Source organism: Vibrio sp. Y51_MX_L26 (assembly GCF_024181935.1).
Classification (GTDB): Bacteria; Pseudomonadota; Gammaproteobacteria; order Enterobacterales; family Vibrionaceae; genus Vibrio; species Vibrio diabolicus.
In genome coordinates this window covers 1-115,343 of record NZ_JAMZAS010000014.1, presented here as the reverse complement: position 1 = coordinate 115,343, position 115,343 = coordinate 1, and the positions used below count along the sequence as shown (strand labels likewise).

General features: G+C 46.4%; 105 protein-coding genes and 8 tRNA genes (1 of these 113 running past the window's edge). 63 read left to right on the top strand and 50 right to left on the bottom strand.

Annotated elements, in window-relative coordinates; all coding sequences use genetic code 11:
* Positions 1 to 1,547 carry the 3' portion of an ABC-F family ATP-binding cassette domain-containing protein gene (locus NL645_RS20960; protein ID WP_253652330.1) on the top strand. Its footprint begins 25 nt before the window's first position, so only the last 1,547 of its 1,572 coding nucleotides appear in the window; its start codon lies beyond the left edge, outside the window; it ends in the stop codon at positions 1,545 to 1,547.
* Positions 1,544 to 2,701, top strand: a complete 1,158-nt coding sequence (locus tag NL645_RS20955) for an MFS transporter (RefSeq protein ID WP_253652329.1) — start codon at positions 1,544 to 1,546, stop codon at positions 2,699 to 2,701. Before NL645_RS20960 ends, NL645_RS20955 begins: the two co-directional genes overlap by 4 nt.
* Positions 2,702 to 2,775: 74 nt before the next feature.
* On the opposite strand, the gene fis is transcribed toward NL645_RS20955, so the two are convergent.
* From fis to NL645_RS20910, 9 genes are all read right to left on the bottom strand, one after another.
* Positions 2,776 to 3,072, bottom strand: a complete 297-nt coding sequence (gene fis, locus NL645_RS20950) for a DNA-binding transcriptional regulator Fis (protein ID WP_000462885.1) — start codon at positions 3,070 to 3,072, stop codon at positions 2,776 to 2,778.
* 23 nt (positions 3,073 to 3,095) lie between these two features.
* On the bottom strand, positions 3,096 to 4,064 hold the full coding sequence (dusB, locus tag NL645_RS20945) for a tRNA dihydrouridine synthase DusB (protein ID WP_005382505.1): 969 nt from the start codon (positions 4,062 to 4,064) through the stop codon (positions 3,096 to 3,098).
* A 139-nt stretch (positions 4,065 to 4,203) separates the two neighbouring features.
* On the bottom strand, positions 4,204 to 5,091 hold the full coding sequence (prmA, locus tag NL645_RS20940) for a 50S ribosomal protein L11 methyltransferase (protein WP_012841316.1): 888 nt from the start codon (positions 5,089 to 5,091) through the stop codon (positions 4,204 to 4,206).
* A gap of 165 nt (positions 5,092 to 5,256) precedes the next feature.
* Positions 5,257 to 6,600 carry an acetyl-CoA carboxylase biotin carboxylase subunit gene (gene accC / locus NL645_RS20935; protein ID WP_005397839.1) on the bottom strand — a complete coding sequence of 448 codons (1,344 nt, stop codon included), beginning with the start codon at positions 6,598 to 6,600 and terminating at the stop codon, positions 5,257 to 5,259.
* A 14-nt stretch (positions 6,601 to 6,614) separates the two neighbouring features.
* The gene (gene accB, locus NL645_RS20930) at positions 6,615 to 7,079 is read right to left on the bottom strand and encodes an acetyl-CoA carboxylase biotin carboxyl carrier protein (protein ID WP_005397840.1); all 465 of its coding nucleotides are present in this window, start codon (positions 7,077 to 7,079) and stop codon (positions 6,615 to 6,617) included.
* 61 nt (positions 7,080 to 7,140) lie between these two features.
* Complete coding sequence (gene aroQ / locus NL645_RS20925; protein ID WP_005397842.1) at positions 7,141 to 7,590, bottom strand: type II 3-dehydroquinate dehydratase; 450 nt, start codon at positions 7,588 to 7,590, stop codon at positions 7,141 to 7,143.
* Between the two features lie 303 nt (positions 7,591 to 7,893).
* Positions 7,894 to 9,846: an acetate--CoA ligase gene (gene acs, locus NL645_RS20920; RefSeq protein WP_006742998.1), complete on the bottom strand. Its 1,953-nt coding sequence runs from the start codon at positions 9,844 to 9,846 to the stop codon at positions 7,894 to 7,896.
* A gap of 237 nt (positions 9,847 to 10,083) precedes the next feature.
* Positions 10,084 to 10,713, bottom strand: coding sequence for a 3'-5' exonuclease (locus NL645_RS20915; RefSeq protein ID WP_005382363.1), 630 nt, complete (start codon positions 10,711 to 10,713; stop codon positions 10,084 to 10,086).
* A gap of 35 nt (positions 10,714 to 10,748) precedes the next feature.
* Positions 10,749 to 12,575 carry a DUF294 nucleotidyltransferase-like domain-containing protein gene (locus tag NL645_RS20910; protein ID WP_253652328.1) on the bottom strand — a complete coding sequence of 609 codons (1,827 nt, stop codon included), beginning with the start codon at positions 12,573 to 12,575 and terminating at the stop codon, positions 10,749 to 10,751.
* A gap of 230 nt (positions 12,576 to 12,805) precedes the next feature.
* Here NL645_RS20910 and NL645_RS20905 point away from each other — a divergent pair, with 230 nt between their 5' ends.
* Together NL645_RS20905 and NL645_RS20900 are read left to right on the top strand one after the other, a co-directional pair.
* A complete protein-coding gene (locus tag NL645_RS20905; RefSeq protein ID WP_167426162.1) occupies positions 12,806 to 13,993 on the top strand; it encodes a 3-phenylpropionate MFS transporter in 1,188 nt (395 codons plus the stop codon).
* 134 nt (positions 13,994 to 14,127) lie between these two features.
* Entirely contained in the window at positions 14,128 to 17,559 is a 3,432-nt protein-coding gene (locus NL645_RS20900) for a PAS-domain containing protein (RefSeq protein WP_048626672.1), read from the top strand.
* A gap of 94 nt (positions 17,560 to 17,653) precedes the next feature.
* Here the strand turns inward: NL645_RS20900 and NL645_RS20895 are convergent, their stop codons facing one another.
* The 5 genes from NL645_RS20895 to NL645_RS20875 form a co-directional block, all read right to left on the bottom strand.
* On the bottom strand, positions 17,654 to 19,039 hold the full coding sequence (locus NL645_RS20895) for a lyase family protein (RefSeq protein WP_253652327.1): 1,386 nt from the start codon (positions 19,037 to 19,039) through the stop codon (positions 17,654 to 17,656).
* A gap of 17 nt (positions 19,040 to 19,056) precedes the next feature.
* The gene (locus tag NL645_RS20890; protein ID WP_253652326.1) at positions 19,057 to 19,434 is read right to left on the bottom strand and encodes a hypothetical protein; all 378 of its coding nucleotides are present in this window, start codon (positions 19,432 to 19,434) and stop codon (positions 19,057 to 19,059) included.
* 201 nt (positions 19,435 to 19,635) lie between these two features.
* Positions 19,636 to 20,118: a hypothetical protein gene (locus NL645_RS20885; RefSeq protein WP_012841321.1), complete on the bottom strand. Its 483-nt coding sequence runs from the start codon at positions 20,116 to 20,118 to the stop codon at positions 19,636 to 19,638.
* Positions 20,119 to 20,374: 256 nt separating this feature from the next.
* Positions 20,375 to 22,102: a sodium:solute symporter family protein gene (locus NL645_RS20880; protein WP_005397550.1), complete on the bottom strand. Its 1,728-nt coding sequence runs from the start codon at positions 22,100 to 22,102 to the stop codon at positions 20,375 to 20,377.
* 12 nt (positions 22,103 to 22,114) lie between these two features.
* On the bottom strand, positions 22,115 to 22,378 hold the full coding sequence (locus tag NL645_RS20875) for a DUF4212 domain-containing protein (RefSeq protein ID WP_005397548.1): 264 nt from the start codon (positions 22,376 to 22,378) through the stop codon (positions 22,115 to 22,117).
* A gap of 520 nt (positions 22,379 to 22,898) precedes the next feature.
* On the opposite strand from NL645_RS20875, the gene NL645_RS20870 reads away from it, so the two are divergent.
* A complete protein-coding gene (locus NL645_RS20870) occupies positions 22,899 to 24,644 on the top strand; it encodes a potassium/proton antiporter (RefSeq protein WP_104974718.1) in 1,746 nt (581 codons plus the stop codon).
* A gap of 2 nt (positions 24,645 to 24,646) precedes the next feature.
* Here the strand turns inward: NL645_RS20870 and NL645_RS20865 are convergent, their stop codons facing one another.
* The 4 genes from NL645_RS20865 to aspA form a co-directional block, all read right to left on the bottom strand.
* Positions 24,647 to 25,276 (bottom strand): response regulator transcription factor, encoded by a 630-nt coding sequence (locus NL645_RS20865; RefSeq protein ID WP_005397542.1) that lies wholly within the window; start codon positions 25,274 to 25,276, stop codon positions 24,647 to 24,649.
* Between the two features lie 194 nt (positions 25,277 to 25,470).
* On the bottom strand, positions 25,471 to 27,282 hold the full coding sequence (locus NL645_RS20860) for a protein-disulfide reductase DsbD (RefSeq protein WP_253652325.1): 1,812 nt from the start codon (positions 27,280 to 27,282) through the stop codon (positions 25,471 to 25,473).
* A gap of 161 nt (positions 27,283 to 27,443) precedes the next feature.
* Entirely contained in the window at positions 27,444 to 28,751 is a 1,308-nt protein-coding gene (locus NL645_RS20855; RefSeq protein ID WP_065646964.1) for an anaerobic C4-dicarboxylate transporter, read from the bottom strand.
* A 175-nt stretch (positions 28,752 to 28,926) separates the two neighbouring features.
* Complete coding sequence (gene aspA, locus NL645_RS20850) at positions 28,927 to 30,378, bottom strand: aspartate ammonia-lyase (protein ID WP_005397540.1); 1,452 nt, start codon at positions 30,376 to 30,378, stop codon at positions 28,927 to 28,929.
* Positions 30,379 to 30,808: 430 nt separating this feature from the next.
* Here aspA and NL645_RS20845 point away from each other — a divergent pair, with 430 nt between their 5' ends.
* A complete protein-coding gene (locus tag NL645_RS20845; RefSeq protein ID WP_253652324.1) occupies positions 30,809 to 31,327 on the top strand; it encodes an FxsA family protein in 519 nt (172 codons plus the stop codon).
* A 71-nt stretch (positions 31,328 to 31,398) separates the two neighbouring features.
* Here NL645_RS20845 and trmL read toward each other — a convergent pair whose 3' ends face one another.
* From trmL to NL645_RS20825, 4 genes are all read right to left on the bottom strand, one after another.
* Positions 31,399 to 31,878: a tRNA (uridine(34)/cytosine(34)/5-carboxymethylaminomethyluridine(34)-2'-O)-methyltransferase TrmL gene (gene trmL / locus NL645_RS20840; protein WP_005382381.1), complete on the bottom strand. Its 480-nt coding sequence runs from the start codon at positions 31,876 to 31,878 to the stop codon at positions 31,399 to 31,401.
* A gap of 136 nt (positions 31,879 to 32,014) precedes the next feature.
* The gene (locus tag NL645_RS20835) at positions 32,015 to 32,623 is read right to left on the bottom strand and encodes a superoxide dismutase (RefSeq protein WP_253652323.1); all 609 of its coding nucleotides are present in this window, start codon (positions 32,621 to 32,623) and stop codon (positions 32,015 to 32,017) included.
* Positions 32,624 to 32,799: 176 nt separating this feature from the next.
* The gene (gene cpxA, locus NL645_RS20830) at positions 32,800 to 34,194 is read right to left on the bottom strand and encodes an envelope stress sensor histidine kinase CpxA (RefSeq protein ID WP_145474444.1); all 1,395 of its coding nucleotides are present in this window, start codon (positions 34,192 to 34,194) and stop codon (positions 32,800 to 32,802) included.
* Complete coding sequence (locus NL645_RS20825) at positions 34,194 to 34,883, bottom strand: response regulator (RefSeq protein WP_005397534.1); 690 nt, start codon at positions 34,881 to 34,883, stop codon at positions 34,194 to 34,196. The genes cpxA and NL645_RS20825 overlap by 1 nt, the downstream gene beginning before the upstream one ends.
* A 190-nt stretch (positions 34,884 to 35,073) precedes the next feature.
* Between NL645_RS20825 and NL645_RS20820 the strand changes: the two genes are divergently transcribed.
* The 3 genes from NL645_RS20820 (at position 35,074) to pfkA (ending at position 37,853) form a co-directional block, all read left to right on the top strand.
* On the top strand, positions 35,074 to 35,586 hold the full coding sequence (locus tag NL645_RS20820; RefSeq protein ID WP_253652322.1) for a CpxP family protein: 513 nt from the start codon (positions 35,074 to 35,076) through the stop codon (positions 35,584 to 35,586).
* Between the two features lie 111 nt (positions 35,587 to 35,697).
* On the top strand, positions 35,698 to 36,606 hold the full coding sequence (gene fieF, locus NL645_RS20815; protein WP_005397530.1) for a CDF family cation-efflux transporter FieF: 909 nt from the start codon (positions 35,698 to 35,700) through the stop codon (positions 36,604 to 36,606).
* A gap of 284 nt (positions 36,607 to 36,890) precedes the next feature.
* Complete coding sequence (pfkA, locus tag NL645_RS20810) at positions 36,891 to 37,853, top strand: 6-phosphofructokinase (RefSeq protein ID WP_048626679.1); 963 nt, start codon at positions 36,891 to 36,893, stop codon at positions 37,851 to 37,853.
* A 95-nt stretch (positions 37,854 to 37,948) separates the two neighbouring features.
* Here pfkA and NL645_RS20805 read toward each other — a convergent pair whose 3' ends face one another.
* Positions 37,949 to 39,331: an MATE family efflux transporter gene (locus NL645_RS20805; RefSeq protein ID WP_253652321.1), complete on the bottom strand. Its 1,383-nt coding sequence runs from the start codon at positions 39,329 to 39,331 to the stop codon at positions 37,949 to 37,951.
* A gap of 240 nt (positions 39,332 to 39,571) precedes the next feature.
* Between NL645_RS20805 and NL645_RS20800 the strand changes: the two genes are divergently transcribed.
* The 3 genes from NL645_RS20800 to NL645_RS20790 all read left to right on the top strand — a co-directional run bounded on the left by NL645_RS20800 (position 39,572) and on the right by NL645_RS20790 (position 42,466).
* Positions 39,572 to 39,862, top strand: a complete 291-nt coding sequence (locus NL645_RS20800; protein WP_005381516.1) for a co-chaperone GroES — start codon at positions 39,572 to 39,574, stop codon at positions 39,860 to 39,862.
* Between the two features lie 77 nt (positions 39,863 to 39,939).
* A complete protein-coding gene (groL, locus tag NL645_RS20795; RefSeq protein WP_005381509.1) occupies positions 39,940 to 41,586 on the top strand; it encodes a chaperonin GroEL in 1,647 nt (548 codons plus the stop codon).
* Between the two features lie 316 nt (positions 41,587 to 41,902).
* The gene (locus NL645_RS20790) at positions 41,903 to 42,466 is read left to right on the top strand and encodes a hypothetical protein (RefSeq protein ID WP_005395435.1); all 564 of its coding nucleotides are present in this window, start codon (positions 41,903 to 41,905) and stop codon (positions 42,464 to 42,466) included.
* A gap of 100 nt (positions 42,467 to 42,566) precedes the next feature.
* On the opposite strand, the gene NL645_RS20785 is transcribed toward NL645_RS20790, so the two are convergent.
* Positions 42,567 to 43,064: an MgtC/SapB family protein gene (locus NL645_RS20785; RefSeq protein WP_005395427.1), complete on the bottom strand. Its 498-nt coding sequence runs from the start codon at positions 43,062 to 43,064 to the stop codon at positions 42,567 to 42,569.
* Between the two features lie 95 nt (positions 43,065 to 43,159).
* The gene (epmB, locus tag NL645_RS20780; RefSeq protein WP_134648273.1) at positions 43,160 to 44,182 is read right to left on the bottom strand and encodes an EF-P beta-lysylation protein EpmB; all 1,023 of its coding nucleotides are present in this window, start codon (positions 44,180 to 44,182) and stop codon (positions 43,160 to 43,162) included.
* A gap of 32 nt (positions 44,183 to 44,214) precedes the next feature.
* Between epmB and efp the strand changes: the two genes are divergently transcribed.
* Together efp and NL645_RS20770 are read left to right on the top strand one after the other, a co-directional pair.
* Positions 44,215 to 44,781, top strand: coding sequence for an elongation factor P (gene efp / locus NL645_RS20775; RefSeq protein ID WP_005395425.1), 567 nt, complete (start codon positions 44,215 to 44,217; stop codon positions 44,779 to 44,781).
* 264 nt (positions 44,782 to 45,045) lie between these two features.
* Positions 45,046 to 46,449: an SPFH domain-containing protein gene (locus NL645_RS20770; RefSeq protein WP_005395423.1), complete on the top strand. Its 1,404-nt coding sequence runs from the start codon at positions 45,046 to 45,048 to the stop codon at positions 46,447 to 46,449.
* Positions 46,450 to 46,550: 101 nt separating this feature from the next.
* Here NL645_RS20770 and frdD read toward each other — a convergent pair whose 3' ends face one another.
* The 4 genes from frdD to frdA are packed head-to-tail and all read right to left on the bottom strand — an operon-like array spanning position 46,551 to position 49,882.
* Positions 46,551 to 46,928: a fumarate reductase subunit FrdD gene (gene frdD / locus NL645_RS20765; RefSeq protein ID WP_005395421.1), complete on the bottom strand. Its 378-nt coding sequence runs from the start codon at positions 46,926 to 46,928 to the stop codon at positions 46,551 to 46,553.
* 10 nt (positions 46,929 to 46,938) lie between these two features.
* Positions 46,939 to 47,322: a fumarate reductase subunit FrdC gene (frdC, locus tag NL645_RS20760; RefSeq protein WP_005395419.1), complete on the bottom strand. Its 384-nt coding sequence runs from the start codon at positions 47,320 to 47,322 to the stop codon at positions 46,939 to 46,941.
* Positions 47,323 to 47,324: 2 nt separating this feature from the next.
* Positions 47,325 to 48,083, bottom strand: coding sequence for a succinate dehydrogenase/fumarate reductase iron-sulfur subunit (locus NL645_RS20755; protein WP_005381489.1), 759 nt, complete (start codon positions 48,081 to 48,083; stop codon positions 47,325 to 47,327).
* The gene (gene frdA, locus NL645_RS20750; protein ID WP_047010259.1) at positions 48,083 to 49,882 is read right to left on the bottom strand and encodes a fumarate reductase (quinol) flavoprotein subunit; all 1,800 of its coding nucleotides are present in this window, start codon (positions 49,880 to 49,882) and stop codon (positions 48,083 to 48,085) included. Before frdA ends, NL645_RS20755 begins: the two co-directional genes overlap by 1 nt.
* A 435-nt stretch (positions 49,883 to 50,317) precedes the next feature.
* On the opposite strand from frdA, the gene epmA reads away from it, so the two are divergent.
* The 4 genes from epmA (at position 50,318) to NL645_RS20730 (ending at position 53,431) form a co-directional block, all read left to right on the top strand.
* Positions 50,318 to 51,289: an elongation factor P--(R)-beta-lysine ligase gene (epmA, locus tag NL645_RS20745; protein ID WP_253652320.1), complete on the top strand. Its 972-nt coding sequence runs from the start codon at positions 50,318 to 50,320 to the stop codon at positions 51,287 to 51,289.
* Between the two features lie 9 nt (positions 51,290 to 51,298).
* Positions 51,299 to 51,673, top strand: coding sequence for a VanZ family protein (locus NL645_RS20740; protein WP_005395414.1), 375 nt, complete (start codon positions 51,299 to 51,301; stop codon positions 51,671 to 51,673).
* A 21-nt stretch (positions 51,674 to 51,694) separates the two neighbouring features.
* Positions 51,695 to 52,330 (top strand): TetR/AcrR family transcriptional regulator, encoded by a 636-nt coding sequence (locus NL645_RS20735; protein WP_005395413.1) that lies wholly within the window; start codon positions 51,695 to 51,697, stop codon positions 52,328 to 52,330.
* Between the two features lie 144 nt (positions 52,331 to 52,474).
* Positions 52,475 to 53,431 (top strand): DHH family phosphoesterase, encoded by a 957-nt coding sequence (locus tag NL645_RS20730; RefSeq protein ID WP_253652319.1) that lies wholly within the window; start codon positions 52,475 to 52,477, stop codon positions 53,429 to 53,431.
* A 62-nt stretch (positions 53,432 to 53,493) separates the two neighbouring features.
* Here NL645_RS20730 and NL645_RS20725 read toward each other — a convergent pair whose 3' ends face one another.
* From NL645_RS20725 to NL645_RS20705, 5 genes are all read right to left on the bottom strand, one after another.
* Positions 53,494 to 54,639, bottom strand: a complete 1,146-nt coding sequence (locus NL645_RS20725; RefSeq protein ID WP_048626686.1) for a murein hydrolase activator EnvC — start codon at positions 54,637 to 54,639, stop codon at positions 53,494 to 53,496.
* A 25-nt stretch (positions 54,640 to 54,664) separates the two neighbouring features.
* A complete protein-coding gene (gene cysE, locus NL645_RS20720) occupies positions 54,665 to 55,486 on the bottom strand; it encodes a serine O-acetyltransferase (protein ID WP_005395410.1) in 822 nt (273 codons plus the stop codon).
* Positions 55,487 to 55,564: 78 nt separating this feature from the next.
* Entirely contained in the window at positions 55,565 to 56,602 is a 1,038-nt protein-coding gene (gene gpsA, locus NL645_RS20715) for an NAD(P)H-dependent glycerol-3-phosphate dehydrogenase (RefSeq protein WP_006743122.1), read from the bottom strand.
* Positions 56,603 to 56,797: 195 nt separating this feature from the next.
* Positions 56,798 to 57,262, bottom strand: a complete 465-nt coding sequence (gene secB / locus NL645_RS20710; protein ID WP_005395400.1) for a protein-export chaperone SecB — start codon at positions 57,260 to 57,262, stop codon at positions 56,798 to 56,800.
* 247 nt (positions 57,263 to 57,509) lie between these two features.
* Complete coding sequence (locus tag NL645_RS20705; protein ID WP_005395399.1) at positions 57,510 to 57,944, bottom strand: rhodanese-like domain-containing protein; 435 nt, start codon at positions 57,942 to 57,944, stop codon at positions 57,510 to 57,512.
* A gap of 547 nt (positions 57,945 to 58,491) precedes the next feature.
* Between NL645_RS20705 and gpmM the strand changes: the two genes are divergently transcribed.
* Complete coding sequence (gene gpmM / locus NL645_RS20700; protein ID WP_005395398.1) at positions 58,492 to 60,024, top strand: 2,3-bisphosphoglycerate-independent phosphoglycerate mutase; 1,533 nt, start codon at positions 58,492 to 58,494, stop codon at positions 60,022 to 60,024.
* An 82-nt stretch (positions 60,025 to 60,106) separates the two neighbouring features.
* On the opposite strand, the gene NL645_RS20695 is transcribed toward gpmM, so the two are convergent.
* From NL645_RS20695 to rsgA, 4 genes are all read right to left on the bottom strand, one after another.
* Positions 60,107 to 60,994 carry a DMT family transporter gene (locus NL645_RS20695; RefSeq protein ID WP_253652318.1) on the bottom strand — a complete coding sequence of 296 codons (888 nt, stop codon included), beginning with the start codon at positions 60,992 to 60,994 and terminating at the stop codon, positions 60,107 to 60,109.
* A gap of 132 nt (positions 60,995 to 61,126) precedes the next feature.
* Complete coding sequence (locus NL645_RS20690; protein WP_012841332.1) at positions 61,127 to 62,542, bottom strand: DASS family sodium-coupled anion symporter; 1,416 nt, start codon at positions 62,540 to 62,542, stop codon at positions 61,127 to 61,129.
* Positions 62,543 to 62,709: 167 nt separating this feature from the next.
* Positions 62,710 to 63,567 (bottom strand): archaetidylserine decarboxylase, encoded by an 858-nt coding sequence (gene asd, locus NL645_RS20685; RefSeq protein WP_005381465.1) that lies wholly within the window; start codon positions 63,565 to 63,567, stop codon positions 62,710 to 62,712.
* A 116-nt stretch (positions 63,568 to 63,683) separates the two neighbouring features.
* Positions 63,684 to 64,748: a small ribosomal subunit biogenesis GTPase RsgA gene (rsgA, locus tag NL645_RS20680; RefSeq protein ID WP_005395388.1), complete on the bottom strand. Its 1,065-nt coding sequence runs from the start codon at positions 64,746 to 64,748 to the stop codon at positions 63,684 to 63,686.
* Between the two features lie 127 nt (positions 64,749 to 64,875).
* On the opposite strand from rsgA, the gene orn reads away from it, so the two are divergent.
* The 9 genes from orn (at position 64,876) to NL645_RS20635 (ending at position 66,462) form a co-directional block, all read left to right on the top strand.
* Positions 64,876 to 65,421 (top strand): oligoribonuclease, encoded by a 546-nt coding sequence (orn, locus tag NL645_RS20675; RefSeq protein WP_053807763.1) that lies wholly within the window; start codon positions 64,876 to 64,878, stop codon positions 65,419 to 65,421.
* A 156-nt stretch (positions 65,422 to 65,577) separates the two neighbouring features.
* Positions 65,578 to 65,653, top strand: a tRNA-Gly gene (locus tag NL645_RS20670).
* Positions 65,654 to 65,695: 42 nt separating this feature from the next.
* Positions 65,696 to 65,772 (top strand) — tRNA-Met (locus tag NL645_RS20665).
* Between the two features lie 30 nt (positions 65,773 to 65,802).
* A tRNA-Gly gene (locus NL645_RS20660) sits at positions 65,803 to 65,878 on the top strand.
* A 42-nt stretch (positions 65,879 to 65,920) separates the two neighbouring features.
* A tRNA-Met gene (locus tag NL645_RS20655) sits at positions 65,921 to 65,997 on the top strand.
* Between the two features lie 30 nt (positions 65,998 to 66,027).
* Positions 66,028 to 66,103: transfer RNA gene (locus NL645_RS20650), tRNA-Gly, on the top strand.
* 36 nt (positions 66,104 to 66,139) lie between these two features.
* A tRNA-Gly gene (locus NL645_RS20645) sits at positions 66,140 to 66,215 on the top strand.
* 35 nt (positions 66,216 to 66,250) lie between these two features.
* Positions 66,251 to 66,326 (top strand) — tRNA-Gly (locus tag NL645_RS20640).
* Positions 66,327 to 66,385: 59 nt separating this feature from the next.
* Positions 66,386 to 66,462, top strand: a tRNA-Met gene (locus NL645_RS20635).
* 619 nt (positions 66,463 to 67,081) lie between these two features.
* Here the strand turns inward: NL645_RS20635 and queG are convergent.
* Positions 67,082 to 68,209, bottom strand: coding sequence for a tRNA epoxyqueuosine(34) reductase QueG (queG, locus tag NL645_RS20630; protein ID WP_005395385.1), 1,128 nt, complete (start codon positions 68,207 to 68,209; stop codon positions 67,082 to 67,084).
* Positions 68,210 to 68,486: 277 nt separating this feature from the next.
* On the opposite strand from queG, the gene tsaE reads away from it, so the two are divergent.
* The 8 genes from tsaE to hflC all read left to right on the top strand — a co-directional run bounded on the left by tsaE (position 68,487) and on the right by hflC (position 77,639).
* Positions 68,487 to 68,951 (top strand): tRNA (adenosine(37)-N6)-threonylcarbamoyltransferase complex ATPase subunit type 1 TsaE, encoded by a 465-nt coding sequence (gene tsaE, locus NL645_RS20625; protein ID WP_005395381.1) that lies wholly within the window; start codon positions 68,487 to 68,489, stop codon positions 68,949 to 68,951.
* Positions 68,945 to 70,660 carry a LysM peptidoglycan-binding domain-containing protein gene (locus NL645_RS20620; RefSeq protein ID WP_005395379.1) on the top strand — a complete coding sequence of 572 codons (1,716 nt, stop codon included), beginning with the start codon at positions 68,945 to 68,947 and terminating at the stop codon, positions 70,658 to 70,660. The genes tsaE and NL645_RS20620 overlap by 7 nt, the downstream gene beginning before the upstream one ends.
* A gap of 18 nt (positions 70,661 to 70,678) precedes the next feature.
* A complete protein-coding gene (mutL, locus tag NL645_RS20615; RefSeq protein ID WP_253652317.1) occupies positions 70,679 to 72,691 on the top strand; it encodes a DNA mismatch repair endonuclease MutL in 2,013 nt (670 codons plus the stop codon).
* Complete coding sequence (gene miaA, locus NL645_RS20610; protein WP_005395375.1) at positions 72,688 to 73,620, top strand: tRNA (adenosine(37)-N6)-dimethylallyltransferase MiaA; 933 nt, start codon at positions 72,688 to 72,690, stop codon at positions 73,618 to 73,620. Before mutL ends, miaA begins: the two co-directional genes overlap by 4 nt.
* Positions 73,621 to 73,813: 193 nt before the next feature.
* Positions 73,814 to 74,077 (top strand): RNA chaperone Hfq, encoded by a 264-nt coding sequence (gene hfq, locus NL645_RS20605; protein ID WP_005381379.1) that lies wholly within the window; start codon positions 73,814 to 73,816, stop codon positions 74,075 to 74,077.
* Between the two features lie 38 nt (positions 74,078 to 74,115).
* Entirely contained in the window at positions 74,116 to 75,405 is a 1,290-nt protein-coding gene (gene hflX / locus NL645_RS20600) for a ribosome rescue GTPase HflX (RefSeq protein WP_253652316.1), read from the top strand.
* A 45-nt stretch (positions 75,406 to 75,450) separates the two neighbouring features.
* Positions 75,451 to 76,656, top strand: a complete 1,206-nt coding sequence (gene hflK / locus NL645_RS20595; protein WP_005395374.1) for an FtsH protease activity modulator HflK — start codon at positions 75,451 to 75,453, stop codon at positions 76,654 to 76,656.
* Positions 76,657 to 76,658: 2 nt separating this feature from the next.
* Positions 76,659 to 77,639 (top strand): protease modulator HflC, encoded by a 981-nt coding sequence (gene hflC / locus NL645_RS20590; protein ID WP_005395373.1) that lies wholly within the window; start codon positions 76,659 to 76,661, stop codon positions 77,637 to 77,639.
* 62 nt (positions 77,640 to 77,701) lie between these two features.
* Here the strand turns inward: hflC and NL645_RS20585 are convergent, their stop codons facing one another.
* Positions 77,702 to 77,887, bottom strand: coding sequence for a DUF2065 domain-containing protein (locus NL645_RS20585; protein ID WP_005381383.1), 186 nt, complete (start codon positions 77,885 to 77,887; stop codon positions 77,702 to 77,704).
* A 172-nt stretch (positions 77,888 to 78,059) separates the two neighbouring features.
* On the opposite strand from NL645_RS20585, the gene NL645_RS20580 reads away from it, so the two are divergent.
* Complete coding sequence (locus NL645_RS20580) at positions 78,060 to 79,376, top strand: adenylosuccinate synthase (RefSeq protein ID WP_005395372.1); 1,317 nt, start codon at positions 78,060 to 78,062, stop codon at positions 79,374 to 79,376.
* Positions 79,377 to 79,595: 219 nt separating this feature from the next.
* Positions 79,596 to 80,231: a tetratricopeptide repeat protein gene (locus NL645_RS20575; protein WP_005387944.1), complete on the top strand. Its 636-nt coding sequence runs from the start codon at positions 79,596 to 79,598 to the stop codon at positions 80,229 to 80,231.
* Between the two features lie 115 nt (positions 80,232 to 80,346).
* On the opposite strand, the gene hmpA is transcribed toward NL645_RS20575, so the two are convergent.
* On the bottom strand, positions 80,347 to 81,531 hold the full coding sequence (gene hmpA, locus NL645_RS20570) for an NO-inducible flavohemoprotein (protein WP_054868295.1): 1,185 nt from the start codon (positions 81,529 to 81,531) through the stop codon (positions 80,347 to 80,349).
* 157 nt (positions 81,532 to 81,688) lie between these two features.
* Between hmpA and nsrR the strand changes: the two genes are divergently transcribed.
* The 5 genes from nsrR to trpS all read left to right on the top strand — a co-directional run bounded on the left by nsrR (position 81,689) and on the right by trpS (position 87,469).
* Positions 81,689 to 82,114, top strand: coding sequence for a nitric oxide-sensing transcriptional repressor NsrR (gene nsrR, locus NL645_RS20565; RefSeq protein ID WP_005387939.1), 426 nt, complete (start codon positions 81,689 to 81,691; stop codon positions 82,112 to 82,114).
* Between the two features lie 115 nt (positions 82,115 to 82,229).
* Positions 82,230 to 84,734, top strand: a complete 2,505-nt coding sequence (gene rnr / locus NL645_RS20560) for a ribonuclease R (RefSeq protein WP_253652315.1) — start codon at positions 82,230 to 82,232, stop codon at positions 84,732 to 84,734.
* A 70-nt stretch (positions 84,735 to 84,804) separates the two neighbouring features.
* Entirely contained in the window at positions 84,805 to 85,551 is a 747-nt protein-coding gene (rlmB, locus tag NL645_RS20555; protein ID WP_005395369.1) for a 23S rRNA (guanosine(2251)-2'-O)-methyltransferase RlmB, read from the top strand.
* 99 nt (positions 85,552 to 85,650) lie between these two features.
* Positions 85,651 to 86,337 (top strand): phosphoglycolate phosphatase, encoded by a 687-nt coding sequence (locus NL645_RS20550; protein ID WP_005395368.1) that lies wholly within the window; start codon positions 85,651 to 85,653, stop codon positions 86,335 to 86,337.
* Between the two features lie 115 nt (positions 86,338 to 86,452).
* Complete coding sequence (trpS, locus tag NL645_RS20545) at positions 86,453 to 87,469, top strand: tryptophan--tRNA ligase (RefSeq protein ID WP_005395367.1); 1,017 nt, start codon at positions 86,453 to 86,455, stop codon at positions 87,467 to 87,469.
* Between the two features lie 55 nt (positions 87,470 to 87,524).
* Here trpS and NL645_RS20540 read toward each other — a convergent pair whose 3' ends face one another.
* Positions 87,525 to 87,899, bottom strand: coding sequence for a hypothetical protein (locus NL645_RS20540; protein ID WP_005395366.1), 375 nt, complete (start codon positions 87,897 to 87,899; stop codon positions 87,525 to 87,527).
* Between the two features lie 546 nt (positions 87,900 to 88,445).
* Between NL645_RS20540 and NL645_RS20535 the strand changes: the two genes are divergently transcribed.
* The 6 genes from NL645_RS20535 (at position 88,446) to NL645_RS20510 (ending at position 97,392) form a co-directional block, all read left to right on the top strand.
* On the top strand, positions 88,446 to 91,400 hold the full coding sequence (locus NL645_RS20535; RefSeq protein WP_253652314.1) for an ExeM/NucH family extracellular endonuclease: 2,955 nt from the start codon (positions 88,446 to 88,448) through the stop codon (positions 91,398 to 91,400).
* Positions 91,401 to 91,575: 175 nt separating this feature from the next.
* On the top strand, positions 91,576 to 92,163 hold the full coding sequence (locus NL645_RS20530) for an aminodeoxychorismate/anthranilate synthase component II (protein ID WP_005397690.1): 588 nt from the start codon (positions 91,576 to 91,578) through the stop codon (positions 92,161 to 92,163).
* Positions 92,164 to 92,524: 361 nt separating this feature from the next.
* Entirely contained in the window at positions 92,525 to 93,736 is a 1,212-nt protein-coding gene (locus NL645_RS20525) for an aspartate aminotransferase family protein (RefSeq protein ID WP_005397689.1), read from the top strand.
* A 109-nt stretch (positions 93,737 to 93,845) separates the two neighbouring features.
* Entirely contained in the window at positions 93,846 to 94,865 is a 1,020-nt protein-coding gene (astA, locus tag NL645_RS20520; protein ID WP_005397686.1) for an arginine N-succinyltransferase, read from the top strand.
* Between the two features lie 28 nt (positions 94,866 to 94,893).
* Positions 94,894 to 96,351, top strand: coding sequence for a succinylglutamate-semialdehyde dehydrogenase (gene astD, locus NL645_RS20515; protein ID WP_048626695.1), 1,458 nt, complete (start codon positions 94,894 to 94,896; stop codon positions 96,349 to 96,351).
* A gap of 249 nt (positions 96,352 to 96,600) precedes the next feature.
* On the top strand, positions 96,601 to 97,392 hold the full coding sequence (locus NL645_RS20510) for a DUF1338 domain-containing protein (RefSeq protein WP_005397681.1): 792 nt from the start codon (positions 96,601 to 96,603) through the stop codon (positions 97,390 to 97,392).
* Between the two features lie 145 nt (positions 97,393 to 97,537).
* Here the strand turns inward: NL645_RS20510 and crp are convergent, their stop codons facing one another.
* The 6 genes from crp to NL645_RS20480 form a co-directional block, all read right to left on the bottom strand.
* A complete protein-coding gene (crp, locus tag NL645_RS20505) occupies positions 97,538 to 98,170 on the bottom strand; it encodes a cAMP-activated global transcriptional regulator CRP (protein ID WP_005381432.1) in 633 nt (210 codons plus the stop codon).
* A 240-nt stretch (positions 98,171 to 98,410) separates the two neighbouring features.
* Positions 98,411 to 99,280, bottom strand: coding sequence for a phosphoribulokinase (locus NL645_RS20500; protein WP_005397679.1), 870 nt, complete (start codon positions 99,278 to 99,280; stop codon positions 98,411 to 98,413).
* A 124-nt stretch (positions 99,281 to 99,404) separates the two neighbouring features.
* Positions 99,405 to 99,617: a YheU family protein gene (locus tag NL645_RS20495; protein WP_005397677.1), complete on the bottom strand. Its 213-nt coding sequence runs from the start codon at positions 99,615 to 99,617 to the stop codon at positions 99,405 to 99,407.
* Positions 99,618 to 99,650: 33 nt separating this feature from the next.
* Entirely contained in the window at positions 99,651 to 100,658 is a 1,008-nt protein-coding gene (locus NL645_RS20490; RefSeq protein ID WP_046874535.1) for a hydrolase, read from the bottom strand.
* Between the two features lie 87 nt (positions 100,659 to 100,745).
* Complete coding sequence (locus NL645_RS20485; protein WP_005397673.1) at positions 100,746 to 101,234, bottom strand: TIGR02444 family protein; 489 nt, start codon at positions 101,232 to 101,234, stop codon at positions 100,746 to 100,748.
* Positions 101,231 to 103,150: an ABC transporter ATP-binding protein gene (locus NL645_RS20480; RefSeq protein ID WP_031780646.1), complete on the bottom strand. Its 1,920-nt coding sequence runs from the start codon at positions 103,148 to 103,150 to the stop codon at positions 101,231 to 101,233. Before NL645_RS20480 ends, NL645_RS20485 begins: the two co-directional genes overlap by 4 nt.
* A 209-nt stretch (positions 103,151 to 103,359) precedes the next feature.
* Between NL645_RS20480 and kefG the strand changes: the two genes are divergently transcribed.
* The 5 genes from kefG (at position 103,360) to NL645_RS20455 (ending at position 107,669) form a co-directional block, all read left to right on the top strand.
* The gene (kefG, locus tag NL645_RS20475) at positions 103,360 to 103,953 is read left to right on the top strand and encodes a glutathione-regulated potassium-efflux system ancillary protein KefG (protein WP_253652313.1); all 594 of its coding nucleotides are present in this window, start codon (positions 103,360 to 103,362) and stop codon (positions 103,951 to 103,953) included.
* Complete coding sequence (kefB, locus tag NL645_RS20470) at positions 103,937 to 105,733, top strand: glutathione-regulated potassium-efflux system protein KefB (RefSeq protein WP_237312617.1); 1,797 nt, start codon at positions 103,937 to 103,939, stop codon at positions 105,731 to 105,733. Before kefG ends, kefB begins: the two co-directional genes overlap by 17 nt.
* 33 nt (positions 105,734 to 105,766) lie before the next feature.
* The gene (locus NL645_RS20465) at positions 105,767 to 105,967 is read left to right on the top strand and encodes a YheV family putative zinc ribbon protein (protein WP_005381449.1); all 201 of its coding nucleotides are present in this window, start codon (positions 105,767 to 105,769) and stop codon (positions 105,965 to 105,967) included.
* Positions 105,968 to 106,059: 92 nt separating this feature from the next.
* On the top strand, positions 106,060 to 106,596 hold the full coding sequence (slyD, locus tag NL645_RS20460; protein WP_047010415.1) for a peptidylprolyl isomerase: 537 nt from the start codon (positions 106,060 to 106,062) through the stop codon (positions 106,594 to 106,596).
* A gap of 131 nt (positions 106,597 to 106,727) precedes the next feature.
* Complete coding sequence (locus NL645_RS20455; RefSeq protein WP_253652312.1) at positions 106,728 to 107,669, top strand: isoaspartyl peptidase/L-asparaginase family protein; 942 nt, start codon at positions 106,728 to 106,730, stop codon at positions 107,667 to 107,669.
* An 84-nt stretch (positions 107,670 to 107,753) separates the two neighbouring features.
* On the opposite strand, the gene NL645_RS20450 is transcribed toward NL645_RS20455, so the two are convergent.
* Both NL645_RS20450 and NL645_RS20445 read right to left on the bottom strand, forming a co-directional pair.
* The gene (locus NL645_RS20450) at positions 107,754 to 107,981 is read right to left on the bottom strand and encodes a SlyX family protein (protein WP_005381455.1); all 228 of its coding nucleotides are present in this window, start codon (positions 107,979 to 107,981) and stop codon (positions 107,754 to 107,756) included.
* On the bottom strand, positions 107,978 to 108,964 hold the full coding sequence (locus tag NL645_RS20445) for a WD40 repeat domain-containing protein (RefSeq protein ID WP_253652331.1): 987 nt from the start codon (positions 108,962 to 108,964) through the stop codon (positions 107,978 to 107,980). The genes NL645_RS20450 and NL645_RS20445 overlap by 4 nt, the downstream gene beginning before the upstream one ends.
* Positions 108,965 to 109,092: 128 nt before the next feature.
* Here NL645_RS20445 and fkpA point away from each other — a divergent pair, with 128 nt between their 5' ends.
* From fkpA to NL645_RS20400, 9 genes are all read left to right on the top strand, one after another.
* The gene (fkpA, locus tag NL645_RS20440; protein ID WP_054868284.1) at positions 109,093 to 109,875 is read left to right on the top strand and encodes an FKBP-type peptidyl-prolyl cis-trans isomerase; all 783 of its coding nucleotides are present in this window, start codon (positions 109,093 to 109,095) and stop codon (positions 109,873 to 109,875) included.
* A 143-nt stretch (positions 109,876 to 110,018) separates the two neighbouring features.
* Positions 110,019 to 110,741 (top strand): transcriptional regulator, encoded by a 723-nt coding sequence (locus NL645_RS20435; protein WP_031780643.1) that lies wholly within the window; start codon positions 110,019 to 110,021, stop codon positions 110,739 to 110,741.
* Positions 110,738 to 111,133, top strand: coding sequence for a sulfurtransferase complex subunit TusD (gene tusD, locus NL645_RS20430; RefSeq protein ID WP_005397650.1), 396 nt, complete (start codon positions 110,738 to 110,740; stop codon positions 111,131 to 111,133). Before NL645_RS20435 ends, tusD begins: the two co-directional genes overlap by 4 nt.
* The gene (gene tusC, locus NL645_RS20425; RefSeq protein WP_005397648.1) at positions 111,130 to 111,486 is read left to right on the top strand and encodes a sulfurtransferase complex subunit TusC; all 357 of its coding nucleotides are present in this window, start codon (positions 111,130 to 111,132) and stop codon (positions 111,484 to 111,486) included. Before tusD ends, tusC begins: the two co-directional genes overlap by 4 nt.
* Positions 111,487 to 111,493: 7 nt before the next feature.
* Entirely contained in the window at positions 111,494 to 111,769 is a 276-nt protein-coding gene (gene tusB, locus NL645_RS20420) for a sulfurtransferase complex subunit TusB (protein ID WP_253652311.1), read from the top strand.
* 177 nt (positions 111,770 to 111,946) lie between these two features.
* Positions 111,947 to 112,321: a 30S ribosomal protein S12 gene (rpsL, locus tag NL645_RS20415; protein WP_004399892.1), complete on the top strand. Its 375-nt coding sequence runs from the start codon at positions 111,947 to 111,949 to the stop codon at positions 112,319 to 112,321.
* A gap of 101 nt (positions 112,322 to 112,422) precedes the next feature.
* Positions 112,423 to 112,893, top strand: a complete 471-nt coding sequence (rpsG, locus tag NL645_RS20410) for a 30S ribosomal protein S7 (protein ID WP_005382796.1) — start codon at positions 112,423 to 112,425, stop codon at positions 112,891 to 112,893.
* Between the two features lie 75 nt (positions 112,894 to 112,968).
* Complete coding sequence (gene fusA / locus NL645_RS20405) at positions 112,969 to 115,068, top strand: elongation factor G (RefSeq protein WP_005397643.1); 2,100 nt, start codon at positions 112,969 to 112,971, stop codon at positions 115,066 to 115,068.
* Positions 115,069 to 115,221: 153 nt separating this feature from the next.
* Positions 115,222 to 115,343 (top strand): GTP-binding protein (locus NL645_RS20400; protein ID WP_253645201.1); only part of this gene is annotated, 122 nt, incomplete at its 3' end.

Genomic DNA, 115,343 nt, shown 5'->3' with positions numbered 1-115,343 from the left:
TGTCTTATCAGCTCGCTGATAAGAGTTTATATAATAACGCGACATTTCGAATTAACGTGGGAGAGAAAATAGGTATCACCGGAGCGAATGGCGTTGGAAAAAGCACCTTATTAAAACTGCTTATCGGTGAATTATCTGCAGATAAGGGCTGCATTGACTGGTTACCAAACCTTGAGGTGGGGTATTTAGAGCAACATTTTAAGATGGATAATGCGCTGACGGTTTATGAATGCTTAAAGAGTGCTTTTGAGAACTTATACGCTGCCGAGCAGAAGCTTTGGACTTTGTATCAGGCGATGACCGAGTCTCACTCTAAATCTCTTTTAAGCCAAGTCGCCCGACTACAGGCATATTTAGAAGATGAAGACTTCTATGCAATTGATACCAAAATTGAACAAGTTGCTGTAGGTCTTGGCATTTATCAATTTGGCTTAGATACACCGCTTGTCTCGCTAAGTGGGGGTCAAAGACACAAGGTCCTTTTAGGGAGGTTGTTACTCCGCAACCCCGATGTGTTAATTCTCGACGAGCCGACAAACTATCTTGATGCTCTGCACATTGAATGGTTGGTCACGTTTCTCAACGATTACACTGGCACTGTTTTACTGGTTTCTCATGATATTGACTTCCTTAATCAAGTAGCGACCAGTATTTGTGATATTGATTATCAAACGGTCCGAAAATACAGCGGCACTTATGTCAAAGCAATGCAGCAAAAGCATCACGACGGTGCTTTGTTAGAAAAGCAATATAAGGCTCAGCAAAATGAAATTCGAAAGTTAGAGCAATTTATTGCCAAAAATGGCGCTGGAGTTAACGCGAGTCTTGCTAAGGGACGCAAGAAAAAACTGGATAAAATCGAACGTATTCAACTGAATTGTATAGAGAAAGTTTCGATGTTTGACTTTGCTCACCAGCCTATTGGGCAACAGTATGTGATTGACGCAAAAGCGTTGATGATAGGTTATCAGCAGCCTCTGCTTCCTGCGCTTGATATCACGTTAGCGCGCGGGGAGAAGTTGGTCGTTTCTGGTTTTAACGGCGTAGGTAAGTCGACTTTAATTAAAACCCTTATGGGGGAGATCGAGCCGCTCTCTGGTGAGGTGGTATTGGCAAAAGGTGCAATGATTGGGTATTTTTCTCAAGATTTGTCTTGGCGTCACCCTCAGCACACGCCTGAGCAGGAGCTATGCTCTTGTGATCCAACGATATCAAGCAAAGAATCACGCAAGATATTAGCTCGCTTTGGGGTCACCGGAGATAAGACGCAGCGCCACCTAGATACATTAAGTGGAGGTGAGCAAACTCGCGTGAAACTTTGTTGTTTATCAGTCCAGAAATGCAATGTTTTGCTGTTGGACGAGCCAACGACACATTTGGATAGCAGCAGTAAAAATGCGCTTAAAGAGGCTCTCCAGCGCTTTTCTGGTAGTGTGATTGTGGTATCTCATGAGAAGGCGTTTTTACAATCTTGGCCTGATATAGTTTTAGATATTTCGTTGCTCACTTATGCTGAATCGGAAACAGAACAGGAGGTGGAGCTATGATGCAGTCCATGATCCTATTTCTTGTTGCTTTTCTTGTTGGTGCTGATGAGTTGATGCTTGGATCTATTCTTGAACCTATCGGAAATGATTTAAGTGTTCAACCGAGTCAGGTTACGTTATTTATTACGGCATATAGTTTAGCTATAGCAATTTGCGCTCCTTACCTGGGACGTTTATCAGACCGGGTTGGGCGTATTCGTATCATGTTGCCTGCTTGCTTCGTATTTGGGGTTGCGTCTATTACGACGGGCATAGTTCATGATTTTGAACTTGCGATTGCAAGTCGAGTGATCACAGGTATTGCAAGTGCAGGCATGTTGCCAATTGCATTTGCGTTGGCGGGAGACGCGAAGGGTAATAGAGCGATGCGTCAAATTGTGATGGTTCAGGCGGGATTAACGCTGGGTATGATAACCAGCCCAGCGATCGGAGCATTGCTGACCCAGCTTTTATCATGGCGTGCCGCTTTTATTATTTTGGGCGTTGCGGCTCTTCTTGTCGGTGCCATGAGCGTAGTGTTCATGAACAACAAGCATAATGAGTCCAAGAAGTCAGATATTCTGCCACCTATCACAGACGTCATTCATCTTCCAGGCGCGTTGAGGGCGATTCTAGCGATGTGTTTAGGCCTAGGGGGAGGTATTGGTGTATTTAACCTGATAGGCCTTCATATTCGAGATACCAGCGAGTTGGCGCTCGGTTGGGTGGGCGCTATTTATGCTGCTCTAGGGATCGTGAGTGTGGTTGGAAATATGTGCGTGGGGAGAGCTTGCCGTTGGCTTGGTAGCTCTCGAGCCGTTATGCGAGTGGCTTTAGTGGTGTGCATACCTTGCAGTGCATGGGTGTTCTCAAATGAGATGAGTACGGTGACCGCTTATCTTCCAGCTCTAGTGCTCTGGTCTCTTGCTGGAGGGGTAGGCTCTCCGGCGTTACAAGCACATATAGCAAGCTTATCTGATGAACATCGAGGTGTGCTGATGTCTTCTGGAATGAGTATGATGCACTTTGGTGTCGCGATTTGGTCTGCCTTGGCGGGCTTTGCTTATTCTGTAGGTAGTGAATGGGTCGCTGTCGTGGCTTTGTTATTGTTTGGCTCAGCGGTAGTTATATTAAAGCCAGTTGGTAATGCTGAACAAAGTGAGCGTTATTCGTAGTGTTTTAGTAGATAAAGAAAAGCCGTTACCTAAAAAGGTAACGGCTTGTTCCAAATACTTTTTGAAAGCCGGTCTTAGTTCATGCCGTATTTCTTAAGTTTTTTGCGAAGAGTACCGCGGTTGATACCCATCATAGTTGCCGCGCGAGTTTGGTTACCGCGAGTGTACTGCATGATAGTATCTAATAGTGGCTGTTCAACTTCAGCTAGAACTAATTCGTATAGTTCTGTTACTTCCTGGCCGTTTAGTTGAGCAAGGTAGTTTTTAAGAGACGCTTTAACAGAGTCACGTAAAGGCTTCTGAGTAATCTGGTCTTGTGACGTTACTGTAGTTACTGTTAATGCTTCTGAAGTCAGATTTTGTTCGAACATATTCGGTCTAGCTCTTCTCTTAATTATGATGCAACGTTATCAAAATAACCTTCTAACGCCTCAATTTGCAGCGGAGCTGCGTCGATAGCGTTGAAGGTACGGCGAAACTCACTTGCCTGTTCATGCTCTTTCAGGTACCACCCAACGTGCTTGCGCGCGATACGTGGACCTAAGAACTCCCCATAAAATTCATGCAGAGCATTTACATGACCAAGCATAATGGTTTTCACTTCCTCAGTTGGAAGCTCCTCCATTGTGGTGCCGTTTTCCAAATAGTGATGGATTTCCTGGAAAATCCAAGGACGACCCTGGGCAGGGCGTCCAATCATTAAAGCGTCCGCACCGGTGTACTCCAGTACAAATTTGGCTTTCTCCGGGCTATCGATATCACCGTTCGCGATAACCGGAATTGAAATCGCCTCTTTTACCGCTTTAATGCTGTCGTATTCGGCCTCACCTTTGTACATACATGCTTTCGTTCTGCCATGCAGAGCAAGAGCTTGTATGCCGCAGTTTTCGGCTAATTTAGCGATCTGGACACAGTTCTTGTTGTCTGTATCCCAGCCAGTTCGAGTCTTTAACGTTACAGGAACGTCCACTGCATTCACGACCGCTTTCAAAATCTCTTCGATAATGTTTGGGTATTGAAGCAGAGCAGAGCCCGCTAGCTTCTTATTCACTTTTTTTGCCGGGCAGCCCATGTTGATGTCGATGATTTGTGCACCGTTCTCAACACTGAATTGAGCTGCGTCCGCCATAAGCTGTGGATCGGAACCCGCAATCTGTACAGAGCGAATGCCCGATTCGCCCTCGTGTACCATGCGCTGTTTCGACTTTGACGTTCCCCATAGTTTTGGGTTAGCAGACATCATTTCACTGACGGCCATTCCCGCACCATAGCGAAGACACAACTCGCGAAACGGTCTATCCGTTACACCAGCCATAGGGGCTACGATTAGATTGTTCTTAAGTTGATAGTTTCCGATTTTCAAAACGTCATCACAGTTCTGTACCAGCAAGGGCGCGCATTTTACGCATTTTTTCACTGCGTGAAAAGACTAATATTTGAGCATTTACAAATTGTTTTTGTAAATTGTATGAATTTCAAACAATTAGCTCTGAAAACCTTGTCTAGCCTTGCTTACGACCAGAGATGCGACACCATTCACTTTGCTCAACAATCGGGTCAATGTGAAGCTCGTCACGGTAATAGTTCGCAACATCTTCGGCTTGAGTGTCTAATACGCCAGACATAGCGAGGTCGCCATGTGGCTTAACTAGGCCTTTAATGATTGGTGCAAGTTCACGCAGTGGGCCAGCAAGAATGTTAGCAACAACCACGTCTGCAATCAGACCTTCTGGTTGATTTTGCGGTAAGTAAACTTCTAGTTTGTCTGCAACGCCATTACGCTCAGCATTGTCTTTTGAAGCAAGCAGTGCTTGAGGATCAATGTCGATCCCTATCACTTTTTCAGCGCCCAGTTTGATCGCAGCGATCGCCAGAATGCCAGAGCCACAACCGAAGTCGATAACGGTCTTACCGCTAAGATCCATGCTTTCTAGCCACTCAAGACAAAGTGCTGTTGTAGGGTGAGTACCCGTACCGAATGCAAGGCCAGGATCCAACATAACATTAACAGCGTCAGGATCTGGAATGTCGCGCCAGCTTGGACAAATCCATAGGCGTTCACCAAATTTCATTGGGTGGAAGTTTTCCATCCATTCGCGTTCCCAGTCTTTATCTTCAAGCTGTTCTACTTTGTAAGCAAAATTGTCAGCCAGCATATTGCTCGCTTTAATTTGGTCGATGATGAAGTTAGTGTCTGCTTCTGCATCATACAGTGCCAGAATGTCAGTATCGCCCCATAAGCGAGTTTCGCCAGGTAGAGGTTCGAATACAGGTGTATCCTGCGCGTCTAAGAATGTAACAGACAGCGCGCCAGTCTCTTCCATTAGCATATCGCCGATTTGCTCAGCGTTTTCATTGGTCGCGTTGAGTTTGATTTGAATCCAAGGCATTGGTTTTTGCTCTTAAAGTGAATGAAGTGGCGCAGAGTTTACCAGAACTCTACGATTTGTTTGAGTATATACCCAAATAAGCCTACGTATTTGTTGAATGCTTAGAGTCCATACAAAACAAAAATGCCCACGGGTGTGGGCATTTTGTAAGACGTTAGCTAAGGCTTATTGTAAGCCAAGCTTCTTCTCTAGGTAGTGGATGTTTGCACCACCGTGTTGGAAGTTTTCGTCATTCATAATAGAGAATTGCAGTGGCACGTTAGTTTTGATGCCTTCGATGATCATCTCACCCAGTGCGTTTTTCATACGTGCAATCGCTACATCACGGTTCTCACCGTAAGTAATCAGTTTACCAATCATTGAATCGTAATGAGGTGGTACTGTGTAACCAGAATAGATGTGTGATTCCCAACGCACACCCATACCGCCAGGCGCGTGGAAACGCTCGATCTTACCTGGAGATGGTAGGAAGCGTTCTGGGTCTTCTGCGTTGATACGGCACTCAATCGCATGGCCACGGATCTTAATGTCATCTTGAGTGAATGACAGAGGTTGACCCGCAGCAACGCGAAGCTGTTCTTTGATTAGGTCGATGCCGGTAACCATTTCTGTTACTGGGTGTTCTACCTGAATACGAGTGTTCATTTCGATGAAGTAGAATTCACCGTTCTCGTACAGGAATTCGAACGTACCTGCGCCGCGGTAACCAATTTCGATACATGCACGAGTACAACGTTCACCGATGTACTTACGCATCTCTTCAGTGATACCTGGTGCTGGCGCTTCTTCCACTACTTTTTGGTGACGACGTTGCATTGAACAGTCACGCTCACCAAGGTGGATTGCGCCGCCTTGACCGTCAGCGATAACTTGTACTTCAACGTGACGAGGGTTTTCTAGGAATTTCTCCATGTAAACCATATCGTTGTTGAACGCTGCTTTTGCTTCAGCGCGCGTCATTGCAATCGCTTGGATTAGGTCTTTTTCTGCGCGAACGACACGCATACCACGGCCACCGCCGCCACCAGACGCTTTGATGATGACTGGATAACCAATGCGTTTAGCAAACGCCTTGTTTTTCTCTTCGTCGTTGTCCAGAGGACCGTCAGAACCAGGTACACAAGGAACACCAGCTTTCTTCATTGCGTTGATAGCCGACACTTTGTCACCCATCAGGCGGATAGTGTCTGCTTTTGGACCAACGAAGATGAAACCACTGCGCTCAACTTGCTCAGCGAAGTCTGCGTTTTCTGACAAGAAGCCGTAACCAGGGTGAATGGCAACGGCCCCTGTTACTTCTGCTGCAGAAATAATTCGTGGGATATTTAGGTAGCTGTCGATACCACGAGCAGGGCCGATACACACGGTTTCGTCTGCGAGTAGTACGTGCTTAAGATCGCGGTCAGCTGTCGAGTGAACAGCGACGGTCTTAATACCTAATTCTTTACAAGCGCGAAGAATACGAAGTGCAATTTCACCTCGGTTCGCGATGACTACTTTGTCTAGCATAAGGCAAGCCCCGCTTATTCGATTACAACAAGAGGTTGGTCGAATTCAACTGGTTGGCCGTCTTCAGCTAGGATCGCTGTAACAACGCCAGATTTGTCCGCTTCGATTTGGTTCATCATTTTCATGGCTTCAACAATACATAGCGTATCGCCAGCATTTACTTTCTGACCCACTTCTACGAATGCTTTAGAGTCTGGGCTTGGAGAACGGTAGAAAGTACCAACCATTGGAGAAAGAACTTGGTGACCTGCAGGCGTTGCAGCTGCTGGAGCTTCTGCCGCTGGCGCTTCTGCTACTGGTGCCGCTGCTGCTGGAGCAGGTGCCGCTACTGGAGCTGCTGCGTAGTGAACTGGTGCTTGAGGGGCTGCAGTGCCGTGACGACTGATGCGTACTGACTCTTCACCTTCAGAAATCTCTAGCTCAGCAATGCCAGACTCTTCAACTAACTCAATTAGCTTCTTGATTTTACGAATATCCATCTTTTCTTTCTCTTTTATCTTGTGATTAAGACAACCCTCGTGGGGTTGCAGAGTGTTAGGGTTACTTTGCCTGTAGCTTATTAATCGCGGCAGACAGAGCGAATTCATAACCTTGTGCGCCTAGACCGCAAATCACGCCTTCTGCTTTATCTGAAAGATAAGAGTGATGACGAAATGGTTCACGTGCGTGCACATTTGATAAGTGCACCTCAATAAATGGGATGGCGACGCCAAGTAATGCATCTCGCAGTGCCACACTGGTATGAGTGAAAGCCGCTGGATTGATGATGATGAAGTCAATCTTGCCATAAGCAGCATGAATGGCTTCAATCAGTTCGTACTCACGATTTGATTGTAGGTGCTCCAGTTCCACCCCAGCGTTATGAGCTTGCTTCGTAAGAGCATCCACAACTTGTGCTAAGGTGCTGTGACCATAGTGTGTCGGTTCGCGCAGACCCAATAGGTTAAGATTTGGTCCGTTTAGAACAAGAATCCGTGACTTTGCAGACATTATGTTGCTATCTTCCCTTATCGTGAGTGGAACGTTTATATTCCCAAATATACGATAGTTCAGCACGGTTTTTTTGTTAAAACCGAGCAAATTTTAAAAAATCGACCAAGATTATAGCTAATTCATAGCAATTAGCAGCAATTTACTGGTCTAATCTCCTAATAGCCACCTTCGTTTCTGTAACCAAGTTAACAAAAACAACATAATTGCCATGTTCTTTATGTGGCTAATTTGTGCGCAAAAGCAAAAAACCGCCATGAGTGATGGCGGTTTTTAAAGTGCTTTTAAAACAGTTGGTTGAATTTATGCCAATTCTGCTTTCTCTGCGATAAGTTTGTCTACCACGCTTGGATCGGCAAGCGTTGACGTGTCTCCGAGGTTGCTTGTGTCGCCCGTTGCAATCTTACGCAGGATTCGACGCATTATCTTACCAGAGCGAGTCTTCGGTAAGGAATCCGTCCAGTGCAGTACATCTGGTGTCGCGATTGGACCAATCTCTTTACGCACCCAATCTTTAACTTCTTTGTGCAGCTCTGCTGACGGGAATTCACCATCGTTCAATGTAATGTAAGCGTAGATAGCTTGGCCTTTGATGTCATGTGGAATACCAACAATCGCCGCTTCTGCAATCTTGTGGTGCGCCACTAGCGCTGATTCAATTTCAGCGGTACCCATACGGTGACCCGACACGTTCAGTACGTCATCAACACGGCCAGTGATCCAGTAGTAGCCGTCTTCGTCACGACGCGCACCATCACTGGTGAAGTACATCCCCTTAAAGGTTGAGAAGTAGGTCTGTTCAAAGCGCTCATGGTCGCCGTAAACCGTGCGCATCTGGCCTGGCCAAGAATCAAGGATAACCAAGTTACCTTCAGCAACGGTATCTTCAAGAATGTTGCCCATATTATCGACAAGAGCAGGCTGGACGCCGAAGAATGGGCGAGTCGCAGAGCCTGGTTTTAGATCGGTTGCCCCTGGTAGTGGCGCAATCAAGATGCCGCCAGTTTCCGTTTGCCACCAAGTATCGACGATAGGTGAGTTCTCGTTACCAATCGTTTTGTAGTACCACTCCCACGCCTCTGGGTTGATTGGTTCGCCCACTGAGCCCATGATGCGCAGGCTTGAACGAGATGTGCCTGCAACCGCTTCATCACCTTTTGCCATTAGCGCACGAATCGCGGTTGGGGCGGTGTATAGAATGTTGACTTGGTGTTTATCAACCACTTCACTCATTCGGCTTGTGCTTGGGTAGTTTGGTACACCTTCGAATAAGATGGTCTTCGCCCCGTTTGCAAGTGGACCGTAGATTAGGTAAGTGTGACCGGTAATCCAACCCACGTCCGCGGTACACCAGAAGGTTTCGCCTGGTTGGTAATCGAACACATATTTGAAGGTCATCGCCGCGTAAACGAGGTAACCGCCTGTTGTGTGTAGTACGCCTTTAGGTTTGCCTGTTGAACCTGAGGTGTAAAGGATGAAGAGCGGATCTTCGGCTTTCATCTCTTCTGGTGGGCAAACGTCAGAAACGTTAGCTGTTGCTTCGTGCCACCAAACATCACGGTGTTCATGCCATTCGACATCACCACCTGTGCGTTTAAGCACCAACACTTTATTGATGGTTTTTACGTCTGGGTTAGTTAGTGCTTCGTCCACGTTCTTTTTCAGAGGAACGGCACGCCCGCCGCGTACGCCTTCATCAGCGGTGATCACGACTTTCGCGTCAGAGTCGATGATACGGCCAGAGAGTGCTTCTGGTGAGAAACCGCCAAATACTACGGTGTGAACCGCACCAATACGGGTACAAGCGAGCATAGCCACTGCGGCTTCTGGCACCATTGGCATGTATAAACACACCACGTCGCCTTTACGTACGCCTTGCTCTTTCAATGCGTTGGAGAACTTACATACTTCTTTGTGCAGTTCGTTGAAAGTGAGTGTTTTGTCGTCGGCTGGATCATCACCTTCCCAGATGATTGCGACGTCATCCCCGTGTTCTGCGAGATGACGGTCAATACAGTTCGCCGAGACGTTCAGTGTGCCATCTTCAAACCAACGAATGTCGACATGACCAGTATCGAAAGAGGTGCTTTTTACTTTGGTGAAAGGTTTGATCCAATCAACGATTTTGCCGTGTTCGTTCCAGAAGCCCTCTGGATCGGTTACCGACTGCTGATACATGGCTAAGTAAGTATCATTATCCGCGTGTGTATGTGTTTTAATATTTTCTTTTACCGGATAAACGTGGGCTTCGCTCATGGCTTCTCTCCTTGTGCCTTATTTCTCGGCCTTACACCAATCTAGATAAGATTTTGAATATGTTTTTGTAGGGCTGTTTTTTGGTTCTAAATAACTTGGTCGTGGTAATGACGACGTTGTGCTTATAACTGTCAGTCACTGCGCGTATTTCCACAATTAGACTTTAGGATGAGAGTGAAGGAAGCGCCGTGAAATCGCTGAAACAAAAGTATTTCTGGGAGCTAGGTCAACTGATTTTTATGTATACGGCGCGGTTAGGTTGGGCAAATCGCCTTTCGTTAAGCGAACAAAGACCAAAGCGGCAGAAATCGCATCTTGTAAAGCGTCGTGTTTATCTTGGATAGGAAGTTCGAGGTGTTTACAAATGGCATCCAGACTTAAGTCGAAATAGGCATTCGGCAAATGTCTTTCCAGCTTGTCGTGATAAATCTGACTGACCTCGATGAGCGGGTTAGGAAGTGGGAAGCCAAGTTGCCTCAGACAAGCAAGATCTAAGATCTTTTTATCGTAACGAATGTGATAACCGACAAGTGGTCGGTTGCCGATAAAGTCGAGCAGCTCGAGCAGCGCCTCTTTTTCGCTAATCCCGTCGACTAAGTCTTGGTGGCGAATTCGATGAATTTTGACTGAGCCAGAATCGAGCGATTGCGGCGCGCGTAAGCGGACTTCAAATGGCTGGCTAGTGATGATGCGGTTGTCGATGATCTTCGTGGCCGCAATGGTCACCAACTCGGCGCGATTTGGATCAAGGCTGGTGGTTTCGCAGTCGAGAGAAACGTATTCCGTTTTATCGGGCGTGCAAAAAAGCGACTGATAAGGAGAGCCTTTCAGTTTGTAGTGCCAGTATTTGCGTTGTAACCAGTTCATTGCCTACGCCTCTGTATGATTTATGAAAATCATGGTTAATCACGAATTTGATAGTGGAAGCCTAAAAATTGCTTAAATTTTTTCACGACATGTAAGCTGTGGCGAAGTAAATCACGCTCGGTTCTATCCAGTTGTTTAATATCAATGTTATTCAATGCTTCTTGCTTTTTGAGTTGTTGATTAAGGCGAACCTTAAAGAACAATTTCAGTGCTTCGTTGAGGTTATCTGCCGTTTCAGGCTCTAAGATGCGTTTTTTCCGAAGTGCTTCAATGCGCTCAAACGTGTTCTTCTCCTCAATGGCATATTCCAAAGACAAGGTGCGAATGCCGTGCACAATTGGGAAAATGCCGCCGCGTTTAATATCTAACCCGTCCTTAGCACTTTTTACGTTGCCAAACAGAGTTAGGGGCACAGAAAACTGCAAGGCAGGGCGAGTAAAATCAGACAGTATCAACATGCGATCTCTCATTGTGTCGCGAAGGTGGGCCGCGATTGGAGCCAGCAGCTCGCGATTTCCCGCAACAGCATGGGCGTCACTGAAAATGGCTAAGTCCATGATTTGTTGTGGTTCGGCTTTGGCTATCCAGCGGTCTAAGGTGTTTATCCACTCGTGCTGCGTTTTGACCCATTTCGGGTTGTTGACCATGACTTTACCCGGGCAAAGTGGATAACCGAGCTGTTGTAGAGTGTGCGTGAAGGATTGCATCACTTGTTCGCAATGAGGCCATTCCAAACCATCTTGAATAATTAGAGCATTGTCTTGGTCTGTCTTGAGAATTTGTTCTCCTCGACCTTCTGAGCCGAGTACGATTAAGCAGCAATGATCGTGCAAGGCTGGTGGAACCACTAACTCGAACGCTTTTTCGATAATTTGCTCGTTCACGGCGGAAATCAGCTCCATGATAAAGCGAGTGCGGATGCCGTTTCTCAATAAACTCTCGACCAATTGACGCTGGCGGTTTGAGGCCAATGCGAGCTCTTCCACACTGCTTGCTCTGGCAATACTGAGCGTTAACACGTGAGAGTGGGTGGAGAACGCGCTGAGAATTTGGGTCATATCCAGCATGCCGACGGCTTGGTTGCCATCACATACCATGAGACGTTTCATTCGATTTCGGGTCATGGTGATCATGGCGTTGAATAAAAAATCACCATCATCAACGTGATAGACAGGAAAGGTGGCGATATCACCAACAGGGGTATTGAGTGCGCAGCCATCTAACATCACGGAGTGCAGCATGTTGGTGCGCGTCACGATGGCGTATGGATGAGCCGAAGGCCATTTTTCTAATCGCGGATCGTCATCATTGAGTTTGACAAGTGCTGCATCGATCCCATTTGCTTTTAGGGTGTGCGTCACCTCGTTAATCGGCGTATTTGGCTCAAGGATCATCGGTGGGTGATAAATGCTGCGGTCAACTTTGGTGAGGATAAACTCTGCCAAGTTTTGTTGTTGGTGAGCGGCTTCGATGAGTTCTTGTCGCTTTGATAAATTGTTATCGAAATAGGCCGCAAACTGACCATTCTCGTTGTAAAGCGCCAGAAAGACGTCTTTCGGTAGCAGATAGGAGAGCGTGTCTTCAAGTGCGATGTATTGATGACGTACGTTGTCTTCAAGTAACGAGCGCACATCAAACATATCGTCGTTGGCATAATGCGCGAACACTTCCTGCTGATCTTGGGAGCGCTCTTCTACCGCGCCTTTGATCAGAATATGCAAGTGAGGGTTCTTCTGTCCGCAAGATAAAATTACATCTCGAGCTCGATAGTAGGCAACGTCCAGAGACGAGCGCAGTCGTGTCTGTTGTGCTTCGGTTAAGCGGTCGAACGGTGGAGATTGCATGTTAAATTTGTCAGGCATGAGAACACCCAATGATGGAAGGAACACTCTCTAAGTCTGACAAATTTCCTACCGGAAGCCAGACGACTTTGGTCTAAATCACGATGATTTCGCTTTAAGATGGCCAATGTCGCAAAGTTAGTATTCCATCGAGGAAACGATAAGTTGCCTATTCTTCCCTTTTTATAATACGCATAGCGATCCATAATTCCCGGTTCGAACGTTGATGTTCCCGTTTTAGGATATTAGTAATGTTGAAACCTTCTCCGTATGGCTGGATTTCCCAGTACTTTCTCGGATTCTTCTTTGCGTATGGCGTATATCTGCCATTTTGGTCACTCTGGTTTAAGGAGCAAGGTGTCTCTTCGACCGACATCGGTTTGCTAGTTGGGTTAGGTCTTGCGACACGTTGTGTCGCCAATATCGTGATCACCCCACGAGTGCACAAAGTTGAACACCTTATGCCTGCTTTACGTTGGTTGAGTTTCGCTGCCCTCCTTTTTGTTGGATTTCACTTTTTTACAGGTGGCAGTTTTTGGTTAATGGCGTTAGCGACGGTGCTATTTAACCTCTGTTGTGGACCGATTGTTCCATTATCGGATGCGATGGCAAACTACTACGCTCGTCTGAAAATGCTCGATTATGGCCGTACGCGCTTATGGGGCTCGATCGCCTTTATCGCGGGTTCGACGGCCGTGGGTTATCTGGTGGCTGAATTTGGCTCTGATATGATCTTGTACACGGCGATGGTCGGGGTGTTAGTTTCGTTGCTATTTTCAATGCGTATGACTAACCCGATGCCCGTTACGCTTGGTGGGCAAAGCGCGGAGCGTCCAAAACTGAGTGCTCTTTTGACTGACAAGCCGATACTTAAATTCTTAGTGTTGGTGTCATTAATTCAGGGCAGTCATGCGGCTTACTACGGTTTTAGCGCTATTCACTGGAAAGCCGCAGGTCATTCGGAAGATGTGATTGGCTATCTGTGGAGCTTGGGTGTTGCAGCCGAAGTGGCAGTGTTTGCGCTGAGCAAGCGTTTATTTGTCGGTTGGTCAATGCGCGCGTTATTTGTTGTTGCTGCCGTTGGTGTGATGATGCGTTGGGGCATTACGGCATCGACAACGTCGATTGTTGCTTTGGTGATTGTTCAATTATTGCATGGCGTGACCTTCGCAACGGCACACATTGCTGCAATTCAATATATCCAAAACTCGGAAGAAAATAAGATAGTGGCGCTGCAAGCATTGTATAACGCGATTCCGCTAGGCGCATTCATCGCACTGATGACCGTGTTGAGCGGTTGGGGTTATGAGCACTGGGGACCACTTGTGTTCTGGGGCATGGCCGCGATGGGTTTATTGGCATTGTTCATCAAGCTCGAACCACAAGAGCCACATCATGTGGTCGATGTATCAGACAAGTCACTGGAAACACAGAATTAGACTTCTGTGACAAAGGTTAAAAACTAAGCTTTGTCTCCGTTGTGAAAGCAGTGTTAAATGAAACCTCTCCCTAATGGAGAGGTTTTTTTATTCTCTTGCTTTAAAACGGCAAGAAAGGCAAGAAAGGATATCGGATGCAAGGATGGCTGGTGGTTCCCGTTTCTTTGGCGTATTTGGGAGCCTTATTTATCATCGCGTGGTACGGCGACATTCAGAAAAGGTGGTTAGCACGCTGGCGGCCGTGGATTTATAGCCTTTCCATTGCGGTGTACTGTACATCGTGGACCTTCTACGGCACGGTCGGGCAGGCCAGCAGTAACCCTTGGTCTTTCTTGCCCATCTATATTGCCCCCATTTTAGTGTTTACCATCGGATGGCGCGTTTTAGCTCGGCTTATTTTGATTGCTAAACGGGAACACATTACGTCGATTGCTGATTTTATCGGAGCTCGTTACGGCAAATCTCAAGGTTTGGCCGTAGTCGTTACACTCATTGCGGTTGCGGGAATTTTGCCGTACATCGCTTTGCAGCTGCGTGGTATCACCATGGGGCTAGAAATCATTGCCCCAGAACTGGCTACCGATTTTGGTTATCAAAACGATAGCGTGTCGTGGTTTGTCGTGGTCGCACTGGCAATTTTTACCATGCTATTTGGTACCCGGCACATTGATAACACGGAACACCATCGTGGGATGATGATGGCGATTGCCTTCGAATCGATTATTAAACTGTTGGCGTTTTTAGTAGTCGGTGTATTCATTGTTTGGTTGGCGATGAACACCGAGAATTTGAGCTTAGTTGATGTTGCCGCACAGACGTATCAGTCACCAAACATCCCGACCATATTGATTCATACCGTACTCACGATGCTGGCGATTGTTTGTCTTCCACGACAATTCCATACGATGGTGGTGGAAAACGAACGCGCGCAAGATTTGCATGTTGCTCGTTGGTTGTTTCCCATTTATCTGATCTTGATGGGGATTTTTGTTTTACCTATTGCGTGGGTAGGGCAAGGGTTGTTGAGTGGTGCTTCGCCTGATACTTATGTGATCAGTGTGCCGATGTCGGTAGGGGCGAGTGAAATCGCTTTGCTTGCATTTTTAGGCGGCACTTCGGCAGCCAGTGGCATGGTTATCGTGTCGACGATTGCCTTAGCGATCATGGTATCGAACGACTTGGTTATGCCACTACTGTTGCGTCGCATGCGATTGACGCAGCGTAACCATCATCACTTCTCTGAATTATTACTGCGGATCCGCCGTGGTCTGATTTTAGTCCTACTAATTGGCGCTTGGGGTTTTTATCAAGCGTTAGATACCATTCATTCACTTTCTGCTATCGGCTTTCTCTCATTCGCGGCTATCACGCAATTCGCGCCTGCGCTGGTAGGCGGTATGTACTGGCGTCAAGGGAATAAGAAAGGTGTGTATGTTGGCTTGGCGGTAGGCTTTACCATCTGGCTGATAACGTTAATGAGCCAAACGGACATGCTTGCCGGGAATGCCAGTAACAACTTTTTGATTTGGTTGATCACCCCACCAGAGGTATTGGCTGGCTTTGACATTGCGATTTCAGATTGGGGGATGATCCTCAGCGTGGTCGCCAATGCAGTATGTTTTGTTGTGGTTTCTATGACCACACGACCAAGCCTAAGTGAGCGCTTACAATCGGCGTCATTCGTTGGTACGCCACTGCCTGAAAGCGAAAACATGAGCCTGTACCAGAGTCGTGTTACGGTTGCTGAACTAGAAATGCTAGCGTCTAGGTTTGTTGGGCGAACGCGAGTAAAAGCGGCTTTTCAAGCGTATTGGAGCCAGCAACGAGAAGAGCTAATGCCGAATCAGCAAGCGCCATCCTCTCTGATTCGACATACCGAACGTGTATTAGCCGGGGTATTCGGTGCTTCTTCTGCTAAGTTAGTACTTACTTCTGCCCTGCAAGGAAGAAACATGCAGCTTGAAGAGGTGGCGACTATCGTCGATGAAGCCTCTGAACTGTACGATTTTAGCCGAGGCCTACTTCAAGGGGCGATTGAACATATCGGCCAAGGTATTGCGGTGGTCGATAAGCAATTACGCTTGGTGGCTTGGAACCAACGCTACTTAGAGTTATTTGAATTTCCGCCAGGCTTGATCCAAGTTGGGCGACCGATTGCGGATGTGATTCGGCACAATGCAGAGCAAGGTTTATGTGGCCCAGGCGATCCTGATGACCACGTCCGTCGCCGTGTGTATCACCTTGAGCAAGGGACTCGGCACACTTCTTCTCGGGTCCGTCCCGATGGTCGCGTGATAGAGGTGCAAGGTAACCCAATGCCAGGAGGTGGCTTTGTGATGAGCTTTACCGACATCACCGTATTCCGAGATGCAGAGCAAGCGCTGAAAGACGCCAACGAGACATTGGAAGAAAGGGTACGTCTGCGGACTCGGGAATTAGAACAACTTAACAAGCAGCTGGTGGCAGCGACGCAACGCTCCGATTTGGAATCGAAGTCCAAATCACGGTTCTTGGCGGCAGTAAGCCATGACTTGATGCAGCCACTCAACGCTGCGCGCCTGTTCGCTTCTTCATTGTCGGAAGTAGCCAAAGACAGCGAAGCCAAAAAGCTGTCGGCTCACATTGAGAGTGCTTTAGAGGCGGCCGAAGACCTGATAGGAGATTTGCTGGATATTTCGCGCTTGGAGTCGGGCAAGCTGGAAGTCAATGTGCACGGTTTTGCGTTAAACGATGTGTTGTCGAATTTGAATGCGGAGTTCAGCGCATTAGCTAAGCAACAAGGTATAGCATTCACCATGATTCCATCCTCACTCATGGTGAAATCGGATCCCAAACTGCTGCGCCGTGTGGTGCAAAACTTCCTGACCAATGCGTTTCGTTATAACCCGAATGGCAAAGTGGCGCTTGGTGTTCGCCGGGTAAAAGGGCGAGTGCGTATTGATGTGTGGGACAACGGTGTAGGTATTGAAGAAGAGAAGCAGCAAGAGATCTTTGAAGAGTTTAATCGCGGAACTCAAGTTCGTTCCGACCAAGGTCTCGGGCTTGGTTTGGCGATTTCCAAGGGAATTGCTCAAGTGCTCGGGCATGAAATTTCGATGCGTTCTTGGGTTGGTAAAGGCAGTGTCTTTTCTATCACGCTTGATAAAGCCGATCATGTGCAGCCGCACCCAGTTCAAGTCACGACAAGTAACCAGTCTGAACTTGGTCATCTAAGAATTCTATGTGTGGATAATGAGCCCGATATTTTAGTCGGTATGGAAAACTTACTGTCTCGATGGGGCTGCGATACGCGAGTGGCGACCGATTTGGTCGAAAGTCTACAAGCTCTCGAGGATGGTTGGATTCCGGACGTGATTTTTTCCGATTACCGACTTGATGATGGTCGTACTGGCTTGGAAGTGCTACAGCAATGTCGCTTGAGACTAGGCAGCTGCTTTGAAGGTGTCATCATCAGCGCGGATCGTACCGATGATATGCTTGATGGCATCAAGGCAAATGGGTTCAGCTTTATTGCGAAGCCAGTTAAGCCGCTTAAATTGCGTTCGGTGCTCAACCGCGTCGCATAGATTTAGAGTGTTTTAGCGTTGCTATAAAAGAGACCTCCGAATGGAGGTCTCTGTGTTTGTAATCTTATTTTGGTTTGTAGGCTGAGTTTGCCGCTTATTCCGCGACGCCACCTTGGGTGAGTTTTGCGGGATTAAGCAATCGTTCTAGCGTTGCTCTATCTAAATCGGTTTCTTCTTCCGCGACATCAATAATCGCACGCCCCTGCTTATAGGCTTTTTTCGCGACTTCTGCCGCTTTTAGGTAGCCAATGACCGGGTTGAGGGCCGTGACCAAAATTGGGTTTTTGGCGAGCGCTACATCCAAGTTGTCTTGACGAACTTCGAATGTTGCAATGGCTTTATCAGCTAAAGCCGTTGCGCTGTTAGCGAGTAAATCGATGCTCTCCAATACGTTATGAGCAATGACAGGTAGCATGACGTTTAGTTGGAAGTTGCCTGCTTGGCCCGCGACGGTAATCGTGGTGTCATTACCAATGACTTGCGCTGAGGCCATAGCTGCGGCTTCTGGGATCACAGGATTTACTTTGCCAGGCATGATGGAAGAACCCGGTTGCAAGCCTTGTAATTCAATCTCACCTAAACCAGCCAATGGGCCTGAATTCATCCAACGAAGATCGTTTGCGATCTTCATGATCGCAACTGCTGCTGTTTTGAGCTGTCCCGACAGAGCGACGATCGCATCTTGACTGCTTAAATTGAAAAAGAAGTTATCACTGGCCGTGAACTGAATACGAGTTGACTGGGTTAGGTTGCTAGCGAATAAGTCAGCAAAGCGTGGATCGGCATTGATCCCCGTGCCAACCGCTGTACCACCTTGGGCTAAGGCTTTTACCGCAGGAAGTGCTTGTTCAATCGCTTGTTTTGCGTGCTCGATTTGGAACTGCCAACCGCCAAGTTCTTGAGCAAAGGTAATTGGCATCGCGTCCATTAAGTGGGTGCGACCGGTTTTTACAACATCTTTCAATGCTTGTTGCTTAGACTCTAGTGTTTGGATGAGGTGTGACAGGGCCGGGAAGAGCTGTGTTTCAATGGCTAATGCTGCGCTAACTTGAATGGCCGTTGGCACCACATCGTTACTGCTTTGTCCCATGTTGACGTGATCATTAGGACTGACGGTACCGCCTAGATGCTGGGAGGCCAGTGTTGCAATCACTTCATTCGCATTCATATTTGAGCTGGTGCCTGATCCGGTTTGAAATACGTCAATTGGAAATTGCTCAATATGATTGCCCTCGATAATCGCCTGAGCTGCGTCAGCAATCGCATTAGCGATATCACCTTCAAGCAGCCCCAATTGTGCGTTGGTGAGTGCCGCAGTCTGCTTGATGTGTGCCAACGCTTGGATGAAGCCAGATGGCATCTTATGTTGACTGAATGAGAAGTTATCGACGGCGCGCTGAGTTTGGGCTTGGTAGAGTGCATCTGCTGGGACTTTCACTTCGCCCATACTGTCAGTTTCTATGCGGAATTCGGTGCTCATGGTAGGGATCCTTTTGGTTAATCGAGTGAGATTTGAATCAGGCGTAATTGTTGTTGTAATGCGAGACATTTCACGTCGCCTTGTTCAAACTGATAGTAATAGCGTTTGAGACAGAATAATGGCGTATGGATAGAATCGAGACAGACACGACGGAAGATGCGACTGCGAGTGGAGTCTTGAATTGCGTCTAGTAGATGGAAATAAACCTGACGCAAAAACAGCTCACACAACAATAGATTTTCTTCATCGGCACCGTGTTCATAGCAGGAAGACAACACCATTCCCCAATGAATATAGTCATGAATTACGTCTGGCTCAAAGCCGTGTGGTGCGGCGAGAAGGAATCTATCTTGTGCTTTAAAAAATGCGTTAAAGATGTCCCGTTTGTTGTCCATAACCACCTCTCGCTTAATGTAATGATAATTATTATCAATTAAGTGGTGGGTTGGCAACCCTTTTTAGAGTAAGAGGTTGTTGAAGAAAGACTTACGGAAACAAAAGCCGACGTAAAAGCGTCGGCAGAGAGGGAATTATTTAGTCCTGAGGTGACAATGAGGTATCGACGTTTTGGATATCGGTGTCTTTATCTGTGGCCATTACTCTGTAAATAAGGTTTCGTACTTCACAAACGCGGTTTGTGTTTCGCCGTAATAAAGTGTGCCTCCAGATTGAATGACGACTCTTAACCAACTTTCTGCGGATGCTGGTCTTGGTAAGGTAATGTACCAACTTTTTCCAGCCTGATCGGCGGGCTTCATATCAATCGGCTGAGCATTTTTCTCTTCGTCATTAACGATGGAAACTTTGACCCCTTCGAGTGGATAGGCGGCATTGAGTGACAATTCTAAGCCATTTTTCGTGAGCTGTTCTGAGCGAAACTTCACTTTAAAGTCGCCATTTTCCATGTCACACAGTCCACTGGTGTAACGACAGTTAGACTTACTCGCGAGTTTGTAAGTTTCCCCTTCTTGTGCCGCGTGGGGTTTCTCGCTGAGTGCCATATCGGTGCCGAAGTAGGCGATCAAAGAAAGAATCGGCGCAATAAGCAGAGCGAGAATAAAGTGCTTGTTTTTGAACATAAAATACTAATTCCATCAATTATCTGTTCATTTTAACTGGCTAAAATCACTAATAACTTCGTTAATGATTTTGAAGGTAGAGCAACTAGCTTGCTGCAATCTTTGCCCTGTTCTAAACGATTGTTTCTGCGTTCCCCGAACATATAATCAATGCCATTCGTGTGCTTCCTTGCTACGGCTCAGGGAATCTAATTATTAGAATAAGTTAGATGAATAAAAAAGCCCCAAGTGGGGCTTTTGTGGCTTGCGTTATATTTTAGTGATCCACGGCATCGCCTGCACCAACAGGGACACGAACGTGTTCAACAAGATCTTTAACTTCTTGAGGTGTTTCCGCTGTAACTTTCGATACCGCGAATGCCACGATGAAGTTAAATAGGGCGCCGATAGCACCAAACGCGTTTGGCTCAATACCTAGGAACCAGTTGGTTCCCCAGCTTTCTAGATATTTCCAGTCAGCAACGAATAGGATGCCTTTGTGCTGGAATACGTAGAACAGTGTGATACTGATACCGGCAATCATACCGGCGATTGCGCCTTCTTTATTGATACCTTTGCTGAAGATACCCATCATCAACGCAGGGAAGATGGATGACGCAGCAAGACCAAAGGCGAGCGCCACCGTACCAGCTGCAAAGCCAGGAGGATTCAATCCGAGATAGCCTGCGGCTGCGATTGCCACCGCCATCGAGATTCGGCTGGCAAGCAGCTCCTTCTTCTCGGATATGTTCGGATTTATAACCCCTTTAATTAAGTCATGGGAAATCGCCGACGAAATAGCAAGCAACAGACCCGCTGCTGTGGATAGCGCTGCAGCGAGGCCACCAGCGGCTACGAGTGCAATGACCCAGTTTGGTAGCTTAGCGATTTCTGGGTTTGCTAGTACCATGATGTCACGGTCAACTCGCAACTCATTGGTGTCAGGGTTTGAGGTGTACTCGATCAGGCCATCGCCATTCTTATCATCAAAGCCTAATAGACCTGTTGTTTCCCAGTTTTTGAACCAATCAGGGCGCTCATCATACGCAAGGTGTTGGCCCGGAGCTGGGTTAACGGTATCCATTAGGTTTAGACGAGCCATTGCTGAAACTGCTGGCGCTGTTGTGTATAGAATCGCTATGAACACAAGTGCCCAGCCAGCAGAAGTACGCGCATCACGCACCTTAGGTACCGTAAAGAAACGGATGATAACGTGTGGTAGACCCGCAGTACCGATCATCAATGACATGGTGTAAACGAACATGTTTAGTGTGCTACCGCGAACCTGTGTGGTGTACTCACTAAAGCCGAGTTCGGTCACCACTTGGTCGAGCCTATCGAGCAGATAAACATCGGTGCCTTGAATGGTACTCCCGAGGCCAATCTGAGGTAGCGGGTTACCTGTAAGTTGCAGAGAGATAAAGATTGCAGGGATAGTGTAAGCAAGAATGAGTACGCAATATTGAGCAATCTGCGTGTAAGTGATGCCTTTCATGCCGCCAAGTACGGCGTACATGAATACGATACACATACCAATCAGTAGGCCTGTTGAGTAATCAACTTCTAGGAAGCGACCGAAGGCAACGCCAACGCCTTTCATCTGGCCGATAACATAAGTGACCGATGCGATGATAAGACAGATAACCGCCACGATACGTGCCGTATTCGAGTAAAAGCGTTCACCAACAAACTCTGGCACCGTAAACTTACCAAACTTACGTAGATAAGGGGCGAGTAACAGTGCAAGCAGTACGTAACCGCCCGTCCAACCCATTAGGAATACGGAGCCGCCGTAACCCATAAAGGCAATCAGACCCGCCATTGAGATGAACGATGCCGCCGACATCCAGTCAGCAGCGGTTGCCATACCGTTAGCGATTGGGTTGACCCCGCCACCAGCGACATAGAACTCTTTGGTTGACCCCGCACGCGCCCAGATCGCAATACCGATGTAGAGGACGAAGGTTGCACCAACAACCAAGTAGGTAATAGTTTTCAAATCCATCTGAGTTACTCCTTACTCATCTACGCCGAATTCACGGTCGATTTGGCGCATCTTCCATGCGTAATAGAAAATAATACCTAGAAAGGTGTAGATGGAGCCTTGCTGAGCAAACCAGAAACCAAGTTTGTATCCACCTAATTGAAATTGATTAAGTACGTCGACAAATAAAATGCCGCAGCCGAAAGACACTACGAACCAGATGACCATAAGGCCAATCATGAGCTTCACGTTTTTGTCCCAATAGGCTTTGGCTCTTTCTTCGCTTTCAAATGCCATTGCCGTCTCCTTACGATTGGTATTGTTGTTAAAAAAATGTTTCAACATGTACATTAGCAAGGTGTTGGCAAGAACTCTTTTCAACTTTAGTCGGGGTATAAAAAATAAAAAACTCCCGTGATATGGGCGCTTAGAGAAGAGTTAGGGTTATTTGTTGATGTTAAAAAGCTGTTAAATTAGCCAAAGGTCTAAGGAGAAAAATGATAAAAAGCACGAATAAGAGACGTGATTAATTTTTTCTTCATTGATTTTAGCGATCCTTAACAGAAACATTCTGCGTTCTTCTTTTTATCAATCAGCGAAAAAATTGGCGTGAAAAATTCACAAGTAATTTATTTACATAAAGTTTTCGTACCAAATCACCGTTTTAGCGCACAATAAAGTAATATAACTGAGTCATTCTCGTACAACCTCGCGCTTTGGGACGGTTTAAGGAGGAGGCAGATTAAGGCATTAACTTATTAACGAAGTCGCCTTAGCTCATCACAAGCATATCGTTTTTCATTAAGGGAGGGTGAGAATGGACGCAGACACCATTAATAGTTTTTTTCTTATAGGTGCGTTGTTAATCGCACTTAGCGTTCTTTTAAGCCCAGTTTCCTCTAAGTTGGGAATCCCAATTCTTTTGGTATTTTTAGCCGTTGGAATGCTGGCGGGGGAAGACGGTTTAGGCGGTATTTTATTTGATAATTTTTCGATCGCTTACTTGGTCAGTAACCTCGCATTAGCCATCATTTTGCTCGATGGTGGTATGAGAACACGGGTTGCCAGCTTTAGGGTGGCGTTATGGCCTTCGGTGTCCTTGGCAACGTTTGGGGTTGCGATCACCACTATTTTGACCGGGCTGATGGCAACGTGGTTATTCGACTTAGACTTGCTGCAAGGTATATTAGTTGGTGCGATTGTCGGCTCCACAGATGCTGCTGCGGTTTTTTCTCTACTCAAAGGTCGTAGTCTTAACGAACGTGTTGGCTCAACGCTGGAAATTGAATCCGGCACCAATGATCCTATGGCGGTGTTTCTGACTGTTACTCTGATTGCTATTTTAGCGAACCCAGATGCAGATTTGAGTGTGGGCTTTTTGGCGCTCAGTTTTCTTAAGCAGTTTGGTATTGGCGCTTTACTCGGTTTTTCTGGTGGCTGGATTTTGTGGAAGGTCATCAATCGTAATCAACTGCCGGATGGCTTATATTCGATTTTAACCGTCAGTGGTGGCTTGCTGATTTTCGCTTTATCTAATGCATTAGGTGGCAGCGGTATTCTGTCAATTTATCTGGTTGGTTTACTGCTAGGTAATCGTCCAACACGCAGCCGCCATTCCATTCTTCATGTGCTAGATGGCATGACGTGGCTAGCTCAAATCGGTATGTTCCTCGTGCTTGGTTTATTGGTTACGCCTTCCAACTTGCTCTCTATTGCGTTGCCTGGTTTGGCGCTGGCCTTTGGGATGATTTTATTTGCCCGTCCAATCTCGGTTTGGATCGGTTTACTGCCATTCAAGAGTTTCACACCACGTGAAAAGTGGTTTGTTTCTTGGGTGGGCTTGCGCGGTGCTGTCCCAATTATTCTGGCGGTCTTTCCAATGATGGCAGGATTGCCAGATGCGCAGTTGTACTTCAATTTGGCGTTTTTCGTGGTAATGGTCTCTTTGATTGTACAAGGTGGCACATTGACTAAAGCGATGTCTCTGGCGAAGGTAGAGCTACCTTCTAAACCTGAGCCAATTTCACGCACAGGTGTGGAGATTTACCCAACTAGTGAGTGGGAACTGTTTATCTATAAGCTTAAAGCGGATAAATGGTGTATTGGTGAACCATTGCGTAGTCTTTCGATGCCGGATGGAACGCGCATCGCCGCAGTATTTCGCAATAAAGCGTTATTGCATCCGTCAGGTAGTACGCGCCTCGAAGAAGACGATACCTTGTGTGTGTTGGCGCAAGAAAAGGATTTGGATGCCCTGAGCTTGCTATTTAGTGAAGCGCCTGAGAAAGCGTCATTGGCACGATTCTTTGGTGATTTCTTCCTAGATATTGAAGTGAACCTTGCCGATATTGCGATGATGTATGGCCTGAACTTGGGCGATGAATCACTCGATAAAAGCTTAAGAAACCTTGTAGAAGAACAATTGGGGAGTACACCAGTGTTAGGGGACCAATTCGAGTGGCAAGGCTTGCAATGGATCATTGCCGATGTCGTTGACCAACAAGTCACCAAAGTAGGTATCCGTTTGCCAAGCGAGCAAAGCCTGCTCGCTGACGAGGAGTGAGTCTAGTCGTTCATCTCCGTTAGCATGATGACGGCTTGTGTGCGGTTTTTTACGCCGAGCTTGCGGAAAATCGCCGTCATATGCGCTTTGATGGTGGCTTCTGAAACATTCAATTCGTAGGCGATTTGTTTGTTCAGTAAGCCATCTGACAACATCCCCAACACCTTATATTGCTGGGGCGTTAGCGCGGCAATCTTCTCCGCTAAGTCATTACATGCCGCGTTATTGGTGATCAGCCCTTCTGGAAAATACGGGTCGCCATTGAGCACTTGATTGAGCGCATTCACTAATTCGCGCATGTCGCTCGATTTAGGAATAAAACCAAACGCACCATGGCTTTTCACTTGTGTCACGATCGCTGGCTCTTCACTAGCCGAGACGACGACGATTGGTAAGTCTGGGTGCTCTGCTCGCAAGTGAATCAAGCCAGACATACCATTTGCTCCTGGCATTTTAAGATCCAATAGCACCAAATCTGGTTCTTCTTCTCGCTCTAACAAAGCCAGCAGTGCGTCGAGTGAGTCCGCTTCAAGCAAATTTGCCCCACTGATTGCCATGTGGATAGATTGAAACAAGGCATTACGGAAGAGTGGGTGATCATCTGCAATGATGATGGTGTAGGTCGAATCCATGACGTTAAACACTTTTGACTATTTCGTTAAATTTATTATTGTCCAGCTTTGAGAGAGTGGACAATATTTATTCGCTAAAAGTCTGAACCAAATCGACTTTTATTAGGAAAATTGCATATAAGCGCAATTTTCTCATTCAAATCTGGGTAATAAAAAACGCCAGTGGTCATCACTGGCGTTTGAATATCTGGTGATCAGAATTGTTGGATGTGCTCTAAGAAAGGCTCGGCTTGCATAAAACCGGTTAAACGCGCGTTTGAAACGTGTTCGCCATTCGCATCCCAGAACTCGATGGTTGGCAAGCCAAGTACGTTCATGTGTTTGAGTAACTCAATATCTTGCACTTGGTTCTTGGTTACATCAGCTTGCAAAAGAACAAAGTCTTTTAGCTTGGCTTCGACGTTTGGATCATGGAAGGTGTACTTTTCAAACTCTTTACACGCCACACACCAATCGGCGTAGAAGTCGAGCATCACAGGTTTGCCAGCTGCTTTGGCTAGCGCTAGTTGTTCTTCCAACTCTGCAACATTGGCAATGCGTGTAAAGCTTACGGAAGTTTGTTGAGCTTGCGTTGCGTTATTACCAAACCAGTAATTTAATACTGGCTGTGCTGACGCGAGCAAACCCAATACGGCGATGATGCCAACGGCGCTTTGTTTCCAGCCACCAAACTCCAAGCTGTTTTTCACATGATACAGCCAACCAAAGGCAGCGATGCCCAGTGTTGACCACAGAATTGTTGACCACATTTCTGGCATGATGCGTTCCAACAAGAAGATAGGCGCAGCAAGCAGAATAAAGCCGAACAGCGTTTTCACGCGGTCCATCCAACCGCCGGCTTTTGGTAGCAACTTGTTGCCAAATACCGCTACAAGGATCAACGGAATACCCATGCCCATCGCCAGCGCGTAAAGGGCGACCCCACCAGTGAGTAAGTCGCCACTTTGTGCGACGTAAAGCAGCGCACCAGAGAGTGGGGCGGTAGTACACGGAGAACAAACCAAGCCAGATATTGCCCCCATTGCAAACACGCCAGCACTGCTACCACCTTGCTGCTTGTTACTTAAGTTATTCAGCCACGTTTGCACGCTGCTTGGTAACTGCAATGAGTACAGACCAAACATCGACATAGCTAATGCAATGAACAGTACACTCAAACCAATCAGCACATAAGGGTGTTGCATCGCCGCTTGGAACTGCATACCCGCAGACGCCACTACAAGGCCGAGCAGCGTGTAAGTCAGCGCCATGCCTTGTACGTAAATAAATGACAAACCAAGCGCACGACGTTGGCTCAGTTTGCCGCTACCAAGCACGATGCTGGTGAGAATGGGATACATCGGCAGTACACAAGGGGTAAATGCTAGACCCACACCAAGTGCCAAAAACAACAACGGCGTCCACCACTTGTCGGCTAGATTCGCGGCTAAGCTATCTTGCTCACTGACTGGTACTGAAGTGGTGGTTGATTTTGTTGTTGGCTGTGCTTGTTCTGTCGCTGGTGCCTTGGCAGTCGGTGCTACGGTGTCGGAATTGGATGAAGAAAACGCGCTGATTGGAATCTCACGTGTTTCTGGTGGGTAGCAGAAGCCCGCTTTCGCACAGCCTTGATATTGCACAATGACACGTGCGCCCTCTTGCCAATTACTCAGTGGGATATTGACAAATAGTGGTGTGGTATAGATATGCACATCACCAAAGAATTCATCTTTATGTGGCGTGCCGTTTTCCATTTGCAGTTCGCCCAGTGAGATGTTCTCACCAGACACAGATAAACGCTCTTGATACAGGTAATAACCATCGCGTACCTGCCAATCGAGCATCAATTTGTCGTCTTGCTGGTAGAAATTAAACGGAAATGCCTGATCGACCGGAACAAAGCTGTCGCTGCTGCTACCAAAACTGTTGTTCTGGCTATTGGTAAACTGGTCTTTGCCGAACAAGGCCAAAGACGGAGTGGAAAAGGTAATAAGCCCTAAGAGTAAAACGGAAAGTAATGCGCGCATAAAAGAGTCAATTCATCTTAGATAATTGCCGTTAGTGTAACTCAATCAGACCCGGAGGCGAGTCAATAAGTTTCATGAAAATGAAGATTTATTGAGCATAATTCAAGACGACAGGCAATAAAAAAGGGAGCCGAAGCTCCCCGAGTAAGACTCTGTTTCTACTAGATCAGTAGACCACCGAATGCGAAGCCAAGTGCTACTGCAGAAGCGATGGTTACCACACCAGGTACAAAGAATGGGTGGTTGAATACGTACTTACCGATACGAGTTGAACCCGTGTCGTCCATCTCAACCGCTGCTAGAAGCGTTGGGTAAGTTGGCAGTACGAATAGCGCACTTACTGCTGCGAAAGATGCAACTGCGGTAAGTGGTGCCACACCGATTGCTAGTGCTGCTGGCATCAGCGCAACCGTGGTTGCACCTTGCGAGTAAAGCAGCATTGAAGCGAAGAATAGAACAAGTGCTAGCATCCATGGGTAGTCTGCTAGTAGCGCACCAGCCACTTCTTTGATGCCGTCAACGTGCGCGTTAACGAAGGTAGAACCTAGCCATGCCACACCAAGAACACACACACACGCTGTCATACCAGAGCGGAATGTTGCTGCTGCTGGGATTTTGCCAGCGTCGATTTTACAGCTCATTACGATAGCTGCCGCGGCTGCTAGCATTACTGTCATGATAGCTTCGTTACGACCTAGAGCAGGGTTCTCGATTAGGCCTACTGAACCAGAGATAGCCGCTGCGTAGCACACAACAAAGGCGATCGCGCCTAAGAAGATGAAGGTTGCTTTTTTCGCTGTTGGCAGGATTTCGCGTTTTGCTTCTGTGTTGAGTTTGATTAGGCCTTTTTCTAGACGCTCTTGGTATTCAGAATCGTCTTTTAGCTCACAGCCCATGAAGTTCGCCACGAACGCACCGATCATGCACGCGATGAACGTCGTTGGGATACAGATTGCTAGTAGTGTTAGGTAGTCAACGCCGAATGGGTGCAGCATCGCCGCGAACGCCACTACTGCCGCTGAGATTGGCGAGGCAGTGATCGCGATTTGCGATGCGACAACCGCAATAGACAGTGGACGAGAAGGACGCACACCTTGACCTTTCGCGACTTCTGCAATTACTGGCAATGTAGAGAATGCCGTGTGGCCAGTACCGGCCATCAGCGTCATTAGGTAAGTTACGATAGGCGCATAAAAGGTGATGCGCTCAGGATGCTTGCGCAAAAAGTTTTCAGCAACTTGCACCATCCAGTCTAAACCACCTGCCACTTGCATTGCTGCGATAGCCGTGATGACAGACATGATGATCAAAATTACGTCAACTGGGATGTAAGCTTGGCTTGTTGGCACACCTAAGATCAAAGACAACGCAATGACCCCAGCACCACCAGCAAAACCAATGCCGATACCGCCGATTCTAGCCCCCAAATAGATGAAGAGCAGAACCACGAAGAGTTCGACCATGACCATATTGATACCTCTTTAGTTTTTTATTGATTCTGATTTTTTGAACACTCAGGAACAGGAGTAAATGCTCAGAGAATTAGAACCCAGTGGCCTAATGGCAATAAAAGCATATAAAAAATGTGGTTAACCGTATGAGAGCCTAAAAAAGGGGCCTGAGTGGCCCCCTTCGAATTAGTTATTACTCGTAGCGTTTCGCTTTGTAAGTTGGATGCATGAAGTTTTCGACTGACAAGATTTCATCAAGCTCTTCTGCGGTTAGCAGGCCGCGCTCTAGCACAACTTCGCGAACACTCTTACCGGTTTCCGCACAAATCTTACCTACGATGTCACCTTCGTGGTGGCCGATGTATGGGTTTAGATAAGTGACGATACCGATAGAGTTGTAAACGTAGTTTTCACAAGTCTCTTTATTGACTGTGATGCCATCGATACATTTATCACGTAGGTTCACACACGCATTGTGTAGTAGAGAGATAGACTCAAACATGCTTTGTGCGATAACTGGTTCCATTACGTTTAGCTGTAGCTGACCGCCTTCTGCTGCGAAAGAAACCGTGTTGTCGTTACCTAGAACTTTAAAGCAAACTTGGTTTACTACTTCTGGGATAACTGGGTTTACTTTTGCTGGCATGATTGAAGAACCTGCTTGCATTTCAGGTAGGTTCAATTCATTTAGACCTGCGCGAGGGCCAGAAGAAAGTAGACGAAGGTCGTTACAGATCTTCGATAGTTTCACCGCTAGACGTTTTAGTGCACTGTGCGTCATTACGTATGCGCCACAGTCAGAAGTCGCTTCGATAAGGTCTTCTGCCGCAACAACGTCAAGACCTGTTACTTCCGCTAGGTGTTTTACTGCAAGGGCTTGGTAGCCAGTCGGTGTATTTAGACCTGTACCGATTGCGGTTGCACCTAGGTTGATTTCTAGGAGTAGTTTAGAGGTGTAATCTAGAGCACGAATCTCTTCGTTTAGTGTTACTGCCCAAGCGTGGAACTCTTGACCTACAGTCATCGGTACCGCGTCTTGTAGCTGAGTACGACCCATTTTCAGTACATCTTTAAACTCAATTGCTTTAAGTTCGAATGCGCCTTTTAGGTACTCAATTGCTTCCATTAGTTTGTGTACGCTGTTGTAAACCGCGATACGGAAACCCGTTGGGTACGCACAGTTGGTTGATTGGCTCTTGTTTACGTGGTCATTTGGGTTAACAAATTCGTATTGACCTTTCTCTTTACCCATTAGCTCAAGCGCAACGTTTGCGATCACTTCGTTCGTGTTCATGTTCACTGAAGTGCCCGCACCACCTTGGAATACGTCTGATGGGAACTGATCCATGCACTTGCCAGTTTCTAGGATCAAATCACACGCTTCGATGATGTAGTTTGCAACGTCTTTTGGAATCGCACCAAGTTCTTTGTTTGCCAACGCCGCTGCTTTTTTGGTCATTACCATACCGCGTACAAATTCTGGTACGTCAGAGATGGTCATATTAGAGATGTTGAAGTTCTCGATCGCACGTAGCGTATGAATACCGTAGTACGCATCTGCAGGGACATGACGTTGACCTAATAGATCTTCTTCAATACGAGTGGCTGGGTTTGCTGTTTTTGGAGCATCAGATAGGGTAGCCATAGCAGGATCCTTAGATGATAATTCTGATAATAAAGTTATTTATTAGCCATTTCTGCAATCTAGAATCCGTTCATCAGAATTTTTGGCTGGAAAATCCGTCCTGACTTATGTGGCACATGATACTGCACCTAGCGCATAAAAATAGTAACTAGATCACCTTTTTCGTTTTTCATGAGTCAATAATTTGCAAAGTATGAACGGGTTATTAATAACCCTTTATGGGTACTCGATTTTCCTCGACAAACATGGGTTTTTAGAGTTCGAAATTAGCACTTTAAAAGCACGAAAAAATCGTTATGCAATTGAATGAAACACTCCACTACCTCTTTTTCTGCGTAGGAAGAGACCGGTATGAACACGCTTTTTTACAACGATTCGTTTGAGCTTAGTTCGCTTTTACCATTACACTGAATTAAACAAAGGAGGGCGTGTGTTTCCTATCTTATTATTGGCGTTTATTTTTGTCCCGATCATTGAAATCGGCTTATTTATTCAGGTGGGCGGCTTTTTAGGTTTATGGCCGACTATCGCATTAGTATTAATCACGGCATTTGTCGGTGCATCGTTGGTGCGCAGCCAAGGCATCCAAACTCTGATGTCGGTGCAGGGGCGTCTGGAACAAGGTGAAATTCCAGCCCAGCAAATTTTTGAAGGCGTAATGCTAGCGGTGGCTGGCGTGCTGCTGTTAACACCGGGCTTTATGACCGATGCTCTTGGTATGCTGGTGTTGCTTCCCGCGCCACGCGCCGCGATTGCAAAATACTTGATGAGTAAAATGGTGGTGAAAGCCATGCATGGTGGTGGCTTCCAAGGTGGTTTCTCTAACCAAGGGCCATTTGAGCAAGACCCGTTCCGCCGTGACCCATTTAATTCCCAGTCAGACGATGGCAATACCTTCGAAGGGGAATACGAGCGTAAAGACGATGATGATCGCAACAAGCTCAACTGATTGAGTCAGAGAGTACAGAAAACAAAAGGGGCGCACTAAGCGCCCTTTTTTGTGTTTGGAATTCGTGGCGCTTACAACGCGCCTTCAAATCCCATTTGACGCCATGCTTCAAAAGCAATGATCGCAACGGCGTTCGAAAGGTTTAGGCTGCGCGCATCTGGCATCATTGGAATGCGGATACGCTGCTCCATTGGCAAGCTATCGATGATTTCAGCAGGCAAGCCACGAGTTTCTGGACCAAACATCAAAACATCACCTGCTTGGTATTGCGCATCAACGTGGTGACCTGTGGTTTTGGTGGTGCAGGCAAACAATCGGTAGTTACCTTGTTTCTCTTTCTCTAAATATTCTAAGAATGCTTGATAGTTCTTATGACGCGTTACGCGAGCTAAATCATGGTAATCCAAACCAGCGCGGCGGACTTTCTTCTCTTCAAGATCGAAACCCAGAGGTTCAATTAAGTGAAGGTTTGCACCGCAGTTGGCACAAAGTCGAATGATGTTGCCGGTGTTCGGCGCGATTTCTGGTTCGTATAAAGCGATATCAAACATGGTATTGAAATAGAGTTGGTCAAATAGAGAGGCAGTATATACCCAAGTCAGCAAGATATGCGAGATTCAGCAAGATTGACTTGGGTATGAAAGCAGTCATTAGCGCGGACGCTAATACCGTAAGTATCGATGCTCTTTATAATAGAGCGTGAGCGTAATTTTCTTCAACCGATCGCCAATTAACGACGTTCCACCATGCATCAATGTATTCTGGGCGACGGTTTTGGTAGCTGATGTAATACGCGTGCTCCCACACGTCAAGAGCGAGAATTGGCTCGCCGCGTACATCCACTACGTCCATCAGAGGGTTGTCTTGATTGCTGGTGGACGTAATGTGAATCTCACCATTTTTTACGATCAACCATGCAAAGCCAGAACCAAAGGTATTAATCGCGGCTTGGGCAAACGCTTCTTTAAATTGCGCAAAGCTACCAAATTTATCGTTAATTGCCTGAGCAAGTGCGCCTTGAGGCTCACCGCCACCGTTTGGTGACATGCAATTCCAATAAATGATGTGGTTGTAGTAGCCGCCGCCATTATTACGCACTGCAGGGCTGAGCTTAGAGATATTGTCAAAGATCTCGTCTAATGACTGAGTTTCGAGCTCGCTCCCTTCAACGGCACTTACGAACTTATCGAAATAAGTCTTGTGATGTTTGCTGTAATGCACTTCCATGGTTTTCGCGTCGATGTACGGCTCTAGTGAATCGTACGGGTAAGGCAGAGCGGGAAATGTATGTGACATAGTAAATCCTCCTTAATTGGAAAATTTACTTTAATGCTAACGATAATCATTATCAACTTTGATCTTTGTAAGGGTATTCGAAGGCGTTCCCACCCAATTTCTAAAGTGAAGATGAAGCCGTGAATCTCTCACTCTAGAAATAGGGTGTGGCTTACTGTTAGCTCATCGGCTTGAAGTTAACGATTGATAGGTAAGGTGATACTCATGCGCAATCCGCCTAACGGACTTCGGCTGGCCGCGATCGTTCCACTGTGCTGGCGGATGGCACTTTCGGTAATGGTTAGGCCGAGACCCGTGCCGCCGGAGTGGCGATCGCGGGCAGTCGAAACGCGATAAAACGGGCGAAAAATCGCGGCTAATTCTTCTTCTGGAACGCCCTCGCCATTGTCATCAACCGTGATATGCAGCGTATCATCATCGGCCTTGATGTCGATTTGCACCTCATCTTTCCCGTAATAGATGGCGTTACGAACGATGTTTTCCACCGCACTCATCAGCAGTTTAGGATTGCCGGAGATACTTCGTTTTGGCAGTTCAGAATAGTGTAGGTGCTTGCCCATTTGCTCAGCTTCAAACTGCGCATCTTTAATGATCTCTTCCCACAAACTTTCCAGTGGCTGCGTTTCGCGAGTCATATGGCTGTTCGCCTGCATGCGAGACAGTTCAAGCAATTCGCTGATCATCTGTTCCAGGCGCTGCGCTTCGGTATCGATACGAGTCAGTTCTGGGCTTTCGCCCTGCTTACGCGTCGCTAATGCGCTCGCCATGCGTAGGCGAGTTAAAGGTGAGCGCAACTCGTGAGAGATATCGGATAGCAGGCGTTGCTGTCCTGAAATCATCTGATTGACCGCCTCGACCATCTGGTTGAAGCTGCTGCCAGCCTGACGAAACTCTGCTGTGCCTTTTTCTAAATTTGGGTCTGTGACAAATTCGCCTTTCGCGACACGTTGAGCGGCGGCTTCAAGACGACGCGCTGGCTGACTCAATGCCCAAGCAAGCCATAACAGCAAGGGTGTACTAACCAGCATGACCGCGAGCAATAGCTGGAATGGGTGATCAAACAGACGCAAGAGTAGTGGTGGTGGCTCATTCCACTTGAAGCCTACATACATCAAGATATCGGAGCCAGCCAAAGTAATTGGGATTGGACCTGCAATCATGTATCGACCATACAGTTTCTGCTTTGGCTGGTTGTAATCTTCGATACTGGTGACAAAGTTTTGCATGGCACGCAATTGGAAGTTACTGCGTTTTTCTGTCGTAAGAACATTACCGCTGTAGTCAGAAAAAAATACGCGCGGACGAGGGTCATGCTTACCGTGACGGTTACCCTCGATACGAAATAGTATTCGACCTAAATCAGTTTGCTGGTTGTATTTTTGTTGGATTGCGTCACGCGTTTCTACCATACGTTTATAGTGCTCTTCTGGAATGTCGCGAGCTTTGCGAGGGTCCAAATGTGGCAGTGATAGCACGGCTATCAACACCAATAACATAGTGAACCAAAAAATGGCAAAGATGCGTCCATACAAGCTATTGATGTTTGGCAGTTTGATGCGTGATAGGCGCATTAATCCTCCTCAAGCAGCATATAGCCACGACCACGCAGGGTTTTGATTCGCGGCTTGCCATTGCTCTGATCTGGTAATTTTTTACGTAAGTTCGAAACATGCATATCGATCGCGCGATCAAAAGCGGCGAGTCGTTTACCAAGCACATCTAAGCTCAATGTTTCTTTAGTTAGCACTTGTCCTGGGTTTTGCACAAAGTGGGTCAACAGAGCAAACTCGGTTGCTGTGAGATCGAGCAACTGTTGATCGCAGTATGCTTCTTGTTTACCTGGGTAAAGACGGAGCTCTTGATACTCAATGCAATCGCTGTTTTTGGTATTTTTTTGTGTGCTGCTGGTACGGCGTAAGATCGCACGGATACGCGCTAACAGTTCACGGTCGCTAAAAGGTTTCGGTAAATAATCATCCGCGCCTAGCTCTAAACCGATCACGCGGTCAATTTCTTCCCCTTTAGCGGTCAGCATCAAGACAGGAGTTTCCCAGTTTTCACGCAAGCGTTTAAGGGTTTCCATGCCATTTAGCTTCGGCATCATGACATCCAACAAAATCAAATCAATCTTATCATTGACCGCAGCTAAGCCTGCTTCGCCATCATTTGCTTCGCTGACGTCAAATCCTTCGAAACTGAGTACTTCTTTTAATAAGCTGGTTAGCTCGATATCGTCATCAATTAAAAGAATGTTTGCCATGGGGGCGCCTATAGTAAGTTACCGATAGCTTAATATTACATTGGAATGATGTGCTGCGAAGAGGGTAAAAATCACTCTTTACGATTCTTTACGCTCCCTATACGTCGCTTTACCTAGTGAGTCGTATTCTATACTCAAGCGCTGTGAGAACAGCTCAGAAGAATCACTCACCTGTGTAAGGAATCAAATTATGAAATCTGCAAAAAAACTTGTGTTAGCTGCTGTTGTTCTACCTCTTACTCTCGGCGCAGCAAGCGCATTCGCTTACGGTGGTAAAAACCATCATCAAGGCCCGCGTGATGAATGTGGCATGGGAATGGACCGCGGCATTATGCGTGATTTGAATTTGACGGATGCTCAAAAAGATCAGCTTAAGTCTTTCCGTGAAGCAAGCCGCGCACAGATGAAAGGCAAATATTCTGAAAATCGCGAAGCTCGTATGGCTGAGCGACAAGCACACCACGCAAAAATGCAGTCACTCTTACTAGCGGATAGTTTTGATGAAGCGCAAGCGACCGCATTAGCAAAAGAAATGGTTGAGCGCCAAACTGAGCACCGTGTGCAAATGCTAGAAAGAAAGCACCAAATGCTGAGCGTATTAACGCCAGAACAAAAAGCAGAGTTTGTGAAGTTGCAAAATGAACGCATGCAAGAGTGTGGCGACAGAATGCATAAGCGCATGGAAAAATACCGCAATAATTAAGTCATGAATTGATGTTATACAAAGAGGCAGCCATTGGTTGCCTCTTTTTGATCTGGTTATTTCATGGGCATTCAATATACTCAACGTATGGTTTGAGTTAACTCTTTGATTATGAAACAGCAATATGCACGTTTAGTGACGACCGCAGCTTGGACTGCAACTATTGTGGCGACTCTTCTCTTGATTGTAAAAGTCATCACATGGTGGGTAACCGGCTCAGTTAGCCTATTGGCATCACTGATCGACTCAATGTTGGATATCGCCGCGTCGGTGGTAAATCTCGTTGTTGTCCGTTATGCCTTACAACCAGCAGACCGCGAACATACGTTTGGGCATGGTAAAGCTGAGTCTCTAGCGGCCTTGGCTCAGGCGATGTTTATTTCGGGGTCGGCGGTGTTTTTGATCCTGAACGGGATTGACCGATTTTTCCGTCCACACGCACTACATGCGCCGGAGCTCGGTGTTTATGTATCGCTGTTTGCGATTGTGGTCACACTTGGCTTGGTGATGTTCCAAAAACATGTGGTACGCGTGACAGGGAGCCAAGCAATCGCGGCAGATTCTCTGCATTATCAGACTGATTTGTATATGAACGCTGCGATCATGGTGGCTCTGGGACTCAGCTACTTTGGCGTGACACAAGCGGATGCGGTGTTTGCGATTGGCATTGGTGTCTTCATTCTTTACAGCGCCTTCAAAATGGTCAGCGAAGCGATTCAGACGTTATTAGACCGAAAGCTGCCGGATTCCGAATTGGAGCAAATCCGCAATGAATGTTTGAATGTGAAAGGGGTTCTTGGGGTTCATCAACTGCGTACCCGTATGTCAGGGCCGACACGCTTTATTCAGTTGCACTTGGAGTTAGACGATAACTTACGTTTAATCGAAGCGCACTATATTGCCGATAAAGTTGAGGAAAACCTTTTAGCTTTGTTTCCTGATGCGGATGTTTTGATCCATCAAGATCCATTGTCTGTCGTTTTTGGGCCAGAGAAAGAGCAAAAAGCGCAAGATTGGTAGGGCTCGAAAAATCCATAAGTGCCTGACGACAAACAGGCACTTATTGACTATCTTTCCATCAATACTTATTAAGATTCGTGATCCTGATGTGAATCAACAAAGTTTCATAGAGAAACTGTAATACTCTTACATAAGTAGAAAAGTTACATAAAAAAGTGCGTTTTCATTGGTAATCCTGTAGAGGAAATGTAACATAACGCACAGTTCTGGATTATGCAGGTTGCTTGGTAACAAGGGGCCTAAAAGAAAATTAAATAATTGATTGCCAAAGATCGAGGGTGAGCATGATTAAGAAGATCGGTGTTTTAACAAGTGGCGGTGACGCACCTGGTATGAACGCGGCGATACGCGGCGTAGTACGTACAGCACTATCCGAGGGATTGGAAGTATTCGGTGTGTACGACGGCTACCTAGGCCTATACGAAGGCCGCATCGAGAAGCTAGATCGTTCTAGCGTTTCAGATGTGATCAACAAAGGTGGTACGTTCCTAGGTTCTGCACGTTTCCCTGAATTCAAAGAAGTGGAAGTGCGTGAAAAAGCGATTGAGAACCTGAAAAAACATGGTATTGATGCGCTAGTCGTGATCGGTGGTGACGGTTCGTACATGGGTGCGAAGAAACTGACTGAAATGGGTTACCCATGTATCGGTCTGCCAGGCACAATCGACAACGATATCGCTGGTACTGACTACACAGTGGGCTACCTAAGTGCACTAAACACAGTTATCGATGCGATCGACCGTCTACGTGATACTTCTTCATCTCACCAACGTATTTCAATTGTAGAAATCATGGGTCGTCACTGTGGTGACCTAACTCTGATGTCTGCAATCGCGGGTGGTTGTGAGTACATCATCACTCCAGAAACTGGCCTAGACAAAGACAAGCTGATCAGCAACATCCAAGACGGCATCGCAAAAGGTAAGAAACACGCAATCATCGCGTTGACTGAGCTAATGATGGATGCCAATGAACTGGCTCGTGACATCGAAGCGGCGACAGGTCGTGAAACTCGTGCAACAGTACTTGGTCACATCCAACGTGGTGGTCGTCCAACGGCATTTGACCGCGTTCTAGCATCTCGCATGGGTAACTACGCTGTTCACCTACTGCTTGAAGGTCATGGCGGTCGCTGTGTAGGTATCGTGAAAGAGCAACTTGTTCACCACGACATCATCGACGCGATCGAAAACATGAAGCGTCCAGTACGCAACGATCTATACAAAGTTGCTGAAGAACTGTTCTAAGCAAGTTTGAAATAGATAAAGAAAAACCGCGGCTTTCCGCGGTTTTTTTTGTATTTGAGTATCAGCAAAAGGAAGCTGACGCATCGGACAAAATCTTACGAAGCGCTGCTCTGTTCAATGAGCGTCAATTTACGTTCGCGCAGTGCAAACATATAGCCAAGTAGGCCACCTAACGTATTCCCCACTGCGATACCTATAAACAAGCCTTCAATACTGTAAATTTGGCTTCCGATCCATGCCGATGGCAGGGTAAACACAAACAAACGCATAAAGCTCCATTGGAATGCTCGTAATGGTTTGTGCATCGCATTCAACCCACTGATTAACATCATCACAATGCCTTGAAAACCATAACTGAACGGCACCACAAGCAGGTAATGCCACAGCAGATTTTTAACTGCTTCTTCCTGCGAGAACAATGCCGCTAGAGGAATACTCAATGGCACCATCATCAAGAAGATAAACCCTTGGAACACCACCGCAAAACGCATGCTGATAAATAAGCCGGAAAAGGCGCGTTGAGGGTTTTTCGCCCCTAAGTTTTGTGCCATGAATGGCGTGAGTGCTGAGGTCAGAGACATCAAGACTAGGATCAAAATAGACTCAATACGCTGCGCCGCACCGTAAGCCGCAACTGCTGCCGTACCGTGGCTGGATAAAAGCATCATCAAAATTGCGCCCGACAATGGATTCATCGCGTTCGACAGTGCGGCAGGAGTGCCGATTTTTAACGTTTGCTGCCAATCTTGTTTCAGCAAGGACCATTGGGGTTGAGCGAGCAACTTTTCGCGTTTAACTAGCACATAGAGTGAGCCACATAGTGCACCTAACCAGCTAAAAGCACTGGCTATTGCCGCACCTTGGATGCCAAGCTCGGGGAATGGGCCAAGTCCGAAGATCAGTAGTGGATCGAGCATGCCGTTAATCAAGCCCGCCAACATCATGATTTTGGCGGGTGTTTTTGTATCCCCAGATGCTCGTATCGCGCTATTGCCCGCCATTGGGATCACCAACAATGGAATGGTGATATACCACACCTGCATGTACTCTTCGATGAGTGGAATTAGGTCGTCGGCTGCGCCAAGAAAGCGGAACAGTGGTGCAATGGTGGCAAAGCCAATCGAAGAGGCGATAGCCACGAGTAACACCGCTAACAACAAACCGTGAGTGGTAAACCGAGCGGCTTGTGGGGCGTGACCTTGTCCAAGTAAGCGACCAATATTGGTCGAAAGACCCATCCCTATCCCCATCGTGATGCAGTTAACCGCAAAGGTTACAGGGAAGGTATAGCTGATCGCCGCTAGCGCTTGAGTACCAAGCAACGATATAAAAAACGTGTCCACCAAGTTAAACATCAAAATCGCGATCATGCCCATGGTCATGGGGACGGTCATTTTCCGCAGCGTTTCAGGAATGGGTGCGGTCAACAAACCATGCTTATCGGTCGCTTGGGGTTCCAGCTTGTTATTTTCCTGCATGTATGACAACTATGTGGTGAGCAAACTGCAAGGATACAAGAAAGCGAGATGCTGGGCGAGTGAGCATTTCGAACGCAAACCGTTGCTTAGTTGTTCGTTATTTTAACTAAGTCACAAAAATTTTGTGCCACCCCCTTGGGATCGCTGCTTCGACCCCTTATATAGGGATCACGTGTCTGGGGCTACAGTCCCTAAGGACAATTATCAAATAAACATGGAAATTTTCAGGAGAGACGACCGATGAACATTCGTCCATTACATGACCGAGTTATCGTTGAACGTAAAGAAGTTGAATCTAAGTCTGCTGGTGGCATCGTTCTGACTGGTTCTGCTGCAGAAAAATCAACTCGCGGTGTTGTTCTAGCTGTGGGTAAAGGCCGCATCCTAGAAAACGGCACAGTACTGCCGCTGGACGTTAAAGTTGGTGATACTGTTATCTTCGCTGAAGGTTACGGTACAAAAACTGAAAAAATCGACGGTAAAGAAGTGCTTGTCATGTCTGAAAACGACATCATGGCGATCGTTGAATAATAGCAATCATTGAGTAATTTTTTGCTCAGATTCAATTACGAAATTACACACAAAGAATTTTAGAAAGGAAATCAAAGATGGCTGCTAAAGACGTTAAATTTGGTAATGACGCACGAGTTAAAATGCTAGAAGGTGTAAACGTTCTGGCTGACGCAGTAAAAGTAACACTGGGTCCAAAAGGACGTAATGTCGTTCTAGACAAATCTTTTGGTGCACCGACTATCACGAAAGATGGTGTATCAGTAGCTCGTGAAATTGAACTGGAAGATAAATTCCAGAACATGGGCGCACAAATGGTTAAAGAAGTTGCGTCTAAAGCAAACGACGCGGCAGGTGACGGTACAACAACAGCAACAGTACTAGCACAATCTATCGTAAACGAAGGTCTAAAAGCAGTCGCAGCGGGTATGAACCCAATGGACCTTAAGCGCGGTATCGACAAAGCAGTAGCAGCAGCAGTAGAGCAACTAAAAGAGCTTTCTGTTGAATGTAACGACACGAAAGCGATCGCACAGGTTGGTACTATCTCTGCAAACTCAGACGCAAGCGTAGGTAACATCATTGCTGAAGCAATGGAACGTGTGGGCCGTGATGGCGTGATCACTGTTGAAGAAGGTCAGGCTCTACAAGACGAGCTAGACGTAGTAGAAGGTATGCAGTTCGACCGCGGTTACCTATCTCCTTACTTCATCAACAACCAAGAGTCAGGCAGTGTTGATCTAGAAAACCCATTCATCCTGCTAGTTGATAAGAAGATCTCAAACATTCGTGAACTTCTTCCAACGTTAGAAGCTGTAGCGAAAGCGTCTCGTCCACTGCTTATCATCGCAGAGGATGTAGAAGGCGAAGCGCTAGCAACATTGGTTGTCAACAACATGCGTGGAATCGTGAAAGTTGCAGCAGTGAAAGCACCTGGCTTCGGTGACCGTCGTAAAGCAATGCTACAAGACATCGCGATCCTAACTGGCGGTACTGTGATTTCTGAAGAAATCGGTCTAGAGCTTGAAAAAGTAGCACTAGAAGATCTAGGTCAAGCGAAGCGTGTTTCTATCACGAAAGAAAACACGACTATCATCGATGGTATCGGTGAAGAAGAGATGATCTCTGGCCGCGTAGCTCAAATTCGTCAACAAATCGAAGACGCAACTTCAGACTACGACAAAGAGAAACTACAAGAGCGCGTAGCGAAACTGGCTGGCGGTGTTGCAGTAATCAAAGTTGGTGCAGCAACTGAAGTTGAAATGAAAGAGAAGAAAGACCGTGTAGAAGATGCGCTAGCCGCAACTCGTGCAGCGGTTGAAGAAGGTGTTGTTGCTGGTGGTGGTGTTGCACTTATCCGCGCGGCATCTAAGATTGCTCACCTAACGGGTGACAACGAAGAGCAAAACGTTGGTATCCGCGTTGCACTACGTGCAATGGAAGCGCCAATCCGTCAAATCACGAAGAACGCAGGTGAGGAAGACTCAGTGGTTGCGAACAACGTGAAAGCGGGTGAAGGCTCTTACGGTTACAACGCGGCAACAGGCGAATACGGCGACATGCTAGAGATGGGTATTCTAGACCCAACGAAAGTAACTCGTTCTGCGCTACAGTTCGCAGCATCGGTTGCGGGTCTGATGATCACGACTGAAGCAATGGTTACTGACCTACCGCAAAAAGACGCACCAGCGATGCCTGACATGGGCGGCATGGGTGGCATGGGCGGTATGGGTGGCATGATGTAAGCCAGCTTATCTCTTTGCTCTAAGGGAATCCTTATAGCGGAAAGATAACCGACCAAACCTTTAAAAGTCGAGGCATTTGCCTCGACTTTTTTATGCGCGTTATCCGAGAAATATAGCATTCTGATGTGGCTTCGATTGTGAGAGGCGAGTTCAAGAAATGTCAGTGGAAAAACATGAAAATAGAAGCGATAAAATTTTTTCTTTTGAGTCAGATGGTTAAATCTGACCTACCGCTAACACTTTTTGAACGTGGATAGCGCAAAATCTGAACATTACACTATGTTGTAAATTGTTGCTTCCCATCATGGAGATGAAAATGAAAAAGCTTATGACGTCATTGGCGGTTGCAGCCGCTATCGCATCACCAGTTGCTCTTGCTGACAGTACACCTGTGATGTTCTCTACTATCGACAACACAAACGCACCTTCTAACTCGTCAGTTGGTGGTGTTCGTTTAGCCGTGTTACATGGACAGGTGAATGAGGTTAAAGGTGTCGACTTTTCACTGCTTGGTATGTCAGAAACGGATCGTACGACAGGTGTGAACTTCGGTCTGTTTTTTGGTGCAGCAAAGGTAAACCAAGAAATGAAAGGTGCGTCTTTAGGCTTAGTTAACTGGAACCAAGGTCAGACGACGGGTGTTAACTTGGGTGCTGTCAACATTACGAACAATGTAAAAGGCTTGAACTGGAGCGCGGTGAACTATTCTGAAGGCTACACCATGGCGGATGTGGGCTTAGCGAGTATCTCTAAAAAGTCTAACTTCCAGTTTGGTTTCTTCAACATGACCGATCAAATTGATGGCGTACAAATTGGTCTTTTGAACTGTGCGGATAACGGTTTCTTCAAGTGTTTCCCACTCATCAACTTCGCTAAATAATCCCTGAGCAAGTCAGAATCTTTAGATACCGAAAGCCCTCGATATTCGTCGAGGGCTTTTTAATTACTGATGGAGTGAAGCGAGTTTATCGGCGCGTTAACTATTTAATTAAGCGGGATGAGGTTTTGCGTTGTTGAATTCTTTGGTGAACCCCTCGGCGCAATGCTTTGATGTGGTTTTCTGCTTTATCCACGCCCAGTAACACCGTTAAAGCCAGTAGGGTAATGACCACCGACTGCGTTAAATAACCCAAACCTATCATCAACCCTAATCCCGCCAGTACCCAAATAACCGCTGCGGATGTTACGCCGTGGATTTTTCCATCGAGTGTCATCATCACGCCTGCGCCCAAGAAGCCGACGCCAGTAATAATCTGACCAAGCACGCGTGCTTGATCGAGCGTATTTGGCGATAACGATACTGCCATCGACATAAACAGGTAAGTGCCTGAAATAATAAGAATTGCCGTGCGAATGCCAACAGGTTTACCACGAGTTTGGCGTTCGATACCGATCATTAGCCCATTAATGGCACAGCATAGTAGGGCAGGCCAGCTGAATGGGCCAAGATCGAAAATTTGTTCGAGTGCTGTATGCATCTTGACCTCCAAAAGAGCGGAGTATGCATAGACTTACCGTGCAAAGCGAACAAAAAGGAACGGTCGTGACGACAAATTTAATTGAGCGTCAGGGCCTATTCTAAATGCAAATCCAACGGCGTTTTACTTGGCCTGCCACCAATTTCTCGTGTCAGTTTTGGTACCAGATAACCCGATACACGTGTGATGAGTCCGCGCATAATGGCTTTTGCTTCTTCGTCCGAAATAAAGTAGTGCGCCGCGCCTTGCACCTTATCAAGAACGTGGAGGTAATAAGGCAAGATACCCGCGTCAAATAAGGCTTCACTTAACGCCACTTGAGCTTCTACCGAATCATTCACACCTTTCAGTAGAACGCCTTGGTTTAGAAGCGTAACGCCCGCTCTTTTGAGCTTGAACATCTGTTCAGCAAATTCGTCATTGATTTCGTTGGCATGGTTGATGTGAGTCACAAGGATGATTTGTAACCTTGATGCTTGCAGCAGTTGGCATAGTTCATCAGTGACTCGAGCGGGAATCACCACAGGTAAACGGCTATGAATACGCAGACGTTTGATGTGAGGTATATGAGCAATGTGCTCTAAAAGCCAATGAATTTCATCGTCTTTTGCCATCAATGGGTCACCACCTGAGAAGATGACTTCGTTCAACTCTGGTTGTTGAGCCATGTACTCTAAGCACTTTGCCCATGCCTGCTTGCCGCTTTTATTTTCTTGATATGGGAAATGACGACGAAAACAGTAACGGCAATTTACCGCGCAGCCACCTTTGACAATCATCAGGGCGCGGTTGCGATACTTGTGTAGCAGACCAGGGACTTCATTATCCTGCTCTTCTAACGGATCGTTGGAATAGCCCGGATGTACTTCAAATTCGTCACTTAATGGTAAAACCTGACGTAAAAGAGGGTCTTTAGGGTTGCCTTTCTCCATCCTATCGACAAAACTTTGCGGTACACGCTGTGCAAACAGCTTGCGCGCGGCAAACCCGTCTTGCCACGGTGAAGGATCTATTTCCAGTATTTCGAGCAATTTTGCAGGATCAGAGATCCCATTCGCCAACTGTTTGAGCCAGTTTTGCTCAACAGATTCGACTTTTCGGGTTATTATGTGCGGCATTGAATTTAGCTCTAAGAATGTAAGAGGAAAAAATGGCTACAGTTAGCACCAATGAATTTAAAGGCGGTCTTAAGTTAATGCTTGATAACGAGCCTTGTGTAATTCTGGAAAACGAATACGTTAAACCAGGTAAAGGCCAAGCGTTCAACCGCGTTAAAATTCGTAAACTTCTTTCTGGTAAAGTGCTAGAGAAAACATTCAAGTCTGGTGACACTTGTGAAGTGGCAGACGTAATGGATATCGACCTAGATTATCTATATTCAGACGGCGAATTCTACCACTTTATGAACAGTGAAACGTTTGAACAGATCGCAGCAGACGCAAAAGCGGTAGGTGACAACGCTAAGTGGTTGGTAGAAAACAACACTTGTATGATCACACTTTGGAACGGTAACCCAATTACTGTTACTCCACCAAACTTCGTTGAGCTAGAAGTGGTAGACACAGATCCAGGCCTGAAAGGTGATACTCAAGGTACTGGTGGTAAACCAGCTACGCTATCAACTGGCGCTGTTGTTCGTGTTCCTCTGTTCATCTCAATTGGTGAAGTGATTCGCGTAGATACTCGTACGGCTGAATACGTAGGCCGTGTGAAGTAAGCACTTTAGATTGATTGTTAGAAAGGTCGCTTCGGCGGCCTTTTTTATTGCCTGTAATTCTCTCTTGAATGTTCCTGCATAGAAAATCGATATCCTCCGCAAATTTTCGATGATTTTGTATTATTCGTAAAAATCTTATTTATTTCATGAATCTGTCGATTATTCCTTAATGTAACATTTTGATACATTAGTTCTTGTTGTTGAGTGCATAGCAATCTGATTTTTATCGATTTAACTCAGTAACAATCCAAAAAGGAGAACAAAATGGAAAGCAGAGGTTTAGGAAGGGGTTTAAAGGTGGAAGAAAGACGTCAGTTACTACACAAAGGATTGAAAGCTGCGGTATTTGGCGTACCGCTGTTGGCAATAGGCTTAACGATTAATAGCTCTGTGCTGATGACCGATGCAGGTTACAGCTACGTGCATCAGAACAATATCACTGGTGAGTTGGATGTGTTTACTGAACCTGGCATTCATTTTCGCATGCCATTTCTGTCCAAAATCACCAAGTATGACCAAGTGATCACTGTGTCATTCGGTAACAGCAAGGGCGAAGATTTTTATCAACGTCTTGATGCGATTCAGGTTCGATTTGCCGACACCTACATTGGTCAGATCCCCGTAACATTCCGCTTTAAGCTCAGTAATGACCCTGAAGCGGTTAAGAAGATGCACAAAGAGTTCCGTAACAACAGTAACTTGATTGATGCGCTGCTTGTAAAGAACGCACGTAACGTGACGGTGATTACTGCTACCCAATACACGGGTGAAGAGTTTTTCCAAGGTGGTTTGAACCAGTTCAAATCGAAACTTGGCGATCAGTTGCGAGAGGGGATTTATCTAACAGAGCGACGTCAGGTTGAAGTGGAAGAGTTGGATCTTGCGCCTGTTGGGGCGAATCAGGCCAATGCGAACCAACTACAGCGCACCAATCAACTGGTTTGGAAAACGGTGCCAGTTGTAGATAAAACCGGGCAACCAATTCGTCAAGACAACCCGTTACAACAATACGGCATTCAAGTGACGCAGGTGACCATTGGTGATCCACAGCCAGAAAAGCAATTGGATCAGCTATTAGCGGATAAAAAGCGTTTAGTGGCGGATCGTATTCGCGCGATTCAGGAGCAAGAAACGTCAAAAGCACAAGCAGAGACCGAGCAGTTACGTAAAGAGATTCAACGAACACGTGAAGTGCAAGACGCTCAGCGTGGTAAAGAACTCGCTATTATTGCTCAGCAAAAAGAAGTGGAAGTTGCACGTCAGATTGCAGAGCGTGAAATCGTTGAAGTGGAAAAAACCAAACGACTTGCTGAAGTCGAGAAGGAGAAAGAGCTAGCTATCGCAGAGGCTAACTTAGCCATTCAAAAGGCGAACGCACTTTCTGCTGAGTTTGAAGCGAAAGCGATATTAGCGAAAGGTCGTGCAGAATCTGAAGTCCTAAAAGCGAAGTACTCGGCGTTAGGGGCAAACCGTGAAGTTTATTTGGCAGAGTTGAATCGAGACGTAGCGAACTCGTTGTACAACAACTTGCAAAACTTCCAAGTTCAGATGCCACAAAACTACATTGGTGGTAGCGAAGAAACGGGCTTGAAAACAAATCTAGATGTGATTACTGGCTTTGGCGCCCTGGGTCTTATGGACCAAACGAAGAAGGTCATACAGCAATAAGATCATGGGTGGTCAAAAGCTTAAAAAGCAAAAAGATCATGGGTAACCCAAAGCAATAAAAAAGCTGGCATAGAGCCAGCTTTCTCTTTTTAGTCAGTATCTTAAATCATGAAGATAAAGATAACGGCTAGTGCAGTAATGAGGCCTGCAAATGCATAGCATGCAATTTTACCTATCACACCAGTGTGGAATTTAAGGTCGTGCATGCCGTGGTGTACACGGTGCATCGCATGCCACATTGGTAGAGCTAGGGTGCCAATGATGAATAGCGCACCGATGATACTGGTTGCGAATTCGGAGACACGCTCGTAGCTCATCGCTTCTGCATCAATCACGCCTAGTGGGACCAAGATACCTAGCACCAATACCGTGATTGGCGTGATCATCGCGAACCAAGTACCGCCAGCACCAAATAGACCCCACCAGATTGGCTCATCAGAACGTTTTGGTGATGTGTTTACACTATAATTCGGTTTCATGCTCAGCTCCTTACACCACGATGAGAACGATCAGTGAGATGAACGCAACCGCGGCCCACTGAGTCAATACGATGATTTTCTTGTCCACCAGTTTGCCTTTCAAACGAATTGGCATTACTTGCGGCATCATGCTGAAGAAAGTTTGAGCGTGGAATAGGCTACCTAGTAGTGCAACGATGTTGATCGCGACTACGATTGGGTTTGCCATAAAATCCAACCAACCTTGCCATGCTTCAGGGCCTTTCACCAAACAACCTAAACCGAAAGTTAGGAACAGAGTGAATAGGATCAAAGGCAGCACAGTCGCTTCACGTAGCATGTAGAAGCGGTAGAAAGGATGGTTCTTCCACCAAGTGCGTTTTACTTCACGAACGTAAGGTTTACGATTGCTCATCCTTATGCCTCCACTTTCTTTGGTGAACCATCAGGTTTCAACATAGCAATCACGAAGTCCATAGAAGACTCCACTTTGCCTTGGTTTACTGCCGCTGCTGGGTCAACGTTCTTCGGACAAACTTCAGAACAGTAACCAACAAACGTACAACCCCAAGCACCGTTTTCACCGTTGATAAGCTTCATGCGCTCATCTTTACCGTTGTCACGGCTGTCTAGGTTGTAGCGGTGTGCTAGCGTTAGTGCCGCAGGACCGATGAACTCAGGGTTTAGACCAAACTGAGGACACGCCGCGTAGCATAGACCGCAGTTGATACAACCAGCGAACTGCTTGTATTTCGCCATTTGCTCTGGCGTTTGCAAGTTCGTACCGTCTTCTGGTTTACGGTCGTTACCAATGATGTACGGTTTGATTGCTTCAAGACGTTCGATGAACGGCGTCATATCAACAATCAAGTCTTTCTCGATTGGGAAGTTCGCTAGAGGCTCGATAGTCACACCGTCTGGGTAATCACGTAGGAAGCTCTTACAAGCAAGTTTCGGTACGTTGTTCACCATGATGCCGCAAGAACCACAGATCGCCATACGGCAAGACCAACGGTAAGACAGATCTTTGTCTAGGTGATCTTTAATGTAGCCCAGTGCGTCAAGCACAGACATGGTTTCATCGAATGGCACTTCGAATGTTTGCTTGTATGGTTCTGCATCTTTTTCTGGGTCATAACGCAGAATGTCTACTTTTTGAATGCGATTTGCTGACATTATGCTTGCTCCTCTGCGTTCTTCTCTTCAGCTGCGGCTTTTTCTGCTGCTTCACCGTATAGACGAGCTTTTGGTTGTGACTTAGTGATAGTCACATTGCTGTAATCGATACTTGGCGCTGAATCTGGTTTGTAGAAAGCAAGTGAGTGTTTTAGGAAGTTCACGTCATCACGTTCTGTACAACCGTCGTCCAGACGTTGGTGCGCACCGCGAGATTCTTTACGTAGAATCGCAGAGTGAACCATCGCTTCTGCGACTTCTAGGCCGTAACCCACTTCAATTGCGTACAGAAGATCAGTGTTAAACACTTTGCCTTTGTCTTTAATGCTGATGCGTTTGTAGCGTTCTTTTAGTTCGGTGATCTTGTTAATGGTTTCTTGCATCAAATCTTCTTGACGGTAGATACCACAACCCGCTTCCATGGTATGACCCATTTCAGTACGGATGTTTGCCCAGTTCTCATCACCTTCTTGGTTCATCAGTTTGGCGATGCGCTCTTCAACTGCTTTCACTTGAGCATCGATTGCAGACTCGTTCCAACCTTTGAATTCTTCAGCGCGTTTCACTGCGTTTTCACCCGCTACGCGACCAAATACCACAAACTCAGCCAATGAGTTAGAACCTAGACGGTTTGCACCGTGAAGACCAACAGACGCACATTCACCAACCGCGAATAGACCTTTAATGCGAGTTTCACAGCCGCCGTTTGTCTCGATACCACCCATGGTGTAGTGAACCGTTGGACGAATTGGAATTGGCTCTTTTGCAGGGTCTACGTTCACGTAAGCTTTTGCTAGCTCACAGATGAATGGTAGACGCTCTTGTAGGTACTCTTCACCTAGGTGGCGAAGATCAAGGTGTACCACATCACCAAGAGGGTGCTTGATGGTGTTGCCTTTCTGTTGTTCGTGCCAGAAAGCTTGAGAAACTTTGTCACGAGGACCCAGTTCCATGTATTTGTTCTTCGGTTGGCCAACTGGAGTTTCAGGGCCCATGCCGTAATCTTGTAGGTAACGGTAGCCGTTCTTGTTAACGATGATACCGCCTTCACCACGACAACCTTCCGTCATCAGGATACCTGTGCCAGGAAGACCGGTTGGATGGTATTGAACGAATTCCATATCACGTAGAGGAACGCCGTGACGGTAAGCCATTGCCATGCCATCGCCCGTTACGATACCGCCGTTGGTGTTACAGTGGTAAACACGGCCCGCGCCACCTGTTGCTAGAACAACAGATTTTGCTTTGATAGTAACAAGCTCGCCTTCAGACATGTGAATAGCAATCAGACCTTGAACTTCGCCTTCATCAACAAGCAGATCCACCACAAAGTACTCATCAAAGCGTTTGATGTTACTGTACTTCATGGATGTCTGGAATAGCGTATGAAGCATGTGGAAGCCAGTTTTATCTGCAGCGAACCAAGTACGTTCAACCTTCATACCACCAAAGCGGCGTACGTTGACTTCACCGTTCTCTTTACGACTCCATGGGCAACCCCATTGCTCCATTTGGATCATTTCGCGAGTCGCGTTCTCTACAAAGTATTCAACAACGTCCTGTTCACATAGCCAGTCACCACCGCCAACAGTGTCGTTGAAGTGGTTGTCTAAGCTATCTTCATCCTTGATAACTGCTGCTGAGCCACCCTCTGCAGCGACCGTGTGGGAGCGCATTGGATAAACTTTAGAAATCAGAGCGACTTCTAAGTCTGGGTTTGCTTCAGCCGCTGCAATAGCAGTACGAAGACCAGCGCCGCCTGCGCCGATGACTGCGATATCTGTGGTGATAATTTGCACAGTTATCCTCCAGTGTGTGATTGCGGAAATCCGCTTGTTATTGTCATTACGAGGCACTCTTTAAAAAGAACTCCCCAAAAGTAGTAGGGTTAGTGTAGATGAGCCACATGGCAGAAAAATTGATGTAATTGGGTTTTTGCTTCGGTAATGCACTTAAGGGCATAGAATTTATAGGTTATGTGACTGCTATCACGGCATCGAGGTTTTGGCCCTCAAGCATTAACATTAGGGATGTTAAACCAGTGTTGCGTGACATTAACCGCATGGATAATAGGATTTTAACTGAGTGTTTTTTGTGCTGCGGCACGAGTAATACTTGCCTCAAATAGGCGAGCACGTTAGTAAAAAGAAGAAGGGATATTCCTCTCTTCTTGAAGAGTAAAAAGCATGTAGAATGAGACTTTCCTCGCTGAATTAAAGTTTGAGAGACTTGTTATGCAAACCAACTGGCAACCTACTGCTTCCATTGACCAACTTCGTCAACGTGCGACGTTAATCGCGTCGATTCGCCAATTCTTCGCTGATCGACAGGTGATGGAAGTCGACACGCCAGCCATGAGTCACGCAACCGTGACCGACATTCATTTGCATACTTTCCAAACCGAGTTTGTTGGCCCGGGTTACGCCGATGGTAGCAAGCTGTTCTTTATGACCAGCCCTGAATTCCACATGAAGCGCCTGCTGGCGGCTGGCAGCGGTTGTATTTATCAAATCAACAAAGCATTTCGTAACGAAGAAAATGGTCGTTACCACAATCCAGAATTCACGATGTTGGAGTGGTATCGCGTTGGCTTTGACCATCATAAATTGATGGATGAAATGGATGATCTGTTGCAACTGGTATTGAAGTGTGGCGCAGCGCAGCGCATGACGTATCAACAAGCCTTCATTGATGTGTTGGGTGTGTGCCCACTAGAAGGCTCGATGACGGAGCTGAAAGCGGCAGCAAGCAAGCTGGGTTTGAGTGACATTGCAGAGCCTGAAGAAGATCGCGATACGTTACTGCAATTGCTATTTAGCGTGGGAGTCGAACACAAAATTGGTCAGGATGTGCCTGCTTTTGTGTACGACTTCCCGGCATCACAGGCGGCGCTTGCGAAAATCAATCCTCAAGACCATCGTGTTGCGGATCGCTTTGAGGTGTATTTTAAGGGAATTGAGCTGGCAAATGGGTTCCATGAGCTCGATAACCCGAAAGAGCAACTGGCGCGTTTTGAGCAAGATAACGCGAAGCGTCTCGACATGGGTTTAAAACCGCAGCCAATCGACTATCATTTGATCTCCGCATTGGAGGCAGGGTTGCCAGATTGTGCGGGTGTTGCGTTAGGCATCGATCGTTTGATCATGCTAGCGCTCGGCTGTGACCACATTGATCAAGTGACGTCTTTTCCATTCCCAATCGCATAAGGATATTCAATGAACTTGGCTGCTGCACGTTTGGTCATTCTCAGCTACGCAATACTGATTGCTTACTTATCGTTGAGCTCGGGCGAGTTGCAAGACTGGGGCAACATTGCGTATCTTGATAAAATGCAGCACGCCATGGCGTACAGCGGATTTGCGTTTTTAGGTTGCTTTTGCGTGTGGCGTTGGCGTCAACGTTGGGCGGTGGCGATTGGTATCTTATTATTTAGTGCTGCCATCGAATGGCTACAAGGGTATGTCGGCAGACAAACCTCTTGGTTAGACCTTGTCGCCAACTCAACGGGTATTCTAACTGGTCTGTTATGTTACCGTATTTGGAGCCTCTATCGACCTAGGTTGGTGAAGTCGCTATACTCGATTCGTTAATGAAGAGGGAACACGATAACAATGAAAACGCGCGACAAAATAGTCTACGCGGCACTGGAGTTGTTCAACCAACATGGTGAGCGCAACATCACCACCAATCACATTGCCGATCACATCGAAATTAGCCCTGGTAATCTGTATTACCACTTCCGCAATAAGCAAGAAATCGTTCGTGAGATCTTTGCGCTTTATTCAGCAGAACTTTTAGAAAGATTTACCCCTATTCAAGGCTCACAAGAAAGCCTGACTATGCTGAAGAGCTACCTAGATTCCATCTTTACGCTAATGTGGAAATACCGCTTTTTCTACGCGAATCTACCTGAGATCTTGTCACGAGATGAGCAGTTACATGAGCAGTACATCGATGTGCAAGAAAAGCTGCAAGCGAACCTCATTGCGATCATGCAAGAGTTTGTATCGCTGAAGCTGCTTAATGTTGATCAACAGCAGTTGAAGTCACTGGTGTGTACGTTGCATTTGATTGCGTGTAGCTGGTTGGCGTATCAATCTGCAATGGCTTCGAAAACCAGCATCACTGAGCAAATGGTGAAGCAAGGGATGTTGCAGATGCTTAATGTCGTTAAGCCATTAGCAACTGAGCAGGGGTTAGAGCAGCTACTGTTATTGGAAGATGCGGTCAGCAATCTACACAGTTAAACGCCAAACTGCTTAATATTTCGAGAGTCACTCTCATTTTCGAGTCGTGGCTCGAGTTGACTTGTCAAATATGCCACGCACAATAGTCCTCATACCGTTCAGCCCTCTCTGGGATATGACTCTCGATAAAGGAACTATCGCTCCATGAATTACGACATTTTTAATGGCGATGCTGATGGCATCATTGCGCTTCTACAATTACGCTTGGCTGATCCTATCGAGGCTCAGTTAATTACTGGTGTAAAGCGCGACATCAAGCTGGTGGAAAAAGTAGACGTGCAAGCGGGTGATGAGCTAACGGTGTTAGACATTTCGATGGAAAAGAACATGGTAGGCCTAGAGCAAGCATTGGCTCAAGGCGCGTACGTGTTTTACGCCGATCACCATAAGGCGGGTGATATTCCTCAGCATGGCAACTTGGATGCGCACATCGATCTCGATGCCAACATGTGTACAGCTTTAATTGTCGATCAATTGCTAAATGGACGTTTTCACACATGGGCGATTACGGCGGCTTATGGCGATAACATGATCGCGAAAGCAGATGAATTGGCTGACAAGGTCGGATTGTCACACGATCAGAAAGCGCAGCTTAAAGAGCTTGGCACTTTGATTAATTACAACGGTTACGGTTCGAAAGTGGATGACTTACATTTCCATCCAGCGGATTTGTACCAAGCTTTGCTGAAGTACGCGTCGCCATTTGACGCTATTGAAGATAAAACCTCGCCTTACTACCAACTGCAGTCTGCTTACCAACAAGATATGGATGCCGCTCTGGCACTGCCTGCCACGCATGAGAGCGGTAAGCTAAAGCTGTTCGAACTACCAAACACGGCCGCATCACGTCGAATCAGCGGTGTGTATGGCAACTGGCTGGCAAATCAAAACCCAGATTCTGCTCATGCAGTACTCACCGAAAATGCAGATGGCACTTACACGGTCTCTCTACGTGCCCCGTTGAACAACAAACAAGGCGCCGTTGCCGTGTGTGGGCAGTTTCCAACTGGTGGCGGCCGAGAAGCGGCGGCAGGCATCAACGCATTAAGCAAAGATGATGTAAGTACTTTTATTGATGCGGTAGAAACGTATTACGCATAATACTTTCCTAAATCTGAATACAACAAAGGAGCCAATCGGCTCCTTTGTTTTTAGTCTAATAATCAGCGCTTCAACCAAGATTTCGGGTTTTGCGCTTCACTGTTGCGGCGAATTTCGAAGTAGAGTGATGCGCGATCTTGCCCGCCAGTATCACCCGCAAGAGCGATCACTTCGCCAGCGGTCACGCGATCGCCTTCTTTTTTCGTCAACGCTTGGTTGTAGCCGTAGAGCGTCATGTCGCCTTTGCCGTGGTCAAGCAATACCACTAAGCCATACCCGCGTAAATACTCCGCAAATACGACAGTGCCCGGGTAAACGGCTTTCACTTGTTGACCATAGTTGGCCGCAAGCACCATGCCTTTCCAGTTTACTTGCCCGGTTTGGCGAGTACCGAAGTTGTGTAATACACGACCTTTGAGTGGCCATGGCAGTTTACCGCGCTGTTTGCCCAGTCCGTCCATTGGCACGGCATTACGCTTAGCCGCTTTGGCGATCTCGGCTTTTAGGCGTGTTTCGTTGCGCTGCAGTTCAGCAAGGTAGCGTTTATCGTTCTTGATACTGCTCTGAATTTTATTCAGGGTTTGCTTACGTTTGGATTGTGTACTTGCCAGCGCCGTACGTTTCTCAGATTGCTGTTTGAGTAACGTCTCGATTTGCTCTTTTTCTAGCTCAAGCTGGTTTTTGTTGTGTGCCAATTCTTGAGTGGTTTTGGTGATTGCATCAATCACTTCCGCACGCGCTTTGGCTAAGTGCTGGAAGTATTGACTCATGCGGTCTTCTTCCACACCTTGATTCAACAAGTGACCATTGGCTTTCGCTCGTTCGGTCACGTAATACGTTTGCAGCAACTGTTTGAGCTCTTCCTCTTGCTCTTGGCGCTGCGCTTCTTGCAAGGCAATTTTCTCTTCTAGCTTGTCTATGTTTTTGTCTGCTTGTGCCAGCTCAGATTTGGTTTGTCTTATTTCGCGTTCAAGTTTAGAAATGCCAAGTTCTTGCTCTTTGAGCGATTTTTGTAGCTCATTGAGTTGCTTTTCTTGGGACGAGAGAGATTTGCGTTGACGGCTTATCTCACTTGATACGCCTTTGAGCTCTTGTTGACTAGCGGCAGAAGAGGCGAGGGGATATGTGGCAGATAAAGCACAAGTTAATAAAATAGCCGAGCGTAGAACAGGGTGATTTTGTTTTCGCACTTGAGATTTACCTACCACGTTGTTGTCAAAGGTTTGTTGACGATTAAATACCATCTCCATGGATAAAGCTTTGTGATTTACCATTAAAGCCTTGATCCATATCGAGAGAAGGTTTGTCCGTTTTTGGACGACCGACGATTTTCGCAGGAACCCCCGCCACAGTTGTGTGTGGTGGCACTGCTTGCAATACCACAGAGCAAGAGCCGATTTTCGCGCCTTCGCCCACTTCGATATTGCCAAGAATTTTTGCACCTGCACCAATCATCACACCTTCACGGATTTTCGGGTGACGATCGCCGCACTCTTTACCCGTACCGCCTAAGGTAACGTCTTGTAGAATTGAGACGTCATTATCGATAACTGCAGTTTCACCGATGACAATACCCGTTGCGTGGTCGAGCATTATGCCGCTACCAATGCGTGCTGCCGGGTGAATGTCTACCTGACACGCAACCGAAATTTGGTTTTGCAGGTAGGTGGCCAGTGCATGGCGCCCTTGCTTCCATAGCCAGTTTGCCACGCGGTAGCCTTGCAGAGCGTGGTAGCCCTTTAAGTACAGCAGCGGCATAGAGTACATCGAAACTGCAGGGTCGCGATTAACCGTGGCACAAATGTCACAAGCGGCACAATCGGTAATGGTTGGGTCGGCAGAGAACGCTTCTTCTACCACTTCACGTACTGCCATTGCTGGCATCGATGCCGTGTTTAACTTGTTTGCCAAAATGTAGCTGAGCGCGGCACAGAAACTTTCATGCTTGATGATGGTGGCATGGTAAAAGCTGGCCAGCATTGGCTCTTGCTCTGACATTTCGCGGGCTTCTGAGACAATTCTGTTCCAGACTTTTTGTTTTTCGCAGTGTTTCATTCTCAATATCCTGAGTGGTTCTTCCGTGACCCGACAACTTCTATTCTTCTCAGATGAGGTGCGAAGGGGCGTAGAGTGCTACTTTCCTTCGGCTTTTTTGTCACGAGCAAGTAAATCTTGCGCTGCCAGGCGTGCATCCTTACCTTGATACAATACTTGATAAATTTGATCAACAATTGGCATCTCAACACCCATGCGTTGAGAGAGCATCCATACTTCTTTCGTGTTGCGGTAGCCTTCTACGACTTGGCCAATTTCTTCTTGTGCCGTGTCGACGTCTTTACCTTGACCTAGCGCTAAACCAAAGCGGCGGTTACGTGATTGGTTGTCGGTACACGTTAGGACAAGGTCGCCCAAACCAGCCATACCCATGAAGGTTTCTGGTTTTGCACCAAGCGCAGCACCAAGACGACTCATTTCGGCCAAACCACGAGTAATCAATGCAGTACGCGCGTTGGCTCCAAAACCGATGCCGTCAGACATACCCGCACCAATTGCGATAACGTTTTTCACCGCACCGCCCAATTGCATGCCGATAAAGTCACTATTGGCGTACACGCGGAAGGTTTTGCTGCAGTGGATTTTTTCTTGTAGGTCAGCGACAAATTCAGCATCTGGAGAAGCAACTGAAATTGCAGTAGGCATGCCCATCGCGAGCTCTTTGGCGAATGTTGGGCCAGACAATACAGCCAGTGAGTAGTTTTCACCGATAATGTCATAAGCGACGTCTTTCAGCAGACGACCCGTTTCTGGCTCAAGACCTTTGGTTGCCCAGCAGATACGAGAGTCTTCACGTAAGAAAGGCTTACAGCTGTTCAGTACGATGCCAAAAACATGGCTTGGAACCACAACCAATAAATCTCGGCTTGCTTGTACGGCTTTTTCTAAATCCGATTCAATGATCAAGCTTTCAGGGAAATCAACACCAGGTAAGAAAGCGTGGTTCGCGCGATCCGCTTCTAAACGTGCCATGTGCTCAGGCTCGTGTCCCCAAAGGACTACGTTCGCGCCGTTACGAGCGAGTGAGATCGCCAGAGAGGTACCGTATGAACCTGCGCCAATCACCGTCATTGCGATGTCTTTACCGTAAGCATTGTTTGTATTTGCTTGTGTCATGCTACCGCCTAATTGTCTTTCTACTAGTAGAATCTAGTTCCTAATCGTCAAATTTTACGCCTTCTGGCGATTAGGAACTAGGAACTTTTGTCAGAAATAAAAAATGCACATTGCATCGGATAGTAGACGCTCTGTGCATTTTATTAGAGTCGGTGACGTCAGCACTCAGGCTATTCGTCACTTACAAAACGTGAATTACGCTTCAGCTTCGCCTTGTTGAGCTTGCTGTTGTAGGTAGTTCATGAATAGCGCGTCGAAGTTAACTGGCGCTAGGTTCAGTTGAGGGAACGTACCTTTAACCACTAGGCTTGAGATAGTTTCACGAGCGTATGGGAATAGGATGTTCGGGCAGAATGCGCCTAGGCAATGTGCAAGTTGGCCTGCTTCCATTTGCTCAGCAGTGAAGATACCACCTTGTTGAACTTCACATAGGAACGCTGTCTCTTCTTCGTTCTTCACAGTAACGGTTAGACGTAGAACAACTTCGTAAACGCCTTCACCAAGCTCACGGCTTTGAGTGTCTAGGTCTAGTTTAACGTCTGGGTTCCATTCTTTTTGGAAGATTACTGGAGAGTTTGGCGCTTCGAAAGAAACGTCTTTTAGGAAGATGCGTTGAATTGCGAAGTTTTGTTGTGCTTCTTGAGGTGCTGCTTCAGCCATTTTTTAATCCTTAAATAAATATTTGTAGAGCCTAGAAACGTCTAAACTCAGAAAACTGGTATGTCCCGAGACTAACTGAGCCAATCTACCTTGACTAGATGAAGCGTGTATTACGTGCAAAGCGTCACAACTTAATGCTTCAACTGCTTTCAATTTGCTCAGTTTATTATCCACGAAGCTTGGCAAAAACACGCTTGAGTGCGTACCTTGTCTTTTGCCTCTGCCACGTTATCGAAGCTGCCGGGTATTACTTTTTACCACGTACTAAAGGCAGGTTCGCTTCGTTCCATGCAATCAAGCCGTTCTTCAGTAGGCTTACTTTTTCAAAGCCTGCTTTTACTAATAGGTTCGCGCTTTCTTGAGCGTTTTGCCCTGTCTTGCATACCACAATGATTGGGTCTGATTTGTGGTTTTCAAGGCTACCAAAGTTACCCGCTTTGATATCTGACGGTAAAATGTGAAGTGAGTCGGTGATATGACCTTTTTTGAACTCGTCCTTTGTGCGGATATCCACTACAACGCCGTTTTCACGGTTCATAAGATGAGTCAGTTGGTTTACGTTGATTTCTTTGTATGCGGCCGTCGCTGACTTCACGATGTTCATGATAAAGGCGACAAGAAGACCTACCCAAACCAAAGATAGAATCATGTTCTGTTGGAAAAATTCAATGTACTCTTGCATGTCTTGAGCTCTTACGCTGTTGGCGGAAAAATAAAGCAGGAGTATAGCGGGGTTAAGCCTCTTAGGCGAGAGGGTTAAAATTTTCTAACGAATAATTGAGATCTCTATAAACCCTTTATGTTATTGCCATCCGTGCCTTGGACTATGGTAGCTTGATTGTTTTTGCCTATTGGATTTATCGACTTAAGTGACTTTTGTTTTACCGAAAAAAGCGAACAATAGGTACTAACCAATCTTGTTCGATAATGCTTTAAATAAGCGCTGTTTCAGGTGCAAAAACAAGAATCAGAAGCGTAAGAAAACCGAACCTAGACTGGGGTGTACAAAGCGTATTAGGAATGACTATGCTTGTGGAACACGTTTGTCGGCACTGACTCGTTGTTCGCTTAACTTGTAAGATAGCAACAATAAATCGCAAACATTATTTGATCTTAACCTACAGTTTTGGTTAAAAAGTGTAGTAAAATTACGCTAGTTTTGTTTCAAGGTTAGATAGGGCAGCGAGGCCCTACGCCAAAAGTTACTTAAATTTGATGAGGTCATCACTATGTCAGCTAAGAAGCCACTGGCTCTAGTTATCCTTGACGGTTACGGTTACCGTGAAGACACAGCAAGTAACGCAATTGCGAATGCGAAAACACCAGTAATGGATGCTCTGATTGCGAATAACCCACACACTCTAATCTCTGCTTCAGGCATGGATGTTGGCCTTCCTGATGGTCAAATGGGTAACTCAGAAGTTGGTCACACTAACATTGGCGCAGGTCGCGTTGTATACCAAGATCTAACTCGTATCACTAAATCGATCGCTGACGGTGAGTTTGCTGAAACACCAGCGCTTGTTGAAGCAGTTGATGCTGCTGTTAAAGCAGAGAAAGCGGTACACATCATGGGGCTGATGTCTCCAGGTGGCGTACACTCTCATGAAGACCATATCTACGCAGCGGTTGAAATGGCAGCGGCTCGTGGCGCTGAGAAAATCTACCTACACTGTTTCCTAGACGGTCGTGACACGCCACCACGTAGTGCTGAAAACTCGCTACAACGTTTCCAAGATCTATTCGCGAAACTAGGTAAAGGTCGTGTTGCTTCTCTAGTAGGTCGCTACTACGCTATGGACCGTGACAACAACTGGGATCGCGTTCAAGTGGCTTACGATCTTCTGACTCAAGCGAAAGCTGAGTTTACAGCAGAAACCGCCGTTGCTGGTCTAGAAGCCGCTTACGCTCGTGAAGAGAACGATGAGTTCGTGAAAGCGACTGCAATTAAAGCGGAAGGCGAAGAAGACGCAATCATGCAAGACGGTGATGCGGTTATCTTCATGAACTACCGTGCTGACCGTGCTCGTCAAATCACTCGCGCATTCGTGCCTGACTTTGATGGTTTTGAGCGTGCGGTATTCCCGGCAGTTAACTTCGTTATGTTGACTCAATACGCGGCAGATATCCCTCTAGCAATCGCATTCCCACCAGCGTCTCTAGAAAACACGTACGGTGAGTGGCTGTCTAAGCAAGGTCAAACTCAGCTACGTATCTCTGAAACAGAGAAATACGCACACGTGACTTTCTTCTTCAACGGCGGTGTTGAAAACGAATTTGAAGGCGAAGAGCGCCAGCTTGTTGCTTCTCCAAAAGTAGCCACTTACGACCTTCAGCCAGAAATGAGCTCCCCTGAGCTTACAGAGAAACTGGTTGCGGCGATCAAGTCTGGTAAGTTCGACACTATCATCTGTAACTACCCGAACGCAGATATGGTTGGTCACACTGGCGTTTACGAAGCAGCTGAGAAAGCAATCGAAGCGCTAGATGAAAGTGTTGGCAAAGTAGTTGAAGCAATCAAAGAAGTTGGCGGTCAGCTACTGATCACTGCGGACCACGGTAACGCAGAAATGATGGTTGACCCAGAAACGGGTGGTACTCACACAGCGCACACTAACCTACCGGTTCCTCTTATTTACGTAGGTGATAAAGCGGTTGAGTTCAAAGAAGGCGGCAAACTGTCTGACCTTGCACCAACCATGCTTTCTCTAGCAGGTCTAGAAATCCCAGCAGAAATGACGGGTGAAGTGCTAGTTAAATAATTAACTAACTGCTCAGAATGACAAAAGCCCGAGTTTAAACTCGGGCTTTTTTGTATCTGGCAACAAGGGCTGGTCTGTAAGGTTATTGAACCAAAATGCCAGCACCAATCACAGCTAGGGCTGCGCCCAACCATGCAAATCGGTTTGGTCGGCGTTTAGTGTAAATCCAGAGTAGCGGTAGCAACATAATTGGCGTGGTTGAAGATAGCAGTGCAACCATACCTACATTTCCTTCTTGCAGTGCGTATAAGATCAGCGTCATGCCGACGGCCATCGCCAAGAAACCGTTAAGCGCAGTAATACCAAATATTCGCCAAGTAATGTGTTGTGTCGAGCGAGCGACTTTGACCCCTAGAACTAACAACATGCTGTGGGCGAAAAATGCACTGATCATTCGAATAGCAGAAGCCGCAACAGGGTCAATGCTGGTTTGCATTACTGGCTTGGCGATGATGCCGCCCAATGCTTGGCACATTGCAGCGGTTAAGCCAAGTCCAATGCCTACCCAGATGTTACCTTTAATTTCTTCCAAGACGTTATTCACTTGGCCTCTTCGACCAAAGAATATCGCCATCACCACGCCGCTAAATACCAATGATGCGCCCAGTAGTTCTATTGTGGTCATGACTTCACTAAATAAGAAGTAGCCCAAAATGGCCGAGAATACCGCATGGCAGGAAAACAGTAGTCCGGCTTGTCTTGGTCCCATACGATTCAAGCACGCAAACAGAGCGGTATCACCGATGAAAATTCCAATCAGACCCGACGCCATCATTGGCGTTACATGTTCCCAAGAAACCGTTAACCAGCCGCCAGTTATCCAGGCCATTGTTGATAAGATCACGGCCGTACAGCCCATGCGCCAGCGGCTGTAAGAAAAAGCGCCTAGGTGTTGTGCAGGTATGACCGAAATTAGGCTAGAAACTGCCCACAGAAAAGCGGCGCATAAAGCGAGCCATTCGTAACCCATGATGTGTCGACGTCCTTGTAGATTTGAGGAGTCTTAATATGCACGAAATTTATGGGATGTAAAAGCCGCTCTGTGAGGGCAGTAGATGGAGAGCAGCTCCATGACAACAAGCTCTGTCACGGAGCTTATCGATTAAAACAGCACCAGAACTGCGCCATACACGATAAATAGACCAATCAAACCAAGAATCAGCCCCACTTTCGCCATGTCTTTGCTCTCGATTAGGCCTGTTGAATAAGCCAAAGAGTTTGGTGGCGTGGAAACCGGTAAGATCATGCCAAGTGATGCGGAGAATGCGACGACAACCAGTAAACCTTGTAGGCCACCAACCGCAATAAGGCTTGGCATGGATGTACCAATAGCGGCAGCAATAGGCATTAATAAGTTTGCCGTTGCGGTATTAGACATAAAGTTCGCCATTAACCAACATACTACCGATAGGGCAAAGACAACGGCAAATGGTGATAGTAAGCTGTAATCAATGGCGTGTGCCAATGCTTCGGCTAAACCCGTTTTGTCTAAGGCAATACCAATTGCGATACCACCGGCAACCAGCCATAGCACGTCCCAGTTAATCAGCTTGAGTTCTTCTTTGCCCATAATGCCCGTTAAGGTGAACACCGCAAGCGGGATAATCGCAACAACATACGTGTTCATGCCGTGCACTTTTGTCGTCATCCAAAGCACAATGGTTAGTGCAAAAGTGATGTAGACGACGATCGCGCGCCAGCTCTTTTTGAACGTACCATCCAGCTTTAGTTTCATTTCTGGTTCGCTGGACGGAAACAGCTTCTGCAACAAAAACCAAGCAACAGTGAGTTGTATCAGCACAAATGGTAGGCCCATTGTCATCCAGGATAAGAAGTCTATGGCGTTTTCTCCGGTGAGGTATTGGAGCGCTATTGCGTTAGGTGGCGTACCTATCGGAGTTGCAATGCCGCCAGTATTCGCGGCAATTGGAATGCACAGCACCAGCGCTTTAATCCCTAGATCCCCTTTAGGTGCAGAAGCGACGATTGGACCGAGCAGCGCCAACATCATGACCGTCGTGGCAGTGTTGGACATGAACATTGAAAAAACGGCGGTAATGAGCATCAAACCCAGCATGATGAACTTAGGTTGTGTGCCGAATGGTTTTAGTAGCACTCGGGCGAGATTGTTGTCGAGTTCGTATTTGGAAGCCGCGATGGCGAGGGCAAACCCACCCATAAAAAGAATAATGATCGGTGAAGAGAAGGCAGAGAAAATATCTGTGTAAGCAATTAACTCTCCCAAATCATGCCCCGCTGGTGGATTGCGAAATAGATGCAAACCTTTATCCGATATCATGATCAGTTCAAGAGCGATAATAAGAATGGACGTAGCAAAAACGGGTACCGGCTCAAGAACCCAAAGTAGGGCAGCAAGAAGAAAAATAGCCAACAGGCGATGCTGAATTAAAGTGAGATCATCAATAGGAATAGCATCAATCGGCATCATCAAAACACCGAGCGGAATTAAAAAGCACACCAGCAATTTCGCCAGCGTGTTTACACTCATCTTTGGCATTGGCTGCCCCTCTAAATATTCATCCTAAGTGCAGGATAATTGATTGTGGAATGAAGGTCTTAGAGGCAGGTATGAGTTTGAGAAATAGAGGCTAAATTTTGAACGGAATTTTGCTTTTTATCAATAAAAAGAGCCCTTGAGAAAGGGCTCTTTTAACGGGATTTTGCTTATTTTTTCAAGGCGTAAGGTGTGCCCATTACGGTTGGCTTACCGTTTTCCATGCTTGCGTCAAACTCAATCGCGTCTTTGGCAAACAGGTTAATAACAGTAGAACCCAGTTTGAAGCGGCCCATCTCTTCGCCTTTTTTCAAGATCACGGCCTTGTCACCCTCAGCTGGGTAATCCCATTTGTAGACAGTATTGCCACGAGGCGGAGTGATCGTGCCTGCCCACACTTGCTCAATGCTGCCAACAATTGTCGCACCAACAAGCACTTGTGCCATTGGACCAAACTCAGTGTCAAAGATACACACCACACGCTCGTTACGTGCGAATAGATTTGGAACGTTTTCTGCTGTCAGAGGGTTTACTGAGAACAGGTCACCAGGTACGTAAATCATTTGGCGCAGAGTGCCGTCACATGGCATGTGTACACGGTGGTAATCGCGCGGAGATAGGTACAATGTTGCAAAAGAACCATCTTTAAATTCGTCCGCTAAATTCGCGTCACCGCCCAGCAGTTCTTGCGCTGAGAAGTGATGACCTTTTGCTTGGATAAGTTGACCATCTTCAATAGGGCCAAATTGGCTAACACAAGCGTCGGCTGGATGAGTGATGACGTTTTCGCCTTCAGAAATTGGGCGTGCGCCCTCTTTTAGCTCACGAACGAAAAACTCGTTGAACGTTTTAAAATGCTTAGGATCTGAGTGCTTCGCCTCATCCATGTTCACATTGTATTGTTTGATAAACCAACGAATAACTGCTGTTGTTAGACCGCCAGCTTTTGCTGAAGCCAGTTTACCCATTAGGCGAGTGAGGCCGTGTTGTGGGATCCAGTACTGCAGTCCAACTTTAAACTTGTCCATCTTTATTTCCGATACTTCTGTTAGATTCGCGCTTTAGGGCGCGTGATGTTACTGAAATTTAATTTGCTTGTCAGTATTAGGTGAAGACTTTTTACACAGTTACAGTCTTAACTTAATTACAGATCGGCTTTCTTATTGCGTGAATACTGACGGTTTGCTTTGTTTTCAACCATGCTTTCCAAAATGCGATGGTAGTTTTCAAAGCGAGTTTCGTTGATTTCTCCTTTCTCAACAGCTTCACGTAGAAGGCAGCCAGGGTCGTCATTGTGCTTACAATCTCGGAACTTACAACCGCCTAAGTATGGTCGAAATTCAACGAATGCTTTCGTTACTTCTTCTGCTTCCAAATGCCAAAGCCCAAATTCACGCACTCCAGGCGAGTCGATCAAGTCGCCACCCGTCGGAATATGATACAAGCGCGCTGCTGTCGTGGTGTGTTGGCCTAAACCTGAGTTCTCGGAAACTTCGCCTTCTTCCACTTCGCTCTCTAGCTCTGGCATTAACGCATTGACTAAGCTGGATTTTCCTACGCCTGATTGACCAACAAAGATATTAATGCGGTCACGCAGCAGGGTTTCTAGTTCAGCAATGCCTTCTCCAGATTTCTTGCTGACCAGAAGCACTTTATAGCCAATGCGTTCATATTCTTTGAGCCATTCTTCATACATTGCACGATCATCGGCTTCTAGAAGATCGACTTTGTTTAAGACCAGCAATGGTGCGATATTCAGTGTTTCTGATGCTACGAGATAACGGTCAATAATATTCAGTGATAGCTCGGGCAGTACCGAGGAGACAATGACCATTTGATCAATATTGGCAGCTACGGGCTTTAGGCCATCGTAGTAATCTGGACGAGTGAGCACTGAAGAACGAGGTTCTACCGCTTCAACAACGCCAGAAATGCCAGCCATAGACTCCAAGCCTTCGCGCCATAAAACTCGATCGCCAGATACTAAAGATTCGATACCACGGCGAAGGTTACAGCGTTGAATCTCGCCTGTTTCAAGGTCTTCAATATCCGCGTGCTGGCCAAAACGAGTGATCACGAGACCTTGTTTGCTTGCGCCTAGCATGTTTTCATCCCACTGGATGGACTCTTCTTGCTTTTTTAAACGCTTTTGTTGGTTGCTGCGTACGCGTCGCACTTGACCTTTGGTTAACTTTTTCTTCTTTGCCACAATTCTGTACTTTATGTGAATTTACTCAAATGGTTGAGCCGTGATCTTGGCTCTGAGTGAGTATCGTGTTTCCCGTATTTTGAGGTATAGTACCTCTTTTATCGATAAACAAATAGGCGGCGTAACCATGTCCTTTAGCGATCAAAACCTAATTTGGGTTGATTTAGAGATGACAGGGCTTGATCCTGAAACGCACAAAATCATTGAAATTGCTTCTATTGTCACGGATAGCGAGCTAAATATTTTAGCTGAAGGTCCAGTATTAGCGATTCATCAGCCGGAAGAAGAGCTAGAGAAAATGGACGATTGGTGCACCAATACGCATACGGCAAGCGGCTTGGTGGAACGCGTTCGCAACAGTAAAATCTCAGAACAAGATGCGGTCGCACAAACCATTGAATTCTTAGAAAAATGGGTGCCGAAAGGGGCGTCGCCAATATGTGGTAACAGCATTGGGCAAGATCGTCGCTTCTTGTACAAACACATGCCGGAATTAGAAGAGTTCTTTCATTACCGATATGTTGACGTCAGCACTCTTAAAGAATTGGCGCGTCGTTGGCAACCTGAAGTATTAAATGGGTTCACAAAACAGGGAACACATTTGGCCTTGGACGACATTCGCGAGTCGATTGCAGAACTTAAGTACTATCGTGGTACTATTTTCAAGATTTAACTGTTAAGGTTGCGATCCAAATTGTTGTAATTTATATCGCTTTTGATTGCTTTTTCATCGTTCAGTAAAAAAATAAAGTTTTTTTGAAGGAAGGACTTGCATCACAAAAAAATGCTCTTATAATTCGCAGCCCTAAACAGCGGAAACGTTGTTGATGCGACACTAGCTCAGTTGGTAGAGCGCAACCTTGCCAAGGTTGAGGTCACGAGTTCGAACCTCGTGTGTCGCTCCAGTTTCATAGTTCTCACGGTACTTAACGGTGACACAATACGGACGCGGGGTGGAGCAGCTTGGTAGCTCGTCGGGCTCATAACCCGAAGGTCGTCGGTTCAAATCCGGCCCCCGCAACCAAATTCTATCAATAGCGACTGCTGTTGATATGCGACACTAGCTCAGTTGGTAGAGCGCAACCTTGCCAAGGTTGAGGTCACGAGTTCGAACCTCGTGTGTCGCTCCAGTTTTATAGTTCTCACGGTACTTAACGGTGACACAATACGGACGCGGGGTGGAGCAGCTTGGTAGCTCGTCGGGCTCATAACCCGAAGGTCGTCGGTTCAAATCCGGCCCCCGCAACCAAATTCCATTAATAGCGACTGCTGTTAATATGCGACACTAGCTCAGTTGGTAGAGCGCAACCTTGCCAAGGTTGAGGTCACGAGTTCGAACCTCGTGTGTCGCTCCAATATATAGCCCTCATCGTGCTTAACGGTGACGAAATGCGACACTAGCTCAGTTGGTAGAGCGCAACCTTGCCAAGGTTGAGGTCACGAGTTCGAACCTCGTGTGTCGCTCCAATATATAGCCCTCATCGTGCTTAACGGTGACAAAAGCGACACTAGCTCAGTTGGTAGAGCGCAACCTTGCCAAGGTTGAGGTCACGAGTTCGAACCTCGTGTGTCGCTCCAGTTTCTTTTTTATAAATGAAAGCAAAGCCTTCATCATCAACAAAGATGAAGCACTCGGACGCGGGGTGGAGCAGCTTGGTAGCTCGTCGGGCTCATAACCCGAAGGTCGTCGGTTCAAATCCGGCCCCCGCAACCAAATACAAGACGATAGATTGAATGCTTATTTATTAGCACAATCCTAAGTCGTCGACGGATGCGCCGCTTGATTCAATTCCTGCTTCTCGCAACCAATCACATCGCTCTTTTCATAATGCTGCGAAGCATGAATCCCCAAAAACTAAATTTTATCCGCATCATATGATGTCGGACGATTTCGTTTGTGTTTAAAACACGATATGAATCGGCTGGCGTACAAGCATGATGAGGTTCTGCATGTTTTATCTACTTTAATTAACAGAGTTATCCACATATGTCGTTCTGTGGATAAGTTAGTTGATAAAGTGTTTTTAGCTTGACTTTTTGCGATGGAGAAGAAAGATCTTTTCGCTGAAGGAAAGTCGAAATAATAGCGAAATATTGATTAAGCCTTTGTTAATTAAGAGAAAAATAAGTTTTTTGTCGGATCGGATACGTTAAAATACGATCATTAACTGGTATTTTTTTGATCCTAGTCATTTCTCCAAGCTGTGTTTAACTTTTTTCTGCTAGCTTGTTTTTCTTGAATCTCAAATTTTTTTCCACATTACAAAATTGAGAACAAGGTCATGAATTGAACATGTAAAAGTGCTTTCAATCTCTTGCATATAGACTACGCACTATGCGTCTCTTGGTAGCCCCTTCTCGACGATTCTTATTAAGCGCTGCTTTTTCGTCTCTGTAGATGCTTTATTCTCAATGGGGAGTTGATTCAGTTGCTCGGCCAAAGCCCATTTGATGTGTTCATCAAGTAATTTATTTTCACCTTGTCGACTTTCTAACGCATCAATGACTCGTTGACTGTATTCTGCATTACCAAGTGCGACAGCAATATTACGCAGCCACTGTATATGACCAATGCGACGAATAGCGGAGCCTTCCATATTTTTTAGAAAAGTCGCTTCATCCCAGTTAAACATGTCAACGAGATCCGGGTTTTTGAAACTATCGCGACGATGGAAATCACTCTGCTCCGTTATGTCGGCGTAGCGATTCCATGGGCAAACCAATTGGCAGTCATCACAGCCATAAATGCGGTTACCCATTGGCTTGCGAAACTCTTCAGGGATCACGCCATCGAACTCGATGGTGAGGTAAGAGATGCAGCGTCTAGCATCGACAACTTTGTCTTCAACGATGGCTTGTGTTGGGCATGAGGTAATGCATGCTTTGCATTTACCGCACTGATCAACGCTTGGCTCGTCAACGGGAAGTGGCAAGTCGATAAGTAACTCGCCTAAAAAGAACCACGAGCCACAGTCCTGATCTAAAATCAGGGAATGTTTCCCTGTCCAGCCTAAGCCTGCTTTTTGGGCGAGTGGTCGCTCCAATATTGGTGCGGAGTCGACGAAAGGTCGGTAACCATACTGACCAACTTCTTGTTCAATAAGTTTGCCAAGTTTATTCAGTTGTTTTCTGACGAGCTTGTGATAATCACGCCCTAATGCATAGCGACTAATATAGGCATGATTTTTATTCGCTAGGTTTGAAGCGAATTGTGCTTCTGGTGGTAGGTAGTCCATCCGAACGCTGATCACACGAACGGTTCCCGGGAGTAGCTCATTGGGTCTAGCTCGCATCATACCGTGACGAGCCATCCAGTCCATTGAGCCGTGATAACCTGCATCGAGCCACTTTTGCAGTGCGGCTTCATGCTCACTCAGATCAACGTCGCAGATCCCAACTTTTTGGAAGCCGAGCTCTTTTCCCCAAATTTTGATTTGTTGTGCGAGTTGTTCGTAGTTCATGCTAACCACCGGAATAAAAGGGGGGCGGATCTTAACGGATCTCTGGCTTTGGTGCTACCCAGTTAGGGACGTTTTTGATGCTGTGAATACTGCTTATTGAAGTCATTTGCATATATTCTAAATCTAGGTCGATACTAAGGTGATTAAGATACCGTTCCTTGGATACTTTTTTCGCACATATGACATTTGAAAGCTTGTCTCTCAAAACCAACACGGTTTACTATTCCTGTTCTTTTGATTTTTATATAGTCAACGATCATTAGTTAGAGAAGCATCAATGAGCACGAAACAATTCAATTTAAAAGATGAGCACGAAACGGTTGCACTAGGTACCGCTCTGGCTCACCTTTGTTCGCAACAAACCACAATTTATCTGCATGGTGATTTGGGTGCAGGTAAAACAACCTTTAGTCGTGGTTTTGTCCGTGCTCTTGGCCATCAAGGTAACGTGAAAAGCCCAACTTATACTCTAGTCGAACCGTATCAGTTGGATCAGTGGCAAGTGTACCATTTCGATCTTTATCGTCTTGCGGATCCTGAAGAGCTTGAGTTCATGGGGATTCGAGATTACTTCACAGATGATGCAATTTGCTTGGTTGAATGGCCTGAAAAAGGGCATGGTTTGTTGCCACAACCGGATCTTGATGTGAACATTCGCTACCAAGGTGAGCAGCGTGTAGCCGAACTAACAGCTAATAATGATTATGGTGTGCAGTTACTCAGTCGATTGGAGCTATGTTGAGTTTTTCAAATTTTAGAGTAGTGGCGACGTTTGTCGCCACTTTTCTCCTTCTCATCCCCAATTTAGCATTTGCTAACGTCGTTAAGAGTTTTCGAGTTTGGCCTTCTCCTGATGAAACGCGTGTTGTCATCGATTTAGGCTCGGAAGCTGACTATTCCTATTTCTCTTTATCCGGACCGGATCGTCTTGTCGTGGATTTAAAAAGCACGACCATGCAGGCCAAACTGCCTGTTACTGTTACGGACAGCCCGGTTTTAAAGCTAGTTCGAAAAAGCTCTCCGCCAGAGAAGGGCACCTATCGTTTGGTGTTTGAACTGAAAAAGAGCGTTCAAGCGGAATTGTTTAAATTAAGCCCAACACCTGGCGGGCAATATGGTCACCGTTTGGTGATTGACCTGCCGCACGGTAAGAAAGCATCGACTTCAGCTTCTAAACCGAGCAAGCCAGCGGCGACCAGTAAAGACATGAGTTCAGTACAAAGAGCTCAAGAAGTCTTGATCGTTATCGACCCTGGTCACGGTGGTGAAGATCCTGGCTCTATTGGCCCTTCACGCCGTAAGTACGAGAAAGACGCGGTATTGAGTATCTCAAGAAAAATTGCTGCTCAGCTCGATGCTACGCCTGGGATTAAAACGCGTATGACACGTACCGGAGATTACTTTGTGAATCTAAACCGTCGTGTAGCCATTGCCCGTGAAAATGATGCTCACTTACTGATTTCCATTCACGCTGATGCGTTTACCTCACCGAAGCCTCGCGGAGGTTCGGTTTTCGTGCTGAATACCCGTCGTGCAAATACTGAAATTGCTCGCTGGGTTGAGAACCATGAGAAACAATCTGAAATATTAGGTGGTTCGGGTAATGCGTTCTTCACTAAGACCAAAGATCGTAACGTGAACCAAACTTTGTTGGACTTGCAGTTTAGTCATTCACAAAAAGAAGGGTATAAGCTGGCAACAGAAATCCTTGGTGAGATGGGACGTGTTGCGCACCTGCATAACACCAAACCGATTAATACTAGCCTTGCTGTTTTACGCTCTCCGCAGATTCCGTCTGTATTAGTGGAAACGGGCTTTATTTCTAACCCAACAGAAGAGCGGTTGCTGTTTCAACGAGCGCACCAAGATAAGTTAGCTCAGGCGATCACTAAGGCGGTCGTTAAGTACTTAAAAGATAATCCACCAGAGGGTACGGTATTCTCGCCTTCAGCGAAGCCAATAGTGCATACCGTAAAACGTGGCGAGTCGTTATCGGTGATTGCGAATAAATATGGGCTTAGCTCTAAAGCGCTGATGTCGGCAAACAACTTGAAGTCGACTGGATTAGCAATTGGTCAGAAGCTCAAAATCCCTTCTGCTGGCACGATTAAAGTACCAAGTAAACCGATTACTGTTGAGACAGAAACCATCATTCATAAGGTTAAGTCAGGTGAGTTCTTAGGTAAGATCGCGAGTCACTATAAAGTGAAGGTTTCAGATATCCGCCGTGAGAACAACCTGAAGTCAGATACCTTGTGGGTAGGACAAAAGTTGAAGATAACCGTCGCTGTCAAAGATAAGCCGATCCGTAAGCACAAAGTTTCTCGAGGTGAATACCTTGGTAAAATAGCGTCCAAATACGGCGTCAGCGTTTCGAGCATTCGTAAAGCGAACAACTTACGCTCTGATCAGCTGGCGGTTGGGCAAGTTCTTATCATTCCAAACAAGTAGGTGAGCTTTTAACTCATTATGACGATTAAAATTTTGCCAGCTAGACTTGCAAACCAAATCGCAGCAGGGGAAGTGGTCGAAAGACCCGCCTCTGTGATTAAAGAACTGGTTGAAAATAGTCTTGATTCTGGCGCAACTCGAATCGATATCGATATCGAGAAAGGAGGCGCAAAGCTGATTCGTGTTCGTGATAACGGCAAAGGTATCGCGAAAGATGAACTCGGCTTAGCGCTCAGTCGTCATGCTACATCTAAGATACATACCTTGGATGATCTTGAAGCCATCATGAGTCTAGGTTTTCGCGGAGAAGCGTTAGCCAGTATTAGCTCAGTCTCGCGTTTGACGCTCACATCGCGTCCTGCGGCACAAGAAGAAGCCTGGAGTGCCTACTCCGAAGGGCGTGATATGCAGGTGAAGCTTAAGCCTGCAGCGCACCCGATTGGTACGACTGTTGAGGTGTTGGATTTATTTTTTAATACTCCCGCGCGTCGCAAATTTCTGCGTACCGAGAAAACCGAATTTGCTCATATTGATGAGTTATTGAAACGCATTGCGTTAAGCCGCTTTGATGTCACCATCAATGTGCGCCATAACGGCAAGATCATTCGTCAATATCGTGCGGCGAAAAATCAGCTTCAAACCGAAAAACGTATTGCAGCTGTCTGCGGTAATGCGTTTGTGCGGCATATGCTCAGAATCGAGCTTGAGCATCAAGGATTAAAGCTACATGGTTGGATTACCACTCCAGAGGGAGCAAGGCAGCAAAGCGATTTACAGTATTGCTATGTGAATGGCCGAATGATGCGTGACAAATTAATCAATCACGCGATTCGTCAAAGCTATGAAATGAGCTTAAAGCCAGATCAGTTCGCTGCCTATGTGCTCTTTATTGAGTTAGACCCGCACCAGGTAGATGTGAATGTTCACCCCGCTAAGCATGAAGTGCGCTTTCACCAAGCTCGCTTAGTGCATGATTTCATCTATCAAGCTTTGGCGGATGCACTTGCGCAAAGCGCCGTGATTGATAAACCACAGGTTAATGAATCGGCATTTCATCGTGTGGAACCGAATGAGTCCGAAGAGGTTGAGCATTCGCCTGCGCCTGAAACAGTGCAAAGACCGACCTCTTCACCAGTTCCAGAGCGTGTTTATCAAGCGATAGAAAGTGCACCGGCTTATCCTGGACGCAGTGATTATGAAGTCAAACCTCGCGATCGCAGTCCTAGGGATACTTCCGTGCGAGAAGCTCGCGTTGCGGACTCGTTCAAGCGTACTGATTGGGTGGAATCCAAACCCGCACCAAAGCCAAGTCACAGTAAAGAGCGCCACGTAGAACCAGCGCCAACTAAACAAGAAGTACGCGCTTATCACGAGCTGTTGAAAACGCCAGAGTTTGAGTCTCAACCCGTAACGCCGATAGTGCCCCAAAAGGCAACTTCGCATGCATCACTTCCATCGATTAATGCATTAGGCAAAGCGCTAGTGATGGTCGATGAGCAATTTGTTTTGATGAGCAGTGACAGTGGGGCGGCGTTAGTCTCGTTACCTAGAGCGGAATTTTATCGTGTAAAAGGGCAGCTCACTCCAAGCGATGGCGCGCTTAAAGCACAGCCTCTACTCGTTCCTCTATCTATTAAGTTAGAGGCCGAGTTAGTGAAGCTGGCTCAAGATTATCAACAAGATTTGGCGTTACTTGGCATTCAATTGAAAGCGAGAAATGAGCAAGCCTTAATGGTGATGGGCGTTCCCGCGCCGCTACGTCAACAAAACTTACAAAATCTAGTACCAGATCTGTTATCTTACGCGCAATCTCGTGTGAAGGAAGGTATAGCAACGGCTCAGATGCTGTCTGAGTTGATAGATTGGCTCGCATTGCAGGTCACGACAGTGAAGAGTCATTATACTTTTTCTGAAGCAATTCAAATTATTGCGGAACTTGAACAGCTAAGAGATGGTCAATTGCCATTAGAAGATACAAAATTTGTATCCGCTGTTGATTTCTCTGCCACGATAGCCAAATTAAAACCATGACAGATAAACTACCTTTGGCGCTATTTTTAATGGGGCCAACAGCATCAGGCAAAACTGAGTTGGCGATTCGTCTTCGTCAAAAGTTCCCGGTTGAGATCATCAGTGTTGATTCTGCTTTGATCTATAAAGGGATGGATATCGGTACGGCGAAACCGGATGAAAAAGAGTTAAGTTTAGCGCCTCATCGCTTGATTGATATTTTGGATCCGAGCGAATCTTACTCTGTAGCCGACTTTCGTCGTGATGCATTGAAAGCGATGGATGATATTGTTGCAGAAGGAAAAATTCCACTCTTAGTGGGTGGGACAATGCTGTATTATAAGGCGCTACTTGAAGGTTTATCCCCACTTCCTGCTGCAAATCCTGAAATTCGTCAGCAAATTGAACAAGAAGCATTGACTAAAGGTTGGTCAGTGTTGCACGATGAACTCAAAGAGGTTGATCCTGTGTCAGCAGCGAGAATCCATCCCAATGATCCCCAACGTTTATCTCGGGCATTGGAAGTTTTTCGTATTTCAGGTAAAACTTTGACTGAATTGACTCAAACGAAAGGTGAAAGCCTGCCATACCGAGTCAAGCAGTTTGCAATAGCTCCCAAGGATAGGGCAGAACTTCACCGTCGAATTGAACTTCGTTTCGAAAAGATGATGGAAGCGGGCTTTGAAGAAGAAATGAAAGCGCTACATTCGCGAAAAGATCTTCACCCCGATCTTCCTTCCATACGATGCGTCGGTTACCGACAGATGTGGGAGTATTTAGATGGGGAGTGTACACGTGACGAAGCAGTATTTCGTGGCGTATGCGCGACTCGTCAATTGGCCAAGCGTCAAATCACCTGGTTACGCAGCTGGGATGACTTAACTTGGTTGGATAGCGAGAACATTGAACAGGCATTAGAAACGATGTCGGAAGCAATAGCATCTGATTGACATAGCTGTGTATAATGTGATCGTTTTTGCGTGAACGCACTCTCAAAGGATCTGTTGTTGGCGGTTTTTATACTATGCTGCTAATTACTTAGAGTGCATTTTTGATTCGTTTAGCTCAGATGCAAAAGCAGTATCTTTTGCATTGCACCACTAGCTAAATAATTACAACTACAAATTAAATAAGGAAAATAAAATGGCTAAGGGGCAATCTCTACAAGACCCATTTCTAAACGCGCTACGTCGTGAGCGTATCCCGGTATCTATCTACCTTGTGAATGGTATTAAACTACAAGGTCAGATCGAATCGTTCGATCAATTTGTGATCTTGCTGAAGAATACTGTTAACCAAATGGTGTACAAGCACGCGATCTCAACAGTTGTGCCGGCTCGTCCAGTGAGCCATCACAGCGGTGAACGTCCACAAGGTGAGCGTCCACAAGAGAAATCAGAAGATTAATTCTTCATCGAGTATTTTTAAAATAAGGAGTTGATTGCTTGTTTGACCGTTATGAATCCGGTGAGCGAGCCGTACTTGTTCATATCAACTTCACGCAAGAAGGTGAATGGGAAGATCTGGCTGAGTTCGAAATGCTGGTTTCTTCTGCTGGGGTAGAGGCGCTACAAGTGGTAACTGGTAGTCGTCAATCCCCACACCCGAAATACTATGTCGGAGAGGGTAAGGCCCAAGAGATTGCTACTGCGGTACAGTCGACAGGTGCCGAAATTGTGATTTTTAATCACTCCCTCTCTCCTGCCCAAGAACGTAACCTCGAAGCACTGTGCCAATGTCGAGTTCTCGACCGCACTGGTCTTATTCTCGATATCTTTGCTCAACGAGCTCGAACACACGAAGGTAAGCTACAGGTAGAGCTGGCTCAACTTCGTCATATCTCTACTCGTTTGATTCGTGGTTGGACGCACCTTGAAAGGCAGAAAGGGGGGATCGGTTTACGTGGCCCGGGTGAAACCCAGCTGGAAACCGACCGTCGCTTATTGCGTGACAGAATCAAAGCCATCCTGCGACGCTTAGACAAAGTAGCGAAGCAGCGTGAACAAGGGCGCCGCGCCCGAAATCGAGCTGAAATCCCAACGGTTTCACTTGTGGGTTACACCAACGCGGGTAAGTCGACACTCTTCAACCGTATTACAGAAGCTGGCGTATATGCCGCTGATCAACTATTTGCTACTTTGGACCCGACTTTACGTAAGATAGAGTTAGCAGATGTTGGGCCTGCCATTTTGGCTGACACGGTTGGTTTTATTCGACATTTGCCTCACGACTTGGTTGCGGCCTTCAAGGCAACCTTGCAGGAAACGCAAGAAGCTGACATTTTGTTACATGTTGTTGATGCCAGTGATGAGCGTTTTCGTGAGAATATTCAAGCTGTTCATGAAGTACTAGAAGAGATCGATGCACATGAAGTGCCGACTCTGGTTGTCATGAACAAAATCGACAATCTAGATTCGCAGAAACCACGTATAGAACGAGACGAGGAAGGCGTACCTCGCGCAGTTTGGGTTTCAGCAATGGATGGGTTGGGCATTGATGTCCTGTTTGAGGCTCTGACGGAACGTCTGGCGTCACAAATGGTCGAGCATCAGTTGCGAATTCCTCCACAGTATCAAGGACGATTCCGTAGTACCTTCTTCCAAATGAAGTGTATTCAACGTGAGGAATATGACCAGGATGGTAACTTGTTGATCGATATTCGAATGCAGCAAGTAGATTGGTCTAGACTTGAAAAAAGAGAAGGGGCAGTTTTGACTGGCTTTATAGTCACTTAAAGGACTGCTACAGTATAACGTCATATCAAATGATGGAGCTTTCTAATGGCGTGGAATGAGCCTGGAAATAACAACGGCAACAATGGCCGCGATAATGACCCTTGGGGTAATAATAATCGTGGTGGCCAGCGTCCTGGTGGCCGAGATCAAGGTCCGCCAGATTTAGATGAAGTGTTCAATAAACTGAGTCAAAAACTGGGTGGCAAGTTTGGTAAAAAAGGCGGCGGTGGTTCTCCAATCGGCGGCGGTGGTGGTAGTGCAATTGGCTTTGGCGTGATTGCTCTTATTGCTGTTGCAGTTTGGTTCTTCGCTGGTTTTTACACCATCGGTGAAGCAGAGCGTGGTGTTGTGCTGCGTTTAGGTAAATACGATCGTATCGTAGACCCAGGTCTTAACTGGCGCCCTCGTTTTATTGATGAATACGAAGCGGTAAATGTACAAGCGATTCGTTCACTACGTGCATCTGGTCTAATGCTGACTAAAGATGAAAACGTCGTAACAGTCGCGATGGATGTTCAGTACCGAGTGACTGACCCGTACAAATACTTGTACCGTGTAACCAATGCGGACGATAGCTTGCGTCAAGCAACGGATTCTGCACTACGTGCAGTAATTGGTGACTCATTGATGGATAGCATTCTAACCAGTGGTCGTCAGCAAATTCGTCAAACTACGCAAGAAACACTGAACCAAATCATTGATAGCTATGATATGGGTCTGGTACTTGTTGACGTAAACTTCCAGTCTGCGCGTCCACCAGAGCAAGTGAAAGATGCGTTTGATGATGCAATCGCAGCTCGTGAGGATGAAGAGCGTTTCATCCGTGAAGCTGAAGCATACAAGAACGAAATCTTGCCGAAGGCAACGGGTCGTGCTGAACGTTTGAAGAAAGAAGCGCAAGGTTACAATGAACGTGTCACTAACGAGGCTCTTGGTCAGGTAGCACAGTTCGAAAAACTACTACCAGAATACCAAGCGGCACCAGGTGTAACGCGTGACCGTCTGTACATCGACGCAATGGAAGAAGTGTACTCAAGCACTTCGAAAGTGTTGATTGACTCTGAATCAAGCGGCAATCTTCTGTACCTTCCAATCGATAAGTTGGCGGGCCAAGAAGGTCAGGCAGACACAAAACGTAAATCGAAGTCATCTTCAACCTACGATCAAATTCAACTGGAGTCTGAGCGTACACAAGAAGACACTTCGAACACGCAGTCTCGTTCAACAGGTTCACGTCAAGGGAGATACTAAGAATGCGTAAGTTAATGATCCCTGTATTGGTAATCGCACTGGCATTAATGTTGATGTCTTTGTTTGTGATTCCTGAAGGTGAGCGCGGTATCGTGGTTCGATTTGGTCGTGTTCTTAAAGACAACAACGACATCACTCGAATTTACGAGCCTGGTTTGCATTTCAAGATGCCTCTGTTTGACCGTGTGAAACAACTTGATGCACGTATCCAAACGATGGATGGCCGTGCAGACCGTTTCGTAACGTCTGAGAAAAAAGACGTTATTATTGATACCTACGTGAAGTGGCGTATTGAAGACTTTGGTCGTTACTACCTAGCGACAGGCGGTGGTAATTCGCTAACGGCGGAGGCACTACTTGAGCGTAAAGTAACGGATGTGCTTCGTTCTGAAATCGGTGCTCGTGAAATCAAACAGATTGTATCTGGTCCACGTAACGATGATGTACTACCAGAAGATGCAAGTGCAGATGTTGTCGCAACTGAAGCGGCACGTGAAGCGCTTGAGATTGATGGTGAACGTGACCTAATTATGTCTGAAGTGTTGAAAGACACGCGTGAAAGCGCGATGAAAGACTTGGGTGTTCGTGTTGTTGATTTCCGCATGAAGAAAATCAACCTGCCTGATGAAATCAGTGAGTCTATCTACCGTCGTATGCGTGCAGAGCGTGAGTCTGTAGCTCGTAAGCACCGTTCTCAAGGTCGTGAGAAAGCGGAAGTTATTCGTGCTCAAGCTGAGCTAGAAGTGGCAACCATTCTAGCTGAAGCTGATAAGACTGCTCGTGTAACACGAGGTGAAGCGGATGCAGAAGCAGCGAAGATTTATGCTGAAGCATACAACAAAGACCCTGAATTCTTTAGCTTCCTACGTTCGCTACGTGCGTATGAGAAGTCCTTCAGCTCTAAGAGCGATATCCTGGTACTTGATCCGAAGAGTGAGTTCTTCCAATACATGAACCAGTCGAAGGGCGGCATGGAGAAATAATCTCAGCGTCAAATGAAACAAAAGGCTCCTTAGGGAGCCTTTTTTGTATCTGATGCTAAGTGCTAGCTCATCATTATGGCGATTACGGCTCCAGCAACTACTAGGCAGCCACCGATGCGTCGTAGCTGATTGTTGGGCTGTTCACTTAATTGAGCCACCATATTCCGCCAACCGTTTGGAGCAATGAGTGGTCCAATGCCTTCCACGATCAAGACGAGCCCAATCGCCAACCATATGGATTCAGACATACCGCTTTCCAGTCGAATAAAGAAAACTAAATACTATCAGTGATATGCTGATTTCAAAATGAGCAAAGCAGCAAGATGACATTCTGGTAGCAACTCTGTGAACAAAAAATGACTGCAAGAAGCGTGATTCGGTGCTAGAATCCATTTTTAACTAGCAATCAGACTTGGAAAGATGGGAAATAACGTAGTCGTTCTAGGCACCCAATGGGGTGACGAAGGTAAAGGTAAAATCGTAGACCTTTTAACTGAAGATGCAAAATACGTGGTACGCTACCAAGGCGGTCACAACGCAGGTCATACTCTCGTAATTGACGGTGAAAAAACCGTTCTTCACTTAATTCCATCAGGTATCCTTCGCGATAACGTAAAATGTGTTATCGGTAACGGTGTTGTACTATCACCTGAAGCTCTACTTAAAGAAATGAAACCTCTTGAAGAGCGTGGTATTCCAGTACGCGAGCGTCTTTTCATTTCTGAAGCGTGTCCTCTAATTCTTCCTTACCACGTTGCAATGGACCAAGCTCGCGAAATCGCTCGCGGTAAAAAAGCTATCGGTACAACGGGTCGTGGTATCGGTCCAGCATACGAAGATAAAGTTGCTCGTCGCGGTCTACGCGTTGGCGACCTATTCGATATGGAATCGTTCGCTGAGAAGCTAAAAGAAGTCATGGAGTTCCATAACTTCCAACTAGTTAACTTCTACAAAGCTGAACCAGTAAGCTACGAAGCTGTGCTTGAAGAAGCAAAAGGCTACGCAGAGCTACTTACTTCAATGGTTATCGACGTAACTGACGAACTAGACGCAGCACGTAAGCGCGGCGATAAGATCATGTTCGAAGGTGCACAAGGTACGCTACTTGATATCGACCACGGTACTTACCCATACGTAACGTCTTCTAACACGACTGCTGGTGGTGTTGCTGCAGGTTCTGGTTTTGGTCCTCGTCACATCGGTTACATCTTGGGTATCGCGAAAGCGTACTGTACTCGCGTTGGTGCAGGTCCATTCCCGACAGAACTATACGATGGTCTAGATAAGCAAGATCCAATTGGTAAGCACTTAGGTGAAGTTGGCCACGAGTTCGGTGCAACAACTGGTCGTCTACGTCGTACAGGTTGGTTCGATGCTGTTGCTATGCGTCGTGCGATCCAAATCAACTCTGTATCTGGTTTCTGTCTAACTAAACTAGACGTACTAGATGGTCTAGAAGAGCTAAAAATCTGTACTGGTTACAAGATGGAAGATGGCTCTGTGCTAGAAGTTTCTCCGATGGCTGCTGAAGCATTCGAAAAAGCAACGCCAATCTACGAAACAATGCCTGGTTGGTCTGAGAACACATTCGGTGCTAAAGCGCTAGAAGATCTACCACAAGCGGCTCTTAACTACATCAAGCGTATTGAAGAGCTAACAGGTGTGCCTGTAGATATCATTTCAACAGGTCCTGACCGCAACGAAACTATCATCAAGGTTCATCCATTCGAAGCTTAATTGATAGTCGTTAAAGATTGCAAAAGCCGACCTTCTGGTCGGCTTTTTTGTATCTGAACAAAAAACGGCAGTGATTCTCATATGGCAAATTTTTGCCGCTGAGTCTAAGTCAGAGGCAAAAATTGTCTAAAGCTTAGCTGGTTTTTGCCGATAAGGTTATCAAGCAGAGGAGATCCTTCATCGATCTTTGGTTTCTTAGATACCTTAAAGAGTACGTTTATGAAGTTACGAACAGTGGCTGCTTCACTGTTATTGACCTTGGTAGCTACCACAGCGAAAGCCAATGTTGCTGATGTGGGGGCGCCAGTTCCTATCTACACCGAAGCAGAGCTGATAAAGCTTATTGAGCAAAATAAGCACTTACAACGTGTGCGCGCTGATAACTGCCAGTTGGTGGAGGATATCGTTGCTCGTGCGACTCGAATTAACTTACCCGCTTATGAATTTCTATACGGCGACATGTTGGCGTGGGGTGTGTGTGTCGAGCAAGATGTCGAACTGGGCCTTTACTACATCGAAAATGCAGCACATCAGGGATTACCTGCCGCGCTAGAGCAGATTGGTCGATACTATTCGCGTGGCACTTTAGTGCAGCAAGATAAAGAACGAGCGATTCCTTACTTGCGAGAAGCCGCCTCAATGGGAAACCTAAATGCGCGTATTCATTTAGCCGAATTACTCCTGCGTGATTACGGCAGCCCACTTGATTACGAAGATGCGTATCGTTGGCTATATAATTCTGTCACAGCAGATAAGCGGCAGCATAAGCGCATCACTGTATTGAGAAATGGCCTCGAGCAGCGCATGCCACAAAACGTTATTGCTCGAGCTAAAAGGCGAGACACCTTTTGGTAACGTCCTATCAAGGCGAGACACCTTTTGGTAACGTCCTATCAAGGCAAACAACTTCATACAACAAAGCCCACATAATGTGGGCTTTGTTGTTTTCCCGAAGAGTAATCTTGAGCGATTAAACGACTTTGTGTGGACCGAAGCATTCGTAATGGAATTGCTCTTGTGGTACGCCAAGTTCTAATAGTTGTTTCGCTACGTGCTGCATGAACCCGACAGGGCCACAGAAGTACACCTGCACGTTATCTTGCTTTAATGCGGCTTCAATTTCATACAGATTGACAAAACCCGTGAAGTGGAAGTCTTCACCTAACTTGTCTTCTGCCGTTGGGTGGTTATACCAAACGAGCGCGTTCATGTTTTCTTTTTCTGCAACGAGCTGGTTCACGTGTTGCTTGAAAGCATGCTGTTGGCCATTTTCTGTTGCATGAACCCAAGTTACAGGTGCTTGATGTGCTGAGAGACTTTCTAGCATGGACAGCGTTGGCGTCAGTCCCACACCAGCAGAAATTAGAACAACGGGTGTTTGTGGTTCGGCATCCATAAAGAAATCACCGGCAGGGGCGGCAAGCTGCACTTTTTCGCCAATGTTCAGGCTATCGTGCAGGAAGTTCGATACTTTTCCGCCTTCTTCACGTTTTACCGAGATACGGTAAGTGTTCTCTTGAACCGCAGAAGATAGGCTATATTGGCGAATTTCTTGGTTTTCTAGCTGATCACTGTTGATATAGATGCCAAGATATTGTCCTGGTTTATAAGGTGCTACTTTTTGGCCGTCGGTTGGCTTAAACACAAAGCTGCAAATGTGCTCGCTCTCGATTTGTTTATCGACTAACTCAAATTCGCGTAGACCGCGCCAACCGCCTTCTAAAGCTTCATTTTGTTGGTAAATTTGTTCTTCGCGCTGAATAAATACATTCGCAAGTACGCCGTAAGCCTCAGCCCAAGCATCCAACACTTCCTGACCTGGATTAAACAACTCATCAATCGTCGCAAGTAAGTGTTTACCAACGATTTGGTACTGATCTTCTGTGATCAAAAAGCTCGTGTGTTTATGCGCAATTTTTTCTACTGCGCCAAGTAGGGCTGGCAAATTTTCAATATTGGCAGCATAGGCGCAGATGGCGTTGAATAGCGCTTCACGCTGATCGCCGTTACGCTGGTTACTCATGTTAAAAATATCTTTCAACTCAGGGTTATGAGTAAACATACGTTCATAAAAGTGCGCGGTCAGTTTTGGTCCCGTTTCGGCGATAAGTGGTGCGGTCGCTTTGACGATCTCGATGGTTTGATTGCTGAGCATATGGGCTTCCTACTTTAAGTTGTATTTATAATGCATGTTTAAAGTTGTATCTCAAATGTATCTTTCGATCAAGAAAAGATTTACACTTTTATCGATAGCTCAAGTTTGGCGTTTTAGTGTCACCAGCGAGTTATTGAGTCGCACTTTGGGAGAGAATATGCAGTTAACGAGCTTTACTGATTATGCGTTGAGAACCTTAATTTTCTTGGCTTCGTTGCCGGAAGATGAGTTAACTAATATCACTGAAGTGACGGATTTATTTGGTGTGTCACGTAACCATATGGTCAAAGTTATCAACCGTTTAGGGCAACTAGGTTATGTCCACACCGTGCGTGGAAAAAACGGTGGTATTCGACTGATGAAACCTGCTTCTGAAATCACAGTAGGTGGTGTCGTGCGAGATTTAGAGCCGTTAGATTTGGTCAATTGCGGCGTAGATTTTTGCCATATTACCCCTGCCTGTCGCCTCAAAGATAAATTGGCAAAAGCAAAAAGTGCCTTCTTGGCGGAGCTAGATGATTGCACGATCGAATCCTTGCTGAGCGACAATTCTGAGTTGTTGATCTTACTGGCTCGTCCTTAACTCATTTGCACGTCTAGAGTCGATCTCGATCATTCTTTTTTCAAAGCAATTCTGTAGCTTATCGAGAGACTCAGATATACTAGCCATATACCTTCCTTGCTAGATAGGCGTGCCTATGTCAGACAATATTCCAAACGATCCTTTTGCAGATCGTGAATCCAAAAACTACGAAAATCCAATTCCAAGCCGAGAGTTTATCATCGAGTTTCTAGAGCAAGCGGGCGTTCCAATGAATCGCAATGACTTGTTTGAGGCACTAAAGCTTGAGGGCGAAGAGCAATACGAAGGGTTGCGTCGTCGGCTACGTGCGATGGAGCGAGATGGTCAACTGGTGTTTACCCGCCGTCAGTGCTACGCATTGCCTGAAAAACTTGAAATGGTGAAAGGTTACGTGATTGGTCATCGTGATGGCCACGGTTGGGTGCGTCCAGAAGGCAGCGTCGGCAAGGATGATGATATTCTGTTACCGCACCATCAAATGAAGAACATCATCCACGGTGACTTTGTTTTAGTGCAACCTACAGACAACAGCAAGCGCGGTCGTCGTGAAGGGCGCTTGGTTCGAGTGTTAGAGGAGCGTAATGATCAAATCGTCGGTCGTTTCTTCCTCGAATATGGTTATTCCTATGTTGTCCCTGATGACTCGCGTATCAGCCAAGATATTTTGATCCCAAATGAGCACAAAGCAGGTGCACGCATGGGTAACGTGGTCGTGATTGAAATTACTGATCGTGGCTCACGCTCACGTGGCATGATGGGTAAAGTGGTTGAAGTACTTGGTGAAAACATGGCACCAGGTATGGAAACGCAAATTGCGATTCGTACACACCAAATCCCTCACGAGTGGCCAGAGGCCGTCGATAAACAAATCGAAAACTTAGGCGAAGAAGTACCAGAAGAAGCCAAAGTTGGTCGTGTGGATTTACGTGAGTTACCACTTGTGACCATTGACGGCGAAGACGCACGAGACTTTGATGATGCTGTTTACTGTGAGAAGAACAAAGAAGGTGGTTGGCGTTTATGGGTAGCGATTGCTGACGTCAGTTACTACGTTCGCCCTGAATCTGCGCTGGATAAAGAAGCCATCAACCGTGGTAACTCGGTGTACTTCCCATCGCAAGTAGTGCCAATGCTACCGGAAGTGCTATCAAATGGTTTGTGTTCACTTAACCCACAAGTTGATCGCTTGTGTATGGTGTGCGAAATGACCATCTCAGAGACGGGTAAACTATCGGGCTACAAGCACTACGAAGCCGTGATGAACTCGCACGCTCGTCTCACATATAGCAAAGTGAGCGCAATTCTAGAAGGGGATGAGGAACTACGTGAGCGTTACCAGCCGCTTGTTTCTCATCTAGAAGAGCTGCATAAGATGTACAAAGTGCTGAAAGAGGCACGAGATCAACGCGGTGCAATCGAATTTGAAACCGTTGAAACCAAATTTATCTTCAATGCGGAACGTAAAATCGAAAGCATTGAGCCAGTAATTCGTAATGACGCGCACAAGATCATCGAAGAATGTATGATTTTAGCCAACATTGCTTCGGCATCGCTGGTAGAAAAAGCGAAAGAGCCTGCGCTCTATCGTATCCACGAATCTCCAGGTGAATTACGCCTGCAAGGTTTCCGTGACTTCTTAAGTGAACTTGGTCTTGAGCTAAAAGGTGGTTTAGAGCCTTCACCAACGGACTATGCTGATCTCGCACGTCAAATCTCTGGGCGTCAAGATCAAGAGTTGATTCAGACCATGCTGCTACGCTCAATGAAGCAAGCGGTATACAACGCAGATAACGCAGGGCACTTTGGGTTGGCATTGAAACGCTATGCGCACTTTACGTCGCCAATTCGCCGTTACCCTGACTTGTTACTTCACCGTGCAATCAAGTATCTGATTGCTAAAGAAGAAGGTCGTAATCAAGATCGCTGGACACCAACTGGTGGCTACCATTACTCGTTTGACGACATGGATTTTTACGGCGAACAATGTTCGATGACAGAGCGCCGTGCTGATGATGCAACACGTGATGTTGCGGATTGGTTGAAGTGTGAATACATGCAAGATCACGTCGGTGACGAACTAGACGGCGTGATTGCTAATGTCACTAGCTTTGGCTTCTTTGTACGTTTAACGGATTTGCACATCGATGGTTTGGTGCATATTTCTACCCTTGCGAACGACTACTATCAATTTGACCCGATTGGTCAACGACTTATTGGTGAAAGTTTCGGTAACATCTATCGCTTAGGTGATGCAGTAAAAGTAAAAGTACTGGCTGTTAACCTCGATGATAAGCAAATTGACTTTGAATTGGTCGAAACAAGTCGTAAGCTACGCGGTGAAGGTAAGACTGCGAAGAAACGCGCAGCGGAAGCAAAACGCAAAGCGAAAGATAAAAAACGTGCTGCGACTCGCTCTTCATCGAAAGAAGGTGGCGCGCCTCGCGCAGTTCCTGCGATAGAGCCAACTAAGCGTCCAGAAGAAACGGGCGCAGTGAGTAAGCGCAATGGCCCCAAACGTGATGACGCCGAAGGCAAAAAGAAGCCTAAAGTGAAAAAAGCACGTAAAAAAAAGCCACACAGTAAGCCGAAGAAAACCAAGCGCACTAAAAAAGAGGCGTAGTAGGCTGAAGCGTCAGCTCAGTTCAAACTCGGCTGGCGCAGGCAATACGACCCGAACAACAGGTTAAACAATGAGTAACGAATTTATCTACGGCATTCACGCAGTGAAAGCGGTATTGGAGCGCGAACCAGAGCGTTTTATCGAGGCATACGTTTTAAAAGGTCGTCAAGATGATCGCCTAATGCCAATCCTAAATGATCTTCAGGTTTGTGGTGTCTCTATTCAACAAATGACGCGTAAAACTCTGGATGATAAAGCGCGTGGTGCAAATCACCAAGGCATCATTGCTCGCGTAAAACCAGCAAAACAACTGAACGAGAACGACATTGATGACATCTTAGCGCAGCATGAATCACCGCTACTGTTAGTGCTGGATGGTGTGACGGACCCGCACAACCTTGGTGCGTGTTTGCGTAACGCAGATGCGGCAGGCGCTGCGGCGATCATCGTACCGAAAGATCGTTCTGCACCAATGAATGCCACGGTAAGTAAAGTAGCATGTGGCGCTGCAGAGGTTGTGCCTTTGATTCGTGTAACCAACCTTGCACGTACAATGCGTACGCTACAGGAAAAAGGGATTTGGTTTGTGGGTACGGCTGGTGAAGCTACGCACGACATTTATCAAGCTAAGCTTACTGGTCCTCTTGCTATCGTGATGGGTGCTGAAGGTGATGGTATGCGTCGTCTTACTCGCGAAACCTGCGATGATTTAATTAAGATCCCTATGGCGGGCAGTGTATCAAGCTTGAACGTATCAGTGGCTTCTGGTATCTGTTTGTTTGAAGCGGTTCGTCAGCGTTTGGCTGCCCAAAAATAAGGCGAGCACACTAAGCGTCGCTGAGTGTGACACTGAGTGACATCAAGATTAAGCACACAGGATGGGGAACCATCCTGTGTTATTTTAGCTAGGGAATTTATGACCCAACAAGATATTAAATTGATTGCTTTTGATCTGGATGGAACACTGCTTGATAGCGTGCCAGATCTTGCCGTAGCGGCCGATCAAGCAGTTCAGGCGTTAGGCTATCCTTCTGTATCAGAAGAGCAGGTGCGTGATTACGTTGGTAATGGTGCAGATATATTGATTGGACGTGCATTAAGCCAAAGCATGACCATCAGCAGTGATTTGAGTGATGAGCTGCGTGCTAAAGCGCGTGAGCTGTTTGATGAATACTACAAGCAAAGCGGCCATAAGCTAAGTCACCTTTACCCAACAGTAAAAGAGACGCTTGAAGAGCTACACCAAGCTGGTTTTACGATGGCGATTGTGACGAACAAGCCCTCGAAATTCGTACCAGAAATTCTAGAGCAGCATGACATCGCCAAGTACTTCGTAGACGTATTAGGTGGTGACGCGTTTCCAGAGAAAAAACCAAACCCGGTGGCGCTGAACTGGCTAATGGAAAAGCACCAGGTAAAACCAGCAGAGATGCTGATGGTTGGTGATTCGAAAAACGATATCTTGGCGGCGAAAAATGCGGGTTGTGCTTCATTTGGTTTAACTTACGGTTATAACCATGGCGAGCCCATTTCAGCTTCGAACCCTGACGTAGTGGCGAACCGCCTCGCGGAATTACTGGAAGTCGTCGCTGTTTCTGCATAACGGCAACAAAAGATCTTCCAAAATACTTGTTAATGAGTACACTGAGTAAACCGTGCGCTAAAAGCCGCACGGTTTTTCATTTTAATTAGATTAAGAAGTCAAAGGAATCATTCTAATGAGCAAACCCATTGTATTGAGTGGTGTTCAACCGTCAGGTGAACTAAGTATCGGTAACTACTTGGGTGCTCTACGTCAATGGCAGCAGATGCAAGACGATTATGATTGCCAATACTGTGTAGTAGACCTTCATGCGATTACGGTTCGTCAGGATCCTAAAGCACTGCATGAAGCGACATTAGACGCACTGGCAATTTGTCTGGCAGTTGGTGTTGATCCGAAGAAGAGCACGCTATTTGTTCAGTCACACGTACCAGAGCATGCTCAACTTGGTTGGCTTCTTAACTGTTACACGCAAATGGGTGAGCTGAGCCGTATGACTCAGTTTAAAGACAAATCGGCACGTTACGCGAATGACGTAAACGTGGGTCTGTTTGATTACCCTGTGTTGATGGCAGCAGATATTTTGCTTTACGGCGCACACCAAGTACCAGTTGGTAGCGACCAGAAACAGCACCTTGAGTTAGCGCGTGATATCGCAACGCGTTTTAACAACATCTACTCACCAGAGAGTCCGATTTTTACCGTTCCTGAGCCGTACATTCCAACAGTCAATGCACGTGTGATGAGTCTTCAAGACGCGACGAAGAAAATGTCGAAGTCAGATGATAACCGTAAGAACGTGATTACTCTGCTTGAAGAGCCAAAGTCGATCATCAAGAAGATCAACAAGGCGCAAACAGACACCGAAACCCCACCAAGCATTCGCCATGATATCGAGAACAAAGCGGGTATCGCGAACCTAATGGGACTTTACTCTGCGGCGACAGGAATGAGCTTTGAAGATATCGAAGCCAAGTACAAAGGCGTAGAAATGTATGGTCCATTTAAGAAAGATGTTGGCGAGGCGGTTGTAGCAATGCTGGAGCCAATTCAAGCAGAATACCATCGTATTCGCGCTGATCGTGCTTACATGGATGAGGTAATGCAGCAAGGTGCAGAAAAAGCATCGGCTCGCGCCGCTGAAACGCTGAAGAAAGCATACAAAGCGGTAGGCTTTGTCGCTCGCCCATAGTTGCTAAGAATAGATTACAAAAAGCTCCACGTTAGTGGAGCTTTTTTTATGCTTTTTACTGGAATGGCGTGTCTTTCATGCAACGTTCCATATCGTAATATTCAACACGTCCTCGAGCACCTAAAAAGGCGGACTTCACCACCATACCTCTATCAATGAAGTAACTGAGCTGCACGCATGATATATCGTAGCTAAGTTCTTTAATTCTCGCTGGGATCCAGTAGGTTCCTGGTGTTCTTAGACGCTGGGTAAAAGTAATAACACCCTCGTCACTGACCTCTAACTCTTCAATTCCATCCAGCTCATTTTTGGCTGATTCGATGATGTTTTGATTCGCGGTAGGTTGAAGTGGCTCACTGGCGGTCAATTGACATCCCGTTATCAAGCCAAGTAAGAAGAGAGCTAGCACACTGCGTTGAATTTTTTTCATTTATCGTTCCTGGGTTTACTGCTAATGAGATCTTAATGTCTCGCGCAGGTGTTATATCTTTTGTGTATGAATTTGGCTAGTGAATAAGGAGAAGTTATTGAGCAAATGATGAAAATTTTGAAGTATAAGGGTCATGTGTAAGAAAAAGCCAAGCGAATAATAGGTGACTTAAGTTTAGACATGGCTATAAAAATGAAAATCACAGCTTTCTAAATTAGTGATTAATTATATTTTCATTTATAACAAAGTGAGCTTGGTTAATAAGCCACTTCACGAGCGATGTATTTTCTACTCCTTAACATGAAGTGAAAAAATAAACTGAGTAATTAATCTAAATTTTGATTTGTTTATCAATAGCGTCCTGTATTTATTACAAAAAATGTTTGAATGGGATGTTCTGGCATATTTTCTTACATTCACATGTGATTCATTTCACGGCTTTAATTGCTCATTCTTATTTATTTCATAAATAAACCTGATAGTAGACGCAAATGGTAGGCTCTGATCAGAGCTAAGTTTGCATTTACATAAATATCAGGTATGACAATGGACACGTTAATCAAACCCTCAATACTCGCACTAACCATCGCCAGTGCACTTAGCGCAAACGCGAACGCAGAGATTATTATTTCCCAGTATGTGGAAGGCGGCGCTTATAATAAAGCGGTCGAGATCGCCAATACAGGTGATACTGCGGTGACACTCACAGGCTATGAATTAGCAAAATCTTCGAATGGTGGCGGCTCGTGGGGCAGCACTCTTGATCTTAGTGACGTAACGTTACAAGCGAAGCAAGTGTATGTGCTTGCTCATGGCGATGCGAGCGAAGCAATAAAGGCGGTTGCGGATTACACTGATAAAAATGTAGCGAACTTTAACGGCGACGATCCGTTGGCACTTCTTAAAGATGGGGAAGTGCACGATATATTAGGTGTGATGGGGGACGTGGATTTCGCTAAAGACACCACGTTAGTTCGTAACAGTGATGCGCTTACACCTTCAACTACCTACCAATCCACTCAGTGGACAGCCTTACCTAAAGATAATATTGATGGTTTAGGGGAATTAAATACAACTGAGCCACCTGCGCCATTTGCTTGTGAAGTAGATGGACAAGAACCAGCCTTTACCACCATCCAAGAGATTCAAGGTGAAGGTGCTTCTTCTCCATTTATTGATGGCTACCCTTACATCACGACCGAAGATCACTTCGTAACTGGTGTGGTCAGTGCGGTAACAACAGGCTTAACTAAAGGCTTCTACCTGCAAGCACTTGAGAATGATGGCAACGACAAGACATCTGAAGGTTTGTTTATTCACACCGATGTTGCCGATACAGAGCTGAAAGCTGGTGATGTTGTTTGTGTGAAAGGGAAAGTACAAGAGTACTACAGCAACACTCAGCTTTCTTCTGATGCAAACAGTTATGTAAAAACAGGCACATCAAACGCCTCTTTGGTTACTCCGTTAACGATTAAGGAAGGGGAAACACTACGTGATGCACTAGAGCGTCATGAAGGTATGCAAGTTGAGCTCAGCTCGGCTAGCGAACTTTTCGTTACTCGTAACTTTTCTTACGATTATGACTCTCGACGCAACAACATGATGTTGTCTCATGAAGCACCGTTGTTTAAGCCGACTCAATTGCATGCAGCAGAGAGTGACGCTGCGGTTGCCCTTGCCAAAGAGAATGCGGCCAACCGTATTTACTTGGAATCGGATAGCAAAGCGCCAAATGGTCAAATCCCATATTTCCCAACGTTTGCACAAGATCTTGACCAAAATGGCTCTTCAGAGCAGCACATTCGCCTAGGCTCTCGTGTCGAAGGCCTGCAAGGTGTTGTGGCTTACAGCTACAACGAGTACCGCCTAATTGCGACCAATGAAGTTGATAGCAGCAACTTTGTCACGTCAGGTGATGACTTTGACGTTGCGCGTAAAGCGGCGCCAGCCATAGCCGATTCTGATTTACGAGTGGCGAGCTTTAACGTTCTTAACTACTTCACTTCGGTTGCTGACAGCGGGCACGACAACCCAACCGGGCAAAATCGTGGCGCAACAAACCTTGATGAGTTCTTGATCCAGCAAGCGAAAATCGTTTCAGCGATGAATAAGATGGACGCGGACATCATTGGCTTGATGGAAGTGGAAAACAACGGCTTTGGTGATGGCAGTGCTATCCAAAACTTGGTTGATGCTTTAAACGCTGAGATTGATGACGTGGAAGATCATTACACGTATGTCGAAATCGAAGAGCAAGATAAATACCAAGAGGAATACTTTGGCAGTGATGCGATCATGGTGGCGATCTTATATCGTGCTAACGCAGTAACACCAAAAGAAGCAGCAAAAGTCATTGTGACGCCAGAGCAACATATTGCAGAGAACACCATTACTCGTAAAGAGGGCACTGAAAGTAACCCTGCATACGACAAATATCAACGCCATAGCTTATTACAGACCTTTACAGTGAAAGAGACTGGCGAAGATCTTTCAGTGGTCGTGAACCACTTTAAATCGAAAGGTTCTGAATGTATTGAAGAGTGGATTGCTGGTGTAGAAGACTCAGAACCCGCGGATCTGCAAGGTAACTGCAACAACTTCCGTGTTTCTGCTGCGAAAGTCGTTGGTGAAGCGCTGAAAGATATTGATGGCGATGTGCTCGTCATGGGCGATTTGAACGCTTACGGCAAAGAAGATCCGTTACTTACCCTCACTGATTACTCACAAGAGAAATACGGCCGTGATATCTACACTGCCGCTTACACAACCATTGGTGGCGGTGAGCTTCAAGTAGAGAAAACCAAGATTGAAAAAGGCTACGGTCTGCACAATTTAAACACCTTGCTGCATGGCGCTGATACGTTCTCGTACACCTATTCAGGTGAGTTGGGGAACTTGGACCATGCATTGGCAAGCAGCAGTTTAGCGCAAAAAGTGGTGGCGATTGAAGATTGGCACATCAACTCTCTAGAAAGTAACTTGTTTGAATACAGCAGCAAATACACGGGTGACATGCCGAAGTACAAAGATGCGTTCTCAGCGTCTGATCATGATCCAGTGATTATTGCTATTGATTTGCCAGATGATGATATCGATTTACCGAAAGCGGGTGAAAACTTAGCTATTGATGTACGTCTACCACCAACTGCGGTTGCGGGCGATATTGTGACAGTGAACTTAACAGCATCCACACAAGCGGCCGCGACAAGCAGTGATGCAAAAGTTTACTCGGCTAGCCAAACCTTGACTCAAACTGACATTGACGCACGCAGCGTGAATATTGAGTTTGAACAAGCGCCAGAACAAGGTAATTACCAGTTAGAAGAGAAAGTGACAGACTCGACAGGCAACGTCGTTAAGTTTAGCTCTGTTCGTGATGTCTCAATGACGCAAACTGAAACGGGTGCAGAAGGTTCGAAGGACTCAGATGGTGGTTCGTTTGGTTTTGGCGCGCTACTCGCGATGCTTGGACTTGGCTTAGTACGTCGCCGCAACTAAGCCTTTATCTCCTAAAATACAGCTGTAAAGACCAAAGGCCAGCCGATGCTGGCCTTTTTATTGCACAAAGACTTGCCTTTCTAGTTTGGTGTTGCAAAATACCGCCCTTAATTGTCGCAAACCAGACAATCATCTCTTAAGTCTTGCCTAAACGGATTGGAGCAGCTGACACTCTATGTTGTTGATCATCGATAACTACGATTCTTTCACTTACAACCTCTACCAATACTTTTGCGAGCTTGGCGCTAGTGTAAAAGTCGTGCGTAACGATGAAATCGACATTCAAGGGATTGAAGCGTTGAACCCAACTCACTTGGTGATCTCACCTGGACCGTGTACGCCAAACGAGGCAGGTATCTCTCTACAAGCTATAGAATACTTCGCTGGTAAGCTTCCAATATTGGGTGTTTGCCTTGGTCATCAAGCGATAGCGCAAGTGTTTGGTGGGGAAGTCGTGCGCGCCCGACAAGTGATGCATGGGAAAACGTCACCTATTCGTCACAATGGTCGCAGTGTGTTTAAAAACCTGAATAACCCACTCACCGTAACCCGTTATCACTCTCTCGTGGTGAAAAACGGTACGTTACCCGATGTGTTTGAACTGACCGCATGGACTGAGCTGCCGGATGGAAGTATGGACGAAATCATGGGTTACCAACATAAAACTCTGCCAATTGACGCAGTGCAGTTTCACCCAGAATCGATCAAAACAGAGCAAGGTCACGAGTTGCTCGCGAACTTTTTAGCACGTAAAGCGATCTGATCGCGATCACTTTTCTTAACAAATCATTCATCTTTTTGCCGAGGTGAGTGGATTGCAAAACTATGCGGTTCATTCTGGCCTCTTTGTCTATTCATGTCTTTTAAAACCTTCTATCCCCTGTATTACATAACATTTATAAAAAATCGCTTCTCTATTTTACTTTCTTGATGCATAAATAGTCATAAGCAGTGATTAATGGAAGTTGCTTTCGAGAACGAAAAGAATAAATCACTATTGAAATGGTTAATTAAATGTAAATACAATGCCGCAATAGCTTAAATGCAAAACATTATTTGCTGGCAAAGAGAGCCGGTTAAATTCGCTTATCTGCTACGCATGCGGTATCAAGAAGGAATGTGCAATGACAACGGAAATTAAAGTAGAGCGCGGTTTATTCGATGAGGTAATGGTACCTTGCTATAACCCGATGGAAATGATCCCTGTTAAAGGTGAAGGTTCACGTGTTTGGGATCAGGAAGGTAATGAATATATCGACTTTGCTGGTGGTATTGCAGTGAGCTGTCTTGGCCATTGTCATCCAGTAATGGTAAACGCATTAACAGAGCAAGCTAACAAGCTTTGGCACTTAAGTAACGTGATGACGAACGAACCAGCACTTCGTCTGGCGAAAAAGCTAACAGAAGTGAGCTTTGCTGAGCGCGTATTCTTTGCTAACTCTGGCGCAGAAGCGAACGAAGCGGCACTTAAGCTGGCACGTCGTTACGCTGCTGACGTACATGGCGCTGAGAAATCAGAAATCATCGCATTCAAACAAGGTTTCCACGGTCGTACGTTCTTTACCGTAACGGTTGGTGGTCAAGCGGCTTACTCTGACGGTTTTGGTCCTAAGCCTGGTGACGTTACCCACTTACCTTACAATGATATCGAAGCACTACAGGCACACATGTCTGATCGCACATGTGCGGTGATGATGGAGCCGCTACAAGGTGAAGGCGGTATCGTGCCACCAACGCCTGAGTTTGCTCAAGCAGTACGTGAGCTGTGTGACAAACACAACGCGCTACTGATCTTCGATGAAGTGCAAACCGGTAATGGTCGTACAGGTAACTTCTACGCTTACCAAGGTTTAGGTATTACACCTGATATTCTAAGCACCGCGAAATCACTTGGTGGCGGTTTCCCAATCGGTGCAATGCTTACTACTGCAAAATTAGCAGAGCACATGAAAGTCGGTACGCACGGTTCAACATACGGCGGTAACCCACTCGCGTGTGCTGTAGCAGAAGCAGTTGTGAACGAAGTTACTAAGCCTGAAGTGTTGGCTGGTGTGCTAGAACGCGAAGCGATGTTCCGCGAAGGTCTAGAGAAGATCAACGCGAAGTACAACATCTTCTCAGAAGTTCGTGGTCAAGGCCTATTGCTTGGCGCTGCACTGAATGAAGAATGGCAAGGCCGCGCACGTGATGTTCTCGTCGCTGCAGGCAAACAAGGTCTAATGGTATTGGTTGCGGGTGCCAATGTCGTACGTTTCACACCATCACTCGTTATCACACAACAAGAAATTGAAGAAGGCTTGGCGAAACTGGATAAAGCGATCGCGACTTTAGTTTAAGCGCGATATCAGTTTCAACGTCAACGCAGACACCCCCGTCAAGGATCTCTGATGGGGGAATTGTTCCTACAATATAGTTAGGATCTTCTTGCATCTGGAGGGAGTATTGATGCTAGTAGTTCGCCCTATCGCGATGTCGGATTATGACGCGCTGCACACTTGTGCGGTGGAGTCTGGTCACGGATTTACATCTCTACCGGTTAACGAAGAACTGTTAACCAATCGAATCAAACACTCAGAGTACAGCTTTGGTAAGCCAGATGTGGCAGAACCAGGTGATGAAGGCTACCTGATGGTCGGCTTTGACTCTGAAACGGGTGAGGTTGCGGGTACCACCGGAATCGAAGCATCTATCGGCTGGGATGTCCCATTTTACTCGTATCACATTAGTAAAGTGGTGCACTCGTCACCAAAGCTTGGCGTCAATAATGTCGTCAAACTGCTTACTTTTGGTAATAACTACACGGGTAACAGCGAAATTTGTACCTTGTTCTTGCGTGAGAAGTTCCGCCAAGGTCTGAATGGTCGTCTAATGTCGAAGTGTCGTTTCCTCATGATGGCTGAGCACCCAGAGCGTTTCTCTGAAACGATCTTTGCGGAGATGCGTGGTGTTTCAGACGACGCAGGCAACTCGCCGTTCTGGCAATGGTTACAAGAGCATTTCTTCTCCATCGATTTCACGCTTGCAGATTACCTGACAGGTATCGGCAAGAAAGGCTTTATTGCTGACTTAATGCCGAAGCTGCCTATCTACATCAACCTGTTGAGTCCAGAAGCGCAAGCGGTCATTGGTCAAGTGCATGACAATACTCGCCCAGCATTAAAGCTGCTTGAGCGTGAAGGCTTCACTAACCGTGGCTACGTGGATATTTTCGATGCGGGTCCAACCGTTGAATGTGACTTACGCAATATTGAATCGGTACGTCACTCGTTCCGTGCGCAAGTGAAAATTGCACAACATAGCAGTACGCAAGACTTCTTGATGTGCAACTCATCGTTCGAAAACTTCCGCGCAGCAGTCACCAAAGCGGCGTATGACGCTGAAACGCAAAGCGTCATGATCGCACCAGACGTTGCGGATGCACTTTTGGTTGAGGAAGGGGACTTTGTTCGCCTTCTTCCGCAGTAACAGACGACAGAATTTAAGGATAGAAACAATGACACATTGGATTGCAGGTGAATGGGTACAAGGTCAGGGTGAAGCATTTACGTCTCTGTCGCCTTACAACCAAGAAGTGATCTGGCAAGGCAACGGTGCAACGGCAGAGCAGGTGAATCAAGCGGTATCTGCAGCGCGTGAAGCGTTTATTGACTGGAAAAAACGCCCATTTGCAGAGCGTGAAGCGATCGTGTTGGCTTTTGCTGAGAAAGTAAAAGAGAACAGCGAAAAAATCGCCGAAGTCATTGCCAAAGAAACTGGTAAGCCAATTTGGGAAACGCGCACTGAAGCAGCGGCAATGGCAGGTAAAATTGCCATCTCTATTCGTGCTTACCATGACCGCACCGGTGAAGCGAGCCGTGAAGCGGCGGGCAACCAAATTGTGTTACGTCATCGCCCACTGGGCGTGATGGCGGTATTTGGCCCATATAACTTCCCTGGTCACCTACCAAATGGTCACATTGTGCCTGCGTTACTAGCGGGTAACACCGTTGTGTTCAAGCCATCCGAGCAAACGCCTTGGACTGGCGAGTTAGCTATGAAACTTTGGGAAGAAGCAGGTCTGCCGAAAGGCGTGATCAACCTTGTCCAAGGTGCGAAAGAAACCGGTATTGCGCTTGCTGATGCGAAAGGCATTGATGGCGTACTGTTCACGGGCAGCGCGAACACGGGGCATGTATTGCACCGTCAATTTGCGGGTCAACCAGACAAGATGTTAGCACTAGAAATGGGTGGTAATAACCCGATGGTGATCTCTGATAAATACGGTGATTTGGATGCCACGGTGTACACCATCATCCAGTCAGCGTTTATCAGTGCTGGTCAACGTTGTACGTGTGCTCGTCGTTTGTACGTGCCATTGGGTGAGAAAGGTGATGCGCTCATCACGAAACTGGTTGAAGCGACGAAGAATATTCGCGTAGACCAACCATTTGCAGAGCCTGCGCCATTTATGGGGCCGCAAATCTCCGTTGCCGCAGCCAAGTTCATTCTCGATGCACAAGCGAACCTTCAATCACTTGGTGGTGAAAGCTTGATTGAAGCTAAAGCAGGAGAGGCGGCGTTTGTTTCTCCGGGCATTATTGATGTAACGAACATTGCTGAGCTACCAGATGAAGAGTACTTCGGTCCACTTCTGCAAGTGGTGCGTTACGAAGGGCTAGAAAAAGCCGTAGAACTGGCGAACGACACGCGCTTTGGTCTCTCTGCTGGTTTAGTTTCAACTGACGACCAAGAATGGGAATACTTCGTTGACCATATTCGTGCAGGGATCGTGAACCGTAACCGCCAGCTCACAGGTGCAAGTGGTGATGCGCCATTTGGTGGCCCTGGTGCGTCAGGTAACCTACGTCCAAGCGCTTATTACGCAGCAGACTACTGTGCGTACCCGATGGCATCAATGGAAGGTCAAGAGACTATCTTGCCTGCAACATTAAGCCCAGGTGTGGCGCTATAAGTTTTAATAACAGAGTCGCAACCATGTATTGCGGCTCACCTTGCCGGCGAATCATTTAGGTATGGGTTGTAGTGATCGTTGGCAGAACACGGAAAGTGAGCAAAGACTCGGAAAAGCGTGTTGACTGACTGGCATTTACCGTCACAGGTTGATGGCTGCTCGTTCATTATTCTGGACAACTTTTCGTTGTGAACGAGCAGTCAACTTCCGCTTACCTTTTAACTCTACATCTCGTAACAAGGAGTCGTTATGACGCCCGATGTGTTATTTGAATCGCTATGGCAAGATTACATTCAACGTCTTTGCCCCTCTGCTGCGAAAGTACATCAGCTGCTTCAAGAAGATGAGCCTCTGATTAATGATCATATAGCTTTACGTACCTTCAATATTGCGCCTCTTGGTATCGAAACCTTAGCTAAACCATTTGTAGCCATTGGCTACCAGGCATGTGGTGACTACGTTTTCGAAAGTAAAAAGCTGGTTGCTAAACACTATGAACACCCTGATCCGAAGCAACCTAAAGTCTTTATTAGTGAGCTAAAAGTTGAGGAGTGTTCACCTGAGCTGCAAGAGATTGTGAAAAAGCTGGTGGCACAAGTCGATGCAGGCAAGCTGAACGATAGCGCATTCTTACATGGTGGACGCTTGTGGGATTTAAGCTTTGCTGACTACCAAACGTTGGCTAAAGAAAGTGAGTACGCATCTTGGTTGGCGGCGCATGGTTACGGCGCAAACCACTTCACGGTGAGCGTTAACCAGCTCAATGAATACGAAGAAGTGAAGCAAGTAAACGATCACTTACGTACGGCCGGATTTACCATTAATGAAAACGGCGGGGAAGTGAAGGGCACTCCTGAGGTGCTGCTAGAACAATCATCGACCATGGCGGATAAAGTGGCGGTTCGCTTTAGCGAAGGCACTGAAATTATCCCTGGTGGCTTTTACGAGTTTGCTAAGCGCTACCCGATGGAAAACGGTGAGCTGTACCCAGGTTTTGTGGCGGCTTCAGCGGACAAAATCTTTGAAAGTACGAATGGCTAACTTTTAGGGTTAACCTTTCGGCTAACCAACTTGCTCATTAGTCTTTTGTTGCTCTGAGCTTAATGTGGTTACAAGACAAATAAAAAGCCACCAATGTCGCCATTGGTGGCTTTTATAATTTTGTTCGCGTCACTCTGGTTTGAGATTAACGAGTACCGTAAACCACGATAGTTTTACCGTGCGCAGAGATTAGGTTCTGCTCTTCTAGCATCTTCAAGATACGACCTACTGTCTCACGAGAACAGCCAACGATTTGACCGATTTCTTGACGAGTGATCTTGATTTGCATGCCGTCTGGGTGAGTCATTGCGTCTGGTTGTTTTGCAAGGTTCAGAAGCGTCTGAGCGATACGACCAGTTACGTCTAGGAACGCCAGGTCACCCACTTTTTGGCTAGTTACTTGAAGACGACGAGCCATCTGCGCAGAAAGGCGCATTAGGATGTCTGGGTTTACTTGGATAAGCTGACGGAATTTCTTGAAAGAAATTTCAGCAACTTCACAAGGAGATTTAGCACGAACCCAAGCTGTGCGCTCTTGGTCTTCCTCGAATAGACCAAGTTCACCAATAAAGTCTCCTTGGTTTAGGTAAGAAAGGATCATCTCCTTACCTTCTTCGTCTTTGATAAGAACCGCAACAGAACCTTTAACGATGTAGTACAAAGTTTCTGCCTTTTCGCCCGCGTGAATTAGCGTGCTCTTTGAAGGGTACTTATGAATATGACAGTGTGAAAGAAACCACTCTAATGTTGGGTCGGTTTGAGGTTTACCTAGAACCATAATATCTCACTTCCTCTGCAGGGTACGCTTGCGCTATCCATATTTTAGCTAAGCCTGAATTAGGCCTACTAGAATAAGAGCACTTTTTATATGCTGCAAGCTCTCTTGTGTTTCGGTAAGAAATAGTATCCTTTTTCGAAAACGATTTCTTGATTTTAATCGTGCCATGATTGAGATTTTGTAAGCAAAACTGTGCACATGATCACGGTATGAAAAGTAAACATCTTCGCAGGCAGGTTTTTAGCCAATTTTCCCTGTTTCGATGAGCTGTTGTAGGATAGGCCGAACTATGAGCTCCATTGCAAAGCTCATCTTACCGCCTGGCACGACAATCGTGTTGTGGCGTGACATGAATGAGCCATCAATCATAGCCAGGAGATATGGGAAGTCGACTTTCTTTATCCCACGCAAGCGAATTACGACAAAGCTCTCATCCAGGCTTGGGATACCTTTCGCGTTAAGTGGGTTGGAGGTATCGACCGTTGGGACGCGCTGAAAGTTAATATGAGTGCGAGAAAATTGTGGCGTGATGTAGTTAAGATAATCGTCCATCGAGCGCACGATAGAATCCATTACTGCTTCTCGTGAATGACCGCGGTCACGAGTATCACGCACAAACTTTTGGATCCACTCTAAGTTTACGATTGGTACCATACCAATCAAGAAATCCACATGCTGCGCGACATTAACATCGCCATCCACAACACCGCCGTGCAAGCCTTCATAGAAGAGAACGTCACTGTTCTCCGGTAAGTCTTGCCACGGTGTGAAGGTACCAGGCATTTGATTATAAGGTACGGCCTCGTCAAAGGTGTGTAGGTAGCGACGTACGCTGCCTGCGCCATCGTGACCATATTTACGGAAAAACTCTTCCAATCCTGGAAAGTCATTAGCTTGAGGGCCAAAGTAGCTAATGTGCCGACCTTGCTCGCGCGCTTTACGGATTTCTATATCCATTTCAGGGCGAGTAAAGCGATGGAAGCTGTCGCCTTCAACCCATGCGGGTTTAACGTTCATCATATTGAACATCTTACGGAAGGCTTCAGATGTAGTGGTCGTGCCGGCACCGGATGAACCAGTAACCGCAATAATTGGGTGTTTAGCTGACATGACAAACCTTGTCGAAAATTACTTACCTGTAATGTGCAGTAGGCTGCTACTGCACGGTCGATAACCCACTATAGCACGTAACAATGCCTTGTCATTGAGTGGGGTACGGTAAAATGTGAAGGGTCTAAAATTTTGTTTTTACCTGAATATCGACGGTTTCGTGCAGTTCAGAGAACACGATAACCGCTTCGCCTTTTTCTAATTGAGTTTTTACTTGATCCACTTTGTCTTGCAAAGAAACCTCGACGGTTCCGTAATCCGTGCCTTCACGTAAGACGAATTCACGAATTAAGTTTTCCAATGTTTCTGGCGCAATGTCTTGCCATGGAATGATCATAAATACCTCGAACTTTTATGATGAGCGGCTAGTTTACTGCTTTCGCTGCTTGGATACAGCAGAAAGGTAATCTGCGGCAATACTTTCGTAATACGCTGGCAGCGCTTCTTCCAACCAAAATTTCGGCTTGAGCGCTGAACCTGTAAGGAAACCAACATGCCCACCGTGCTCAAAGAGACGGTAATCAATATTATCTGGCAGAACAAATTTCGGGATCACATCGTCGGTCATGAATGGATCGTCTTTGGCGTGAATGATCAGTGTCGGTAGCGTGATCTGTTGTAATTTACTTAAGCCAGAACATTGATCGTAATAATCTTGTGCGTCTTTAAAACCGTGCAGTGGTGCCGTGATCAAATCATCGAATTCATACAATCGTGTGACACGTTTTATTGAGTTGTAGGACAAAGCGAGCTCGCCATGCAACAAGTGATGTTTTTGCAATGCGTTGCGTTTGAGCGAAGAGAGTAGGTAACGGCGATACACTTTCGAAAAGCCTTGTTCAATACGGTTCGCACACGCTGCTAAGTCTAAAGGTGCTGAGATAATGGTCGCCGCATTCAAAATGGGGTGGTCTTTGTATTGGGCTAAATAATTCGCCAACATGTTACCGCCAAGAGAAATGCCAACCGCAACTTTGGGGTTATCAGGAAAGCGTTGCTCAAGGTGCTCTAAGAAGTGGCGGGCGTCAGTCACTTCACCAGAATGATAGGCGCGAGCTTTCTTGTTTGGCTTACCGCTACAACCGCGGAAATGCATCATCACCGACAGCCATCCGGATTGAGCAAATGCATTCATTAGGCCATTGGCGTAAGGGCTATAGAAGCAGCCTTCTAGTCCATGAAATAAAACAAAAATCGGCTTTTTTTGCGCAGGTTCTTGGGTTGGGTCCTCGCTCCATGCGAGATCGAGAAAGTCGCCATCGGATGTATCGAGGGTTTGCCAAATCGGCGTAAACAACGCTTTTTTGCGAATAAAACGCGGTAAAAGCGTTTGAAGATGCGGGTTTTTGATCCCGGCGGCTGCGAAAAATTGTGTCATACCTAACTGCTCTTATGCGGTTCTTCGGTGTCAGTTGAAGAACTTATTAATATAATCCTTTATAAAGATTATAGGTATTCTACAGATTTATGGGCGTTTTGGTGGGTGAATGTTTGGCACCGGAATAGCAAAGGCCTGTTGCAAATGCTCACCACCAAGTTGACGACAGTATCTCAGCGTGAGTGGGGCGCCATCATTTTTGACCAGCGTGAGCGAGTTAATGCAGTTCACCAAATCCGCTTGTTGTTGCTTTTCTAGTTGCAGCTCAAACTGCAAGGTTTCACGATATAAAGCGTCATTGACTTGAGACTTAAGATGGCGACGTAAGTCGCGAAAAGAGTGCAGTAAGGTTTCGCTTCGGCCCAGACAGCTTTGTACCAGAGGCCAGTCTTTTTCTTGGAAAATGAGTTGCTGCTCATCGAGCCATCTGAGCAGCAGGAGTAGGTTCACGTTGCCGTGATAATTGTTCTGCAATGATAAACACGCTTCTTTCACTTCTCGCACACCATAAAACTGCAGACTGAACTGCCAAAGGTGTTCTAGGGTGAGTGTGTATTCAGCGTGTTGATTACTCATTGATTAAACTCTAGCTCCATCTGCTCCAGTTCTTCCTGAGCAGACATCCATTCCATTTCAATTTCTTCGAGCTCTGCCTTACTAGAAGCTTGAAGAGCCAGCACTTGGTTAAGTTTAGCTTTATTTTCGGCTTCATACAGTGAGTTATCTGCCAATTGTTCTTCAGCTTCGGCCAGTGCTGCACCTAACTTATCCATTTTATTTTCTAATTGTGTCAGCGTTTTGCGAATTGGCGCCGTCTGCTTACGAAATTCTGCATCGCGACGTTTCTGCTCTTTTTTCGCTGCCGCGCTGTTGGCGCTATCTTTGGCTGGCTGTGCAGCTTGTGCTTCTTTGCGTTCCGCTCTTTGTTGCTCGGTTAACCACTTGTAGTAGTCGTTTAAGTCACCATCGAACGGCGCAACTTGACGATCGTGCACCAAGTACAAGTCATCGGTTGTAGCACGCAATAGGTAACGGTCGTGCGAAACAATCACCATTGCACCTTCGAACGTTTGCAGTGCCATCGTCAATGCCTGACGCATGTCCAAATCCAAGTGGTTGGTTGGTTCATCAAGTAGCAACAGGTTTGGCTTTTGCCACACAATTAAGGCCAGCACTAAACGGGCTTTTTCACCACCCGAAAACGGCGCGACTTTCTCCAGTGCTTTGTCGCCTTGGAAGCCAAAGCTGCCCAGGTAATCACGTAGCTGTTGTTCGGTTTGATCCGGCGCGATCTGCATCATGTGTTGCAGCGGCGTTTCCTCTGGGTGCAGCGTTTCTAATTGATGCTGAGCAAAGTAACCTATTTTTACGCCTTGTGAGTAAGTCAGATCGCCACCTTGCGCGTTAAGCTCACCAGAGAGTAATTTGATTAAGGTCGATTTACCCGCGCCATTACGGCCGAGCAGACCAATGCGACTGCCAGGAACCAAGTTCAAGCGGATCTTCTCTAAGATCAGGTTGTCACCGTAGCCTGCCGATACTTCATCCATCATCATGATTGGGTTTGGCAGCGCCGCGGGCTCACGGAATTGGAAGCTAAATGGGTTATCGAATTGAGCGGGTAACACTTTCTCCATGCGCTCCAAAGCTTTAATACGGCTTTGAGCCTGGCGTGCTTTAGAAGCTTTATAACGGAAACGGTCGATGTAGCTTTGCATGTGCGACATCTGTTTCTGTTGCTTCTCGAACATCGCTTGCTGCAGCACCATTTTTTGCGCTCGTTGGTTTTCGAACGACGAATAGTTACCCGTGTATTCGTTCAATTGTTGGTTTTCGATGTGAATAATACGGCCAACAATGGGGTCAAGGAAGTCACGGTCGTGCGAGATCAGGATCAGTGTGCCTGGGTAGTTTTGTAGCCAACGTTCAAGCCACATCACCGCGTCTAAGTCCAAGTGGTTGGTTGGCTCATCGAGTAGCAATAAGTCAGAACGGCACAATAGCGCTTGAGCTAAGTTAAGGCGCATACGCCAACCACCTGAGAATTGAGTCAAACTCCAACTCATTTGCTCTTGGCTGAAACCTAAACCGTCGAGCAATTCTGCCGCGCGAGCGCGAATGCTATAACCGCCGATGGTTTCAATTTTACCGTGGATCTCGGCAACCAAGGTGCCGTTGTCTTGTGCTTCCGCTTCAGCCAACTGCTTTTCGAGCGCTCGGTACTCGCGATCACCATCAATGACGTATTCCAGTGCAGTGCGCTCTAGCGCAGGCGTTTCCTGTGCGACCCAAGCCAACTCCCAATGTTGAGGTTGGCTAAATGAGCCTGCATCAATCGACAGTTCATCTTTCAGCAATGCAAATAGCGTTGATTTACCGCAGCCGTTTTTGCCCACAAGACCGACTTTATCGCCAGGATGGATAGTCGCTGAAGCTTGATCTAAAAGAGGTTTACCGCCACGCAGTAACTGAATATCAGAGAAGGTAATCATAAAGTTTTCATTCACTTTGCGCAGTGCGCGTTGCTTGGTTACATAGCGAAGTGGTTTCAATCGTTTTTAAAGCCACTTGGGTATATATCTAGCGGTGAATAGTAGGGGTATTGGCCGGAAAAGTCGATTGATTCGCTTTAATTGCATTATGCTGTACAAAAAAGTATAACAATTTGATAACGGATAAAAATAACCACAAGGACGACCATTTGGCTGTTGCACCGTCTATTCTCCCAAGAGTTCTGGTCATTTATGCTCATCCAGAGCCACATAACTCGATTGCTAATCAAGTGATGATTAAAAAAGCTCAGTCGCTTGATCACGTCACTGTGCACGATCTTTACGGTGTTTACCCTGACTTCTTTATTGATGTGAATTACGAACATGAGTTGTTGCTTACGCATGATGTGATCGTGTTTCATCACCCGCTTTATATGTATTCATGCCCAGCCCTGTTAAAAGAGTGGTTGGACCGAGTGCTGGGCAAAGGTTTTGCTTTTGGCGGAGGTTCGGCGCTAGAGGGAAAATACTGGCGTAGTGTGATTACAACGGGGGGGAAAGAAGAGGCCTTTAGCGCGAAGGGGTACAACAAATATCCATTACAGCAAATCTTACAACCGTTTGAACTGACGGCTGCCTTGTGTCAAATGCACTGGATTGAACCTTTGGTGTTGTATTGGTCGCGTAATGTCTCGGATATTGAGCGGTATGAGCACGCCGAATTGTATCGTCGGTGGTTGAACAACCCACTTGAAAACTGGGAAGCAGCAGACCAAGGAGGTCAGTATGGCGATAACCAGTGAGTTTCTTCAAAGTAGCGTGGTCTTTCTCTCGGCTGCGGTTATCGCGGTGCCGATTGCTCAGCGTCTCGGACTTGGCTCGGTTTTAGGTTATTTACTTGCCGGTGTGTTGATTGGCCCTTGGGGCCTTGGCTTAATCAGTGATGTTGATGCTATTTTGCACTTTGCTGAACTTGGGGTCGTGTTGTTACTGTTCTTGATCGGCCTTGAACTAAATCCTAAAAAACTGTGGCAAATGCGAGGACCGATTCTAGGTTTAGGCGGCGCGCAGGTGGTGGTTACGACCGCCGTGATCGGCAGTGTCGTCAGTATGTTCGGCGTAAGTATGCAAGTGAGTTTGGTGATTGGGATGGGATTGGCACTGTCCTCGACGGCAATTGCTCTAAAAGTGATTGAAGAGCAAGGGCTCAATGGCACCGAAACGGGTCAGTCTGGTTTTGCTGTATTGCTCTTTCAAGATATTGCCGTGATCCCAATGTTGGCAATGTTGCCCTTGCTTGCTGGCGGGCAGAGTGGCGGTAGTTGGTTGGATGTCTTCACGGTATTAGGCAGTGTGGTGGCCCTGTTGATTGGTGGCCATTTCTTATTACGTCCACTGTTTCGTTTTGTTGTGATGAGCGGCGTTCGTGAGCTCTTTACCGTCGCCGCATTGTTGGTTGTGCTTGGGATTTCTGTCGTGATGCAAAAGCTCGGGCTTTCTATGGCTCTAGGGACTTTCTTAGCCGGCGTTCTGCTGGCTGAGAGTGAATACCGACATGAATTGGAAATCGCTATCGAACCATTTAAAGGCTTGTTGTTGGGTTTGTTCTTCATCGCGGTTGGCATGGCGGTAAATTTGGGGTTATTGGCATTACACCCTTTAGAGATTCTGGGCGCGGTGGTGGCTTTGGTCGTGGTTAAGGGCTTGGTTTTGTATGCATTGGCGAGAGCTGCCCGTGTCGGAGCCAAAGCGAGAAGCCGTATGGCCGCGATTTTAAGCCAAGGTGGTGAGTTTGCCTTTGTCATATTTACCGCAGCGAGCCAAGAGGGCATTTTATCCAAAGAGCAAGTAGCGTTTTTGTTGGTGGTGGTCAGTCTATCCATGGTGACGACACCACTTTTGCTGATGGGACAAAAAAAATGGTTTGCTCATACCCTGAATCAAGAAGAAGAGGGCATGACCACGAAAGTAGTGGATCGTCGGCCACGTGTGATCATTGCAGGCTTTGGACGTTTCGGTCAGATCGTCGGACGTTTAATGTATGCCAATAAAATCAAAGTGACGGTATTAGAAAGTGATGCCAGCCAAATTCACCTACTGCGCAAGTATGGTTACAAAGTGTTTTATGGCGATGCTACCCAAATTGATCTTTTGCGGGCTGCTGGCGCAGATAAAGCAGAAGCATTGGTCATTTGTACCGATTCACCTGATGAGGTGATGGCCATCGTTGATATCTGCCGCGTGCACTTCCCGAAACTTAAGTTGCTAGCCCGAGCAAGAAGCCGTGTCGAGGCGTATCAGTTAATGAGCCACGGTGTCGAGAATTACTCTCGTGAAACATTTTTAGGGGCATTGGATCTCGGTCGCCAAGCGCTCGTAGAACTTGGTATGCACCCTTATCAAGCAAAGCGGGCAGAAGCACATTTTCGTAAGTTAGATAATGCTATGCTTAAGGACTTATTGCCTCAGCACAATGAAGATAAGAAATTGGCTCAGAGAGCGAAAGAGGCACGCAAAGAGCTAGAAGAAATTTTTGGTCGTGAGATGGAGAGCGACCATCAGTCGCCTAATCATTGGAAGTAGTACTTGAGCCAAGACTCAAGCTAAGGAAATAGCGTGAAAATCAAGAAACGTTTTATTGCCGGCGCTAGCTGCCCAAATTGCAGCCAGCAAGATACCCTGCGCTGGTGGATTGAAAATAATATCGAGTTAGTTGAGTGTGTCGAGTGTGAGTTTACTGAGCAGCGTAAACCGCAATCTGTAGAGAAAAATAAACACTCAGATCAGGAAATGATCGGAATTTTTAAGCCGGAATAATTGAACTTCGATAATTGATCCCCATAATACACCCAGATATCTCAGTACTTAACCCCATTCAGGTTAAGTCAATTAATCTCCCTGGAGTTAGTATGAAAATTGAAAAGAACGTTGTTGCAAGCCTTGCATACAAAGTAATGTTGGAAGACGGTGTCGTTGTTGATCAATCAACAGCAGAAGCGCCTCTAGATTACCTTCACGGTCACAACAACCTAATCACTGGTCTTGAAAAAGAGCTTGAAGGTAAAGTGGCTGGCGACAAGTTCTCAGTAACGGTAGCTCCTGAGGAAGCTTACGGCGAGCACAACGATGCGCTAGTACAACGCGTTCCTGCGGACGTATTCCAAGGCGTTGACCAAATCGAAGTGGGCATGCGCTTCCTAGCTGACACTGACCAAGGTCCAATCCCTGTAGAAGTAACAGAAGTTGACGGCAACGAAGTGGTTGTTGACGGTAACCATATGCTAGCTGGTCAAACACTAACTTTCGAAGTAGAAGTTATGTCTACACGTGAAGCAACAGCAGAAGAGATCGAACACGGTCATATCCATCAAGCTGGTGGCTGTGGTCATGACCATGATCACGACGATGAAGGCTGCTGTGGCGGCGGTAGCTGTGGTTCTCACTAATCATAAGCTCCTTCACTAGATAATCTTATCTAGTGAAGCTTTGAAAAGCGCAAGTTGAGTTTTCAACTTGCGCTTTTTGTTTATCTGAGGTGTAGTGCCAACCATACAAGGAATAACAGTTGGACAAAGCGATGACGAAACCTTTCTCGATTGCCATTCATGGCGGTGCAGGCACCATCTTGCGTGAACAGATGAGCGATGAGCTGCAACAGTCCATCTTGTCGGATTTAGAAGCTGCGGTAAAAGCGGGACATCAAATTCTAGAAACGAGCGGTGAAGCCTTAGATGCAGTCGTAGCGGCAGTGAAAGTATTGGAAGACTCGCCTAACTTTAATGCGGGTAAAGGCTCAGTGCTGACCAACAACGAAATGGTTGAAATGGACGCTTCTGTGATGGATGGGCGAAACCTTGCAGCAGGTGCGGTCGCAGGTGTTCGTCATATCAGAAACCCAATTGAACTCGCTCGTGACGTGATGCGAAACAGCAATCATGTGTTGTTGGTGGGTGAGGGCGCAGAGACGTTTGCTTTTGAGCAAGGCCATGAGTATACCGAGCAAGATTACTTCTTTACTGATCGCCGTTATGAGCAGTTGCTGTCTATGCGTGAGAAAGGACTATTTGCTTTGTCGGAATCTCGTTACCCGGATGATCGTAAACATGGCACCGTCGGAGCAGTAGCGTTGGACCAACAAGGTAACTTAGCCGCTGCCACCAGCACGGGTGGCGTAACGAATAAGCAATATAATCGAGTTGGGGATTCGGCTTTGATAGGCTGTGGCACGGTGGCCGAAAATGGCGTTGTCGCGGTTTCAACTACGGGTGTCAGTGAGTTTTTTATCCGTAAACGTGTCGCAGAAGACGTCGCCGCGCGGATGCGTTACTTACAAGAAGATATTCATACTGCTTGTGAGCATATTATTCAGGGGGAACTGAAAGAGATGGGCGGCGAAGGCGGTTTAATCGCAATTGACGCGCAAGGTGAGCTGCACTTTGCGATGAACAGCTCTGGTATGTACCGAGCTAGCATCAATACTCAAGGCGAGTTGAGCGTCAAAATCTACGCTGACGAATAGCTTCCTCTTGAGCAACCTTCTTAAGTAATCAATACAACAAAGCCCAGAACACGTTCTGGGCTTTGTGCTATTTGAGCCTGCATTTTAATAATGCGGTGGTGGGGTTTCTTCTGACGGATCGGCTAAATTCGACGAGTCCATATTTTTTACTTTACCTACCACATATTTCATCTGATCGAGCATCTTGGTAATTTGCAGTTGCTGCTGCGATAAGGCGCCGTTCAGATCTTCAATAGTCTGTTCTTGGAACGCAAGCTGACATTCTAAGTCATTAATGCGAGCTTCCAATTGCTGAATGATTTTTTCTGTCATGATCCGTTCTCTAACTGCCAAGCTTGGGCAATACCTGCTGAAGTAGCAGTAATTACGCGTTGTTTTGAATCAAAGGCTGCATCATACACGACCGCACGGGGAGGGCGAGTGTCTTTTTTGGGCTCAACTTCAAATCCGCCAATCCGTTTTCCGGTTTGAGTATCCCATATTGAAACGCGGCCAGAAGGCGTTCCTGTCACTAACTGAGTTCCGTCATCAGAAAATCGCGCAGTAGAGAAGATCAATTGGCGTGACCAACTGCTCAACCGTGTGACCTCTTGTCCAGTTTTTAAATCCCAAATTACCGCTTGGTTTCCGCCATCGGATGTCATTGCTAACTTGCCATCTCGTTGCAGGGCAACACGAACAACCCGTTGTTCATGTTCGAAGGTCCGCAGCACTTGTCCGGTTTCGGTGTCCCACAAATACGCTTTGTAGTCATTACCACCAGTCAGTGCGAAGCGGCCATTAGGAGAAATGGCGACGGAATTGACTTTTTCACGATGCGCAAGGAACTCCAAGCGACGTCCGGTGACTAAGTTGACGTAAATTGCTTTACCGTTGGATAACCCGAGCAGAACTTGTTCACCGTTACTGGTGATATCAACGTCGCGAATGAGCGCATCAGAAATAGACCAAAGGCCTTCGGATTGCGTCCAACCTAAGTCCCAAACTGCGAAGTTCATTTGGCTTGCTGTGACTGCATAGCGACCATTGTCTGAGATACGAATATGGGATACCACGTTGGCATCGGCATCGAGCTCACCCAGGTTGGCTAGTTGTTCATTTTGCTCTAGGTCCCACAACATCAAATGGTGTTGCTGAGAATAGAGCAGAGCAAATCGTCCATCTCTGCTAAGTGCGAAGCTCGTCGCACCCTGAGGCTCTATCGGCCAACGGTGCACTTCACGCTCGGCGAAAAAGCAACCATTTAACGTGGTGATGACAATTAAATATAGGAATAAATGAGAAATTCTTTGCATCACATCTAATAATCCGGTTTGTGTCTTAAGACATATAGCTAGTATATTGGTATAACGATTGTCTTCACTAGTCTCATAGAAGATTTGTGCACAACAACCAATGGCAAAGCCATTATTGGGAGAATTTAATGAAATCAGTTTTAAAAGTGTCGCTACTTGCTGCAACAGTTATGCTAGCGGTAGGTTGTCAGAAAGAAGAAACTAAAACAGAAGCCGCACCTCAAGCAGAACAAGTTCAAGCAGAAACCGGTAAAGCGGTTCACTTTAAAACCGACGACGATAAAGCGGCATACGCAATCGGTGTTTCATTTGCTAACTACCTAAGCACAAGCATCGACAAGCCAAGCGAAATCGGCATTAATCTTAACAAAGACTTGGTACTAAAAGGTATCGAAGACGTCTTCAGAGGCAATGCTGAATTGAATGAAGAAGAAACACGTGCAGCACTAGAATCTCTAGATAAGCGTGTTGCTGAAAAGATGCAAGCACAAGCGGCTGAGAAAGCAGCTGAAGCAAAAAAAGCTGGCGATGATTTCCGTGCTGAGTTCGAGAAGCAAGAAGGCGTAGTGAAGACAGATACAGGTCTTCTATACCAAGTTATTACTCCTGCTGAAGGTGAGAAGCCAAAAGACACTGATACGGTTCAAGTACACTACAAAGGTACGCTAATCGATGGTACGCAATTTGATAGCTCTTACGATCGTGGTGAACCTGCAACATTCCCACTTAACCGTGTAATCCCAGGTTGGACAGAAGGTGTTCAGCTAATGCCTGTGGGTTCTAAATTCAAATTCGTTATCCCGCCAGAGCTAGCATACGGTGATCAAGACACACCAAGCATTCCTGCTAACTCAACGCTAGTATTTGAAGTTGAGCTGCTAAAAGTTGAGAACGACAACGCAGAGCAATAACAATAAGCCGCGATAAGTTATTGAAAAAGGTCCGTTTAACGGGCCTTTTTTGTTCTAGGTCACTAGTTGGTGAGTTTGCTAGGTTGATTTTCAAATTTTCTGATAAACTTACACCAATTTGTTGATTTTTCGCTCGAAGGCTTATGACAACTACAGAAACAATAAACGCGGAGATGCTGCTCGAAATGGAATCCGTTAACGTGATGCCGTTTACCGAGCACGACAAAATCATTTTAAGATCTTATGAGGCGGTCGTTGATGGTATCGCCAGCCTGATAGGTCCCTTTTGTGAAATCGTTCTTCACTCGCTAGAAGACTTAAATACCTCTGCAATTAAAATCGCTAACGGTGAAAACACGGGTCGCCAAGTCGGCTCACCGATCACTGACTTAGCGCTTAAAATGCTAAAAGACATCGAAGGCTCGGAGCGCAACTTCTCACGTTCGTACTTTACCCGTGCAAAAGGTGGCGTGTTGATGAAGTCGATCACTGTCGCCATTCGTAATGGTGAAAATCGCGTTATTGGTTTGTTGTGTATCAACGTCAACTTGGACGCGCCCTTCTCGCAAGTCCTTCAATCTTTCATGCCAACGCAAGAAGCAAAAGAAGCGGCTTCCTCGGTTAACTTTGCTAGTGACGTAGAAGAGCTGGTGGACCAAACTGTTGAACGCACCATCGAAGAGATCAATGCGGATAAATCCGTATCGAACAACACCAAGAATCGCCAAATCGTGATGGAATTGTACGACAAAGGCATCTTCGATATTAAAGATGCCATCAACCGCGTTGCAGATCGTCTTAACATTTCAAAACACACCGTCTACTTATACATTCGTCAACGTAAAACCGAGGACGATGAAAAGTGAGTAAACTGACTTACACGTTGGTGGTGAACGGTCCTGTTTACGGTAGCCAGTCAGCGCGCAGTGCTTATCAGTTCGCCAAGGCGGTGATTGAGCAAGGCCATCAGTTAGTGAGCGTTTTCTTTTATCAAGAGGGCGTGACCAATGGTACTGCTTTGAGTGTGCCTGCCAACGACGAATTTGATCTCAATAAGGCATGGCAATCTTTGGCAAAAGAGCATGGTGTTCGTCTAGAAACTTGTGTTGCTGCGGCTTTGCGTCGCGGGATCGTAAGTGAAGAAGAAGCGAATCAACATGGTTTGCTCCAGAGCAATCTAGCGGAAGGTTTTGAGCAAGCCGGCTTAGGTAGCTTAGCCGAAGCGATGTTAACCCAAGACAGAGTGGTACAGTTTTGAGTCAGCTAACTTATCTATTTCGTAGCGCACCGCATGGCAGTGCGGCTGGCCGTGAAGGTGTGGATGCACTATTAGCCGCGTCGGCTTACTGTGAAGATATCAGCGTCATTTTCATGGGCGATGGGGTTTACCAGCTTCTACTAGGACAAGAACCGAGTAAGATCTTGAGCAAAGATTATGCGCCGATGCTGAAGCTTTTCGATTTATACGATATTGAACAAGTCTTTGTGTGCTCAGAGTCATTAGCTCAGCGAGGTTTGGCTCAAGCGGACTTAGTCATTGAAGCTCAAGCGTTAAGCTCAGAGCAGCTCAAAGATAAGTTGCAACACGCTGGCAAGCTACTGTCGTTCTGAGGAAGTTATGCTACATATTATAAAAACGGTCTCCGCTCTAGAAGACGCCATACCCTTATGCAGTGCACAGGATGACATCTTACTTATAGAAGATGCCGTGTACGCTGCTAATTCGCAGCATAAAGCGTTCTCCCACCTAAAAAACCGCAGTGTATTTGTGCTAGAGAGCGATATTCACGCTCGCGGTATTGCGAATCGTATCAGTCCATCACTGACGATCGTGAATTACTCAGGCTTCGTTGAGCTCACAGTTAAACAGGATAAATCGCTTACTTGGGATTGAACGTGATTTACTGTCGCTAAAGCTTTACGGATGAATTGTCCTAATTGAACAAAAAAGATCCGTATATTTCTTGACACACCTCTCACTGCTGCATAGAATTTTGCGTCCCTAACTGCAATGGTAGTTGGGGATAGATTTTTCACAAAGCTTACTTTCAAGTAAATCAGGAGCTAGTTAATGGCAACTATTAACCAGTTGGTACGTAAGCCTCGTGCAAAGCAAGTTGTTAAAAGCAACGTGCCTGCACTAGAAGCGTGCCCACAAAAACGTGGTGTATGTACTCGTGTTTACACTACTACACCTAAAAAACCTAACTCAGCACTTCGTAAAGTTTGTCGTGTACGTCTGACAAACGGCTTCGAAGTTACATCGTACATCGGCGGTGAAGGTCACAACCTTCAAGAGCACAGTGTTGTACTAATCCGTGGCGGTCGTGTAAAAGACCTTCCGGGTGTACGTTACCACACTGTTCGCGGTGCACTTGACTGTGCTGGCGTTAACGACCGTAAACAAGGTCGTTCTAAGTACGGTGTGAAGCGTCCTAAGTCTTAATGGATTCCGTTAAGTAAGGCCAAACACTAAATTATTTTTAATTTTTTGAAAAAACTGAAAAGTTTTGGATAAAACCTGAAGAAGACAACGGAGATAAATCCATGCCACGTCGTCGCGTCATTGGTCAGCGTAAGATCCTTCCAGATCCAAAATTCAAATCTGAATTGCTGGCAAAATTCGTTAACATCCTAATGGTTGACGGTAAAAAATCTACTGCAGAGAAAATCGTTTACACTGCACTAGATGCTATGGCTGAAAAGTCTGGTAAAGACCACTTAGCTATTTTTGAAGAAGCTCTTGAAAACGTACGCCCTGCGGTAGAGGTTAAATCTCGCCGTGTTGGTGGTTCAACTTACCAAGTACCTGTAGAAGTACGTCCGGTTCGCCGTAACGCACTTGCTATGCGTTGGTTGGTTGAAGCTGCGCGCAAGCGTGGTGAAAAATCTATGGCTCAACGCCTAGCAGCTGAAATGCTAGACGCGTCTGAGAACAAAGGTACTGCGGTTAAGAAACGTGAAGACGTTCACCGCATGGCTGACGCAAACAAAGCGTTCGCTCATTACCGCTGGTAATACCTTCTGTGCTGCGAGGTTCTCTCGCAGCACTTTTCTATACTCTAAGGTACACCTTAGTAAGAGGATACAATCGTGGCTCGTAAAACTCCTATTGAGCGCTACCGTAATATCGGTATCTGTGCTCACGTAGATGCAGGAAAAACAACCACAACTGAGCGTATTCTGTTCTACACTGGCCTTTCTCACAAAATCGGCGAAGTTCACGATGGTGCTGCAACCATGGACTGGATGGAGCAGGAGCAGGAACGTGGTATCACTATCACATCCGCTGCGACTACTACATTCTGGCGTGGTATGGAAGCACAGTTCCCTGAGCATCGCGTAAACATCATTGATACCCCTGGACACGTTGACTTTACTATCGAAGTAGAGCGTTCTCTTCGTGTACTTGATGGTGCTGTGGTTGTGTTCTGTGGCTCATCTGGTGTTGAACCTCAGTCTGAAACTGTATGGCGTCAAGCAGACAAATACCACGTTCCACGTTTGGTATTTGTAAACAAGATGGACCGTGCGGGAGCAGACTTCCTACGCGTTGTGGACCAAATTAAAAATCGTCTTGGTGCGAACCCTGTTCCAATCCAACTGAACGTTGGTGCAGAAGATGAGTTCAGAGGTGTCATCGACCTTATCAAGATGAAGATGATCAACTGGAATGAAGCCGATCAAGGCACTTCGTTTACTTACGAAGACATCCCAGCTGACATGATCGAACTTGCTGAAGAGTGGCGCAACCACATGGTTGAATCCGCTGCTGAAGCTAGCGAAGAGCTGATGGACAAGTACCTTGAAGAAGGTGAATTGACTGAAGCTGAGCTCAAACAAGCTCTACGTACTCGTACACTAAACAACGAAATCGTACTGGCCACTTGTGGTAGTGCGTTTAAGAACAAAGGTGTTCAAGCGGTACTAGATGCTGTGATCGAGTTCTTGCCATCGCCAGTTGACGTACCTGCAATTAAAGGTGTTGACGAAAGAGAAAATGAAGTTGAGCGTCACGCTGACGACAACGAACCATTCTCTGCGCTAGCATTTAAGATCGCGACTGACCCATTCGTGGGTACGCTAACGTTCATGCGTGTTTACTCTGGTGTAGTAAACTCCGGCGACGCTGTTTACAACTCTGTAAAAGAGAAGAAAGAGCGTTTCGGTCGTATCGTTCAGATGCATGCGAATAAGCGTGAAGAAGTGAAAGAAGTTCGCGCTGGTGATATCGCTGCTGCTATCGGTCTGAAAGACGTAACAACAGGTGACACATTGTGTGATCAGAACCACAAAGTGATTCTAGAGCGCATGGAGTTCCCTGAACCAGTTATTCAGATTGCTGTAGAACCTCGTTCTAAGGCAGACCAAGAGAAAATGGCTATCGCGCTAGGTAAACTGGCTGCGGAAGATCCATCATTCCGCGTGGAAACGGACGACGAATCAGGTCAGACTCTGATCTCAGGTATGGGTGAACTTCACCTAGACATTATCGTTGATCGTATGAAGCGTGAATTCAGCGTTGATTGTAACGTTGGTAAACCTCAGGTTGCTTACCGTGAAACCATTCGTGGTAAAGCGGAAGTTGAAGGTAAGTTTGTTCGTCAATCAGGTGGTCGTGGTCAATACGGTCATGTGTGGGTCAAACTTGAGCCTTCTGAACCTGGCGAAGGTTTCGTATTCGTAGACGAAATCGTGGGTGGTGTGATTCCTAAGGAATACATCAGTTCGGTATCGAAAGGTATCGAGGAACAAATGAATAGTGGTGTTCTAGCGGGTTACCCTGTACTAGATATTAAAGCTACACTATTTGATGGTTCTTACCACGATGTAGACTCAAGCGAGATGGCGTTTAAGATCGCTGGCTCGATGGCATTCAAGAAAGGTGCACTAGAAGCACAACCTGTGATTCTAGAACCAATGATGAATGTCGAAGTAACCACTCCGGAAGACTGGATGGGTGACGTTGTTGGTGACCTAAACCGTCGTCGCGGTATCATTGAAGGCATGGACGAAGGTGTGGCTGGTCTTAAGATCATCCGTGCTCAAGTACCACTATCTGAAATGTTCGGTTACGCAACTGATCTACGTTCTGCAACTCAAGGCCGTGCGTCTTACTCTATGGAGTTTCACGAGTACGCTGAAGTGCCGAAAAACTTCGCAGATAAAATTATTGCAGAGCGTGGTTACTAATTGACGATTGAACTACAAAAAGTTTACGACTTTTTGCGAGATCAGGGCGTCCAAATATTGCGCTAACGGGCGTTGGCGCATAAAATAACAATTTCTGGCGCGTCGTCGATCAATAATGATCACGACGAATCATAACTAGGAAGGAACACGATCGTGTCTAAAGAAAAATTTGAACGTACGAAACCGCACGTTAACGTTGGTACTATCGGCCACGTTGACCACGGTAAAACAACTCTAACTGCAGCTATCTGTACTACTCTTGCTAAAGTTTACGG

Bases quoted from the DNA above. Each gene is read 5' to 3' on its own strand.
- NL645_RS20955 (WP_253652329.1), top strand. From the start codon at position 1,544: ATGATGCAGTCCATGATCCTATTTCTTGTTGCTTTTCTTGTTGGTGCT.
- fis (WP_000462885.1), bottom strand. From the start codon at position 3,072: ATGTTCGAACAAAATCTGACTTCAGAAGCATTAACAGTAACTACAGTA.
- prmA (WP_012841316.1), bottom strand. From the start codon at position 5,091: ATGCCTTGGATTCAAATCAAACTCAACGCGACCAATGAAAACGCTGAG.
- accC (WP_005397839.1), bottom strand. From the start codon at position 6,600: ATGCTAGACAAAGTAGTCATCGCGAACCGAGGTGAAATTGCACTTCGT.
- accB (WP_005397840.1), bottom strand. From the start codon at position 7,079: ATGGATATTCGTAAAATCAAGAAGCTAATTGAGTTAGTTGAAGAGTCT.
- aroQ (WP_005397842.1), bottom strand. From the start codon at position 7,590: ATGTCTGCAAAGTCACGGATTCTTGTTCTAAACGGACCAAATCTTAAC.
- acs (WP_006742998.1), bottom strand. From the start codon at position 9,846: ATGAGCGAAGCCCACGTTTATCCGGTAAAAGAAAATATTAAAACACAT.
- NL645_RS20915 (WP_005382363.1), bottom strand. From the start codon at position 10,713: ATGAACTGGTTACAACGCAAATACTGGCACTACAAACTGAAAGGCTCT.
- NL645_RS20910 (WP_253652328.1), bottom strand. From the start codon at position 12,575: ATGCCTGACAAATTTAACATGCAATCTCCACCGTTCGACCGCTTAACC.
- NL645_RS20905 (WP_167426162.1), top strand. From the start codon at position 12,806: ATGTTGAAACCTTCTCCGTATGGCTGGATTTCCCAGTACTTTCTCGGA.
- NL645_RS20900 (WP_048626672.1), top strand. From the start codon at position 14,128: ATGCAAGGATGGCTGGTGGTTCCCGTTTCTTTGGCGTATTTGGGAGCC.
- NL645_RS20895 (WP_253652327.1), bottom strand. From the start codon at position 19,039: ATGAGCACCGAATTCCGCATAGAAACTGACAGTATGGGCGAAGTGAAA.
- NL645_RS20890 (WP_253652326.1), bottom strand. From the start codon at position 19,434: ATGGACAACAAACGGGACATCTTTAACGCATTTTTTAAAGCACAAGAT.
- NL645_RS20885 (WP_012841321.1), bottom strand. From the start codon at position 20,118: ATGTTCAAAAACAAGCACTTTATTCTCGCTCTGCTTATTGCGCCGATT.
- NL645_RS20880 (WP_005397550.1), bottom strand. From the start codon at position 22,102: ATGGATTTGAAAACTATTACCTACTTGGTTGTTGGTGCAACCTTCGTC.
- NL645_RS20875 (WP_005397548.1), bottom strand. From the start codon at position 22,378: ATGGCATTTGAAAGCGAAGAAAGAGCCAAAGCCTATTGGGACAAAAAC.
- NL645_RS20870 (WP_104974718.1), top strand. From the start codon at position 22,899: ATGGACGCAGACACCATTAATAGTTTTTTTCTTATAGGTGCGTTGTTA.
- NL645_RS20865 (WP_005397542.1), bottom strand. From the start codon at position 25,276: ATGGATTCGACCTACACCATCATCATTGCAGATGATCACCCACTCTTC.
- NL645_RS20860 (WP_253652325.1), bottom strand. From the start codon at position 27,282: ATGCGCGCATTACTTTCCGTTTTACTCTTAGGGCTTATTACCTTTTCC.
- NL645_RS20855 (WP_065646964.1), bottom strand. From the start codon at position 28,751: ATGGTCATGGTCGAACTCTTCGTGGTTCTGCTCTTCATCTATTTGGGG.
- aspA (WP_005397540.1), bottom strand. From the start codon at position 30,378: ATGGCTACCCTATCTGATGCTCCAAAAACAGCAAACCCAGCCACTCGT.
- trmL (WP_005382381.1), bottom strand. From the start codon at position 31,878: ATGTTTGATATCGCTTTATACGAACCAGAAATCGCGCCGAACACCGGC.
- NL645_RS20835 (WP_253652323.1), bottom strand. From the start codon at position 32,623: ATGTCACATACATTTCCCGCTCTGCCTTACCCGTACGATTCACTAGAG.
- cpxA (WP_145474444.1), bottom strand. From the start codon at position 34,194: ATGCGCCTATCACGCATCAAACTGCCAAACATCAATAGCTTGTATGGA.
- NL645_RS20825 (WP_005397534.1), bottom strand. From the start codon at position 34,883: ATGGCAAACATTCTTTTAATTGATGACGATATCGAGCTAACCAGCTTA.
- NL645_RS20820 (WP_253652322.1), top strand. From the start codon at position 35,074: ATGAAATCTGCAAAAAAACTTGTGTTAGCTGCTGTTGTTCTACCTCTT.
- fieF (WP_005397530.1), top strand. From the start codon at position 35,698: ATGAAACAGCAATATGCACGTTTAGTGACGACCGCAGCTTGGACTGCA.
- pfkA (WP_048626679.1), top strand. From the start codon at position 36,891: ATGATTAAGAAGATCGGTGTTTTAACAAGTGGCGGTGACGCACCTGGT.
- NL645_RS20805 (WP_253652321.1), bottom strand. From the start codon at position 39,331: ATGCAGGAAAATAACAAGCTGGAACCCCAAGCGACCGATAAGCATGGT.
- NL645_RS20800 (WP_005381516.1), top strand. From the start codon at position 39,572: ATGAACATTCGTCCATTACATGACCGAGTTATCGTTGAACGTAAAGAA.
- groL (WP_005381509.1), top strand. From the start codon at position 39,940: ATGGCTGCTAAAGACGTTAAATTTGGTAATGACGCACGAGTTAAAATG.
- NL645_RS20790 (WP_005395435.1), top strand. From the start codon at position 41,903: ATGAAAAAGCTTATGACGTCATTGGCGGTTGCAGCCGCTATCGCATCA.
- NL645_RS20785 (WP_005395427.1), bottom strand. From the start codon at position 43,064: ATGCATACAGCACTCGAACAAATTTTCGATCTTGGCCCATTCAGCTGG.
- epmB (WP_134648273.1), bottom strand. From the start codon at position 44,182: ATGCCGCACATAATAACCCGAAAAGTCGAATCTGTTGAGCAAAACTGG.
- efp (WP_005395425.1), top strand. From the start codon at position 44,215: ATGGCTACAGTTAGCACCAATGAATTTAAAGGCGGTCTTAAGTTAATG.
- NL645_RS20770 (WP_005395423.1), top strand. From the start codon at position 45,046: ATGGAAAGCAGAGGTTTAGGAAGGGGTTTAAAGGTGGAAGAAAGACGT.
- frdD (WP_005395421.1), bottom strand. From the start codon at position 46,928: ATGAAACCGAATTATAGTGTAAACACATCACCAAAACGTTCTGATGAG.
- frdC (WP_005395419.1), bottom strand. From the start codon at position 47,322: ATGAGCAATCGTAAACCTTACGTTCGTGAAGTAAAACGCACTTGGTGG.
- NL645_RS20755 (WP_005381489.1), bottom strand. From the start codon at position 48,083: ATGTCAGCAAATCGCATTCAAAAAGTAGACATTCTGCGTTATGACCCA.
- epmA (WP_253652320.1), top strand. From the start codon at position 50,318: ATGCAAACCAACTGGCAACCTACTGCTTCCATTGACCAACTTCGTCAA.
- NL645_RS20740 (WP_005395414.1), top strand. From the start codon at position 51,299: ATGAACTTGGCTGCTGCACGTTTGGTCATTCTCAGCTACGCAATACTG.
- NL645_RS20735 (WP_005395413.1), top strand. From the start codon at position 51,695: ATGAAAACGCGCGACAAAATAGTCTACGCGGCACTGGAGTTGTTCAAC.
- NL645_RS20730 (WP_253652319.1), top strand. From the start codon at position 52,475: ATGAATTACGACATTTTTAATGGCGATGCTGATGGCATCATTGCGCTT.
- cysE (WP_005395410.1), bottom strand. From the start codon at position 55,486: ATGAAACACTGCGAAAAACAAAAAGTCTGGAACAGAATTGTCTCAGAA.
- gpsA (WP_006743122.1), bottom strand. From the start codon at position 56,602: ATGACACAAGCAAATACAAACAATGCTTACGGTAAAGACATCGCAATG.
- secB (WP_005395400.1), bottom strand. From the start codon at position 57,262: ATGGCTGAAGCAGCACCTCAAGAAGCACAACAAAACTTCGCAATTCAA.
- NL645_RS20705 (WP_005395399.1), bottom strand. From the start codon at position 57,944: ATGCAAGAGTACATTGAATTTTTCCAACAGAACATGATTCTATCTTTG.
- gpmM (WP_005395398.1), top strand. From the start codon at position 58,492: ATGTCAGCTAAGAAGCCACTGGCTCTAGTTATCCTTGACGGTTACGGT.
- NL645_RS20695 (WP_253652318.1), bottom strand. From the start codon at position 60,994: ATGGGTTACGAATGGCTCGCTTTATGCGCCGCTTTTCTGTGGGCAGTT.
- NL645_RS20690 (WP_012841332.1), bottom strand. From the start codon at position 62,542: ATGCCAAAGATGAGTGTAAACACGCTGGCGAAATTGCTGGTGTGCTTT.
- asd (WP_005381465.1), bottom strand. From the start codon at position 63,567: ATGGACAAGTTTAAAGTTGGACTGCAGTACTGGATCCCACAACACGGC.
- orn (WP_053807763.1), top strand. From the start codon at position 64,876: ATGTCCTTTAGCGATCAAAACCTAATTTGGGTTGATTTAGAGATGACA.
- queG (WP_005395385.1), bottom strand. From the start codon at position 68,209: ATGAACTACGAACAACTCGCACAACAAATCAAAATTTGGGGAAAAGAG.
- tsaE (WP_005395381.1), top strand. From the start codon at position 68,487: ATGAGCACGAAACAATTCAATTTAAAAGATGAGCACGAAACGGTTGCA.
- NL645_RS20620 (WP_005395379.1), top strand. From the start codon at position 68,945: ATGTTGAGTTTTTCAAATTTTAGAGTAGTGGCGACGTTTGTCGCCACT.
- mutL (WP_253652317.1), top strand. From the start codon at position 70,679: ATGACGATTAAAATTTTGCCAGCTAGACTTGCAAACCAAATCGCAGCA.
- miaA (WP_005395375.1), top strand. From the start codon at position 72,688: ATGACAGATAAACTACCTTTGGCGCTATTTTTAATGGGGCCAACAGCA.
- hfq (WP_005381379.1), top strand. From the start codon at position 73,814: ATGGCTAAGGGGCAATCTCTACAAGACCCATTTCTAAACGCGCTACGT.
- hflK (WP_005395374.1), top strand. From the start codon at position 75,451: ATGGCGTGGAATGAGCCTGGAAATAACAACGGCAACAATGGCCGCGAT.
- hflC (WP_005395373.1), top strand. From the start codon at position 76,659: ATGCGTAAGTTAATGATCCCTGTATTGGTAATCGCACTGGCATTAATG.
- NL645_RS20585 (WP_005381383.1), bottom strand. From the start codon at position 77,887: ATGTCTGAATCCATATGGTTGGCGATTGGGCTCGTCTTGATCGTGGAA.
- NL645_RS20580 (WP_005395372.1), top strand. From the start codon at position 78,060: ATGGGAAATAACGTAGTCGTTCTAGGCACCCAATGGGGTGACGAAGGT.
- NL645_RS20575 (WP_005387944.1), top strand. From the start codon at position 79,596: ATGAAGTTACGAACAGTGGCTGCTTCACTGTTATTGACCTTGGTAGCT.
- hmpA (WP_054868295.1), bottom strand. From the start codon at position 81,531: ATGCTCAGCAATCAAACCATCGAGATCGTCAAAGCGACCGCACCACTT.
- nsrR (WP_005387939.1), top strand. From the start codon at position 81,689: ATGCAGTTAACGAGCTTTACTGATTATGCGTTGAGAACCTTAATTTTC.
- rnr (WP_253652315.1), top strand. From the start codon at position 82,230: ATGTCAGACAATATTCCAAACGATCCTTTTGCAGATCGTGAATCCAAA.
- rlmB (WP_005395369.1), top strand. From the start codon at position 84,805: ATGAGTAACGAATTTATCTACGGCATTCACGCAGTGAAAGCGGTATTG.
- NL645_RS20550 (WP_005395368.1), top strand. From the start codon at position 85,651: ATGACCCAACAAGATATTAAATTGATTGCTTTTGATCTGGATGGAACA.
- trpS (WP_005395367.1), top strand. From the start codon at position 86,453: ATGAGCAAACCCATTGTATTGAGTGGTGTTCAACCGTCAGGTGAACTA.
- NL645_RS20540 (WP_005395366.1), bottom strand. From the start codon at position 87,899: ATGAAAAAAATTCAACGCAGTGTGCTAGCTCTCTTCTTACTTGGCTTG.
- NL645_RS20535 (WP_253652314.1), top strand. From the start codon at position 88,446: ATGGACACGTTAATCAAACCCTCAATACTCGCACTAACCATCGCCAGT.
- NL645_RS20530 (WP_005397690.1), top strand. From the start codon at position 91,576: ATGTTGTTGATCATCGATAACTACGATTCTTTCACTTACAACCTCTAC.
- NL645_RS20525 (WP_005397689.1), top strand. From the start codon at position 92,525: ATGACAACGGAAATTAAAGTAGAGCGCGGTTTATTCGATGAGGTAATG.
- astA (WP_005397686.1), top strand. From the start codon at position 93,846: ATGCTAGTAGTTCGCCCTATCGCGATGTCGGATTATGACGCGCTGCAC.
- astD (WP_048626695.1), top strand. From the start codon at position 94,894: ATGACACATTGGATTGCAGGTGAATGGGTACAAGGTCAGGGTGAAGCA.
- NL645_RS20510 (WP_005397681.1), top strand. From the start codon at position 96,601: ATGACGCCCGATGTGTTATTTGAATCGCTATGGCAAGATTACATTCAA.
- crp (WP_005381432.1), bottom strand. From the start codon at position 98,170: ATGGTTCTAGGTAAACCTCAAACCGACCCAACATTAGAGTGGTTTCTT.
- NL645_RS20500 (WP_005397679.1), bottom strand. From the start codon at position 99,280: ATGTCAGCTAAACACCCAATTATTGCGGTTACTGGTTCATCCGGTGCC.
- NL645_RS20495 (WP_005397677.1), bottom strand. From the start codon at position 99,617: ATGATCATTCCATGGCAAGACATTGCGCCAGAAACATTGGAAAACTTA.
- NL645_RS20490 (WP_046874535.1), bottom strand. From the start codon at position 100,658: ATGACACAATTTTTCGCAGCCGCCGGGATCAAAAACCCGCATCTTCAA.
- NL645_RS20485 (WP_005397673.1), bottom strand. From the start codon at position 101,234: ATGAGTAATCAACACGCTGAATACACACTCACCCTAGAACACCTTTGG.
- NL645_RS20480 (WP_031780646.1), bottom strand. From the start codon at position 103,150: ATGATTACCTTCTCTGATATTCAGTTACTGCGTGGCGGTAAACCTCTT.
- kefB (WP_237312617.1), top strand. From the start codon at position 103,937: ATGGCGATAACCAGTGAGTTTCTTCAAAGTAGCGTGGTCTTTCTCTCG.
- slyD (WP_047010415.1), top strand. From the start codon at position 106,060: ATGAAAATTGAAAAGAACGTTGTTGCAAGCCTTGCATACAAAGTAATG.
- NL645_RS20455 (WP_253652312.1), top strand. From the start codon at position 106,728: ATGACGAAACCTTTCTCGATTGCCATTCATGGCGGTGCAGGCACCATC.
- NL645_RS20450 (WP_005381455.1), bottom strand. From the start codon at position 107,981: ATGACAGAAAAAATCATTCAGCAATTGGAAGCTCGCATTAATGACTTA.
- NL645_RS20445 (WP_253652331.1), bottom strand. From the start codon at position 108,964: ATGCAAAGAATTTCTCATTTATTCCTATATTTAATTGTCATCACCACG.
- fkpA (WP_054868284.1), top strand. From the start codon at position 109,093: ATGAAATCAGTTTTAAAAGTGTCGCTACTTGCTGCAACAGTTATGCTA.
- NL645_RS20435 (WP_031780643.1), top strand. From the start codon at position 110,019: ATGACAACTACAGAAACAATAAACGCGGAGATGCTGCTCGAAATGGAA.
- tusB (WP_253652311.1), top strand. From the start codon at position 111,494: ATGCTACATATTATAAAAACGGTCTCCGCTCTAGAAGACGCCATACCC.
- rpsL (WP_004399892.1), top strand. From the start codon at position 111,947: ATGGCAACTATTAACCAGTTGGTACGTAAGCCTCGTGCAAAGCAAGTT.
- rpsG (WP_005382796.1), top strand. From the start codon at position 112,423: ATGCCACGTCGTCGCGTCATTGGTCAGCGTAAGATCCTTCCAGATCCA.